The organism is Hydrogenophaga sp. SNF1 (genome assembly GCF_034421675.1).
Taxonomy (GTDB): Bacteria; Pseudomonadota; Gammaproteobacteria; order Burkholderiales; family Burkholderiaceae_C; genus Hydrogenophaga; species Hydrogenophaga borbori.
The window spans coordinates 3,843,295-3,955,972 of record NZ_CP139793.1 but is presented as its reverse complement, the minus strand read 5'-3'; the positions used below and the strand labels follow the sequence as shown (position 1 = coordinate 3,955,972).

The 112,678-nt window shown below is 71.6% G+C and carries 102 protein-coding genes and 1 pseudogene (2 of these 103 running past the window's edge); 58 read left to right on the top strand and 45 right to left on the bottom strand.

Annotated features, from left to right (window positions below; translation table 11 throughout):
• Together SOM08_RS18920 and SOM08_RS18915 are read left to right on the top strand one after the other, a co-directional pair.
• Positions 1-529 carry the 3' portion of a hypothetical protein gene (locus SOM08_RS18920; RefSeq protein WP_322469515.1) on the top strand. It extends 467 nt beyond the left edge of the window, so the window shows 529 of its 996 coding nt (coding positions 468-996); the start codon falls outside the window, past its left edge; its stop codon occupies positions 527-529.
• Between the two features lie 5 nt (positions 530-534).
• On the top strand, positions 535-1,404 hold the full coding sequence (locus tag SOM08_RS18915) for a hypothetical protein (RefSeq protein ID WP_322469514.1): 870 nt from the start codon (positions 535-537) through the stop codon (positions 1,402-1,404).
• 59 nt (positions 1,405-1,463) lie between these two features.
• On the opposite strand, the gene SOM08_RS18910 is transcribed toward SOM08_RS18915, so the two are convergent.
• Genes SOM08_RS18910 through SOM08_RS18900 form a run of 3 tightly spaced genes read right to left on the bottom strand, consistent with a single transcriptional unit; the run spans position 1,464 to position 3,669 of the window.
• Complete coding sequence (locus SOM08_RS18910) at positions 1,464-1,646, bottom strand: DUF2970 domain-containing protein (RefSeq protein ID WP_116959842.1); 183 nt, start codon at positions 1,644-1,646, stop codon at positions 1,464-1,466.
• A 14-nt stretch (positions 1,647-1,660) separates the two neighbouring features.
• Entirely contained in the window at positions 1,661-2,923 is a 1,263-nt protein-coding gene (locus SOM08_RS18905) for a cytochrome c (protein WP_322469513.1), read from the bottom strand.
• A complete protein-coding gene (locus SOM08_RS18900; protein ID WP_416186971.1) occupies positions 2,920-3,669 on the bottom strand; it encodes a c-type cytochrome in 750 nt (249 codons plus the stop codon). Before SOM08_RS18900 ends, SOM08_RS18905 begins: the two co-directional genes overlap by 4 nt.
• 107 nt (positions 3,670-3,776) lie before the next feature.
• Here SOM08_RS18900 and SOM08_RS18895 point away from each other — a divergent pair, with 107 nt between their 5' ends.
• Positions 3,777-5,180, top strand: coding sequence for a PLP-dependent aminotransferase family protein (locus tag SOM08_RS18895; RefSeq protein WP_116959848.1), 1,404 nt, complete (start codon positions 3,777-3,779; stop codon positions 5,178-5,180).
• A gap of 35 nt (positions 5,181-5,215) precedes the next feature.
• Here SOM08_RS18895 and SOM08_RS18890 read toward each other — a convergent pair whose 3' ends face one another.
• Positions 5,216-5,554, bottom strand: coding sequence for a hypothetical protein (locus SOM08_RS18890; protein ID WP_116959850.1), 339 nt, complete (start codon positions 5,552-5,554; stop codon positions 5,216-5,218).
• Positions 5,555-5,705: 151 nt separating this feature from the next.
• Here SOM08_RS18890 and SOM08_RS18885 point away from each other — a divergent pair, with 151 nt between their 5' ends.
• The 12 genes from SOM08_RS18885 (at position 5,706) to SOM08_RS18830 (ending at position 29,479) form a co-directional block, all read left to right on the top strand.
• Positions 5,706-6,902, top strand: a complete 1,197-nt coding sequence (locus SOM08_RS18885) for an ROK family transcriptional regulator (protein ID WP_181936512.1) — start codon at positions 5,706-5,708, stop codon at positions 6,900-6,902.
• Between the two features lie 140 nt (positions 6,903-7,042).
• Positions 7,043-8,536 carry a sugar ABC transporter ATP-binding protein gene (locus SOM08_RS18880; RefSeq protein WP_322469512.1) on the top strand — a complete coding sequence of 498 codons (1,494 nt, stop codon included), beginning with the start codon at positions 7,043-7,045 and terminating at the stop codon, positions 8,534-8,536.
• Positions 8,517-9,518 (top strand): ABC transporter permease, encoded by a 1,002-nt coding sequence (locus SOM08_RS18875; protein ID WP_116959854.1) that lies wholly within the window; start codon positions 8,517-8,519, stop codon positions 9,516-9,518. Before SOM08_RS18880 ends, SOM08_RS18875 begins: the two co-directional genes overlap by 20 nt.
• 59 nt (positions 9,519-9,577) lie before the next feature.
• A complete protein-coding gene (locus SOM08_RS18870) occupies positions 9,578-10,540 on the top strand; it encodes a substrate-binding domain-containing protein (protein WP_116959855.1) in 963 nt (320 codons plus the stop codon).
• A gap of 25 nt (positions 10,541-10,565) precedes the next feature.
• Positions 10,566-11,624 carry a sugar phosphate isomerase/epimerase family protein gene (locus tag SOM08_RS18865; protein WP_322469511.1) on the top strand — a complete coding sequence of 353 codons (1,059 nt, stop codon included), beginning with the start codon at positions 10,566-10,568 and terminating at the stop codon, positions 11,622-11,624.
• Positions 11,621-12,766: a Gfo/Idh/MocA family protein gene (locus SOM08_RS18860; RefSeq protein WP_116959857.1), complete on the top strand. Its 1,146-nt coding sequence runs from the start codon at positions 11,621-11,623 to the stop codon at positions 12,764-12,766. The genes SOM08_RS18865 and SOM08_RS18860 overlap by 4 nt, the downstream gene beginning before the upstream one ends.
• Before the next feature lie 124 nt (positions 12,767-12,890).
• Positions 12,891-13,613, top strand: coding sequence for a response regulator transcription factor (locus SOM08_RS18855; protein WP_116959858.1), 723 nt, complete (start codon positions 12,891-12,893; stop codon positions 13,611-13,613).
• On the top strand, positions 13,610-15,283 hold the full coding sequence (locus tag SOM08_RS18850; protein WP_322469510.1) for a FecR domain-containing protein: 1,674 nt from the start codon (positions 13,610-13,612) through the stop codon (positions 15,281-15,283). The genes SOM08_RS18855 and SOM08_RS18850 overlap by 4 nt, the downstream gene beginning before the upstream one ends.
• A 22-nt stretch (positions 15,284-15,305) precedes the next feature.
• Positions 15,306-17,633 carry a CHASE2 domain-containing protein gene (locus tag SOM08_RS18845; protein WP_322469509.1) on the top strand — a complete coding sequence of 776 codons (2,328 nt, stop codon included), beginning with the start codon at positions 15,306-15,308 and terminating at the stop codon, positions 17,631-17,633.
• Between the two features lie 295 nt (positions 17,634-17,928).
• On the top strand, positions 17,929-24,717 hold the full coding sequence (locus SOM08_RS18840) for an SdrD B-like domain-containing protein (protein ID WP_322469508.1): 6,789 nt from the start codon (positions 17,929-17,931) through the stop codon (positions 24,715-24,717).
• A gap of 53 nt (positions 24,718-24,770) precedes the next feature.
• The gene (locus SOM08_RS18835; RefSeq protein ID WP_322469507.1) at positions 24,771-29,009 is read left to right on the top strand and encodes an OmpA family protein; all 4,239 of its coding nucleotides are present in this window, start codon (positions 24,771-24,773) and stop codon (positions 29,007-29,009) included.
• Positions 29,010-29,050: 41 nt separating this feature from the next.
• On the top strand, positions 29,051-29,479 hold the full coding sequence (locus SOM08_RS18830; protein ID WP_116959863.1) for an HAD domain-containing protein: 429 nt from the start codon (positions 29,051-29,053) through the stop codon (positions 29,477-29,479).
• Positions 29,480-29,502: 23 nt separating this feature from the next.
• Here SOM08_RS18830 and SOM08_RS18825 read toward each other — a convergent pair whose 3' ends face one another.
• The 4 genes from SOM08_RS18825 to SOM08_RS18810 are packed head-to-tail and all read right to left on the bottom strand — an operon-like array spanning position 29,503 to position 33,257.
• Entirely contained in the window at positions 29,503-30,171 is a 669-nt protein-coding gene (locus SOM08_RS18825) for an RraA family protein (RefSeq protein ID WP_322469506.1), read from the bottom strand.
• Positions 30,172-30,175: 4 nt separating this feature from the next.
• On the bottom strand, positions 30,176-31,366 hold the full coding sequence (locus SOM08_RS18820; protein WP_116959865.1) for an alpha-hydroxy acid oxidase: 1,191 nt from the start codon (positions 31,364-31,366) through the stop codon (positions 30,176-30,178).
• Positions 31,363-32,283 (bottom strand): NAD(P)-dependent oxidoreductase, encoded by a 921-nt coding sequence (locus SOM08_RS18815; protein ID WP_116959866.1) that lies wholly within the window; start codon positions 32,281-32,283, stop codon positions 31,363-31,365. Before SOM08_RS18815 ends, SOM08_RS18820 begins: the two co-directional genes overlap by 4 nt.
• Positions 32,280-33,257: a tripartite tricarboxylate transporter substrate binding protein gene (locus tag SOM08_RS18810; protein ID WP_322469505.1), complete on the bottom strand. Its 978-nt coding sequence runs from the start codon at positions 33,255-33,257 to the stop codon at positions 32,280-32,282. The genes SOM08_RS18815 and SOM08_RS18810 overlap by 4 nt, the downstream gene beginning before the upstream one ends.
• A 150-nt stretch (positions 33,258-33,407) precedes the next feature.
• On the opposite strand from SOM08_RS18810, the gene SOM08_RS18805 reads away from it, so the two are divergent.
• The 6 genes from SOM08_RS18805 to SOM08_RS18780 all read left to right on the top strand — a co-directional run bounded on the left by SOM08_RS18805 (position 33,408) and on the right by SOM08_RS18780 (position 39,901).
• Positions 33,408-34,313, top strand: coding sequence for a LysR family transcriptional regulator (locus tag SOM08_RS18805; protein ID WP_116959867.1), 906 nt, complete (start codon positions 33,408-33,410; stop codon positions 34,311-34,313).
• A gap of 113 nt (positions 34,314-34,426) precedes the next feature.
• Positions 34,427-36,187: a monovalent cation:proton antiporter-2 (CPA2) family protein gene (locus tag SOM08_RS18800; RefSeq protein WP_116959868.1), complete on the top strand. Its 1,761-nt coding sequence runs from the start codon at positions 34,427-34,429 to the stop codon at positions 36,185-36,187.
• 274 nt (positions 36,188-36,461) lie between these two features.
• Positions 36,462-37,502 (top strand): ABC transporter substrate-binding protein, encoded by a 1,041-nt coding sequence (locus SOM08_RS18795; protein ID WP_116959870.1) that lies wholly within the window; start codon positions 36,462-36,464, stop codon positions 37,500-37,502.
• Entirely contained in the window at positions 37,499-38,332 is an 834-nt protein-coding gene (locus tag SOM08_RS18790; protein WP_322469504.1) for an ABC transporter ATP-binding protein, read from the top strand. The genes SOM08_RS18795 and SOM08_RS18790 overlap by 4 nt, the downstream gene beginning before the upstream one ends.
• 5 nt (positions 38,333-38,337) lie before the next feature.
• Positions 38,338-39,195, top strand: a complete 858-nt coding sequence (locus tag SOM08_RS18785) for an ABC transporter permease (RefSeq protein ID WP_416186970.1) — start codon at positions 38,338-38,340, stop codon at positions 39,193-39,195.
• Positions 39,196-39,211: 16 nt separating this feature from the next.
• On the top strand, positions 39,212-39,901 hold the full coding sequence (locus SOM08_RS18780; protein ID WP_116959871.1) for a cysteine hydrolase: 690 nt from the start codon (positions 39,212-39,214) through the stop codon (positions 39,899-39,901).
• Positions 39,902-39,975: 74 nt separating this feature from the next.
• Here the strand turns inward: SOM08_RS18780 and SOM08_RS18775 are convergent, their stop codons facing one another.
• The 3 genes from SOM08_RS18775 to SOM08_RS18765 all read right to left on the bottom strand — a co-directional run bounded on the left by SOM08_RS18775 (position 39,976) and on the right by SOM08_RS18765 (position 44,616).
• Positions 39,976-41,787 (bottom strand): methyl-accepting chemotaxis protein, encoded by a 1,812-nt coding sequence (locus SOM08_RS18775; protein ID WP_322469503.1) that lies wholly within the window; start codon positions 41,785-41,787, stop codon positions 39,976-39,978.
• A gap of 179 nt (positions 41,788-41,966) precedes the next feature.
• Positions 41,967-43,205: a HAMP domain-containing sensor histidine kinase gene (locus tag SOM08_RS18770; RefSeq protein ID WP_322469502.1), complete on the bottom strand. Its 1,239-nt coding sequence runs from the start codon at positions 43,203-43,205 to the stop codon at positions 41,967-41,969.
• A 127-nt stretch (positions 43,206-43,332) separates the two neighbouring features.
• On the bottom strand, positions 43,333-44,616 hold the full coding sequence (locus SOM08_RS18765; RefSeq protein WP_116959874.1) for a sensor histidine kinase: 1,284 nt from the start codon (positions 44,614-44,616) through the stop codon (positions 43,333-43,335).
• 151 nt (positions 44,617-44,767) lie between these two features.
• Between SOM08_RS18765 and SOM08_RS18760 the strand changes: the two genes are divergently transcribed.
• Entirely contained in the window at positions 44,768-45,703 is a 936-nt protein-coding gene (locus SOM08_RS18760; protein ID WP_181936514.1) for a hypothetical protein, read from the top strand.
• Complete coding sequence (locus tag SOM08_RS18755; RefSeq protein WP_116959876.1) at positions 45,700-46,380, top strand: helix-turn-helix transcriptional regulator; 681 nt, start codon at positions 45,700-45,702, stop codon at positions 46,378-46,380. The genes SOM08_RS18760 and SOM08_RS18755 overlap by 4 nt, the downstream gene beginning before the upstream one ends.
• A gap of 12 nt (positions 46,381-46,392) precedes the next feature.
• Here SOM08_RS18755 and SOM08_RS18750 read toward each other — a convergent pair whose 3' ends face one another.
• The gene (locus tag SOM08_RS18750) at positions 46,393-46,719 is read right to left on the bottom strand and encodes a hypothetical protein (protein WP_116959877.1); all 327 of its coding nucleotides are present in this window, start codon (positions 46,717-46,719) and stop codon (positions 46,393-46,395) included.
• Between the two features lie 322 nt (positions 46,720-47,041).
• On the opposite strand from SOM08_RS18750, the gene fliF reads away from it, so the two are divergent.
• The 16 genes from fliF to SOM08_RS18670 all read left to right on the top strand — a co-directional run bounded on the left by fliF (position 47,042) and on the right by SOM08_RS18670 (position 60,044).
• A complete protein-coding gene (gene fliF, locus SOM08_RS18745; protein ID WP_116959878.1) occupies positions 47,042-48,736 on the top strand; it encodes a flagellar basal-body MS-ring/collar protein FliF in 1,695 nt (564 codons plus the stop codon).
• On the top strand, positions 48,717-49,742 hold the full coding sequence (locus SOM08_RS18740; RefSeq protein WP_116959879.1) for a FliG C-terminal domain-containing protein: 1,026 nt from the start codon (positions 48,717-48,719) through the stop codon (positions 49,740-49,742). Before fliF ends, SOM08_RS18740 begins: the two co-directional genes overlap by 20 nt.
• Positions 49,739-50,455, top strand: coding sequence for a flagellar assembly protein FliH (gene fliH / locus SOM08_RS18735; protein ID WP_116959880.1), 717 nt, complete (start codon positions 49,739-49,741; stop codon positions 50,453-50,455). Before SOM08_RS18740 ends, fliH begins: the two co-directional genes overlap by 4 nt.
• On the top strand, positions 50,452-51,759 hold the full coding sequence (gene fliI / locus SOM08_RS18730; RefSeq protein ID WP_116959881.1) for a flagellar protein export ATPase FliI: 1,308 nt from the start codon (positions 50,452-50,454) through the stop codon (positions 51,757-51,759). The genes fliH and fliI overlap by 4 nt, the downstream gene beginning before the upstream one ends.
• Positions 51,756-52,199, top strand: coding sequence for a flagellar export protein FliJ (gene fliJ / locus SOM08_RS18725; RefSeq protein WP_116959882.1), 444 nt, complete (start codon positions 51,756-51,758; stop codon positions 52,197-52,199). The genes fliI and fliJ overlap by 4 nt, the downstream gene beginning before the upstream one ends.
• Before the next feature lie 108 nt (positions 52,200-52,307).
• The gene (gene fliD / locus SOM08_RS18720; protein ID WP_322469500.1) at positions 52,308-53,666 is read left to right on the top strand and encodes a flagellar filament capping protein FliD; all 1,359 of its coding nucleotides are present in this window, start codon (positions 52,308-52,310) and stop codon (positions 53,664-53,666) included.
• A 31-nt stretch (positions 53,667-53,697) separates the two neighbouring features.
• On the top strand, positions 53,698-54,084 hold the full coding sequence (gene fliS, locus SOM08_RS18715) for a flagellar export chaperone FliS (RefSeq protein WP_116959884.1): 387 nt from the start codon (positions 53,698-53,700) through the stop codon (positions 54,082-54,084).
• Positions 54,071-54,370: a hypothetical protein gene (locus tag SOM08_RS18710; RefSeq protein ID WP_322469499.1), complete on the top strand. Its 300-nt coding sequence runs from the start codon at positions 54,071-54,073 to the stop codon at positions 54,368-54,370. Before fliS ends, SOM08_RS18710 begins: the two co-directional genes overlap by 14 nt.
• A gap of 13 nt (positions 54,371-54,383) precedes the next feature.
• Complete coding sequence (locus SOM08_RS18705) at positions 54,384-55,442, top strand: flagellar hook-length control protein FliK (protein WP_322469498.1); 1,059 nt, start codon at positions 54,384-54,386, stop codon at positions 55,440-55,442.
• 22 nt (positions 55,443-55,464) lie between these two features.
• Positions 55,465-55,914, top strand: coding sequence for a flagellar basal body protein (locus SOM08_RS18700; RefSeq protein ID WP_322469497.1), 450 nt, complete (start codon positions 55,465-55,467; stop codon positions 55,912-55,914).
• Positions 55,915-55,946: 32 nt separating this feature from the next.
• The gene (gene fliA / locus SOM08_RS18695; RefSeq protein ID WP_322469496.1) at positions 55,947-56,639 is read left to right on the top strand and encodes an RNA polymerase sigma factor FliA; all 693 of its coding nucleotides are present in this window, start codon (positions 55,947-55,949) and stop codon (positions 56,637-56,639) included.
• A gap of 30 nt (positions 56,640-56,669) precedes the next feature.
• Positions 56,670-57,542, top strand: a complete 873-nt coding sequence (motA, locus tag SOM08_RS18690) for a flagellar motor stator protein MotA (protein WP_116959889.1) — start codon at positions 56,670-56,672, stop codon at positions 57,540-57,542.
• A complete protein-coding gene (locus tag SOM08_RS18685) occupies positions 57,535-58,560 on the top strand; it encodes a flagellar motor protein MotB (protein WP_322469495.1) in 1,026 nt (341 codons plus the stop codon). The genes motA and SOM08_RS18685 overlap by 8 nt, the downstream gene beginning before the upstream one ends.
• A 44-nt stretch (positions 58,561-58,604) precedes the next feature.
• On the top strand, positions 58,605-58,874 hold the full coding sequence (locus SOM08_RS18680; RefSeq protein WP_322469494.1) for a flagellar biosynthesis anti-sigma factor FlgM: 270 nt from the start codon (positions 58,605-58,607) through the stop codon (positions 58,872-58,874).
• Positions 58,871-59,299: a flagellar export chaperone FlgN gene (flgN, locus tag SOM08_RS18675; RefSeq protein WP_322469493.1), complete on the top strand. Its 429-nt coding sequence runs from the start codon at positions 58,871-58,873 to the stop codon at positions 59,297-59,299. The genes SOM08_RS18680 and flgN overlap by 4 nt, the downstream gene beginning before the upstream one ends.
• A complete protein-coding gene (locus SOM08_RS18670) occupies positions 59,286-60,044 on the top strand; it encodes a glycoside hydrolase family 73 protein (RefSeq protein ID WP_322469492.1) in 759 nt (252 codons plus the stop codon). The genes flgN and SOM08_RS18670 overlap by 14 nt, the downstream gene beginning before the upstream one ends.
• A gap of 4 nt (positions 60,045-60,048) precedes the next feature.
• Here SOM08_RS18670 and flgA read toward each other — a convergent pair whose 3' ends face one another.
• Positions 60,049-60,738 (bottom strand): flagellar basal body P-ring formation chaperone FlgA, encoded by a 690-nt coding sequence (gene flgA, locus SOM08_RS18665; protein ID WP_116959894.1) that lies wholly within the window; start codon positions 60,736-60,738, stop codon positions 60,049-60,051.
• Between flgA and flgB the strand changes: the two genes are divergently transcribed.
• The 14 genes from flgB (at position 60,737) to SOM08_RS18595 (ending at position 72,784) form a co-directional block, all read left to right on the top strand.
• Entirely contained in the window at positions 60,737-61,102 is a 366-nt protein-coding gene (flgB, locus tag SOM08_RS18660) for a flagellar basal body rod protein FlgB (RefSeq protein ID WP_116959895.1), read from the top strand. The two genes, flgA and flgB, sit on opposite strands and share 2 nt — an antisense overlap.
• A 2-nt stretch (positions 61,103-61,104) precedes the next feature.
• Positions 61,105-61,515: a flagellar basal body rod protein FlgC gene (flgC, locus tag SOM08_RS18655; RefSeq protein WP_116959896.1), complete on the top strand. Its 411-nt coding sequence runs from the start codon at positions 61,105-61,107 to the stop codon at positions 61,513-61,515.
• Positions 61,516-61,517: 2 nt separating this feature from the next.
• On the top strand, positions 61,518-62,195 hold the full coding sequence (locus SOM08_RS18650; protein ID WP_116959897.1) for a flagellar hook capping FlgD N-terminal domain-containing protein: 678 nt from the start codon (positions 61,518-61,520) through the stop codon (positions 62,193-62,195).
• Positions 62,196-62,206: 11 nt separating this feature from the next.
• Positions 62,207-63,400, top strand: a complete 1,194-nt coding sequence (locus tag SOM08_RS18645; RefSeq protein WP_116959898.1) for a flagellar hook protein FlgE — start codon at positions 62,207-62,209, stop codon at positions 63,398-63,400.
• Positions 63,401-63,412: 12 nt separating this feature from the next.
• Positions 63,413-64,144: a flagellar basal body rod protein FlgF gene (locus tag SOM08_RS18640; protein ID WP_322469491.1), complete on the top strand. Its 732-nt coding sequence runs from the start codon at positions 63,413-63,415 to the stop codon at positions 64,142-64,144.
• 34 nt (positions 64,145-64,178) lie between these two features.
• A complete protein-coding gene (flgG, locus tag SOM08_RS18635; protein WP_181936516.1) occupies positions 64,179-64,967 on the top strand; it encodes a flagellar basal-body rod protein FlgG in 789 nt (262 codons plus the stop codon).
• Positions 64,967-65,620: a flagellar basal body L-ring protein FlgH gene (flgH, locus tag SOM08_RS18630; RefSeq protein WP_181936517.1), complete on the top strand. Its 654-nt coding sequence runs from the start codon at positions 64,967-64,969 to the stop codon at positions 65,618-65,620. Before flgG ends, flgH begins: the two co-directional genes overlap by 1 nt.
• Positions 65,621-65,633: 13 nt before the next feature.
• Positions 65,634-66,779, top strand: coding sequence for a flagellar basal body P-ring protein FlgI (locus SOM08_RS18625; protein ID WP_116959901.1), 1,146 nt, complete (start codon positions 65,634-65,636; stop codon positions 66,777-66,779).
• A gap of 105 nt (positions 66,780-66,884) precedes the next feature.
• Positions 66,885-67,265, top strand: a complete 381-nt coding sequence (locus SOM08_RS18620) for a rod-binding protein (protein WP_116959902.1) — start codon at positions 66,885-66,887, stop codon at positions 67,263-67,265.
• Positions 67,262-68,635, top strand: coding sequence for a flagellar hook-associated protein FlgK (flgK, locus tag SOM08_RS18615; RefSeq protein WP_116959903.1), 1,374 nt, complete (start codon positions 67,262-67,264; stop codon positions 68,633-68,635). Before SOM08_RS18620 ends, flgK begins: the two co-directional genes overlap by 4 nt.
• 16 nt (positions 68,636-68,651) lie before the next feature.
• Positions 68,652-69,563, top strand: a complete 912-nt coding sequence (locus SOM08_RS18610; protein WP_322469490.1) for a flagellar hook-associated protein 3 — start codon at positions 68,652-68,654, stop codon at positions 69,561-69,563.
• A gap of 19 nt (positions 69,564-69,582) precedes the next feature.
• Positions 69,583-70,644: a hypothetical protein gene (locus SOM08_RS18605; RefSeq protein WP_322469489.1), complete on the top strand. Its 1,062-nt coding sequence runs from the start codon at positions 69,583-69,585 to the stop codon at positions 70,642-70,644.
• Between the two features lie 123 nt (positions 70,645-70,767).
• Positions 70,768-71,661 carry a flagellin gene (locus SOM08_RS18600; RefSeq protein ID WP_116959906.1) on the top strand — a complete coding sequence of 298 codons (894 nt, stop codon included), beginning with the start codon at positions 70,768-70,770 and terminating at the stop codon, positions 71,659-71,661.
• Between the two features lie 124 nt (positions 71,662-71,785).
• Entirely contained in the window at positions 71,786-72,784 is a 999-nt protein-coding gene (locus SOM08_RS18595; protein WP_322469488.1) for a hypothetical protein, read from the top strand.
• Positions 72,785-73,080: 296 nt separating this feature from the next.
• Here the strand turns inward: SOM08_RS18595 and SOM08_RS18590 are convergent, their stop codons facing one another.
• From SOM08_RS18590 to SOM08_RS18520, 15 genes are all read right to left on the bottom strand, one after another.
• Positions 73,081-74,634: a methyl-accepting chemotaxis protein gene (locus tag SOM08_RS18590; protein WP_322469487.1), complete on the bottom strand. Its 1,554-nt coding sequence runs from the start codon at positions 74,632-74,634 to the stop codon at positions 73,081-73,083.
• A gap of 45 nt (positions 74,635-74,679) precedes the next feature.
• Positions 74,680-76,767, bottom strand: coding sequence for a flagellar biosynthesis protein FlhA (locus tag SOM08_RS18585; protein WP_116959922.1), 2,088 nt, complete (start codon positions 76,765-76,767; stop codon positions 74,680-74,682).
• A complete protein-coding gene (gene flhB / locus SOM08_RS18580) occupies positions 76,764-77,903 on the bottom strand; it encodes a flagellar type III secretion system protein FlhB (protein WP_116959923.1) in 1,140 nt (379 codons plus the stop codon). The genes SOM08_RS18585 and flhB overlap by 4 nt, the downstream gene beginning before the upstream one ends.
• A gap of 3 nt (positions 77,904-77,906) precedes the next feature.
• Entirely contained in the window at positions 77,907-78,677 is a 771-nt protein-coding gene (gene fliR / locus SOM08_RS18575; RefSeq protein WP_116959924.1) for a flagellar biosynthetic protein FliR, read from the bottom strand.
• Positions 78,678-78,693: 16 nt separating this feature from the next.
• On the bottom strand, positions 78,694-78,963 hold the full coding sequence (fliQ, locus tag SOM08_RS18570; RefSeq protein WP_116959925.1) for a flagellar biosynthesis protein FliQ: 270 nt from the start codon (positions 78,961-78,963) through the stop codon (positions 78,694-78,696).
• Positions 78,964-78,973: 10 nt separating this feature from the next.
• Positions 78,974-79,777, bottom strand: a complete 804-nt coding sequence (gene fliP, locus SOM08_RS18565) for a flagellar type III secretion system pore protein FliP (RefSeq protein ID WP_322469486.1) — start codon at positions 79,775-79,777, stop codon at positions 78,974-78,976.
• The gene (locus tag SOM08_RS18560) at positions 79,774-80,169 is read right to left on the bottom strand and encodes a FliM/FliN family flagellar motor switch protein (protein ID WP_116959927.1); all 396 of its coding nucleotides are present in this window, start codon (positions 80,167-80,169) and stop codon (positions 79,774-79,776) included. The genes fliP and SOM08_RS18560 overlap by 4 nt, the downstream gene beginning before the upstream one ends.
• Before the next feature lie 2 nt (positions 80,170-80,171).
• Entirely contained in the window at positions 80,172-81,041 is an 870-nt protein-coding gene (locus tag SOM08_RS18555) for a FliM/FliN family flagellar motor C-terminal domain-containing protein (RefSeq protein ID WP_322469485.1), read from the bottom strand.
• Between the two features lie 7 nt (positions 81,042-81,048).
• Positions 81,049-81,357, bottom strand: a complete 309-nt coding sequence (locus tag SOM08_RS18550; RefSeq protein WP_116959929.1) for a flagellar hook-basal body complex protein FliE — start codon at positions 81,355-81,357, stop codon at positions 81,049-81,051.
• Positions 81,358-81,548: 191 nt separating this feature from the next.
• Entirely contained in the window at positions 81,549-82,178 is a 630-nt protein-coding gene (locus tag SOM08_RS18545) for a hypothetical protein (protein ID WP_116959930.1), read from the bottom strand.
• A 26-nt stretch (positions 82,179-82,204) separates the two neighbouring features.
• Positions 82,205-82,891, bottom strand: coding sequence for a hypothetical protein (locus tag SOM08_RS18540; RefSeq protein ID WP_322469484.1), 687 nt, complete (start codon positions 82,889-82,891; stop codon positions 82,205-82,207).
• A gap of 144 nt (positions 82,892-83,035) precedes the next feature.
• The gene (locus tag SOM08_RS18535; RefSeq protein ID WP_116959932.1) at positions 83,036-83,788 is read right to left on the bottom strand and encodes a hypothetical protein; all 753 of its coding nucleotides are present in this window, start codon (positions 83,786-83,788) and stop codon (positions 83,036-83,038) included.
• Positions 83,789-83,897: 109 nt separating this feature from the next.
• Positions 83,898-84,254 (bottom strand): hypothetical protein, encoded by a 357-nt coding sequence (locus SOM08_RS18530; protein ID WP_116959933.1) that lies wholly within the window; start codon positions 84,252-84,254, stop codon positions 83,898-83,900.
• 93 nt (positions 84,255-84,347) lie between these two features.
• Positions 84,348-86,312: an alkaline phosphatase family protein gene (locus SOM08_RS18525; RefSeq protein WP_322469483.1), complete on the bottom strand. Its 1,965-nt coding sequence runs from the start codon at positions 86,310-86,312 to the stop codon at positions 84,348-84,350.
• 61 nt (positions 86,313-86,373) lie between these two features.
• Positions 86,374-87,237 carry a LysR family transcriptional regulator gene (locus SOM08_RS18520; protein WP_322469482.1) on the bottom strand — a complete coding sequence of 288 codons (864 nt, stop codon included), beginning with the start codon at positions 87,235-87,237 and terminating at the stop codon, positions 86,374-86,376.
• Between the two features lie 74 nt (positions 87,238-87,311).
• On the opposite strand from SOM08_RS18520, the gene SOM08_RS18515 reads away from it, so the two are divergent.
• Positions 87,312-88,256, top strand: a complete 945-nt coding sequence (locus tag SOM08_RS18515; RefSeq protein ID WP_116959949.1) for a DMT family transporter — start codon at positions 87,312-87,314, stop codon at positions 88,254-88,256.
• On the opposite strand, the gene SOM08_RS18510 is transcribed toward SOM08_RS18515, so the two are convergent.
• On the bottom strand, positions 88,204-88,704 hold the full coding sequence (locus SOM08_RS18510; RefSeq protein ID WP_116959936.1) for a Dps family protein: 501 nt from the start codon (positions 88,702-88,704) through the stop codon (positions 88,204-88,206). The two genes, SOM08_RS18515 and SOM08_RS18510, sit on opposite strands and share 53 nt — an antisense overlap.
• Before the next feature lie 84 nt (positions 88,705-88,788).
• On the bottom strand, positions 88,789-89,595 hold the full coding sequence (gene thiD / locus SOM08_RS18505; RefSeq protein WP_322469481.1) for a bifunctional hydroxymethylpyrimidine kinase/phosphomethylpyrimidine kinase: 807 nt from the start codon (positions 89,593-89,595) through the stop codon (positions 88,789-88,791).
• 456 nt (positions 89,596-90,051) lie between these two features.
• Between thiD and SOM08_RS18500 the strand changes: the two genes are divergently transcribed.
• From SOM08_RS18500 to SOM08_RS18490, 3 genes and pseudogenes are all read left to right on the top strand, one after another.
• On the top strand, positions 90,052-92,193 hold the full coding sequence (locus SOM08_RS18500) for a TonB-dependent receptor family protein (protein WP_322469480.1): 2,142 nt from the start codon (positions 90,052-90,054) through the stop codon (positions 92,191-92,193).
• A 150-nt stretch (positions 92,194-92,343) separates the two neighbouring features.
• Entirely contained in the window at positions 92,344-93,507 is a 1,164-nt protein-coding gene (locus SOM08_RS18495; protein ID WP_116959938.1) for an ABC transporter substrate-binding protein, read from the top strand.
• A 235-nt stretch (positions 93,508-93,742) separates the two neighbouring features.
• A pseudogene (locus tag SOM08_RS18490) lies at positions 93,743-94,729 on the top strand (sensor histidine kinase); the annotation flags it as partial.
• Between the two features lie 104 nt (positions 94,730-94,833).
• On the opposite strand, the gene SOM08_RS18485 reads toward SOM08_RS18490, so the two are convergent.
• The 6 genes from SOM08_RS18485 to SOM08_RS18460 are packed head-to-tail and all read right to left on the bottom strand — an operon-like array spanning position 94,834 to position 101,881.
• Entirely contained in the window at positions 94,834-95,247 is a 414-nt protein-coding gene (locus SOM08_RS18485) for a RidA family protein (protein WP_322469479.1), read from the bottom strand.
• A gap of 4 nt (positions 95,248-95,251) precedes the next feature.
• Entirely contained in the window at positions 95,252-96,871 is a 1,620-nt protein-coding gene (locus tag SOM08_RS18480; protein ID WP_322469478.1) for an AMP-binding protein, read from the bottom strand.
• Between the two features lie 13 nt (positions 96,872-96,884).
• On the bottom strand, positions 96,885-98,081 hold the full coding sequence (locus tag SOM08_RS18475) for an acyl-CoA dehydrogenase family protein (RefSeq protein WP_322469477.1): 1,197 nt from the start codon (positions 98,079-98,081) through the stop codon (positions 96,885-96,887).
• 4 nt (positions 98,082-98,085) lie between these two features.
• The gene (locus SOM08_RS18470; protein ID WP_116959942.1) at positions 98,086-98,937 is read right to left on the bottom strand and encodes an enoyl-CoA hydratase family protein; all 852 of its coding nucleotides are present in this window, start codon (positions 98,935-98,937) and stop codon (positions 98,086-98,088) included.
• A complete protein-coding gene (locus SOM08_RS18465; RefSeq protein WP_070400745.1) occupies positions 98,934-99,422 on the bottom strand; it encodes a MarR family winged helix-turn-helix transcriptional regulator in 489 nt (162 codons plus the stop codon). The genes SOM08_RS18470 and SOM08_RS18465 overlap by 4 nt, the downstream gene beginning before the upstream one ends.
• 14 nt (positions 99,423-99,436) lie before the next feature.
• Positions 99,437-101,881, bottom strand: a complete 2,445-nt coding sequence (locus SOM08_RS18460) for a bifunctional salicylyl-CoA 5-hydroxylase/oxidoreductase (protein WP_322469476.1) — start codon at positions 101,879-101,881, stop codon at positions 99,437-99,439.
• A gap of 135 nt (positions 101,882-102,016) precedes the next feature.
• Between SOM08_RS18460 and SOM08_RS18455 the strand changes: the two genes are divergently transcribed.
• Positions 102,017-102,343, top strand: a complete 327-nt coding sequence (locus tag SOM08_RS18455; RefSeq protein ID WP_116959944.1) for a DUF1840 domain-containing protein — start codon at positions 102,017-102,019, stop codon at positions 102,341-102,343.
• A 15-nt stretch (positions 102,344-102,358) separates the two neighbouring features.
• On the opposite strand, the gene SOM08_RS18450 is transcribed toward SOM08_RS18455, so the two are convergent.
• The 9 genes from SOM08_RS18450 to SOM08_RS18410 form a co-directional block, all read right to left on the bottom strand.
• Complete coding sequence (locus SOM08_RS18450) at positions 102,359-103,348, bottom strand: tripartite tricarboxylate transporter substrate binding protein (RefSeq protein ID WP_116959945.1); 990 nt, start codon at positions 103,346-103,348, stop codon at positions 102,359-102,361.
• Positions 103,349-103,537: 189 nt separating this feature from the next.
• The gene (locus SOM08_RS18445) at positions 103,538-104,524 is read right to left on the bottom strand and encodes a tripartite tricarboxylate transporter substrate-binding protein (protein ID WP_116959946.1); all 987 of its coding nucleotides are present in this window, start codon (positions 104,522-104,524) and stop codon (positions 103,538-103,540) included.
• A gap of 114 nt (positions 104,525-104,638) precedes the next feature.
• The gene (locus tag SOM08_RS18440) at positions 104,639-105,895 is read right to left on the bottom strand and encodes a phenylacetate--CoA ligase family protein (protein ID WP_322469475.1); all 1,257 of its coding nucleotides are present in this window, start codon (positions 105,893-105,895) and stop codon (positions 104,639-104,641) included.
• On the bottom strand, positions 105,895-106,707 hold the full coding sequence (locus SOM08_RS18435) for an ABC transporter ATP-binding protein (protein ID WP_322469474.1): 813 nt from the start codon (positions 106,705-106,707) through the stop codon (positions 105,895-105,897). The genes SOM08_RS18440 and SOM08_RS18435 overlap by 1 nt, the downstream gene beginning before the upstream one ends.
• 82 nt (positions 106,708-106,789) lie before the next feature.
• On the bottom strand, positions 106,790-108,121 hold the full coding sequence (locus tag SOM08_RS18430; protein ID WP_070400679.1) for an ABC transporter substrate-binding protein: 1,332 nt from the start codon (positions 108,119-108,121) through the stop codon (positions 106,790-106,792).
• A gap of 63 nt (positions 108,122-108,184) precedes the next feature.
• Positions 108,185-109,261 (bottom strand): branched-chain amino acid ABC transporter permease, encoded by a 1,077-nt coding sequence (locus SOM08_RS18425; protein WP_116961070.1) that lies wholly within the window; start codon positions 109,259-109,261, stop codon positions 108,185-108,187.
• 10 nt (positions 109,262-109,271) lie between these two features.
• A complete protein-coding gene (locus SOM08_RS18420; protein ID WP_116961066.1) occupies positions 109,272-110,201 on the bottom strand; it encodes a branched-chain amino acid ABC transporter permease in 930 nt (309 codons plus the stop codon).
• 16 nt (positions 110,202-110,217) lie between these two features.
• The gene (locus SOM08_RS18415; RefSeq protein ID WP_116961067.1) at positions 110,218-111,075 is read right to left on the bottom strand and encodes an ABC transporter ATP-binding protein; all 858 of its coding nucleotides are present in this window, start codon (positions 111,073-111,075) and stop codon (positions 110,218-110,220) included.
• Positions 111,076-111,086: 11 nt separating this feature from the next.
• Positions 111,087-112,678 carry the 3' portion of an AMP-dependent synthetase/ligase gene (locus tag SOM08_RS18410; protein WP_322469473.1) on the bottom strand. 355 nt of this gene lie beyond the right edge of the window, so 1,592 of the gene's 1,947 nt are visible here — the last part of the coding sequence; the start codon falls outside the window, past its right edge; it ends in the stop codon at positions 111,087-111,089.

Genomic DNA, 112,678 nt, shown 5'->3' with positions numbered 1-112,678 from the left:
CCAGGGGCCGCTGTGGGTGGTGAACGCGTCGGACACCGCCTCGGCGGCGGCGCCGCTGTGCTGCTTCGCGCGCACGGCGCCGCTGTCGCGCGAGCGCGATCTGATGCGCTGGTCGCGCGTGTTCGCCCATGGGCGCGCGGTGCAGCTGGTGCACGTGCTGCAGACCGCGGTGTCACCGCCCGACTCGGGCGACGCCGCCGAACTGACGGTGTTCGACCACGTCTTCCGGCAGCTGCGCCTGCAGGCCTTCCAGGCGCTGGACACCTTGTCGCGGCCGCTGCGCGAGGCCGGCTGCGAGACCACTTTCACCGTGCTCGCGGGCGATGTCGAGCAGCAGCTGCGCCAGCACCTGCGCGCCACGAGGCCCGCGATGGTGCTCATCGGCCACCGCTGGCGGCCGTGGTCGGTGGGCGCGGCGCGCTCGCGCGTGCAGGGCATCGCAGAGCAGGGCGCCGACGCCCTGGTGGTGCCGCTGCCGCGTGGCGCCTGGTGGTCGTGGATCGCGCGCGCGATCGGCTGGCGGGGGTGATGGCCATGGAACTCTCCAAAGCCTTCGTGAAGGCCAAGAACCCGTGCGCCGACGGCTTCCGCTGGTTCCTGCGCCACCGCCCGCAGGGCGAGGACTACCAGCCGCTGCTGGACGCGCTGGTGGCCGACGGCCGAGTCGACGACGCCTGCTGGCTGCTGGCGCAGTTCGGCCCCACCAGCGCGGTGCTGCAGCTCGACGAGCTGTCCTGCGAGTCCATCGTCTTCGCGGGCGCCATCGAGGTGCGCGGCGGCATCGACGCCGGCGCGCGTGTGCGCGCCGGCCGGGGCATCCGCGCGGGCGGCGACATCCAGGTCGGGCGCGAGCTGGTGGCGGGCGAAACCATCGCGGCCGGCGGCGTGGTCGAGGCCACCACCCTGGAGGCCGGCGGAGACCTGCTGGCCGGGGCCGCGGTCGTCGAAGGTGCCCTGCGCGTGGGTGGCCAGTTGAGGATCGCGCGCGACCTGGTGTGCCGCCGCGACCTCGACGTGGGCGCGCAGGCCAGCGTGGGCGGCGTGCTGGTGGCGCAGGGTGTGGTGCGCGTGGCCCGCAGCCTGCGCGTGCGCGGCACGCTGCGCACGGGCGGCGGCGTGCGCGCGGGCGATGGCGTGCTGGTCGATGGCGCGATCGATTGCGGCTCGCACCTCGACGCGGGCTGGGGCATCAAGGCCGGCGGACCCATCACCGCGCGCGGCGCGATCCGCGCCGGCGAAAGCCTCTGCGCCGACGGCGAGATCGCGGCCGGCGCGGGCTACGGCGTGTACGCCGGCCTGTGCGTGCAGCGCGAGGACTGGGCCGGCAGCGCGCGCGTGATCGCCACCGAGCGGCCGGCCGAGCTGTTGAGCGGTTGCTGGGTCGGCCCGGCCGTGCTGGCGTGAGCGCGGCGGCACGGGCGGGGAGCGCCTGAGCGCGCCCGGCCGGCGCCAAGCGGGCCGCCTCAGCCGAGCGCGCCCGGCGCCTTCAGGGCGATGAAGGCCAGCGTGCCGAGGAAGACCAGCACCAGCACGAAGGCCACGGCGATCAGCACCAGCGGGTGATCGCTCGGCGCCTCCAGCCGGCTGCGCCGCGCCACGCCGATGAGGCCCCACAGCACGGTCCTGATTTCGCGGGTGATGCGCATGGCGGGGCGCTCCTTCACCGGACCTTCTGCACGTCCAGCGGCAGCACGCGCGAGGCGGTGTTGCCCCAGGCGCCGCGCACGTAGCTGGCCAGCGCCGCGATCTCGGCGTTCGACAGCTCCTGCCCGAAGGGCGGCATGCCATAGGGCCGGGGATTGCCGGGCGTGCTGGGCGGGAAGCCGCCGCTGACGATCACGCGCACCAGGTTCGCGCTGGAGGCCATGGTCACCGTGCGGTGCCCGGCCAGCGAGGGGAACTCGGGCGCGGCGCTGGTGCCGTTCTCTCCGTGGCATTGCGCGCACTTGGCCTCGTACAGGCGCTGGCCGAGCACCAGCACCTGGGGTTCGGCCCGCTCCGTGTCGGGCGCGGCCGGCGCCACCACGGGCAGCGACTTCAGGTAGGTGGCCATGGCGTTGAGGTCCGCCTCGTCCAGGTGGCGGGTGCTGCCGGCCACCACGTCGGCCATGGGGCCCAGGGTGGCACCGCGCGCGCTGTGGCCGTCGCGCAGCAGGCGAACCACCTCGGCCAGCGGCCAGTCCTGCACGCCGGCTTCCCGGGGCGAGGCCAGCGAGGGCGCGTACCAGCCCTGCATGGGGATCTGTCCGCCGCTGAAGTCGGGCTCGCTCGCGGTGGCGCCCAGCGCGTTGCGCGGCGCGTGGCAGGCCATGCAATGGCCCAGGCCCAGGGTCAGGTAGGCGCCGCGGTTCCACTCGGCCGACCGCGTGTTGTCCGGGCGGAACGGCTCGGGCGAGAAGAACAGCGTGCGCCAGGCCACCAGCGCGGTCTGCGTGCCGTAGGGGAAGCGCAGGTCGTGCACGCGGTTGGGCGCGCGCACCGGCGGCAGGCTCATCAGGTAGGCGTGCAGGGCATCGCTGTCCTCGCGCGTCACGCGGGCGTAGTCGGGGTAGGGGAAGGCGGGGTAGAGCAGGCGGCCGTTGCGCGACTGGCCGTGGTGCAAGGCGCGCCAGAGGTCGTCGGCGCTCCAGCGGCCGATGCCGGTGTCGGCGTCGGGCGTGAGGTTGGAGGCGTACACCGTGCCGAAGGGCGTGGCGATGCCCAGGCCGCCCGCGTAGGCCGCGCCGCCGCGCTCGGTGTGGCAGGCCGCGCAGTTGCCGGCCTTGGCCAGATAGGCGCCGCGTTCCACGAGTTCGGCGGTGACCGGCACGGCCGCGCCGGGCTCGATGGGCAGCAGCGCGGTGGCCTGGCGCACCCACAGCGCGCCCGCGCCCACGAGGCCGAGCAGCAGCACGGCGGCGAAGGTCCAGCGGCGGGCGCTCATTTCAGCACCTCCGCGCTGCCGCAGCGCATGGGCCAGGGGTCGGGCGCGGCGCTGGCCGGCGCGGGCCCGCCCGTGACGGGCTGCGAGGACAGCCACACCGCCATCGCGCTTACGTCCTCGGGGCTCAGGCGGCGCGCGATCTCGCCCATGCAATCGGGCGCGCTGGCCTGGCGCTGGCCATTGCGCCAGGCACCGAACTGGCCCAGCAGGTAGTCGCGCGGCAGGCCCAGCAGGCCGGGCATGGCGGGCTGGATGCCGGTCATCGCGGCGCCGTGGCAGGACGCGCAGGCGGGGATGCCCAGGGCCGGGTCGCCCAGGCGCACCAGCTGCTCGCCGCGCGCCAGCACGGGCGGCGGCGCGCCGGTGGTCTGCGGCGCGGGGTAAGGCAGGTCCAGGCCGGCGAAGTAGTCGGCGATCTCGCGCAGGTAGGCGTCGGACATGTGGTCGACCAGGTAGGTCATGGTCGGGTTGATGCGCCGGCCCGCGCGGAAATGCTGCAGCTGGTTGTAGAGGTAGCCCGCGGGCTTGCCCGCGATGCGCGGGAAGTAGCCCTGGTTGGTGGCGCGCCCGTCCTGACCATGGCAGGCCACGCAGGCCAGCATGCGCCGCGCCATCGGGTCGGTGGGCAGGGGCGCGGCGGCCTGGGCGCTCAGCCCGGGCAGGGCCAGGGTGGCGGCCAGCAGCAGGCCTTTCCAGAAAGGGGTGCGCGGGCCCCGGGGCGCGTGGAGGGTCTTGTCGGCGGTCACGGCCCCGACTGTGCGCCCGGCGCGGCGCCGGCGGTAGGCTCAGATTGCGTTCAAATCGACCGGATCAGCCGCATCAGATCGGCCGCCCACCGAGAGAGCCCCGCCCCGTGACCACCAAATACGAAGCGCTCGCCAAGGACATCGAAGCGCTCATCGCCAGCGGCACGCTGGCCATCGGCGACCGCCTGCCCTCGGTGCGCGACACCGTGGCCGCGCGCGGCCTGAGCCCGGCCACGGTGTTCGAGGCCTACTACCTGCTGGAGGCGCGCGGCCTGGTCGAGGCCCGCCCGCGCGCGGGCTACTTTGTGAAGGCCGTGCCCGCGCCGCGCGAGGAGCCGCGCAGCGCCACGCCGCACCAGGGCTCGCGGCCGGTGGCCATCCACGACGTGGCGCAGGCCGTGCTGGGCCCCGTGCGCAACCGCCAGGTGGCGCCACTGGGCTCGGCCTTTCCCGCGCCCGAGCTGTTCCCGCTCGATCGCCTGGCGCGCGGCATGGGCGCGGCCATGCGCCGGCTCGACCCGCGCCAGCTGCTGGAAGACCTCACGCCCGGCAACGCCGAGCTGCGCCGCCAGATCGCGCTGCGCGGCGTGGCGCAGGGCGTGAGCACCGGCGTGGACGAGGTGGTGGTCACCAGCGGCGCGATGGAGGCGCTCACGCTCGCCCTGCAGGCGGTGACGCAGCCGGGCGACGTGGTGGCCATCGAATCGCCCGCCTTTTATGGCTGCCTGCTGACGCTGGAGCGGCTGCAGCTGAAGGCGGTGGAGGTGGCCACGCACCCGCGCACGGGCGTGCAGCTGGACTCGCTGGCCGAGGTGCTGCGGCGCCACCCCGTGAAGGCCTGCTGGTTCATGCCCAATTTCCAGAACCCGCTGGGCGCGCTCATGCCCGAGGACGCCAAGCGCGAGATGGTGGCGCTGCTCGCCCGCCACGGCGTGCCGCTGATCGAGGACGACGTCTACGCCGAGCTGTACTTCGGCGCGCAGCGCCCGCTGCCGGCCAAGGCCTGGGACCGCGAGGGCGGCGTGATGCACTGCAGCTCGTTTTCCAAATCGCTGGCGCCGGGCTACCGCGTAGGCTGGGTGTCGGCGGGGCGTTTCGCGCCGCAGGTGAACCGGCTGAAGTTCATGAGCACGCTGGGGGTGTCGGTGCCCTCGCAGCTGGCGGTGCTGCACTTTCTGCAGCACGGCGCGTTCGACAAGCACCTGCGCCAGCTGCGCGCCGCGCTGGCCGCGCGCCAGCAGCGCGCGCTGCTCGCCATCGAGAAGCATTTTCCCGATGGCACGCGCGTGACGCGGCCCGAGGGCGGCTACTTCCTGTGGGTGGAGCTGCCGGACGCGGTGGACGCGATGGCGCTGCAGCAGGCGGCGCTGGCGCGGCACATCAGCGTGGCGCCGGGTTCCCTGTTCTCGGCGGACAAGCGCTTTCGCCACCACCTGCGCCTGAACGTGGGGCATCCCCGGCTGGAGCAGCTCGACGCGGCGCTCAAGACCCTGGGGCGCCTGGTGGGCTGACGCCGTCCCGGTCCCGCGCCGCCGGGGCGGCGGGCTCAGCGCGCGTCGGTCAGCACCGCCCGCAGCGGCTCCGGAATGGCGCGCGGCGGCAGCCGGTGCAGCTGCGCCACCGCCGCCAGGAAGCCCTCGCGGTCCGCGCGCACCGGCCCCAGGTAGCGCAGCACGCCGGCCGGCCGGCAGATCGCCACGCTGGGAAACGCGGTGATGCCCAGCTCGTCCGCGTCCAGGCCCTCGTCCTCGATGTCCACCCAGAGCAGCGCCTCGGCGGGCAGGCCGGCGGCCACCTCGCGGAAGGCGCGGCACTGGGTGCACCACTCGGCGCAGAGGACCACGATCGAGACCTCGGGCGGCAGGGGAAGGGCACTGGGGTTCATGGCGGAGGTGGAGTCGCCGATGGGCCGGTCGTTCCCCCGGCCCGCCTCAATTTGGCCTGAGTTGGGTCAAAGTTCGGACTTTTCGGGCCGAATTCGGCCCACTAGCATCCCAGGCAATGCCAGGCCGCCGCGCAGGCAGAGGAGACAAAACGTGAGCTGGAAAGGCCTCAAGAACGGCGAGAAGACACTGCTCGACCACGTGTTCTGGTCGAGTGGCATCTCGCGCGACGCGCTCGCGGCGGTGTCCTCGTATTCCAAGAGCCGCGCCAACGCCGCCGTGGCCGAGCTGCTCGAACAGGGCCTGCTGGAGCCGACCGGCGAACTCGCCAGCACCGGCGGGCGTCGCGCCGAAACCCTGCGCCTGAGCCGGGGCCTGGGCGTGCTCATCGGCGTGGCCGTGGGCGCCACCGGCCTGGAGGTCGGCGTGCTCAGCCCCGACCTCACCGTGCTCGCCCACCACAGCGAACCCGCGGACGTGCGCGACGGCCCCGCGCCCGTGCTCTCGCGCATCCGCGCGCTCATGCGCGAGCTGCTCGCGCGCTGCGGCGTGCCGCCGCGCCAGGTGATCGCCATCGGCATCGGCCTGCCCGGCCCGGTGGACTTCGACACCGGCCAGCTCGTGAACCCGCCGCTGATGCCGCAGTGGGACGCCTACTCCATCCGCGACGACCTGGCGGCCGACTTCAGCGCGCCCGTGTTCGTGGACAACGACGTCAACGTGATGGCGCTGGGCGAGCTCTGGCGCATGCAGCGCGGCCTGCAGAACTTCCTGGTGGTGAAGGTGGGCACGGGCATCGGCTGCGGCGTGGTCTGCCACGGGCAGGTCTACCGCGGCGCCAACGGTTCGGCCGGCGACGTGGGCCACATCTGCGTGGTGCCGGACGGTCCGCGCTGCCACTGCGGCAACCTCGGCTGCGTGGAGACGCTGGCCGCCGGCCCCGCCATCGCGCGCATGGCCACCGAGGCGGCCGAGGCCGGCCAGAGCCCGCGGCTGGCGCGCCTCATTGCCGAGCGCGGCCCGCTGCGCCTGCAGGACGTGGCCGAGGCCAGCCGCGCGGGCGACATGGCGGCCAACCAGGTGGTGCAGCGCGCCGGCGCGCTGGTGGGGCAAATGCTGGCCTCGGTGGTGAACTTCTTCAATCCCTCGCACGTCTTCATCGGCGGCGGCATCACGCGCGTGGGCCCGCTGTTCCTGGCCGCCGTGCGCCAGAGCGTGTACCACCGCTCGCTCGCGCTCTCCACGCGGCACCTGGAGATCCAGTACACGCCGCTGGGCGAGCGCGCCGGGCTCATCGGCGCGGGCGTGCTGGCCATGCAGGAAAGCCTGCGGCAGATGGAGGCGGCGTAAGTGAAACACCCCGCGCGCCGCTTCGCGGCTCCCCCCTCTCTCGCCTGCGGCGGGAGGGGGGCGCACCCTGAGGCCTGGCGGAGCCAGTTCCTCGGGTGCATTGGGGGCGAGGCTTGCGCTCGCCGGCGGGGGGCGCTGACATGAATGGCGTGCGGGTGGCGCTGCGGGGCATCGTCAAGCGCTTCGGCGCGGTGCAGGTGCTGCACGGCGTGGACCTGGCCTTCGAGCCCGGCCGCATCGTCGGCCTGCTGGGCGAGAACGGCGCCGGCAAGTCCACGCTGATGAAAATCCTGGCCGGCTATGAATCGCCCAGCGCGGGCGAGCTGCGGGTCAACGGCCGCCCGGTGCGCTTCGATGGGCCGCGCGCCGCCGAGGCCGAAGGCATCGTGCTGATCCACCAGGAATTCAACCTGGCCGAGGACCTCACGGTGGCGCAGAACATTTTCCTGGGCCACGAGAAGCGGCGCGGCGAATGGCTGGACGACGCCGCCATGCGCGCCGTGGCGCGCCGCGTGCTGGACGACGTGGGCCTGCGCCAGCTGGACCCCGACGCGCGCGTGCGCGAACTCATCGTGGCGGAGCGCCAGCTGGTGGAGATCGCCAAGGCCCTGTCGCGCCGCGCGCGCGTGCTCATCATGGACGAGCCCACGGCCACGCTCACGCCCGGCGAGACCGGCCGCCTGTTCGAACTCGTCGCGCGTCTCAAGGACGAGGGTGTCGCGGTTGTCTTCATCTCGCACAAGCTCGACGAGGTGGAACGCCTCACGGACGAGGTGGTGGTGATGCGCGACGGCCGCGTCGTGGCGCGCGAGCCCACGGCCGCGCTCACGCGCGCGCAGATGGCGAAGCTGATGGTGGGCCGCGAGTTGGCCGACCTCTACCCGCCGCGCGCCGAGGTGCCGGCCGGCGCGCCGGTGCTGCTCTCGGTGCAGGGGCTCAGCGTGCCCGGCTGGGCGCAGGACGTCAGCTTCGAGGTGCGCGCGGGCGAGATCCTGGGCTTCGCCGGCCTGGTGGGCGCGGGGCGCACCGAGCTGTTCGAAGGCCTGCTGGGCCTGCGCGAGCGCACCGTGCGCGCGATCGACATCGCGGGCGTTCCCTGCCGGCCGCGCTCGCCGCGCGAAGCGGCCAACGCCGGCCTCACCTACCTGAGCGAGGACCGCAAGGGCCGCGGCCTGCACGTGCGCTTCGGCCTGCGCGAGAACCTCACGCTCATGGCCCTGGAGCGGCACGCGCGGCCCTGGCTCCAGCCCGCCAGCGAGGCCGCCGCGCTGGAGCAGGCGGTGCGCGAGTTCGGCATTCGCTGCGGCTCGCTGGACGTGAGCGCAGGATCGCTCTCGGGCGGCAACCAGCAGAAGCTGGCGCTGGCCAAGGTGCTGCACCCCGGGCCGCGCGTGGTGGTGCTGGACGAGCCCACGCGCGGCGTGGACATCGGCGCCAAGCGCGAGATCTACGCCCTCATCCGCCGCCTGGCCGACGAAGGCCGCGCGGTGGTGGTGGTCTCGTCCGAACTCATGGAACTCATCGGCCTGTGCCACCGCGTGGCGGTGATGCGCGCGGGCCGCCTGCAGGCCACGCTGTCGGCCGTGCAGCTGAACGAACAGGAGCTGATCGCCCATGCCACCGGAACGCACTGACGCCGGGGTCGCCCCGGCCCCGACCGGCCGCGGCCGGCGCCTGCCCAAGCTCGGCCCGCTGCTCGGCCTGGCGCTGCTGTGCGTCGCCGGCACCGTGCTCAATGGCGAGTTCGCCACCGTGGACAACGCCATGAACGTGCTCACGCGCACGGCCTTCATCGGCATCATCGCCGTGGGCATGTGCTTCGTCATCATCTCGGGCGGCATCGATCTGTCGGTGGGCTCCATGGCCGCGCTGATCGCTGGCGTGACCATCCTGCTCATGAACAAGCTGGTGCCGCTGGGCTGGCCGCCGGTGGCGCTGGTGCTGGTGGGCATGGCCACGGCCGTGCTGCTGGGCGCGCTGTTCGGCCTGGCGCACGGCCTGCTCATCACGCGCGGGCGCATCGAGCCCTTCATCGTCACCCTGGGCACGCTGGGCATCTTCCGCGCCTACCTGACCTACTTCGCCGACGGCGGCGCGCTCGCGCTGGACAACGACCTGGCCGACGCCTACGGGCCGGTCTACTACGGCAGCCTGCTGGGCGTGCCGATCCCCGTGTGGGTGTTCGCGCTGGTGGCCGTCGGCGGCGCGCTGCTGCTGCAGCGAACGGCCTACGGCCGCTACGTGCAGGCCATCGGCTCCAACGAGCAGGTGGCGCGCTACGCCGCGGTGGACGTGGACCGCACCAAGGTGCTCACCTACACCCTGCTCGGCGTGTGCGTGGGCATCGCCACGCTGCTGTACGTGCCGCGCCTGGGCTCGGCCTCGCCCACCACCGGCCTGCTGTGGGAGCTGGAGGCCATCGCGGCGGTGATCGTGGGCGGCACCGCGCTGCGCGGCGGCGCCGGCAGCATCGGCGGCACGGTCATCGGCGCCATCCTGCTCTCGGTCATCAGCAACATCCTCAACCTCACAAGCATCATCAGCGTGTACCTCAACGCGGCGGTGCAGGGCTTCGTGATCATCGCCGTCGCATTCATGCAGCGGCGGCGTCCCTAGGGCTTGCAACAAGGCCCTGTTTTCCTCTGTCAGCACCACCACCCCTCAAGGAGACACGCATGAAGTACCGTTCCCGTCTGCTCGCGCTGGCCGCCGTGGCCGCGCTGGGGCTGTCCAGCCCGCTGCTGGCGCAGGCCCAGAACAAGGTGAACCTGGGCGTGGCCATCCCGGCCGCCACCCACAGCTTCGCCGCCGGCCTGGTGTACTGGGCCAACGAAGCGAAGAAGGAACTGGAGAAGGACCCCAACATCAAGGTCACCATCAAGACCGCCAGCGGGGCGCCCGAGCAGGCCAACCAGCTGCAGGACCTGGTGACCGCGACCAAGATCGACTCGCTGGTGATCCTGCCCTTCGAATCGGCCGCGCTCACGCGTCCGGTGCAGCAGGTCAAGGCCAAGGGCGTGTACGTGACGGTGGTCGACCGCGGCCTGACCGACACCAGCGCGCAGGACGCCTACGTCTCGGGCGACAACACGGCCTTCGGCAAGGTGCCGGCCGAGTACCTGGCCAAGTTCCTCAATGGCAAGGGCAACATCGTCGCGCTGCGCGGCATCCCCACCACCATCGACAACGAGCGCATGGACGCCTTCACGGCGGTCATGAAGAACCACCCGGGCATCAAGATCCTGGACGCCAAGCACGGCAACTGGAACCGCGACGACGCCTTCAAGGTGATGCAGGACTTCCTCACGCGCTTCAAGGAAATCGACGCCGTGTGGGCGGCCGACGACGACATGGCCTTCGGCGTGCTGCGCGCCATCGAGCAGGCCAAGCGCAAGGACATCAAGATCGTGTTCGGCGGCGCGGGCGCCAAGTCCATGGTCAAGACGCTCATGGACGGCAGCAACCCGCTGATCCAGGCCAACGTGTCCTACTCGCCCAAGTTCCTCTACGAGGCGATCAAGATGACCGCGCTGGCGCGCCGCAAGGGCGAGAAGCTGCCGGCCTCGACCATCGTGCCCTCGGTGCTCATCACCAAGCAGAACGCCAAGGACTTCTACTTCCCGGATTCCCCTTTCTAAGCCGGCGTTCGCCAGGAGGACCCGCATGAAAACCATTCAAGGACCCGGGATCTTCCTGGCCCAGTTCATCGGCGCGGCCGCGCCCTTCAACACGCTGGAGGGCCTGGCGGGCTGGGCCGCCTCGCTCGGCTACCAGGGGGTGCAGATCCCCACCAGCGACCCCGCCCTCTTCGACCTGAAGCGGGCCGCCGAGAGCGATGCGTATTGCGACGAGGTGAAGGGCCTGCTGGCCGCGCACGGCCTGCAGGTGACGGAACTCTCCACCCACCTGCAGGGCCAGCTGCTTTGCGTGCACCCGGCCTATGACCTGCAGTTCGACGCCTTCGCGGCGCCCGAGGTGCGCGGCAACCCGGCCGCGCGCACGGCCTGGGCGCGCGAGCAGCTGCTGCTCGCCGCGAAGGCCTCGCAGCGGCTCGGCCTGAAGGCCCACGCCACCTTCTCGGGCGCGCTCGCCTGGCCCTACCTCTACCCCTGGCCGCAGCGCCCGCCCGGCCTGGTGGAGGCCGCCTTCGCCGAACTGGCGACGCGCTGGCGACCCGTGCTCGACGCCTTCGACGGCGCGGGCGTGGACGTCTGCTACGAGCTGCACCCCGGCGAGGACCTGCACGACGGCATCACCTTCGAGCGCTTCCTGGACGCCGTGGGCCAGCACCCGCGCGCCAACATCCTCTACGACCCCAGCCACTTCGTGCTGCAGCAGCTCGACTACCTGGCCTTCATCGACCACTACCACCAGCGCATCCGCGCCTTCCACGTGAAGGACGCCGAGTTCCGGCCCAACGGCCGGCAGGGCGTGTACGGCGGCTTTTCGAACTGGATCGACCGCGCCGGGCGCTTCCGCTCGCTTGGCGACGGGCAGGTGGACTTCAAGGCCATCTTCTCCAAGATGGCCCAATACGGCTACGCCGGCTGGGCCGTGCTGGAGTGGGAGTGCTGCCTCAAGCACCCCGAGGACGGCGCGCGCGAGGGCGCGGCCTTCATCCGCGAGCACATCATCCGCGTGGCCGACCGCGCCTTCGACGACTTCGCCGCCAGCGCGGGCGATCCGAAGACGCTCGCGGCCTTGCTGGGCCTGGCGCGATGAGCCACGACCGATCGACGCGCCGCATCCGCCTGGGCATGGTGGGCGGCGGCGAAGGCAGCTTCATCGGCGCCGCCCACCGCATCGCCGCAAGGCTGGACGACCAGTTCGAGCTGGTGGCCGGCGCGCTCTCGTCCACGCCCGCGCGCGCGCACGCCAGCGCCGCCGCGCTGCACCTGCCGCCGGAGCGCAGCTACGCCGACTACGCCGAGATGGCGCGCGCCGAGGCGCGGCGGCCCGACGGCATCGACGCCGTCGCCATCGTCACGCCCAACCACCTGCACGTGCCGGTGGCGCGCGCCTTCGTGGAGCAGGGCATCCACGTGATCTGCGACAAGCCGCTGGCCACCTCGCTGGCCGACGCCGAGGCGCTGGCGCAGCGGGTGCGCGAGCGCGGCGTGTTGTTCCTGCTGACGCACACCTACAGCGGTTACCCCATGGTGCGCCAGGCGCGCGAGCTGGTGGCCGAAGGCGCCATCGGCGAGGTCCGCATCGTGCAAGTGGAGTACGCGCAGGACTGGCTGGGCGAGCCGCTCGAGCGCCAGGGCAACAAGCAGGCCGCCTGGCGCAACGACCCGAAGCAGGCCGGCCCGGCGGGCGCGCTGGGCGACATCGGCACGCACGCCTACCACCTCGCCGGCTACGTGAGCGGCCTGCGCCTGGGCGAGCTGGCGGCCGAGCTCAGCACCTTCGTGCCGGGCCGCCCGCTGGACGACCACGTGCAGGTGATGCTGCGCTACGAGGGCGGCGCGCGCGGCCTGTTGTGGGCCAGCCAGGTGGCCAGCGGCAGCCGCAACGGCCTGCGCCTGCGCGTGTACGGCAGCACCGGCTCGCTGCAGTTCGACCAGGAGAAGCCCGAGGAACTGTGGCTCACGCGCCCCGGTCAGCCGTCCCAGTGCCTGTACCGCGGCGTGCCCGCGCGCGCCGGCGTGGCGGCCCTGCCGCACCGCATCCCCGCCGGCCACCCCGAGGGTTACCTGGAGGCCTTCGCCCAGCTCTACCGCGACTTCGCGCGCGCCTGGCGCGGCGAGGCCGGGGTGGCGCTGCCGGGGCTGGCGGAAGGCCTGGAGGGCATGGCCTTCGTCGAGGCCGTGCTGCGCAGCCACCGCGAGGGCATGCGCTGGGTGCGCTTGTTCACGCCCTGAGCCGGAAAAACCGGGGTCGCGGTCGACAGACGGTCTTGGTTTGTTACCAAGCGTGTAGGATCGACCTTTCATTTACTGCATTTGCAGTAATTTTTGGGCGAGCAGGACCGAGGGGGGCGGCGGGATGCGCTTGGCCGCACTGGATGACGACGTGTCGCAGCTGGACCTGATCCAGCGGTCGGTGAAGGCGATTGGCTACGAGTGTCAGCTGTTCGAGCGCGGGCAGGCCCTGATGCGCGAGCTGCGCCGCGACAGTTTCGACCTGCTGATCGTCGACTGGCAGCTGCCCGACATCGCGGGCCCGGACGTGGTGCGCTGGGTGCGCGCGAACCACGAGCACCCGGTGCCCATCCTCTTTCTCACCAACCGCAGCGAGGAGCGCGACATTGTCGAAGGCCTGGGCTGCGGCGCCGACGACTACATGACCAAACCCATCCGTGTGCACGAGCTGATGGCGCGCGTGAAAGCGCTCATCCGGCGCAGCTACCCGCAGCAGGACAACGCGCTGCTGCGCTTCGGCGGCTACTGCATCGACCTGGCGGCGCGCACCATCGCCTTCGAGGGCCGGCCGATCGAACTCAAGCAGAAGGAGTTCGAGCTGGCCCGCTGCCTGTTCGCCAACCTGGGGCGCCTGCTGTCGCGGGCCTACCTGGCCGAGACGGTCTGGGGCCGCGCGGTCGAGGTGCCGTCGCGCAGTCTGGACACGCATGTGTCCGCCCTGCGCGCCAAGCTCGAGCTGCGCCCGGCGCGCGGCTACCGCCTGAGCGCGGTCTATGGCCAGGGCTACCGGCTGGAGGCCGTCGGCGACGGCGCGCCCGCGCTGCCGCTCGCGGGGGCGGCGGCGTGAGCCCCCGCCGCTTCGCCACCCTCAGCGCCTTCGCCCTGCTCACCGCCGGCGCTGGCGCGGCCCTGGCCGAGGGTCCGCTGACGCCCTACGAGGTGCGCGCCGGCGACACGCTGTACCGGCTCGCGCAGCGCTACCTGGAATCGCCCGAGGACTGGCGCGCACTGGCGCGGCTGAACCGCGTGAGCGACCCCAAGCGCCTGCCGATCGGCGCCACGCTGCTGGTGCCCGCCGCCCGCGTGCGAGGCGTGGCGCCCCACGCCACCGTGCTGTACCTCCAGGGCCTGGTGGTGGCGGACGCGCCCGCGCGCGAGCTCCAGGTGGGCGACGAGTTGCCCGAAGGCACGTCCCTGCGCGTGCACGAGGGCGCCTTCGTCGGCCTGGGCCTGGCCGACGGCTCCACGCTGCACCTGCCGGCGCGCAGCCAGCTCACGCTGGAGCGCCTGCGCCAGTCCGACGGCATCGGCGGCGCCCGCAACACCCTGCGGCTGGACCGGGGCCGCGTCGATTCGCGGGTGCGCCCGCAGCCCACGGGCTCGCGCTTCGACGTGCGCACGCCGCTGGCCGTCACGGGCGTGCGCGGCACGAGCTTCGGCGTGGCCCTGTCCGAGGACGGCGCGCGCACCGTCTCCGACGTCATTGCCGGCCGCGTGGCCGTGGCGGCCGACGAGCTGCCGCAGGCGCCGGTGGCCTTGAGCGCGGGGCAGGGCGCGGTCACCGAATCGACCACGCAGGCGCCGCGCGTGCTGCCGTTGCTGCCGGCGCCGGTCCTGAGCGCGGCCGAGCTGCGCGTGGAGCGCCTGCCGCACGCACTGGCCCTGGCGCCGCTGCCTGGCGCCCGGGCCTACCGCCTGCAGGTGGAAGAAGAAGCGGCGGGCACCGACGGCCAGGCCCCGGCGCGGGTGCTGTTCGACGCGGTCGCGCCCGGGGCCCCGCCGCCCTTGAGCGGGCTGCCCGACGGCGAGTACCGCCTGCGCCTGCGCGCCATCGACGCCGAGGGCCTGATGGGCGGCGAGGCCACCGCGCGCCTGCGCGTGAAGGCCACACCGATCGCGCCCCTGGCGCGCTCGCCCGAAGCGAACGCGCTGGTGGGCGTGGGCCGCCTGGCGCTGCGCTGCACCGAGGTGCCCGGCGCCATCGCCTACGATCTGCAGGTGTCCCGAGACCCCAGCTTCCAACACCCGATCGCCGAAGCGCGCCAGAGCGGCCAGTGCGCTTTCGAGGTGCCGATCGCCGAGCCCGGCGCGCTGCACTGGCGCGTGGCCAGCGTCGCGCGCCGCGCCGACGGCGCGCTCGATCGCGGTCCCTTCAGCGACCCCAGCCCGTTGACGCTGGTGCCGCCGCCGTCCGCGCCCGCCATGCCCCAGGCCGGCGACGATGGCCAAAGCCTGCACTGGGCCGGCGTGGCGGGCCACCGCTACCGCGTGCAGCTGGCCAGCGACGAGGGCTTCACGCACATCCTGCAGGACCTGGAGGTCGACCAGCCCTCGGTGCGCCTGGACCTGCAGGCCTGCCGCCCGTACTTCGTGCGCTTGCGCAGCCGCTCGCCCCAGGGCCTGGACTCGCCGTTCTCGGCGCCGCGCCGCGTGGGCGCGCGCGCCGGCCTGTGCAGCCACGACGGCGTGCCGGTGCGCTCGCCCCACGGCGTGGACTGGGACACCCAGCCGCGCTGACGCGAAGCCGAGCGCGGTCCGCATGCGCCCCTCCACCCCCATCGCCTCGCTGCCGGCGCCCGTCGCGGTGTTCGGCCGCTGGGGCCTGTTCTGGGGCGCGATGCTGCTCGCCGCCGCGCTGGCGGGTTTTGCCAACGGCTTGGGCCGCGTCGACCTCGCGCTCACCGACCAGATCGCCGCGCTCGACACGCGGCCGGTCTCGCCCGAGGTGCTGGTGGTCGCCATCGACGAGCGCAGCCTTGCCACGCTGGGCCGCTGGCCCTGGCGGCGCGCCGTGCACGCGGCCCTGCTGGACCAGCTGTCCACCCAGGGGGTGCGGGCCATCGGCCTGAACCTGCTGCTGGGCGACGCCGACACCGCGCACCCGGGGGACGACGAGCGCCTGGCGGGCGCCATGCGCCGGGCCGCACGGGTGGTGCTGCCGATGTACGCGCAGTGGCCCGACGGGTTGCGCGTCGAACCCGCGCTGCCCCTGCCGGTGCTGCGCGAGGCGGCGCACGGCCTGGGCCATGTCCACGTCGAGCTCGACGACGACGGCGTGGCGCGCAGCGTCTTCCTGCGAGAAGGCGCTGGGGGCCAGCGCTGGGACCACTGGGCGCTGGCCCTGCTGGCCGCCGGCGGCGAGGCCGTGGACCCGGCGCGCCTGCCCGGCGCGCGCCGCGGTGCCGCGCCGGCAGCGGACGCGGGCGTCTGGCGGCGCGACCACCACGCGCTCATTCCCTACGCGGGGCCGCCGCAGCGGGTGGCGCGCGTGTCGTACATCGACCTGCTCGAAGGCCGCGTGCCGACCGAGCAACTGCAGGGCCGCTACCTGCTGATCGGCGCCACCGCGGCCAGCCTGGGCAACGGCTACGCCACGCCGATGGCCAGCCACGACAGCCTCATGCCCGGCGTCGAGGTCTCGGCCCAACTGCTGGATGCGCTGCGCCAGGGCGTGCACCGGCGCGCCGCCACGCCCTGGGAGAACGCCGCGTTCAGCGCGCTGCCGGTGCTGCTGGCGGCGCTGGCGCTCACGCGCTGGCCGCCGCGGCGCGCGCTGTGGTCGCTGCTGGGCCTGGTGCTGCTGGTGGCGGTCTCGGCCTGGCTGCTGCGCCGCGCGGCGGGCGTGCAGGTGGCGCCGCTCGCGGCGCTGCTGGGCCTGGCGCTGGCCTACCCGGCCTGGGCCTGGTTCCGCCTCGACGCGGTGGTGCGCTACCTCGGCGGCGAGTTCCGCCAGGCCCAGCGCGGCGGCGTGCTCGCCGCGCCGCTGCCGGCCACCGGGGGCGGCGATCCGCTGGACCGCCAGATGCGCGCCATGGCCAGTGGCGTGCAGCAGCTGCGCGCGCTGCAGCGGCTCGTGCACGACAGCCTGGACAGCCTGGGCGACGCGGTGCTGGTGCTCGACGCCCAGGGCCGCGTGCGGCTCGCCAACGCCGCCGCCGCGCGCTACTTCGGCGACGCCGAGCAGGGCCTGCGCGACCAGCCCCTGCACGGGCTGCTGGCCGCGCGCCTCACGCTGGCCGACCGCTCGCCGCTGCCGGAGCTGCGCGCCGCGCTGCAGGGGCGCGGCGGCCTCTGGCACGTGATGGACGCGCAGCGGCGCGACCTGGTGCTCAAGTGCCACCCGCGCCTGTCGGTGGACGGTCGCCTGGACGGCAGCATCGTCAGCCTGATCGACATCTCCAGCGTGCAGCAGGCGCAGCGCCAGCGTGAGGAGGCCCTGCGCTTCCTCTCGCACGACATGCGCGCGCCGCAGTCGGCCATCCTCACCTTGCTCGAACTCGAGCGCCTGGAGCCCGGCGCCGACCCGCGGGTGCTGGAGCGCATCGAGGCCCACGCGCGCCGCGCGCTCGCGCTGGCCGAAGACTTCGTGCAGCTGGCGCGCGCGCAGTCCGACGCCTTCGAGACCGAGGCGGTGGACCTGAGCGACGTGCTCATCGACGCCGCCGACCGCCACTGGGACCAGGCGCGCGCGCTCTCGGTGGAGATCCTCACCGAAACGCCCCCCGCGCCGAGCTGGTGCCGCGCCGACCGCGAGCTGCTCACGCGCGCCGTGGGCAACCTGATCGACAACGCGCTCAAGTACGGCCCGCGCGGCGGGCAGGTGCGCTGCCGCCTGGCGCGCGAAGGCGAGCGCCACGTGATCACCGTGATCGACCAGGGGCCGGGCGTGGCGCCCGAGGACCGGGCGGACCTGTTCGACCCCTTCAAGCGCCTGGGCCGCGAGGCCCGCACGCGCGGCGCCGGCCTGGGCCTGGCCTTCGTGCAGGCCGTGGTGGCGCGCCACCGCGGCAGCGCGCAGGTGGGCGGTGTGTCGGGCGAGGGCGCCGAATTCCGCCTCGAGCTGCCGGCGCTCGAGGTCGAGGACTAGGCGCCCAGGCAGGGCCGGCAAGGGTCGCCAGGCCCCGTTCCGTGACGGGTTGAACGCCCCCGCGCGGGGCCACTGTCAAACATTGTCAATTCGCTGGCGCGCGATGAAACGGCTTCATACATTCGCGCCGCACTGAGCCGAGCGCCCGCCACGACGGCGGTGTGTTCGCCCGACGTTTCCCCTTTCACCGGAAGGTGTCCACACCGCGGTTGCGACCGCGGTGAGGGGGCGTTCGTGCGTCCGCCGCGCGCGGGCGCGGGCGGCGTGGTTTCGGTGCACGAACCGAAGCAGACACATGAAGCCCTACCGAACGTCGATGCCGCAGCGCGCGCTGCGCCGCGCCCTGCTCACCGCGGCCCTTGGCCTGATGGCACTGGGCAGCGCGCACGCCCAGCTCATCATCTCCAGCATCCCCGACGCCCCGGACCCGGTGCCCGCGGGCGGCACCGTCACCTACACGGTGCGCGTTGCCGAAACCAACGGCACGCCGCTCGCGGGCGGCGCCTTCAGCTTCAGCGTGCCGGCCAACGGCCAGTACGCCGGCACCGGCGCGCTGCCCCCGGGCGTGAGCTGCAGCGGCATGGCCGAGGGCCAGGCCGGTCCGGGCCTGCTGAGCTGCACCGGCATCGCCCTCGGCCCCAACGCGGTGGCGCAGGTCCCGCTGCGCGTGCGCTCCACCCTGCAGGGCACGCTGTCGGTGACGGCCACGCCCACGCCGGGCGGCGCGGCGCAGACCGAGCTGACCACCGTCAACGCCGGTGCCGACCTGGACCTGTCGCTCAGCGCGCCGGCCAACGCCCCCGCCGGCAGCACGCAGAGCGTGGTGCTCTCCGTGACCAACCACGGGCCCGACCCCTCGCCCAGCTCGCTGCTGAGCTACAGCATCCCGCCGGGCTTCGCGCTCACGGGCACGCCCGCGGGCTGCTCGCTGGCCGGCGGCACGCTGAACTGCAACCTCGGCGCCATCGCCGTCAATGGCTCGCGCAGCGTCACCGTCAGCGGCATCGTGGGCGTCGGCGGTGGCTCCACGCTCACGCACACGGCCGACATCGCCGCCACGGGCGGCGTGGGCGACGGCGTGTCCGACAACAACACGCGCAGCACCAACACCTTGGTGGCGCCGGGCAGCACCGTGTCGGTGGGCAAGACCAAGTCGGCCAGCGATCCGGTGGCCACCGGTACGGCCTTCAACTTCACGCTCGCGCCGCGCTACAGCGGCGACTACCCCACGGGCGTGCAGGTGCTCGACAACCTGCCCGCGGCCTTCTGCTTCGCGGGCGGCGCCACCAGCTTCACCAGCGGCGCCTGGAGCTGCACCGCGTCCAGCGCCTGCCCCACGGCCGCGCCGGTGGTGTCGTGCACGCGCAGCGGCGGCGGGGCCGCCGGGGCCAACGTGGACCTGGGCAGCATCGTGATTCCGGTGCAGGCCATCGCCACCGGCGCGGGGGTGGTCAACACCGCCACCATCTCGGCGCCGGGCGCCACCCCGGCCAACGGATCGGTGGCCACCACCGTGATCGATCCGGTGTCGGACCTGCGCGCCAACAAGGCCAAGAGCTGGCTGCAGGCCGCCGTGCCGCTGAACACCCCGTTCGACTACACGCTGTCCACCACCAACCTCGGGCCCACGCCCTTCCCGGCCAGCGGCACGCTCACCATCACCGATACGCTGCCCATGGGCCTGCGGCTCAACGGCATCGCCGCGCCGACGGCATTCAACTGCAGCTCCAGCGCGGGCACCAGCTTTCCGCAGGCCGGCCCGGTCACGGTCACCTGCACCAGCAGCAACCTGGCGCTGGCGGTCGACGCCACCACGCCGGGCATCGCGCTTACCGTGCAGGCCACCAGCACGGGCGGCGTGCTCACCAACACCGCCTGCGTGGCCAGCACCGGCGGGCCGGTGGACGACAACGCGCCGAACAACTGCGCCTCGGTGGGCGTCACGCCGCAGACGGGCGTCGACCTGGCCGACGTCTCCGCGCTCAAGCGCGTGATCGGCGCCGGCGACGCGCCCGGCAACCGCCAGCTCGCGGGCCAAGCCGTGCTGTGGGAGATCGAGGTCGTCAACGCCGGCCCGGCCACGGCCACCAACGTGGTCGTCACCGACGTGTTCGACAGCGCCTTCAACGCCTCGCCGGCCGACTACAGCCTGAGCACCCTGCCGGGCAGCGCCACCTTCGGCAGCTGCGGCGTGGTGGCGACCTCCAGCCACCTGGCGCTCGACAACTGCAGCATCGCCAGCCTGCCGGCCTGCACCCCGGGCCTGGACTGCCCGCGCATCCGCGTCAGCGCGCGCCACTTCGGCAATGGCACCGCGGCCGACAACCACTTCGAGGTCATCAACTCGGCCTTCGTGCTCGCCCAGCAGCAGGGCGACCCGGACCTCAACAACAACAACTCGGCCAACGCCACCGCCTACTACACGGCGCGCGCCGACGTGGCGGTGAGCAAATCGGACAACCCCGACCCGGTGCCCGCGGGCCAGGTGCTTACCTACACCATCACCGCGAGCAACCCCTCGGCCACCAGCGCCAGCCGCGCCTATGGCGTCTCCATCACCGACACGCTGCCGATCGGCGTGGTCTTCCTCTCGGCCACGCCCAGCGGCGGCGGCAGCTGCACCACCGCGCCGGCCGCGGGCGCCACCACCACGGCGGGCAACCGCACCCTGGTCTGCAGCTGGGCCTCCATCGCGCGCGGCGCGCAGGAGACGGTGAGCCTGCGCGTGCGGCCCCTGGCCTCGCACAGCGTGGTCGGCGGCGGCAGCGGCAGCATCAGCAACACGGTGAGCGTGGCCACCACCACGCCCGAGATCGCCGGCGGCGCGGCCAACAACAGCGCCACCCAGCCGACGGCCGTGACCACGCCGGTGTTCGACCTGCTGGTCAACAAGACGGACGACGCCGACCCGGTGGACGTGGGCGACGACGTGACCTACACCGTCACCGCCACCAACAACGGGGCGTCCACGGCCGAGAACGTGGTGCTCACCGACACCCTGCCCGCGGGCGCGGGCGCGCCCACCTTCGTCGAGGTGGTGGCGCCGCTGCCCCCGGGCGTGAGCTGCAACACCGCCGGCGTCACGGCGGGCGCGGCCGGCGGCAGCATCGTCTGCACCATCGCGCAGATCGGCGGCACCGGCGCCGGCTCCACCGGCGAGCCATCCAGCGTGGCGGTGCGCATCCGCCTGCGCGGCGCCGACAAGGGCCAGTACACCAACCAGGCCAGCGTGGCCCTGGCCGATCCGACCCTGAACGCGCTCGACTCACAGCCCGGCAACAACAGCAAGGGCGAGCCGACCACCTTCCGCTTCAAAGCCGACGTGCAGGTGGTGTCCAAGCGCGCGGTGCGCCCGGGCACCACCACCGCCATCACCGAGGTGGCGTCTTCGCAGACCTTCGACTGGCTGGTCGATGTGCGCAACAACGGCCCGCAGGCCGCCGAGACCACCAGTTTCACCGATGCCCTGCCCGCGGGCCTGGTGCTCGCCAGCGCGCCCAGCTTCACCATCACCGCCGGCAGCTTCACGCCCGCCGCCGTGAGCTGCACGGGCGGGGCCGGCGACACCGCCGTGAGCTGCGCCATCGCCAGCATGCCGGCCAACGGCACGGCCACGGTGCGCATCCCCGTGCGCTTCAGTGGCGCGCCGGCCAACGGCACGGTGCTCACCAACACCGCGCGCCTCGTCACCACCGGCTCGGGCGACAGCAACGGCGGCGCCGACCCGAACGGCGGCAACAACTTCAACAGCGGCAGCGTGACGGTGCAGACCTCGGGCGTCAGCGGCCGCGTCTACCACGACCGCAACGCCAACGGCCACAGCGAGGGCGGCGAGCCCGGCGTGGCGGCCACGGTCACGCTCACCGGCACCGACCAGTGGGGCGCGCCGGTGAGCCTCAGCACCACCGCCGACCCGGTGACGGGGGCTTACCACTTCGACGTGCCGCCGGGCACCTACACGCTCGCGCTCACGCGCCCCGGCGGCTGGCTGCCGGGCCTCACCCAGGCCGGCGGCGTCAGCGGCGCGGGCTCCAGCCCGGGCACGGTGCCCACCAGCGGCGCCGGCGTCACCGCGGGCCCCAACGGCTCGGACGCGCCGCTGATCCAGACCATCGTGCTCGACGGCGCCGGCGCCGCGTCCACCAACAACTGGTTCGCGCTGCTGCGCGCCGCCAGCCTGGCCGGCAGCGTCTACCTCGACCAGGGCCTGGCCAACGGCCAACGCGACCCGGGTGAGAGCGGCGTCGCGGGTGTGGCGGTGGCCATCACCGGCACCGACTTCTACGGCAACGCCGTCACGCGCGCGCTGACCACCGACGCCGACGGCCGCTACGCCGTCACCGATCTGCTGCCCGGCAGCTACCAGATCGACGAGACCCAGCCCGCCGACCTCGCCGATGGCGCCGAGCACCTGGGCAGCGTGGGCGGCGCGCCGCGCGGCAGCGCCAACCCCGGTGGCGTGAACGACCGCTTCGGCGGCGTCACGCTCGGCTCGGAAGAGGCTGGCACGGACTACGACTTCGGCGAACTCGGCGGCCAGCTCGGCGGCCACGTCTACGTCGACCGCGACAACGACGGCCAGCGAGACCCGGGCGAGCCCGGCATCGCGGGCGTCACCATCACCCTCAGCGGCACGGCGGCCAACGGCGTGGTGGTGAACCGCACGGCGGTGACCGATGCCACCGGCCGCTTCCAGTTCGACGGCCTGCTGCCCTCCGACGCCAGCGGCTACACACTCACCGAGACCCAGCCCGCCGCCTACGGCGACGGCCTCGACACGGCCGGCCAGGTGAACGGCGCGCCCATGGGCCAGGCCGGCAACGACCTCATCACCGGCATCGTGCACCTCGGCGGCGCGGGCGACGGCTACCTGTTCGGCGAGCGCGCCGCCTCCATCGAGGGCAGCGTGTTCAACGACGTGGCCGGCAACGGCGTGCGTGAGCCCGGCGACCTGCCGCTGGCGGGCGTGACCATCACCCTCACGGGCACCGACGCCGACGGCCACCCGGTCACGCGCACCGTGACCACGGGCGCCGACGGCAGCTACCGCTTCGACGACCTGCCGCTGTCCGATGGCGCGGGCTACACCCTCACCCAGACCCAGCCGCCGGGCTACGCCCAGGGCGGCGAGTCGGTGGGATCGCTGGGCGGCAGCGTGCCCGGCCCCAACACCCTGGTGGTGCCGCTGACCACGCCCGGCGCGCAGGGCACCGGCTATGACTTCTGGGAGCGCGCGCTGGCGCCCTCCACGCTGAGCGGCACTGTCTGGCAGGACAGCGACAACGACCGCCAACGCTCGCCCAGCGAGCCCGTGAAGGCCGGCTGGACGGTGGAGCTGCTGGTCTGCGCCGACGGCAGCGCCAGCTGCGCGCCGGCGGACATGATCGTGCTCGACAGCCGCCTCACCGCGTCCGACGGCAGCTACCGCTTCGAGCAGCTGGTGCCGGGCGACTACCACCTGCGTTTTCGCACGCCCTCGGGGCAGGTGATCGGCGGCGCCTGGCCGACCGACCCGGTGCTCAACGCCGCTGGTGGCGCGCACCCGACCACGCCGGGCATGCGCCCGCTGCCGATGATCCCGGTGCCCATCGGCGCCGGCATGGCCGTGGTCAACCAGGACCTGCCCCTGGACCCCAGCGGCATCGTCTACGACAGCGTGACCACGCAGCCCGTGCCCGGCGCGGTGGTGGAGTTCCGTGGCCCGCCCGGCTTCGATCCCGCGCTGCACCTGTTGGGCGGCAGCGCCAGCGTGACCACGGCGGCCGACGGGCTCTACCAGTTCTTCCTCATGCCCGGCGCGCCGGCGGGGGAGTACACGCTGGTCGTCACGCCGCCCGGCGGCTACGTCAACTCGGCCACGCACCTGCCCTCGGCCGGGCCGCTGAACGCGCAGACCTGCACGGCGCCCGCCGGCGTGGTGGACCCGGTGCCGGGCGACCCCTGCGTGGTGTCCACGCCCACGCCGCTGCCCGGCGTGCCCTCGCCGTACTTCCTGAGCGTGCTGTTCCCGGGGGGCGGCGCGCAGAACGTGGTCAACAACCACCTGCCGCTGGACCCGGTGGGGGGCTCGCTCATCGAGCTGCGCAAGACCACGCCCAAGCTCACCGTGAAGAAGGGCGAGCTGGTGCCCTACGTGATCACCGCGCGCAACACCCGCGCGGTCGCCCTGGCCGACGTGGTCCTGGTCGACACCCTGCCGCCGGGCTTCAAGTTCGTCACCGGTTCGCTCACCGTGCAGCGGCTGCCGGGCGGCGCCGTCGAACCCGTGGTGCCGGTGGTCGAAGGCCGCCGCCTCACGCTGCCGCCGCGCGCCTTCGCGCCGAGCGAGACCCTGCGCGTGTCCATGGTGCTCGGCGTGGGCACCGGGGTGGGTGAGGGCGTCTACGTGAACCAGGTGCTGGCCCAGCAATCGGCCACGCAGGCCGCGCTGTCCAACACCGCCACCGCCTCGGTGCGCGTGGTGCCCGACGCGCTGTTCGACTGCACCGACGTGATCGGCAAGGTCTACGACGACCGCAACGCCAACGGCTACCAGGACGAGGGCGAGCCCGGCCTGCCGAACGTGCGCCTGGCCACGGTCAATGGCCTGCTGGTCACCACCGATCCGCAGGGGCGCTACCACATCGCCTGCGCGGCGGTGCCCAAGGAGGGCACGGGCAGCAACATCGTGCTCAAGCTGGACGAGCGCACGCTGCCCTCGGGCTACCGCGTGACCACCGAGAACCCGGCGGCCGAGCGCGCCACGCGCGGCAAGTTCGTGAAGATCAACTTCGGCACCACGGTGCACCGCGTGGTGCGCCTGGCGCTGCGCGCCGAGGCCTTCGAGCCCGGCGCCACCGCGCTCAAGCCGGCCTTCGCGGCCGAGCTGCCGAAGGCCATCGCGGCCCTGGCCGAACGCCCCTCGGTGCTGCGCCTGGCCTACCGCGCCGCGCCGGGCGAGGCGCCCGAACTGGCCGAGGCCCGCGCCCGCGCCGTGAAGGCCGATCTGCTCGAGCGCTGGCGCCGCCACGGCGCCGCGCAGCCGAGCCCCCTGTTCAACCTGGACATCGAGGTCGAGCACGTGTCGCCCTCCGTCGCCCCCTGACGGAGGACCGCATGCCTGTCACGCACGACCCCCGGACCTTTGCCGAGCCCACCATGAACGCCCGCCCCCGACTGACCCTGCGCTTGCGCCGCGCGGCCCTCTCCGCTGCCGTGGCCACGGCCTGCCTGGGCATGGGCGCCGCCGCCGCGCAGGAAGCCCGCCACAGCGGCCACCACGGCGGCGGCGAATGCCGCACCGAGGCCCGCGGCCGCTTCGATGACCGCTGCGCCAGCGACGCGCGCGCCGTCGAGATCGATGGCCGCGACCACCTGCCCGCCACCGCCGAGCGCGAACTGCCCCGGCTCAGCGTGGTGCTGGGCGATGCGCGCGCGCTGCGCGAGACCACCGAACGGCGCCAGGACACCGTGCCCGGCGCCGCCGCGCCCCGCGACGGGGCGCACACCGCGCGCTTCGACTCGGGCGCGGACCTGCTGCTGGACAGCGACCGCCAGCGCCTCGACCAGATCGTGGCCCAGGTGAAGGGCCGCGACGCGCTGCGCTTTCAGATCGTGGGCCACACCGACGTGCAGCCCATCGGCCCGCGCCTGCGCCCGCGCTTCGCCGACAACCACGCCCTGGGCCTGGCGCGCGCGCACCAGGTCGGCCGCTACTTGGCCGAACGCCTGGGTCTGCCCGAGACCGCCTTCACCTACGCGTCCAAGGGCCCCGACGAGCCCCTGGCCACACCGCGCGAGGACCGCGCCCACTGGGCCGCCAACCGCCGCGTCGAGGTGCACGCCTGGTGGACCGACCAGGCGCCGCCCACCACCGTGGTGCACACCACCGTGCGGCGCAGCGACCCGAGCGAGTGCCACATGCTCTCGCCCTACGGGAGCGACGACGCGCCGCTGCGCCTCACCGTGGACGGCGCGCCCCTGATCGGCGCCGACGCGTCCAGCGCGGACCGCCAGCGCTGCATCGACGTGCAGCTGGAGCGCCACCAGCTGCGCCTGCAGGTCGACAGCCTGTCGCAGCCGCGGCGCCTGAACGCCGCCGCCTGGCCCACCACGGTGGCGCCTGGCGACACCGTGCGCTTCGCGGGTCACAGCAACTACCTGCTGTTCCTGCACAAGGCCGAGCTGCGCCTGTTCACGCTCAATGCCGGCGGGCAGCGCCAGCCGCTGGCCACGGTCGCGCTCGATGCCAACCTGCGCGGCGAATGGACGGTGCCCTCGGGCCTGCTGGAGGGCCAGGGCGCGGCGCGCGACGGCCAGCTCGTCTACCGCCTGCGCGTGTTCGACGCGCAGGGCCGCTTCGACGAGACCGAGGACTTCTCGCTCACGCTGGCGGCGCGCCGCCCCGAGGCAGCGCAGCCGCACGATCCCGAGCGCGAGCTGCTGCGCGGCTATGGCGACAGCCGCCTCGCGGTGAGCCACATCCCGATCCGCGCGGGCACCGTCACCGCCAGCGGCCAGGCCATCCGCCCCGACCAGCGCGTGCGCGCCCTGGGCCACGCCGTGCCGGTGGACCCGAACGGCCGCTTCGTCTTCCAGCAACTGGTGCCGCGCCGGGTGCAGACCGGCGAGATCGCCGTGCTGGAGGCCGACGGTTCGGCGCGTGTGTACCGGCGCGACTTCGAGATCCCGAAGCAGGACGGCTTCTTCATCGGCCAGGCCGACCTCACCCTGGGCCGCCAGCGCGTCAGCGGACCGGCCGCGCTGCTGACCATGGACCCGAACCGCCAGGACGGCGGCTCCTGGAGCGAAGGCCGCCTGGCCTTCTACACCAAGCGCCAGCTCGACGAGCGCTGGACCTTCACCGCCAGCCTGGATACCGAGGAGCGCCCGCTCAACGAACTGTTCCGCAACCTCGACCGCAAGGACCCGAGCACCCTGTTCCGCCGGCTCGACCCGGTCGACTCCTGGGCCACCTTCGGCGACGACTCCACCACCGTGGAGGACGCGCCCACGCAAGGCCGCGTCTACGCGCGCATCGACGACGGCCGTTCGCACGCCATGTGGGGCAACTACAAGCTCAACCTGGACGAGACCGCGCTCGCCCAGATCAGCCGCGGCCTCTACGGCCTGCACGGCCGCTACCTGAGCGAGGACAGCACGGCCCATGGCGAGGCGCGCCTGCGCGTGGACGCCTACGCCGCCGAACCGGGCACCCTGTCGGCGCGCGAGGAGTTCCGCGGCACCGGCGGCTCGCTCTACTACCTGCGCCACCAGGACATCACGCGCGGCGCCGAGCGCGTGTTCGTGGAGATCCGCGACCGCGATTCCGGCCTGGTGCGCACGCGTCGCCTGCTGGTGCCGGGTTCGGACTACGAGGTCGACCACCTGCAGGGCCGCGTGCTGCTCAACGGCCCGCTGCCCAGCTTCTCGGACGACGGCGCCATCGTGCGCGCGGGCGGCCTCACCGGCTTGCCCACCTACCTGGTGGTGGACTACGAGTACGCGCCCCTGCTGGGCTCGCTCGACACCCTGGCCACCGGCGGGCGCCTGTCCTGGTGGGCCAGCGACGCGCTGCGCCTGGGCGTGACCGCCTCGAAACAGGAACAGACCGGTGGCGACCAGACCCTGGCCGGCGTGGACCTGCTGCTGCGCCACGGCGAGAACACCTACCTGAAGGCCGAGGTGGCGCGCTCCGACGGGCCGGGCACGGGCGAGTTGCGCTCGCTCGACGGCGGCTACCACTTCGCGGGCGAGCCGGTGGACCCCACGGCCGACGCGAACGCGTGGCGCCTCGAAGGCCAGGCCGACCTGAAGGACCTGGGCCTGGCGGGCGGCGGCCGCATCGCCGCCTACGCGCAGCGGCGCGGCGCGGGCTTCTCCGCGCCGGGCCAGCTCGTCAGCAACGAGACCCAGCAGGTCGGCGTGGACGCCGCGCTGCCCCTGGGCGAGCGCACCGAGCTGCGCCTGAAGGCCGACCGCCGCGACGAGCGCAACGGCTTCGACAGCGACAGCGCCGAGGCGCAGCTGAGCCACCAGCTCACGCCGCACTGGCGCCTGGGCGCGAGCCTGCGCCGCGACGACAAGCGCAGCGACAGCGTCGTGACCAACGGCGGCCTGCCCTGGGGCGCGGCGGTCGAAGGCGAGCGCACCGACCTGGGTGTCCAGCTGGACTACGACAGCCTGGCCAGCTGGGCCCTCTACGGCTTCGCGCAGCGCACGCTGTCGCGCAGCGGCACGCGCCTGGACAACGACCGCCTGGGCGTGGGCGCGCGCTACCGCGTCAACGACAAGCTCGCGCTCAACGGCGAGCTCTCGGGCGGCGACGGCGGCGCGGCCGGCCGACTGGGCGTGGACTACCAGTACGACGACCGCTCCAGCCTGTACCTGACCTACGTGCTGGACACCGGCCGCACCGACGAGAACACGCAGGGCCGTGGCGGCACGCTGGTGTCGGGCGCCAAGTCGCGCATCAACGAAGGCCTAAGCGTCTTCACCGAGCACCGCCACAGCGTGGGCACGCAGCCGGGCCTGACGCACGCCTATGGCGTGCAGTACGCGCCCGACAGCCGCTGGACCCTGGGCGTGTCGCTGGAGAACGGCCGCGTGGGTGTCGAGACCCTGGGCGAGCTGCGCCGCGAGGCCATCGCCTTCAACGCCGGCTACAGCAGCGACACCGTGCGCTACAGCGGCGGCGCCGAGTACCGCTCCGACCGCGGCAGCGTGGAGTCGCGCCGCAGCTGGCTGCTCAAGAACGCCTTCAGCCTGAAGGACGGCGAGGACGCGCGCTGGGTCGGCAAGTTCAACTGGGCCGACAGCGACAGCAGCGCGGGCGCGCTGGCCGCCGCGAAGTACACCGAGGCCAGCCTGGGCTATGCGCTGCGCCCGGTGAACAACGACCGCCTCAACCTGCTGCTCAAGTACACCTATCTGCACGACCTGTCCTCGCCGGGTCAGGTGTCGGTGACGGGTGTCTCGTCCACCCAGGTCTTCACCACCGGCAACGATTACCAGCAGCGCAGCCACGTGTGGGCCGCCGACCTGAGCTACGACCTCACGCCGCGCTGGACCCTGGGCGGCAAGGTCGCCTGGCGCCTGGGCGAGCTGCGCGCCAGCCGCGACAACAGCGCGCCCTGGTTCAAGAGCAGCGCCGACCTGGCGGTGCTGCGCCTGGACTGGAAGGTGGTGCGCCGCTGGGACTGGCTGCTCGAGCTGCGCTCGCTGCGCGCCAAGGAACTGGGCGACCGCCGCACCGGCTGGCTCACGGCGGGCTACTACCACATCAACGAGAACGTGAAGCTCGGCCTGGGCTACAACTTCACCGACTTCTCGGACGACCTCACCGACATGCGCTACCGCAGCCGGGGCTGGTTCATCAACCTGCTGGGGAAGTTCTGAACACGCCTGCGCTGGTCACCGTCTTCCTGGATTTCGATGGTGTGCTGCACCCCGTGGGGGCGCCACGGGACTGGCTGCTCGACAAGGCCGGCATGCTGTCCGCCGCGCTCAAGGACCTGGAGGGCGTGGAAATCGTGGTGTCCAGCGGTTGGGCCGCCTACCACCCGCTGCCCGAGATCCAGGCCCTGTTCCAGCCCTGGCCTGCGCTGCAGGCCCGGGTGGTGGGCCGCACCGAGCCCTGGGCGCGGCCGCCGGGCCACGGCGCGGCCATGCCCGAGCGCGAGCGCCAGTGCCGCGACTGGCTGCGCGCCAACGGGCGCTCGGCGCGCCACTGGCTGGCCATCGACAACCAGCGCCACCACTTCGCGGCGCGCGACCGGCTGGTGCTGGTGGACGGCCGCCAGGGCCTGCGGGTGGGCAACCTCTACCGGCTGGTGGAGATGATCCACCGGCTGCGGCGCGAGGCCTGAGCAGGCGGACTTGAACGCGCGGCTCAGGCCCGCAGGCCGATGCGCGCCAGGGTCTGGTCGATCCAGGCCGTGTCGAGCCGGCCCTCGGCGATCTGCTGCAGCGTCACCTGTTCCGCCTGCGACTTGTTGCGCGCCGCGTCGAGCACGGCCGCCGCCTCGTCGCACGGCACGCAGAGCACGCCGTCGGCGTCGCCGATGATCAGGTCGCCGGGGTGGATCACCATGCCGTCGATGGCGATGGGCGCGTTGATCTCGCCGGGGCCGTCCTTGTAGGGGCCGCGGTGGGTCACGCCCGCCGCGAACACGGGCAGGGCGCCGGCACCGATGACGTCGAGGTCGCGGATCGCGCCATCGATGACAAAACCGGCCAGGCCGCGCCGGATCGCGTAGGTGGTCATCAGCTCGCCGATCAGCGCGTTGCTGAGGTCGCCGCCGCCGTCCACCACGATCACGTCGCCGGGTTGGGCGATCTCCAGCGCCTTGTGGATCATGAGGTTGTCGCCGGGCCGCGTCTTCACGGTGATGGCGGGCGCGGACAGGCGGGTCTCGCGGCTCAGCGGGCGCAGGCGCGCGCCGGCCGCGGTCATGCGGCTCATGCAGTCGCTGACGTTGGCGACGGGCACGCCGCGGAAGGATTCGACGAGGTCGGGCGCGACGCGGCGGGGGACGGGGAGGATGCGCAGTCCAAGCATGGCTTCAGTTCCGTTGGGCGGGGATGAGGTGGCTGGGGTCCAGGTCCTCGGGCCGCAGCACGCCCATCAGGGCCATGTTGCGCGAGACCTCCGAGCGCAGCAGGTCGATGGCGCGGTGCGCGCCGGCTTCGCCGGCCACGGCGGCGGCGAAGGCGAAGGGGCGGCCGACGAAGACGAAGCGCGCGCCCAGGGCCAGGGCCTTGAGCACGTCGCTGCCGCGGCGCACGCCGCTGTCGAGCATCACCGGGATGCCGGGGCAGGCCTCGACGATGCGCGGCAGCACCGCCAGCGGCGCGGCGGCGCCGTCGAGCTGGCGCCCACCGTGGTTGCTCACGATCACGCCATCGACGCCCTCGTCGGCCGCGCGCCGCGCGTCGCGTGCGTCGAGAACGCCCTTGACGACGAGCTCACCGCCCCAGACGCGGCGGATCATCTGCAGGTGGCGCCAGTTCAGGTGGCCACGATCGGAGAGGTTGCGCTCCACGTGGGGCGAGAGGATGGGCGCGCCGCGCGTAGCGTAGCTGTTCTCGAAATGCGGCATGCCATGGCGCAGCAGCGTGCGCAGGAAGGTGCCGAACAGCCAGCGTGGGTGCGTGAGGCCCTGCCAGGCGAGCGCGGGGCCGGGCCGCACGGGAATGGTGAAGCCCGCGCGCAGGTTGCTTTCGCGGTTGGCCGCGGCCGGCGTGTCCAGGGTGATCACCAGCGTGCGGTAGCCGGCGGTCTTCACGCGCTCCAGCAGCGCGAGGATGCCGGCGTCGTCGCCGGGCAGGTAGGCCTGGAACCAGGCCCCGGGGTTCACCGCGATCACCTCTTCCAGGCGGATCAGCGAGGAGCCGCTGAGCACGAAGGGAATGTTCTCGCGCTGCGCGGCCTGCGCGATGACCAGGTCGCCGCGGTAGGCCGAGAGCGCGGCCAGGCCCATGGGCGCCACGCCGAAGGGCGCGGCGTAGCGCTGGCCGAACAGCTCGACGCCGGTGTCGCGCGGCGTGATGTCCACCAGCACGCGCGGCACCATCTCCCAGGCCTGGAAGGACGCGCGGTTGGCGCGCAGCGACTGGTTGGTCTCCGCCGCGCCGGCCACGTAGCCGAACACCGGTCGGGGCAGGTGGCGCCGCGCCTCGGCCTCGAAATCGTCGAGGCACAGCAGGCCCTGCAGCCACCGGGGGGCGGCCGGCGCGTCGGCGCTGCGGCTCATGCGCGGGGCTCGCGGTGCTCGGGCAGGGCCTTGCCCGACAGCGCCCGCACCTGCAGCGCCAGCGCGGCCCAGTCCCAGTCGGCGCGGCCGCCCTCGCACAGCTCGTCGAGCAGCCGCTCGGCCAGCGCGGCGGTGGGCAGCACGGTGCCCGTGCCTTGCGCGCCCTGCAGCGCCAGGCGCAGGTCCTTGCGCATCAGCGCCGCGCGAAAGCCCGGCGTGAACTGGCCGGCGGCGATGCGTGGGGCGTGCTTTTCCAGCGAGAAGCTGCGCGCGGCGCCGCCCAGCAGGGCCTCGCGCATCGACGCCGGGTCCACGCCCTCGGCCTCGGCCAGCGCGAGGGCGTCGGCCACGCCCAGCAGCGCGCCGGCCACAGCCACCTGGTTGCAGGCCTTCACCACCTGGCCCGCCCCCACGCCACCCACGTGCAGCACGCTCTTGCAGAAGGCGCCCAGGGCCTCGCGGCAGGCGTCCACGCTGGCGGTCTCGCCGCCGACCATGCAGCTGAGCACACCCTCGGCCGCGCCCTGCTGGCCACCGCTCACGGGCGCGTCCAGGAAACCGATGCCGCGCGCCGCGAGCGCCGCCGCGAACCCGCGCGCCGACGCCGCCGCGATGGTGCTGGTGTCCACCACGGTGCTGCCCGCCGCCAGGCCGTGCACCAGGCCGCCGTCGGCGAACAGCACCTCGCGCACGGCCGCGTCGTCGGGCAGGCTCAGGAAAACGATGGCGCTGCCCCGGCCCACGTCGGCCGGGCCGTTGCCGGCCGTGGCGCCCTGGTCCACCAGCGCCTGCACGGCGTGCGCCTCGCGCGCGAAGACCTTGAGCGGGTAGCCGCGGCGCAGCAGGCAGCCGGCCATGCCAGCGCCCATGGCGCCCAGGCCGATGAAGCCGAAGGAGGAGCCGGGCGCGTGGCTCATTTGCCGATGGCCTTGCCGATCAGGTCCACCGCCGCGACGACCTCGGCCTGGAAGGCTGCGCCGTCGGCGTAGTCCTGCGTCAGGCCCGACTTGGCCACGTAGTCCTTCCAGCCCGGCGCCTGCATGGCCTTGTGAAAGGCGTCGTGCAGGTAGCGCCGGATCGGCTCGGGCAGGTTCGCCGGCGCCATCAGGCCCTTCATGTTGTCCAGGGCCACGGGCACGCCCAGCTCGGTCATGGTGGGCACCTCCGGCAGGGCCGGCAGGCGCGCGCGCGAGAACAGCGCCAGCGGGCGCACGCGGCCCGCGTCGATCATGGCTTTCATTTCCTCATAGGCGCCAAAGGCGCTGTCGACCTGGCCCGCGAGCAGGGCGGTCATGGAGTCGGCCGCGCCGCGGTAGGGCACGTGCAGCAGCTTCAGGCCGGCGGCCTTCTCGAGCACGATGCCGGTGGCGTGGAAGATGCCGCCTTCGCCGGTGGAGCCGTAGGACACTTTCTCGGGCGCCTTTTTCGCTTCGGCGATGAGCGCCTTCATGTCGGCGAAGGGCGAGTCGGCGCGCACCGCCAGGATACTGGGCGCGCGCGAGACCTTGATGATGGGCGTGAAGGAGCGGCGCGAGTCGTAGTTGAGCGGGCGGAAGTGGCCCACCGAGGTGGTCTCGCTGCCGCCGCCCACGAACAGGGTGTAGCCGTCGGGCTTGGCGTCGGCGGTGGCCTGCGCGGCGATGGCGCCGGCCGCGCCCACGCGGTTGTTCACCACCACCGGCACGGGAATGATGTCCTTGGCCGCGTACGAGAGCTGGCGCGCGATCTGGTCGGCCGAGCCGCCGGGCGCGAAACCCACCAGGATGGTGATGGGCTGGGTGGGCTGCCAGGCCTGCGCGCGCGCGGCCAGGGGCAGGGCCGACAGGCCCAGCGCCGCGCCGGCGGCGCCCACGAGGTGGCGGCGTCGCAGGCCGGTGGAATGAATGCTCATGCGCTGTCTCCTTCTGTTGTGAGGGCCCGGTCCACTGGCTTGGGCCGACCCGGGGCGCATTCTGGGAACATGCCTTGTGGATGAAAAGCGATATATTTCGATCGCTCTTGTTCGCCTTTTTTCAACACAAAGGATGGTGCGGCGCCGGCCATGACGCTCAAGCAGCTCGAAGCCTTCTACTGGGCCGCCACCGCCGCGAGCTTCCTGGTCGCCGCGCAGCGGCTGCACATCTCGCAGTCCACCCTGTCCAAACGCATCGGTGAACTGGAAGCGCAGCTGCGCACCACGCTGTTCAACCGCGGCGGCCACCGCGCCGCGCTCACCGAGGCGGGCGAGCAGCTGCTGCCGCTGGCGCGGCGCATGCTGGAGCTGTCGGAGGACATGCGCGATCAGCTCGCGGCCGGTGGTGGCGTGCGCGGCCTCTGCCGCTTCGGCGTGGGCGAGCTCGCGGCCCTCACCTGGCTGCCCGACCTGGTCTCGCACGCGGCCGCCAAGTACCCCGAGCTGCGCCTGGAGCCCTGCGTGGACCTGGGCTCGGCGCTGGAGCAGCGCCTTGAAAGCGGGGAACTGGACTTCGCCGTGGTGGCCGGCCACTCCACGCGCGGCGCCATCGCCAGCGAGGCCATCGCCCAGGTGCGCTTCTGCTGGGCCGCCTCGCCTGCGCTGGTGGGACGCCGCCGCGCGGTGGACGCCGCGCTGCTGGAGCGGCACGCGCTCATCACCCAGCCCGGCGCGGCCGGTCCCACGCGCATGCTGGAGCACTGGCTGGCGCTCAACGGATTGCAGGCGCCGCGCCGGCTGGTTTGCAACAACCTCGCGGCCATCGCCAGTCTGATCGCCTCGGGCGTGGGCATCGGCCTGTACCCGCGCGGCTGGTTTCGGCGCATGGCCGCACGCCGGGCCGTGGTCGAGCTGCGCGGGCCCCAGCCCCTGCCGGCGCTGCAGTACACCTTCCAGCACCGGCGCGACGACCACCGCGCGCTGCTCACGCGGCTGCGCGAGCTGGTGCGCGAGACGGTGGACTTCGACAAGTCCGGCCCTCTGTGGGGCGGCTGAACGGGGCGGTGCCAGAATGCCCGGGCGTCAACCACTGGAGGGGACCATGCGCCGCCACGAGATGAACCCGCCGCCCGGATCGCCGCGCGGCCCACGATCGACGGAGGCCCGCCATGGCCGCTGATGCCGCCTCCAGCCAACTGGTGCCGGTCGTCATGCTGCTGGGCGCGGCGGTGGTGGCCGTGCCGCTGTTCAAGCGCATCGGCCTGGGCTCGGTGCTGGGCTACCTGGCGGCGGGCCTGGCCATCGGTCCTTTCGGCCTGGGCTGGTTCAGCGACCCCCAGACCATCATCCACACCGCCGAGCTCGGCGTGGTGATGTTCCTTTTCGTGATCGGCCTGGAGATGCGGCCTTCGCACCTGTGGGCGCTGCGGCGCGCCATCTTCGGGCTGGGCAGCCTGCAGGTGCTGGTCTGCGGCGCCATGCTCACCCTGGTCGGCGTGGCCTTCGGCTTTTCATGGACGGTGTCCTTCATCAGCGCCATGGGCTTCGTGCTCACGTCCACCGCCATCGTGATGCAGCTGCTGGGCGAGCGCGGCGACATCGCCACGCCGCGCGGGCAGCGCATCGTCTCCATCCTCCTGTTCGAAGACCTGCTCATCGTGCCGCTGCTGGCCGTGGTGGCCTTCCTGTCGCCCGACGCCGTGGCCGAGGCCTCGGGTGCCTCGCGCTGGTTGTCGGTGGGCATCGCGGCTGGCTCGGTGGCGCTGCTGGTGGCGGTCGGCCTGTGGTTGCTCAACCCCTTGTTCCAGGTGCTGGCCAACGCCCACGCGCGCGAGGTGATGACCGCCGCCGCCCTGCTGGTGGTGTTGGGCGCGGCGCTGCTCATGCAGCTGGGCGGCCTGTCCATGGCCATGGGCGCCTTCCTGGCGGGCGTGCTGCTGTCGGAGTCCACCTTCCGCCACCAGCTGGAGGCCGACATCGAGCCTTTCCGCGGCCTGCTGCTGGGCCTGTTCTTCCTGGGCGTGGGCATGTCGCTGGACCTGTCGGCGGTGGCGCGGCACTGGGCCCTCATCCTGGCGGGCGTGCTCTCGCTGATGGTGGTGAAGGCCCTGTGCATCTACGTGGTGGCGCGGCTCACGCACAGCCCGCACGCCGACGCGCTGGACCGCGCGGTGCTGATGGCGCAGGGCGGCGAGTTCGCCTTCGTGCTGTTCGCCGCGGCGCTCGCGGGCCGCGTGATCGACCCGGTGGTGAACGCCAACATGACGGCCATCGTGGTGCTGTCCATGGCGCTCACGCCGCTGGCGGTGCTGGCGCTGCAGCGCTGGGCGCCGCGCGCCGGGCCCTCCACCGAGGGCGCGCCCGTGCCCGACCACGAGGCCGGCGCGGTGCTCATCATCGGCTTCGGCCGGGTGGGCCAGATCGCGAGCCAGAACCTGCTGCTGCTGGGCGCGGAGATCACCATCATCGACGCCGACCCGCAGCTCGCGCGCGAGGCCGAGCACTTCGGCTTCAAGGTCTATTACGGCGACGGCACGCGGCTGGACATCCTGCACGCGGCGGGCGCCGACGACGCCAAGGTCATCCTGGTGTGCGTGGACGAGGCCAGCGCGGCCACGCTGATCGTGGAGCAGTGCAAGCACGCCTTCCCCCAGGCGCGGGTCGTTGCGCGCTCCTTCGACCGCGGGCACGCGGCTGAGCTGGTGAAGGCGGGGGCGGACGTGCAGGTGCGCGAGACCTTCGAGTCCGCCATGGTCATGGGGCGCGAGGCCTTGCTGGCGCTGGGCACGGAGCCGATGGCGGTCGATGCCATCGTGGCGGACATGCGCCGCCGCGACGCCGAGCGCTTCCAGCTCGAACTGGACGGCGGCGGGCTGGTCGCGGGGCGGCCGATGATCCTGGGGAACCTGCGCGGGCGCCCGGGGCGCTGAGTGCCAGGACCGGGGCTGTGCACCGAAGGTGGGCGTTCTTGCCGGACCGGCCGGCGCGCGCCGCCGCTGTGGAATGGGGACAACCCCTATTCATTGAATACTGTATCCAACATAGATTGCGGCACGGTGTTCGATCCCACGGCAAGCTGGCCACAGGTCGTCGGTCGGGGCGCCGCCTTTGCAACGTCGGTTCGCGCCGCCCCGCAGGGGTGGCACATCAATTGCATACAGTATTTCAATAAGTCTGCCCCTCAGCGCGCCACAGGAGTTCGCCATGTTCCGAATCCCCCGTCCGTCCCCCTCATCGTTCTGGTCGCGCGCGGTCCATGCCACGGCCACGCTGGCCCTGGGCCTGGGCCTGGTGTCGCCGGCCGCCGCTCAGTCCACCGGCGCGCCGGTGAAGGTGCGCTACGAGGAGGTGGTGCGCTCGGTGCTGTACGCGCCCGCCTACGTGGCGATCAGCCAGGGCTTCTTCCGCGAAGCCGGGCTCGACGTGTCGATCAAGACCTCGCAGGGCACCGACAAGGGCATGGCCGCGCTGCTGTCGGGCAGCGCTGACATCGTGCTGATCGGCCCCGAAGCCTCGGTGTACGTGGCCAACAGCGAATCGCCGGTCAAGCCCAAGATCTTCTCCGGCCTGACCGCCACCGACGGCTTCTTGCTGGTGGCGCGCGAGAAACCCGCGGGCGCGTTCGCCTGGGACCAGCTCAAGGGCAAGGCCGTGATGGCCTTCCGCCCGGGCTCCAACCCCGACGTCTTCCTGGAAACGGCGATGCGCAAGAACGGCCTCGACCCCAAGAAGGACCTCAAGCTGGTGAACAACATCGGCCCGGCCGCGCGCACCGGCGCCTGGCTGGCGGGCCAGAACGACTACGGCATCTTCCTCGAGCCCGAGGCCACCATGCTGGAGAAGACCGGCAAGGGCGTGGTCGTGGCCTCCGTCGGCCGAGTCGTGGGCCCGGTGGACTACACCGTGTTCACCGCCACCGACGTCTACCTCAAGCAGAACCCCGCCGTGGCGCAGGCCTGGACCAACGCCATCGTGAAGGCGCAGAAGCACGTGGCCAGCGCGCCCCCGGCCGATCTGGCCAAGCAGATCGCCGAGTACTTCCCCGCCATGGCCCAGGCCGATCTGGTGGCCGCCATCGAACGCTACCGCGGCATCGGCCTGTGGAAGACCAACCCGATGGTGCAGCGCCAGGCCATCGACAGTCTGCAGGACATGCTGATCGACAGCGGCGTGCTCGACAAGGCCAAGCGCGTGAAGTACGAGCAGGTCGTGGTCACCGACTTCGCCGCGAAGGCCGCGCCATGAGCGCCGTGCTCGAAGCCGAAGCGCCGGTGGCGCAGCAGGTGCAGCAGGTGCAGCCGCGCATCGAGATCAACGACGTCTCGCTGCGCTACTTCACCGACGCCGGCGAGACGCAGGCGCTCGACCGCATCCGCCTGTCGGTGGCGCCGGGCGAGTTCGTGAGCCTGATCGGCCAGTCGGGTTGCGGCAAGAGCACGCTGCTCTCGCTCATGGCCGGCATCCTCGAACCCTCGTCGGGCGAGGTGCGGGTGCACGGCGAGCGCGTCAAAGGCCCGTCGCCGCGCGTGGGCTACATGCTGCAGCAGGACTACCTCTTCGAATGGCGCAGCATCCTGGACAACGCCACCCTGGGCGCGCAGATCCAGGGCCGGCCGATGCGCGAGGCCCGCGAGCGGGCCGCGCACCTGTTGCACAAGTGCGGCATGGGCGATTTCCTGCACCACTTTCCGCGCCAGCTCTCGGGCGGCATGCGCCAGCGCGTGGCGCTGGCGCGCACGCTGGTGACCGACCCCGACGTGGTGCTGCTGGACGAGCCCTTCTCCGCCCTGGATTCGCAGACCCGCCTGGCGATCGCCGACGAGGTGGTGGAGGTGCTGCGCGACGAGGGCAAGTCGGTGGTGCTGGTCACGCACGACATCGGCGAGGCGATCGCCATGACCGACCGCGTGGTGGTGCTCTCGCGCCGCCCCGGGCGCATCAAGTCGCAGCACCTGATGCGCTTTCCCAGCCACGGTGCGGGCCGCCCGAGCCCGTTCGTGGTGCGGTCCCTGCCCGAGTTCAACACCTATTTCGCGCTGCTGTGGGACGAGCTCGACGTCCACGTGGAAGGATGACGCCCATGAACACCACCGCCTCCACGACCCTGGCCGCCATGGTCACCCCCACGCCGCCGCCGGCCGGGCGCGAACCCAGCCCCGCGTACCGCGAATGGCAGTCGCGCCAGCGCCGCCGCCGCCAGCGCATCCTGCTCACCCGCCTGGCCCTGCTGGTGGCCTTCCTGGTGCTGTGGGAGGTGCTGGCCAAGACGCACGTGGTCAACCCCATGCTGACCAGCTACCCGAGCGCCTTGTGGCCGACCTTCCTCGATCTGCTGCACAACGGCAAGCTGCTGATGCACACCTGGGTCACCTTCAAGGCCACGCTCATCGGCTTCGTGCTGAGCATGGTCATCGGCATCGGCGTGGCCGCCGGGCTGTGGTGGTCGGACTTCGCGCACAAGGTGCTGGACCCCTTCCTGGTGGTGGCCAACGCCATGCCCAAGATCGCCTTCGTGCCGATCTTCTACATCTGGCTGGGGTCCGAATACTCGGTCTACGGCATGGCCGTGGCGATCGCCGTGTTCGTCACCATCATGGTGGTGTACGACGGCTTCCAGAGCATCGACCCGAACAAGATCAAGCTGGCCCGCACCCTGGGCGCCAGCCGCGCCCAGGTGCTGCGCCTGGTGGTCATGCCGGGCAGCGTGCCCACGCTCGTGGCGGCGCTGAAGATGAACATCGGCCTGGCGCTGGTGGGCGTCATCGTGGGTGAGTTCCAGTCGGCCAGCGCCGGCCTGGGCTTCCTCATCGTCAACGGCAGCCAGGTCTTCCAGCTCAACGTGGTGATGACCGCCATCGTGGTGCTGGGCCTGCTGTCGGGCCTGATGTACCTGGTGATCGCGCGGATCGAGGCCGCCATGGCCAAGCGCTACGCCTGAACCGAGAGGAGCGAGCATGCAGTTCCCCCAATGGGTCGTCGAGCGCGTGGTGGCGCGCCAGGGCCGCCTGCACCCCTATGACACGCTGGCGGCCGAGCGCACGGCCTTCGTCGTCATCGACCTGCAGAACTACTACACGCAGCCAGGCTACCTCGGCGAGTGCGCGCCCGCGCGCGCCACCTTCCCGGCAGTGAACCGGCTGGCGAACGCATTGCGCGAGGCGGGCGGGCATGTCATCTGGGTGCAGACCAGCGCCGACGGCGCCGACGACTTCTGGTCGCACCACCACGCCCACATGCTCACGCCGGCGCGCAGCGCGCGGCGCCTGCGCGAGCTGGCGAGTGCGCACGAGGGCTTCCAGATCGCGCCCGGCCTGCAGCCGCACCCGCAGGACGAGCGCGTGGTCAAGCGCTGCTACAGCGCGCTGGTGCCGGGCTCGTCGCGCCTGGACGAGGTGCTGCGCGAGCGCGGCGTCACGCACGTGCTCATCGGTGGCACCGTCACCAACGTCTGCTGCGAATCCACCGCGCGCGACGCGATGATGATGGACTACGCCACCATCATGGTCGACGACGCGCTCTCGGCCGTCACGCCGGCCGAGCACGAGCACTGCCTGAACAACTGGATGCTGTTCTTTGGCGACGTGCTCAGCACCGACGAGGTGGTGCAGCGGCTGGTGCCGGTGGCCGCGCCCGTCGGCGCCTGAAACCAAAAGCCCGCCGAGGTCGTCGGCGGGCCTGGGCGCTCAGCGGCCGCGTTCGCGGCCGCGGGCGGCTCCGATCAGAAAGACTCCCATTCGCCGACCTCGTCGCTCGCGGGGGCCTTGGCCGCTGCGGGCAGGGGCTTGCCGGCGGCTGGTGCGGCGGCCTTGGGCGCCGCCGCAGGCTTGGCGGCCACCGCGGGCTTGGCCGCCGCCACGGGCCTGGCCACGGCCGCCGCCGCTGGGGCCAGGGGCGCCGCGACCGGCGCCGGCGCCAGTTGGGGCTCGCGGCGCGGGTGCCGCTCGCCCGCCGGCCGCGCGGCGATGCCGTTCGACGCGGCGCTGCCGTCCAGGCGGAAGATGCGCACCACCTCGGCCAGGCGCGCGGCCTGGTCGTTCATGCTCGAGGCGGCGGCGGCGCTTTCCTCCACCAGCGCGGCGTTCTGCTGCGTCATCTGATCGAGGTTGGAGACGGCGGCATTGATCTGGTTGACACCATCCGCCTGCTCGCCCGAGGCGCTGGCGATCTCGCCAATGATGTCGCGCACGCGCACCACGTTCTCCACGATCTCGCTCATGGTCTGGCCGGCCTGGCTCACCAGTTCCGTGCCCACGGTGACCTTGTCCACGCTGGCGCCGATCAGGCCCTTGATCTCCTTGGCCGCCTGGGCGCTGCGCTGGGCCAGGCTGCGCACCTCGCCGGCCACCACGGCGAAGCCGCGGCCCTGCTCGCCCGCGCGCGCCGCTTCCACGGCGGCGTTGAGGGCCAGGATGTTGGTCTGGAAGGCGATGCCGTCGATGACGCCGATGATGTCGTTGATCTTGCGCGAGGCCTGGTTGATCTCTTCCATGGTCGAGACGACCTGGTTCACCACCTCACCGCCTTTCTGCGCGCTCTGGCCCGCCACGTCGGCAAGCTGGTTGGCCACGCGCGCCGAGTCGGCCGACTGTTTGATCGCGCCCGACATCTGCTCCATCGAGGCGGCGGTCTGCTGCAGGTTGCTCGCGGTCTGCTCGGTGCGGCTGGAGAGGTCGTTGTTGCCGGTGGAAATCTCTTTCGCGGCCACGGTGATGTTCTCGGTGCCGCGCTTGACGTCGGCCACCACGCTGACCAGTCGGTCGCGCATGGTGCCCAGCGCGCGGGTCATGGCGCCGAACTCGTCGCCGCGGTCGTTGTTGAGCGTGGCCGTCAGGTCGCCGTCGGCCATGCGTTCGGCGAAGGCCATGGTCTCGTTGAGCGGCTGGCGGATGTTGCGGATGAGGAAGAACGCGCCGACGGCGATGCCCAGGATCAGCAGGCCCACCTGGGTGGCGGCGATGGTGATGCTGGTCACGCGCTCCTTGGCCTGCGCGGCCTGCGCTTCCTGCAGGATGCGGTTCTGCATGCGGCCGAAGTCCTGCACCGCGTTGAGGTAGGGCGTGACCGCGCCATTGAAGTTGGTGGTGATCTCGTGCGCGGCGCCGGCGTAGTCCTCGGCGGCCTTGAGCTTGGTGGCCTTGCCCAGCGAGCTCAGCACGGCGGTGCGCAGCTCGGCGATGCGGGCCAGCGCGGCGACCTCCGCCTCGGTCTTGGGCATGGCGTCCAGCGCCTTCTGCAGCTCGGAGATGCGGGCCGAGCCGGCCGGGATCAGGTCTTTGTACAGGGCGGTGATGGCCGGGTCGCTGGACAGGGTGGAGGCCTGCACGCGGGTGGTGGTGGTCTCGGTCACGCCGGCCCATTCCACGGCCAGGGCGGTTTTGTCGGAGAGCTCGGTCAGGATGCGCTCGGACTGTTCGGTCATGCGGGCCGAACGCAGGCCCGCGCTGATGACGGTGGCCAGCAGGGCCAGGATGATGGTGGCGACGCCGGCCCAGAGTTTGGTGCCGACGGACATGTTGCGGAGGAAGTTCATGGTGAAGCGCGGGGCGGGGGATCGGGTGGGGGCGTGAACAGGTACCGCCCGCGGCCTCCTGGAAGGCACGGGCGTTCGCCGCCACTATCGGCCGGCTGCCGGGAAAACTTGATCGGATAAGGCGGGCAAAACCCGCCCAGTTCGCGAGCGGGCGCGGGCGCCGGGCCGGCGGCGCGCCTTCAGCCGCCGCGCCGCCCCTCGTCCAGCGGCAGGGTGATCACAAAAGTGGTACCGGCCTCGCTGGAGTGCAGGGCCAGGCGGCCCCGGTTCACCCGCACCGTGTTTTGACAGAAGGCCAGGCCCAGGCCGTTGCTGTGCGTGTCGGCGGTGCTCACGAAGGGGCGGAACACGCTGCGCTGCAGGGAGCGCGGGATGCCGGGCCCCCGGTCGCGGATCTCCATCACGCCCTGGCCGCCGCGCACGTCGGTGGCCAGCGTGATGTCGCCCGGCGCCGGGGTGCCCTTGTGCTGGCGCAGGGCGACCAGTGCGTTGCGCAGCAGGTTGTGCACCACCTGCGTGAACAGGCGCCGCGTGCCGAGGAAGTGGAAGTCGGGGCCGGGCGCCAGCGCCACCGCGCGCCGCTCGGCCTCGGAGCGGAAGGGAAAGCTGTCGATGGCGTCGGCGATCAGCCCGCGCGCGGCGATGCGCTCGTCGCCGCGTCGCAGGACGAGCAGCTGCGCGTTCACGATCTGCGTGTCGATCTGCTGGTGCAGGTTGCGCATCAGCCCCTCCAGCCGCTGGCCCGAGCGGCGCGCCTGCGGCGACTCCTCGTTGTCGCGCAGGCTTTCCACCAGCAAGCCCATGCTGGCCAGCGGCGTGCGCAGCTCGTGCGCCATCACGCCCAGGGCGTTCATGGTGGCCTGCTGGCGCTGGCGGTCCTGCTGCGCCGAAGACAGGCCCAGCAGCAGGCCGCACAGCCACGACAGACCCACCATGAAGCCGTGCTCGCGCGCCAGCGCGGCCGGCAGCCGGTCGGTGCCGGCGCCGACCAGCAGCCCGCCCGCGAAAGCCAGCACCAGCATGGCGGTGGCGTAGCGCCAGTCGGTGATCACGTACATGAGCAGCGCCACCAGGCACAGGGCCAGCACGCGCGGATCGGTGCCGCCGTTCATGAGGTAGAGCCAGACCTGCAGTGCGGGGCCGGCCAGGGCCAGGTAGAGCAGCACGTAGGCGCGCGCGCCCGGCGACTCCGCCACCTCGTCGGGGTCGAGCAGGAACAGCGGCAGGGCACCGAGCGCGGCGGCCAGGCGCAGGGCCAGGCTGTCGTAGGGCTGCGGCGCGACCTGGGTGTACACCAGCCAGGCCGACAGGTGCACGATGAGGTAGATCAGGCCCAGCGCGGCGAGCCGCGCGCGCGACAGGTGCAGCACGGGCTCGAGCGGGTGGGAGAACAGGGCCTGCAGTGGCGTGCGCGGCATCGGGATCGGGCGAAGCGGAGGCATGGCGGGCCGCGGGAACGGGAATGTGTCCATGCTACGCGCCAGCTGCGGTGCCACCAGGGGGAAGTCCGGCGTGCCGCTGTGGGGGAAACCCGATGGTCGCGCTTCAGCTGGGCGCCCAGCGCCTGGCGTGGTGGGCCTCGCCCGCATCCCCCGGCAGCAGGGGCAGCTCGATCACGAAGGACGATCCGGCGGCCACGCGCTCAAAGCGCAGCTGGCCTCGGTTGGCTTGCACGGTTTCGCGGCAGAAGGCCAGGCCCAGGCCGCTGCTGTGCGTGGTCTGGGTGCTGAAGAAGGGCTCGAAGATGGCGCGGCGCAGGTGCCTGGGCACGCCAGGGCCCTTGTCGCGCACGCGGATGGTGCCGCACGAACCCACCGCCGACACCTCGATCTGGATGTCGCCGCGCTCGAAGCGCCCCTGGGTGCGGCGCAGCGCGAACACCGCGTTCTTCAGCAGGTTGTGGATGACCTGGATGAACAGTCGCTCGCTGCCGTGGAAGTGGAAGTCGGCGCGCGTGTCCACGCTGACGGCCAGGCGCTCGCGTTCGCTGAGGAAGGGATAGGACTCGATGGCGTCGCGCACGAGCTGGCCGGCGCGCAGGGTCTCGCGGCCGGGCTGGATGCCCAGCAGCTGCGCGTTGACGATCTGCGAATCGATCTGGTGGTGAATGGCGCGCAGCAGGCCGTCCATGCGATGCGTCAGGCGCTCCACCTCGGCGGGCTCGGCCTCGCGCAGGTTTTCGTTGACCAGGGCCGCGCTGGCCAGCGGGGTGCGCAGCTCGTGCGCCATCACGCCCATGGCCAGCAGCGTGGCGTTGAGCCGCTGCAGCCGCTGGCTGGCCGAGGACAGCGCCAGCGCCAGGGCGGACAGCCAGGCGAAGGCGAAGGTGAGGTTGCCCTCGGTCACGCGCCACCAGGGCATGGCGAGCTGCGGCTCCAGCAGCGCCACCAGCGCGCGCGCGGCGATGGTGCCCGCCGCCAGCGCCGCCGTGGCCACACGCCAGTCGAGGATGTGGTACGCCAGGAAGCACATCAGCGCCGCGCTGGTCATCCACACGGCGTTGCCGTGGTTCATCAGGAAGAACCACTGGAACAGGAACGGGCCCGTGTAGGTCATGTAGGCCAGCAGGTAGAGCCGGATGCCACGCTGGCGCATCACGCGCGACGGCGTCCACCACAGCAGCGGCAGCGCGCCGGCGGCGGCCAGCGCGCGCAGAAGCAGGTTCTCGTAGGGCTGCGGCACGAGCACCGTCCAGAACCAGTGGAAGGCCAGGTGCCCAATGGACAGGAACAGGCCCAGCGTGACCAGCCGCGCGCGCGACAGCTGCTGCAGCGGCTCCAGTGGCTGGCGAAGCAGGGCGATGGCGCGGATGAGGAGGTGGTGGTGCACGACGGGGCGGATTCTAGGGAGCGCCCTCCAGCGCCTTGCGTGAAAAAAGGCGCCAAACCGGCCGGCTCAAGTTCGCCCTTGAAGTGCCGATATGCTTCCCTGGCCCAGACGCGCGTGCGCCGCGTCCCGTCCACCCCGAAGCGAGCCAGGCATGTTGTTCCCCTGCATGAGAGCGTCCTCGCGCATCTCCTTCATCGACGACGACCCGTCGTTCCTCGACGCCATGGCGGACGCCGTGGCCTCGGTGCGGCGCTGCGAGTTCCTGCACCACCCGGGCGAACTCGACCACTCCTATGCCGAGCAGGAAACGCTGCTGCGGCGCGAGCAGCAGATGCTGGCGCGCGTGGTGGGCGCGGAGTCGCCGCTGGCCGCCGCGCTCGACTACTTCGCCTGGGAAGGGCGGCACCGCATCTTCTCGGTGCTGGTCACCGACCAGGTGATGCCCGCCGAGGACGGCATCTCTATCTGCGAGCGCCACGGCCACTTCGGCCTGCGGCGCATCCTGCTCACGGGCGCGGCCGACGCCGACCTCGCGGTCAAGGCCTTCAACGGCGGGGCCATTGAATCCTTCCTGCCCAAGCAGACGCGCAACCTGGGCTTCAACCTGCGCCGCGCGCTGCAGGAGCAGTTCCTGCACAACTCGCTGGAGCGCGGCCGCCACCTGGCCATGCAGATGCGCCACGAGCGGCTGCAGGCGCTGCAGTCGGACGACGTGTCCAACGCGCTGATGGTGATCCTGGGGCGCGGCCGCGTGGACGAATACCTCGTGCTGGGCGAGCCTTTCGGGGTGCTGGGCCTGCGCGCCGACGGCCGCCTGAGCTGGATCCAGATCGAGACCACCGCGGGCCTGCGCGAGTTGGCCGATTCGCTGGCCGAGTTCGGCTGGGACGCGCCCGGCCTGGACCGCGTGCGCGCGGGCCAGGCCCTGCCCAACCTCGAGCTGGTCTCGCAGCTGGAGGGCATCGCGCCGGCCATCGCGCCTGTCGAGGTGCTGAGCGAGGCCGATGGCCTGCTGGCCGCCGAGTTCCTGTTCGACTGGCCCGCCGCGGTGTCGTGGCGCGCGCTGGCAGAGGAACGCGGCGGGTGAGCGAGGATCCCTTGCGCGCCGGCGGCGCCGCCCTCCTGGGCGAACCGCCCGAGCAGGCGTTGCCCCCCAACCCGCTCGATGAGCGCATGGAGGCCTTGGCCTCGCGCCTGCGTGGGCGGGGCTTCGCGGGCCTGGCCTTCGTGCGGCCCGACCCTTACGGCGTGGCCGGCGAGCGCCTGGTGCAGGCCCTCAGCAGTGCCGCGCTGCAGGCCCATGCCGAATGGATGGCGCGCGCCGTGCCGCCGCGTGGCGGCACCGTCGAGCGCCTGTCCGTGGAGGCCCTGGGCGACGAGGCCGTGCGACGCCTGGGCGGTCTGGGCTACCAGCAGCTGCTGCTGGTGCGCCTGCCGCTGCTGGGCGAGGCCTGCGGCGAGTTCTGGCTGCTGTCCACCAGCGCGCACCTGCGGGAGGAGCAGCTGGGCACCGCCGCGCTGGAGGTGCTGGGCGACTGGCCCGCCTGGCGCGAGGCGCTGCGCGCGGCGGTCTGCCCGCTCACCCCGCGCGAGCGCGAGGTGCTGCGCGCCGTGGCCGAAGGCCTGAAAGGTTCGGAAGCGCAGCAGCGTTTCGGCTGCACCGAGCGCACCTTCCGCCTGCACGTGGAGAACGCCAAGCGCAAGCTGCGCGCGGCCAACGGCGCGCAGGCCGTGTACCGTGCGCAGCTGATGGGCGGGCTGTAGGGCCGCGTCCGTTCAGAACGGCAGGCCCGACACCGCCGCCATTTCCAGCCGCACCTTCAGCGCGCCCGTGACCAGGCCCTTGGCGTAGGCGTTCGGGGCGCTGGCCAGCAGGGCCTGCAGCTCCTCGCCGCTGCAGTGCTCGACCGGCAAGGTCTCGTACCGCTCGAACCAGTCCGGGTGCTGCTGCTCGATCAGGCGCATCTCGTTCAGGTTGCTCATCGCCACCTCGGCCTCCAGGCGCTGAAGCATCTCCAGGGTTTCGATGGGCGGGATGCCGAAGGCGGCGGGGCGCATGCCGTGGGTGGAGGGCAGGGTGGTCATGTCGAAGTCCAGGTACATGGTCGCGTCCTTGAAGGCACGAAGGGTCTGTCCCGTGTTTCGACCCCGGTCTGAAGGCCCTTCATCGCCGGCCCTGTCACTTTTGACAGGGCGTGCGACGAAGCTTGGCGGGATGAGGATTCCGTCACGCTCGCGGCCCCTTCCGGGGCGTTTCGCCGTCTTGCAACGCGTCCGCTAACGCTTTTCGGTTCCTGCCCGGCAGGCGAGCACCGCTCATCCCCATTCGGTAACCGCGTGGCGATCGGCGCCGGCCACGGCCTGGCATGGACATGGTTTGGTATTTGAACTTCGCGTATCGTTACAAACGCAAAGTGAAAAACCAATGAGCGCCATCACCCCCTTGCTGCAACGGCTGCCCCCGCCCGCCCGGATCGCCTCGGCCCTGCGTTCCGAAGCGGTGGCCAAGCTGCTGCCGGTCGTGTTCCTCGCGATCGCCATCACCGCGCTGGTCATGATGTTCGTCTGGCAGAACCAGTCGAACTACCGGCCGGTGTTCGGTGCGCGCGAGAGCGTGCCCGCCGCCGACATGATGTCGGTGCTCGACGCCGAAGGCATCGCCTACCGCCTGCACCCCGAAACGGGGCAGGTGCTGGTGTCGGAGTCGAACCTGGGCCGCGCGCGCATGCTGCTGGCCGCGCGCGGCGTGGTGGCCCGCCTGCCCGAGGGCCTGGAGCTGATGGACAAGAGCGACCCGCTGGGCGTGACGCAGTTCGTGCAGGACGTGCGCTTTCGCCGCGGCCTGGAGGGCGAGCTGGTGCAGAGCATCACCGCGCTGGAGCCGGTCAAGAGCGCGCGCGTGCACCTGTCGATCGCCCGGTCGTCCACCTTCGTGCTCAACGCCGCGCAGGCCAGTTCGGCCTCGGTGGCCTTGCACCTGCACCCGGGCCGCGAGCTGGAGGCCGAGCAGATTGCCTCCATCATCAAGCTGGTCTCGGGCAGCGTGTCCAACCTCGCGCCCGAGCGCGTGACCGTGGTCGACCAGGCCGGCCGACTGCTGTCCAGCCGGGTCGACATCAAGGCCGGCCTGGACTCCACCGGCTTCGCGAACGAGGCGCAGCGCAAGGCACAAGAGACCCTGCTGCGCAACGCCCACCTTCTGCTGCAGCCGGTGCTGGGCGCCAACAACTACAACGTCAGCGCCTCGGTCGAGCTGCACCAGGACAGCGTCAAGGAAACGCAGGAGCGCTACGAAGGCGACCCGCGCATCACCAGCGAAGCCTCGCGCGAAGAACTCAACCGCCAGCCGCAGGCCCTGGGCATCCCGGGCTCGCTGAGCAACCGCCCGGCCAACCCCCCGCCAGCCGAGGGCGAGCCGCCCAGCACCGCCGAGCGCAGCGCGGCCACGCGCCAGTACGCCTATGACCGCAGCGTCACCACCATCGAGCGCGCGCGCGGCCAGGTGAAGAAGATCAGCGTGGCGGTGGTGCTGAACAACGCCGCCGCGCCCGCCGGCGCCAGCGCCTGGGCGCCGGCCGAGATCGCGCGCATGGAGCAGGTGCTGCGCGGCGGCCTGGGCATCGACACCGCGCGCGGCGACCAGCTGGTGGTCTCGGCCATGGCCTTTCCGGCGCCGCCGCAGGCCGTGGCCTGGTACGCCGAGCCGCAGTCGGTGTTCACGATGGCGGGCTGGGGCCTGAGCGCGCTCGGCGCGCTGCTGGCCTACCTGCTGATCGCGCGCCCGCTGATCCGCCGCTTCACGCGCGAGGTCGCGGTGCCGCGCGAGGTGGGCACGTCCGAGCTGCTGGAGCTGGGCCCACGCGGCGGCGAGGGCGCCGCGGCGCCGGCCGGCGCCCTGCCCGCCGGATCGGCCGCCGTGGCCGCGCTGCCGCAGCCCGAACGGCCCGCGGGCCAGCGCGACTCCATGGGCTCGCTGCTGGAGAACTACAACCTGCCGCCGCCGGGCTCGCCGGTGGACGTGCTGGTCGATCACTTGAAGGACCTCGCGACCAAGGAGCCCGAGCGCGTGGCCGAGGTCGTCAAACAATGGGTGCAGAAGAATGGCCACCAACCCGCCTGAAGCCGGCGCCGAGGACGGCGCCATGACCGCGATCGAGCAGGCGGCGATCGTGCTGCTGAGCATGGGCGAGGCACCCGCCGCCGCGGTGCTTCGCTGCCTGGAGCGCGAGGAACTGCTGGCCGTGACGCAGGCCATGTCCGCCATGAGCGGCATCAAGGTGGACACCGCGCGCAGCGCGCTGCAGCGCTTCTTCGACGACTACCGAGAACAGAGCGGCCTGCACGGCGCCTCGCGCACCTTCCTGAAGAACTCGCTCGACCTGGCGCTGGGCAGCAGCATCAGCAGCAGCGTGCTCACGCGCATCTATGGCGACGCCATCCGCCCGAAGATGGCGCGCCTGCAGTGGGCTTCGCCGCGCTGGGTGGCCGATCGCATCGCGCAGGAGCACGTGCACATGCAGGCCGTGTTCCTGGCCTTCCTGCCGCCGGCCATGGCCAGCGAGGTCATCGCCAGCCTGCCCGAGGACGGTCGCGACGAACTCATCGTTCGCGTGGCCCAGCTCGGTCACGTGGAGCACCGCCTGCTGCAGGAGGTGGAGGTGCTGGCCGACGCCTGCCTGCAGAGCCTGGAGACGCAGAGCGCCACCATCGAGGGCGTGAAGCAGGCGGCCGAGATCCTGAACCGCCTGCCGGGCGACAAGGCCCGCATGGTGGAGCAGCTGCGCGAGCGCGACCCCGGCGTGGCCGGTCAGATCGAGCGCAGCATGTACGACTTCTTCATCCTCTCGCGCCAGAGCGAGGAGGTGTTGCTGCGCATCATCGAGGCGGTGCCCATGGACGAGTGGGCCATCGCGCTCAAGGGCGGCGACAGCGACGTGCGCCGCGCCATCCTGGGCTGCATGCCGCAGCGTCAGGTCAAGACCTTTCAGGACGCGATCCGCCGCACCGGGCCGGTGGCCGCGCGCCGCGTGGAAGACGCGCGCGCCGCCATCATGCGCGAGGTCAAGGCCCTGGCCGACGCCGGCGCGATCGAGGTGCAGCTGTACTCCGAGGCGACGGTGGAATGAACAGCCCCTACCGCAGCCACCGCTTCCCGCCCCTGGCCGAGCGCGGCCTGGCCGAAGCCCTGTCCTTGCAGGGATCGGCCGAGGCCTTGCAGGCCGCGCTGGCCGATGGCCATGCGCGCGGCCTGGCGCGCGGCCACGAGGAAGGTTTCGACAAGGGCCTGGCCGAGGGCCGCGCCGTCGGCGAGGCGCAGGGTCGCGAGCGCGGCGAAGCGCTGGGCCGCGCCGAGGGCGAGGCGCAGCTGCTCGCGCGCTGGCAGCGCGTGGCCGCGCCGATGCAGGCGGCCACCGAGGCCCTGCGCCAGGTGCAGGCCGACTACCAGGCCGCGCTGCGCCGCGAAATGGTGGAGCTGGTGGAGCGCGTGGCGCGCCAGGTGATCCGCGCCGAGCTCACGCTCAACCCCACGCAGATCCTCAAGCTCGTCGAAGAGACCCTGCAGAGCATGCCGCCGGCCGTCAGCACCGTGGAGGTGTTCCTGAACAGCGAGGACCTGCGCGCGATCCAGGCCATCGAGGGCGCCGACACGCGCGGCTGGAACCTGATCGCCGATCCCGCGCTGGAGGCCGGCGAGTGCCGCGTGCAGGTGGCCGGCTTCGAGGCCGACGCCGGCTGCCGCCAGCGCCTGCAGGCCTGCATGGGCCAGGTGGCCTCGCAGCTGCTCGGGGCGGAAGAGCCCGCACCGGCTGAGGTGCCCTTGAGCGGAGCCGCCGCGTGATCGCCGAACAGCTGCGCCGCATCGCCGTGCCCGAGGTGTCGGTGTCGACGCCCACCGGCCGGCTGGTGGGCGCCACCGGCCCGCTGTTGCAGGCGCGCGGCGTGCGCCTGCACGTGGGCCAGCGCTGCCGCATCGAGTCGGCCCTGGGCGCCGACATCGAGGCCCAGGTGGTGGGCTTCAAGGACGAGGCCGCGCAGCTCATGGCCTTCAAGCGCACCGAGGGCCTGGCCGCCGGCGCGCGCGTCTGGCCCTTGCCCGGCAATGGCCACCTGCTCATCGGCGAAGCCTGGCTGGGCCGCGTGGTCAACGGGCTGGGCGAGCCCATGGACGGGCGCGGCCGCCTGGCGGGCGAGCACCTGCTGCCCAGCGCGCCGCCCTGGGTGGACCCGCTGCGCAAGCGCCCGGTGGAGGGCGCCATCGACGTCGGTGTGCGCGCCATCAACGGCCTGCTCACGCTGGGCCGCGGGCAGCGCGTGGGCCTGATGGCCGGCTCCGGCGTGGGCAAGAGCGTGCTGCTGGGCCTGATCACGCGCCAGACGGTGGCCGACGTGATCGTGGTCGGCCTGATCGGCGAGCGCAGCCGCGAGGTGCGCGAGTTCATCGACCTCTCGCTTGGCGAGGCCGGCCTGCGCCGCGCCGTGGTGGTGGTGGCGCCGGCGGACGAGTCGCCGCTGATGCGCCTGCGCGCCACCGAGCTGTGCCACACCATCGCCGCGCACTACCGCGACCAGGGCCGCCATGTGCTGCTGCTGGTGGACTCGCTCACGCGCTACGCCATGGCGCAGCGCGAGGTGGCGCTGTCGCTCGGCGAGCCGCCGGCCACGCGCGGCTATCCGCCGTCGGTGTTCAGCGCCCTGCCGCAGCTGGTGGAAAGCGCGGGCAACGGCAGCGGCGAGGGCTCCATGAGCGCCATCTACACCGTGCTCGCCGAGGGCGACGACCAGCAGGACCCGGTGGTGGACACCGCGCGCGCCATCCTGGACGGCCACATCGTGCTCTCGCGCGCGCTGGCCGAGCGCGGGCATTACCCGGCCATCGACATCGGCCAGTCCATCAGCCGCTGCATGGGCCTGGTGGCTGGCGCCGACCAGCAGCGCGTGGCGCGCGAGGTGAAGGCCCTGCTGGCGCGCTACCAGCAGGTGCGCGAGCTGCTGCCGCTGGGCGCCTACGTGCCCGGCGCGGACCCGCTGAGCGACCGCGCCGTGGACCTGTGGCCGCGCATCGAGGCCTTTCTTCACCAGGGCACGCAGGAGTCGGCGCCGTTGGACGACTGCCTGCGCCGCCTGATGGAGATCGTCGAATGAACCTGCGCGCGCTGGAACAGGTGGTGCGGCTGCGCGAGCGCGAGCAGGACCGCGTGGGCGCCGTGCTGGCCGAGCAGGAGCGCACGCGCCAGCGTTTCGTCGCCAGCATCGAGCGCCTGGGTGGCCTGCTGGACGAGGCCGGCGCGTCCGGCGCCGCGCCCACGGCCTCGCCCGGGCTGTCGCCCGCGCTGGCCAGCAACCGGGGCGCCTACAAGCTCAGTGTGCTCGACCTGGCCGACCGCCACCGCCACGCCCTGGCCGAGCACGAGTCGCGCATGGACCAGACCCGGCTCGCCTTGCACGAGGCCTTCCGCCGCCGCGAGGCGGTGGCGCAGCTGCACGGGCGCCGCGTCGACGAAGGTGAGCGCGCGCTTCAGGTGGCCGAGCGCAAGCGCACCGACGACATCGCCCAGACCGTGTGGATGAGGGGGCGCGCGTGAGGCCGTCGCCGAAAAAGTCGCGCCGGGTGCTTCAGAAATGCCGCGCCCCGGTCGCCCTGGGCTTCGGAGGCGGCGTTCCGGACCGCCCGCGACCCCTGGAGTAACACGATGGAATTCGATCCCACCACCACCGCGACCCAGCTGGCCAGCCTGCTGGTGCAAGGCCCGCAGCAGCAGATCGACCGCGAGTCCCAGATCGCCAAGGCCACGCAGGCGGGGCTGGAGAAGCTGCGCTCGGCCCTCTCCGGCTTCACCACCGCCTTGAGCGGCCTGAGCAGCGTCTCGGGTGGCCTGAAGAAGAACAGCGCCACGCTCAGCGCCGGTGCCGGCGCCACCGCCACGGCCAGCGCCAGCGCACAGCCCGGCTCCTACAGCTTCTTCGTCGAGCAGCTCGCTTCCACGCACCAGATCGCCTACGCCGACCTGCCGGCGGTGCCGGTGGCGCTGGGCGGTCCGCTGGTGGTGCAGCGCGCCGATGGATCGGCCTTCAACGTCAACCTGCTGGCGGCCGACCAGGACGGCGATGGCAACCTCAACGCCACCGAGATCGCGCGCGCCATCAACCAGGCCAGCGGCAACGAGGGCAAGGTGACCGCCCAGGTGGCCAACACGGCGTCGGGCCCGCAGCTGATCCTGTCGTCCGGCCTGGGCGGAGAGGACGGTGCGATCACCCTCGACGCCTCCGGCCTGCCCGACAGCGCGCTCAAGGCTTCACTGGGCGGCGCACCCACGCAGCTGGCCGCCGCGCGCGACGCCGTCATCTGGCTGGGCGAGCAGGGCAGCGGCCTGCGCATCCAACAAGGCAGCAACAGCTACACCGGCATCGCCGGCGTGTCGGTCAACTTCACCCAGGCGCACAGCGCGGGCGCGGCGCCGCTTCAGCTCGAGGTGGCGGCCGACAAGGCCGGTACCGAGGAGAGCCTGCGCAAGTTCGTCAGCGCCTACAACGCGCTGCAGACCGAGCTCAACAACCTCACGAAAACCAGCGAGGACGCGGCCTCGCGCGGGGCGTTCTCCACCGACGCGGGTGTGCGCAACCTGCGCAACCGCCTCAACGACCTGATCCGCCAGGACGTTGGCGGCCTGCGCATCAGCGACCTGGGCATCGGCTCCGACCGACAGGGCCAGCTCACGCTGGACGCCGCGCGGCTGCAAAAGACGCTGGCCGCCAACCCCGAAGCGCTGGACACGGTGTTCGGCTCTGCCGCGCCCGGCAAGCGCTCGGGCGTGCTGGGCGCGGTGACCGATCACCTGGAGATCTGGACGAAATCCGGCACCGGCCAGCTGGCGCGCCGGCTGGACAACGTGCAGGTGCAGCAGAAAGACCTGACCCAGCGCCGCGACCGCCTGGACGAGCTGTTCAACGTGAACTACGAGCGCTACCTGCTTCAGTTCAGCCAGTTGCAGAGCGTGCTGGGCCAGATGAACCAGACCTCCGGGCTGTTCAGCCAGCTGGGCACCGCCTGAGCCCGGGTGGCACACCGACAAGAGGAACCCATTGAGCTACGACGCATACCAGAGCTACCAGGCCGTCGACCTGGGCGCCCAGACGGCGAAGGCCTCGCCGCTGGAGCTGGTGCTGATCCTGATGAACGGCTTGCTCGACGAGCTGGCGCGGGCCCGGGCGCACATCGAGCACGCGCGTTTCGAGGCCAAGGCCAATAGCCTGAACCGTTGCGTCGCCATGCTCAATGGCCTGTCCAGCGCGCTGGACACCGACGCCGGTGGCGAGGTGGTGGGCCAGCTCGCCGAGCTGTACGACTATTGCGCGCGCCGCGTGAACGAGGCCGGCATCCGCATGGACGTGGCGCTGATCGACGAAACCGCGCGCCTGCTGGGCACCGTGCGCGAAGGCTGGGAAGGGGTGCGCGATGCCCGCGGATGAACGCGCCCACGCGCTCGATCTGGCGCGCCGCTTGCACGAGCGCACGCAGGCCGGCGACGTCGCCGCGCTGAGCGCGCTCGACCGCGAGACCGGCACGCTGCTGATCGGCCTGGCCAGTGCCCGACCACTCGACGCCGGCACGCGCTCGGCCTGCGCGCTGCTGCAGGCGGCGCATGAGCGCGCGCTCGCCCTGGTGCGGCGCGAACACGACGCGGTGCATGCGCAACTGCTCGACCTGTGTGCGCACCGCGGCGGCCGCGACGCCTACGCCTTCGCCGCCGAATGAGAAGGAGAAAGCCATGAACGCCACCTTTGCGCTGGGCGCCACCGCACCCGTCACCCCGGTGGCCGAGGCCGTGCTGGCCCCCGGGCTGTCCGACGGCCCCCGGGCCCTGTTCGCCCAGGTGTTGGGCCAGGCGCCGGCCGCCGACAGTGAAGCCCCCGAAGGCCGCGAGGCGCTGGACGCCGCCTTGTCGCCCTGGCTGATGGCGCTGGATTCGCAACAGGCGCCCGCGCTGCCGTTCACGCAGCCGTTCTCGCGCCTGCTGGGCGCCGCCGCGCGCGAGGCGCCGGGCGAGGACGAGGGCGCAGCCCCCTTGTCGGATGCCGGCGCGGCCGGCGACGCCCACCGCCCCCTGGCGCCCCTTGCCCTGGCCGGGTCCGTCGCCCACGCGCGCTCGGCGGGCGCCGAGTCCGGCCCCTGGTCGCCCCAGGCCATGGCCGCCGCATCGCCCGCCGATGCCGCCAGCGGCGCGCCCGCGGCCGCCGCACCGCCCGCGCGTTCGCCCGCCGATGCCGCCGTGGCGCGCGCGCTGCCGCCCGAGCTGGCTCACGCGCTGGCCATGCCCCGTGCGCGCGAGACCGCGCCCGCCTCGCCGGACGCCTTCGCGGCGGCGTTGCACGCGAACACGGGTCCTTCGGGTGGCGAGGCCATCGAACCGGTCGTTCGCCTGGACCCCGCGCGCAGCGAGCTCTGGCAGCGCCCGCTGGCGCAGGCCCTGGGCGATCGGCTGCAGTGGCAGGCGACGCAGGGCGTCGACCAGGCGCGCATCCGCCTCGATCCGCCCGCGCTCGGCCGCATCGAGATCGTGGTGCGCCAGGAAGGCGGGCAGCTGCAGGTGCAGCTCACGGCCTCCAGTCCCGAGGTGGCGCGCCAGCTCCAGCACATGGGCGAAGGCCTGCGCCAGGAACTGGGCCAGCGCCAGGGCCAGGGCGTGCAGGTGCAGGTGCACGAGGGCGGCGCGCAGGCCGATGCGCGCGGCCAGCCGCGCCAGGGCCAGCCCACCCGCGAGGAGGCCGAACCCGGCCAGGCCCTGCGCAGCGAACACCGCGCCGGCCAGGCCTTCACGCTGGCCTGAACCCACCGAACGAGCCTTCGACATGAGCAAGAAGATCTGGATTTCCCTGGCCGCCGGCGCCTTCGTGATGCTGGGGGCCGGCAGCGGCCTGGCCGCCTGGCACTTCATGGGCCCGCCCGCCGGCGAGCCGGCCGCGCCGGTGGTCGACAAGCGCGAGTACCGCTACGTCTCGCTCGACAAGGTCATCGTCATGCTGCGCGCGCGCGAGGGCGGGCCGCTGAGCAACTACATGGCCGTGGACCTGGTGTTCAAGACCCCCGTCAAGGCCGAGGTCGTCACCAAGCAGCAGCTGCCCAAGCTGCGCAGCGTGGCCGTGGCCTCGCTGTCCGAGCTCACGCTGGAGCGCGCCAGCATGCTCAGCATCGCCGAACTCACCGACTTCCTGCAGCAGGCCTACGGCGAGAGCTTCGAGCGCGAATCGCGCGAGTCGCCCTTCACGGAAGTGATGGTCGGCCGCCTGGTCATCGAATAGGCGAGGCCCCGGTGCACAGCGGATACGGCGAGATGAACAGCCTGGCCGCGGCGGAGAGCTCCGCCGCGGCGGAGCAGCGCTGGCTCGTCGAGCACACGCCGCTGGTGCGCCGCGCGGTGGCCCAGCTCGCCTCGCAGGCGGGTGGCGCGATGGACCGCGATGACATGCTGCAGATCGGCCTGATGGGCCTGCTGGAGGCGCTGCGCCGCTACGGCGAGCCCGACGAACGATTTCCCGGCTACGCCGCGCAGCGCGTGCGCGGCGCCATCCTCGACGAGCTGCGCCGCCAGGACTGGCGCCCGCGCAGCGTGCGCCAGGAAGGCCATCGCCTGCGCGACGGTATCCGCGAGTTGCGACGCCGCCTCGGCCACGAACCTTCCGAGGCCGAGGTGATGCAGCACCTCGGCGTGAGCGCCGAGGACTACCTGGCCTACGAGCAGCACACCAACGCCGAGACCCTGGCCAGCTTCGACGAAGTGATCGAGGAGCTGATGCTCACGCCCTCGGCCGCGCGCACGCCCGAGGCCGAGCTGATCCAGCGCCGTTCGCTGGAACAGGCCCTGGCCTGCTTGAACCCGAAAGAGCAGCACGTGGTGCAGCTCTATTACGAAGCCGAGCTCAGTCTCAAGGAGATCGGCGCCGTCATGGGCCTGACCGAGGCCCGCGTCTGCCAGATCAACAAAAGCGCATTGCAAAAGCTGCGCGGCGCGCTCTCGCCCGACTGACCCCCGAACCACCCCCCACCGGCCACCACCATGCAGTTCTTCCTTGGCGTCTTCATCGTGTTCCTCTGCGTCTTCGGCGGCTTCCTGCTCGCGGGGGGCGACCTGGGCGTGGTCTGGGAACCCGTCGAGCTGCTCATCATCGCCGGCGCCGGCGCGGGGGCCATCGTCATCGGCAACCCGCGCCACGTGCTGGCCGAGATGGGCGTGCAGCTGCGCAAGGTGGTGGCGCGGCGCAAGCGCGGCGACGAGTTCCAGCGCCAGCTCATGCTGCTGATGTACGAACTGCTGCAGACCGCGAAGAATGGCCTGAAGGCCCTGGACGCGCACGTGGAGCAGCCGCACGAGAGTCCGCTGTTCCAGCGCTACCCCATGGTGCTGGAGGAGCCCAAGCTGCTGCACTTCATCGTCGACAACTTCCGCGTCATGGCCATGGGCAAGATCTCGGCGCACGAGCTGGAAGGCGTTCTGGAGCAGGAACTGGAGGCCATCCACGAGGAACTCTCGCAGCCCGCCAAGTCGTTGCACAAGGTGGGCGAGGCCATGCCGGGCTTCGGCATCCTGGCCGCCGTGCTGGGCATCGTGATGGCCATGAACTCGGTCAGCGCGGGCGCGGGCGCGGGCGAGATCGCGGCCAAGGTCGCGGCCGCCATGGTGGGTACCTTCATCGGCATCTTCCTGTGCTACGCGGTGCTAGACCCCATCAGCAACATGATGAAGCAGCTCGTGAAGGAAGAGATGAGCAACATGGAGGCGGTGAAGGTGGTGCTGGTGACCCACCTCTCGGGCAAGCCCGAGCTGGTGTCCATCGACGCCGGCCGCCGCCTCATCCAGCTCAACATCAAGCCCAGCTTTGCGCAGCTCGAATCCTGGGTCAACCAGCTGGAGGAGAGCCCCGGTGTCTAAAGCCCACGGAGCCGAGCACGGCACCATCGTCAAGCGCGTCTCGCGCCGCCACGAGGAAGAGGCCCACGGCGGCAGCTGGAAGGTGGCCTTCGCCGACTTCACGCTGGCCCTGATGTGCCTGTTCCTGGTGCTGTGGGTGCTGGCGGCGCGCGACAAGGAAGAGGCCACGCGCGCATTGGAAAGTGGCGGCGGCGCGGTGATGGCCGAGATCTCCGGCGCCAAGATTCCCGCCGAGGGCGGCCCGCGCGGCAGCCTGATCGACCGCAAGCCCATGCCGCGAAAGGGCCAGGGCGAAGGCCCGGACGAGGTCCGCACCGTGCCCGGTCTGATGAACCCCACGCCGCTGCGCGCGCGCTACGACACCCCCGAGCAGATGGCCGAGTTGGCGGCGTTGCTGGCGCGCCTGAGCCTGGAGGCCGGCCTGAGCGCCAACCTGCAGACCTTCGTCACGCCGCACGGGCTGCGCATCATGCTGCACGACACCGACAACGAAGGCATGTTCCAGCTCGGCAGCGCCACGCCCACGCCTCGCTTCGCGGCCCTGCTGGATCGCATGGGCCCGCTGTTTGCCAAGATCCAGAACCCGATGCTGGTCGTGGGCCACACCGACGCCGCGGCCTACGCGCGCAACGACCCCTTCGGCCCCTCGAATTCGCGCCTGTCCAGCGACCGCGCCAGCGCCGCGCGCGCGCACCTGCTGCGCGGCGGCACGCCCGAGGCCTCGGTGCTGCAGGTGGTGGGCATGGCCGAGCGCGCGCCGGTGCGGCCCGACGAGCCCTTGGCCAGCGTGAACCGCCGCATCGAGATCATGGTGCTGACGCTGGACCAGGCGCGCTTGATGACGGCCATGTTCGGCCAGCCCGCGCAGGCCGAGCCCTTGCTGCCCGGTTTGCGGGCCCAGGCGCCCGCGCGCGACGCGCTGGCCACGCTGCGCGAATCGGTGGTGGCCGCGGGCCGCCAGCTGCCCGGCTTCGATCGCGCGCTGGCGCCGTCGGCCGAGCCCACCCTCACGCGCTGAACCGGGAGCGCGGCATGCGGACACGAAGCACACGAGGCGATCGAATGAGAGTCAACACCCCCCACAACGCAGCCCCCCTGGCGCCGGTGCGCGCGCCGCAGCCGGGCGCCGAGGCCGCCGGCGCGGCCGGGGCCGCGCCGGCCGCGCTGCAGTCCGGCGTGCTGGGCCCCGCCATGCAGGCGCTGCGCGAGATGCCGGAGATCGACGAGGCCCGCGTGGCGCAGCTGCGCGAGGCTTACCAGCGCGGCGAACTGCGCTTCGACGCCGGCAAGCTGGCCGCGCTGATCCAGCGCTACCACGGGGAAGGCCGGTGATCGCCGCCGCCGACGCCATGGCCCTGCTCGACGGCCTGCGCCAGGAGCGCGATGGCTTCGCGCGCATGCGCGCGCTGCTGCAGGCGCATTTCGACGCCGCGCTGAAGCACGACAGCGAGCGCGTGCGCGTGTCGGCCGAGCGCATCACCGCGCTCACGGAGCGCCTGGACGCGCTGTGCTCGCAACGCCAGCGCCTGGTGCAGCGCCTCAGCGGTGGCGCCACGCGCGACGCCCACGAGTCGCTGGCGCTGCGCCTGCCCGCCAAGGCGGCCGACCTGTTGCGCGAGCAGATGCGCGAGCTGCAGGCGCTGGTGGGCGAATGCAAGCGCCTGAACGTGCGCAACTGCGAGCTCGTGGTGGGGCAGCAGGACATCATGGCCCGCGTGCTGAACGACGGCATCCCCGGTACCTATGCGCCTGCCTGACTTCCCCTCCACCTCGGGGGCCTTCGCGGCGCCGCCGCTGCCGGTGCGCGCGGCGGCGGGCGGTGCCGGCGGCGGTTTCGGCGCGCACATGGGTGCGAACATGGGCGCGGACGCGCTCGGCGGTTCGGTGCGGCAGGAGGTGCAGCGCTTCATCGAGAGCGGCGGCGGAGCGCTGGGCGGGCTGTCGCCGCAGGCGGCCTGGCGGCGCGCCTGGGCCGCACCAGCCTTGCCACCCGTGTCGGGCAGCGCGCCCGACGGCGGCGTTCCCGACGGTGCCAGCCGCGAAGAGCAGCGGGCTTTTCTCGACCGCATCGCGCCGCTGGCGCAGCGAGCCGCCGCGCGCCTGGGCGTGGCGCCCGAGCTGGTGGCCGCGCACGCGGCGCTCGAATCGGGCTGGGGCCGGCGCCCGCTGCGCGCAGCCGACGGCCAGAGCACGCACAACCTGTTCGGCATCAAGGCCGGCGGCGCCTGGCACGGGGGGGCCGCCGTGGCGACGACCACCGAATTCGAGGGCGGCGCGGCGGTGAAGACCACGCAGCGCTTCCGCCACTACGAGGACCTGGAGCAGGCCTTTGGCGACTACGCCGATCTGTTGCTGAACAGCCCGCGCTACCGCGGCGCCCTGGGCGCGGGCGGCGATCCGCGCGCCTTCGCCGACGCGCTGGCGCGCGGCGGCTACGCCACCGACCCGGCCTACGCCGACAAGCTCGCCGCCGTGGCGCGGCAGATCCAGGGCGCGCGGTGAGGCGCTACTTCACAGGCTCCACTTCGTCGGGGCCCACCACGCGCGCCTCGATCACTCGGCCCGAGGCCAGGTTGCGCACGCGCACCGCGTCGCCGCGCTTGCCCTGGCCCAGGCTTTCGCCCGCGCTCTCCACCGCGATGGCGCCGCCGTGCCGCGCCACGATGCGCACCGGCCGGCCGCGCCGCACCAGCACCGGCTCATGCAGCACCTTGGCCTGCAGCAGCGTGCCCTCGCGCAGGGCGCGCCGCGGCACGAGACCCGCGACCGCGTCCAGCGAGCCGATCGCCTCGGGCGTGGCACCGAGGTCGCGCGCCTCGTACCGCAGGTCCGCTTCGGTCAGCGCGGCGCCGGCCGCGATGTCGCGCGCGGCCACCAGCACCTCGGCGCGCAGCCGGGCGCGCGCCACCACCGGCTCGCGCCAGCGCTCGCCGCAGCGCAGCTCCAGTTTCATGCGGCTGGGGTACCGGCCATCGACCACCACCACCTCGGGCGGCTGGTCACACTTTGGTTCGTGTTCCGGCGCGGAAACCACGCTCACGTCCACTTGGGCGCCGCGCCAGCCCCGCCCATCGGCGTGTTCCAGCCAGTGCGCGGTCACGGTTTTTACAATTCGCGGAATATTATTGGCGCAGAACGCAATTGATGGCGAGGACAGCAGCGCCGCGCACAACAGCAAGGAAAGAGGACGGCTCATGGCAATTCACTTCGGACAGGTCATCGGCGGGCACGCACAGGCCTTGCAGCTGCGCGGTCAGCGGGCCGAGATCATCGCAGCTAACCTGGCCAACGTGAACACGCCGGGCTACCAGGCGCGCGACTTCGACTTCAGCGCGCGCTACGACGCCGCCCTGGCCGCGCGCGACGACGGCCTCGCGCTCGACCTCGACAGCGGCGACTTGCAGTACCGCGTGCCGCACCACCCCTCGGGCGACCACAACACGGTGGAACTGGGCGTGGAGCAGGCCGCGTTCGCGCAGAACGCCACCGGCTTCCAGGCCAGCCTGACCTTCCTGCAGATGAAGCTCAAGGGCCTCGCGCAGGCCATCCAGGGGCAGTGAGCATGTCCTTCGACAGCATCGCCGCCATCGCCGGCTCGGGCATGAACGCCCAGACCGTGCGCCTGAACACCATCGCCAGCAACCTGGCTAACGCGCAGTCCGCCGCCGGTTCCGAGGACGGCGTCTACCGCGCGCGCAAGCCCGTCTTCGCCGCCCTGATGGAAGAGGGCTCCGGCGACGGCGCCCGGGTGCAGGTGCTCGACGTCGTGGAGAGCGACGAACCCGTGCGCAAGGTGCACGAGCCCGAGCACCCGCTGGCCAACGCCGACGGCGACGTGTTCTACCCCAACGTGAACCCGGTGGCCGAGATGACCGACATGATGTCGGCCTCGCGCGCCTTCGAAACCAGCGTGGAGGTGCTCACGCGCACCCGCGCGATGCAGATGGCCGTGCTGCGGCTCGGGGAGTCCTGACCATGCTCGACACCACCATGAACACCGGCGCTGCTGGTGGCGCCGCCGCCGCGGGCGATGGCGTGGCGAAGAACGGCATGTCGGTACCGCAGGACATGTTCATCCGCCTGCTGGTGGCGCAGGTGCGCAACCAGGACCCGCTGGAACCCAAGGACCCGAGCGAGTTCGTCTCGCAACTCGCCACGCTGTCTCAGACCGAGGCGCTGCAAACCCTGGTGAGCCAGAACAACGGCACCGCCGCCATGCTCGACAGCCTGCAGGTGCTGAGCCTGGGGGGCCAGGTGGGCCACACCGTTGCTGTTCGAACTTCGCGGATAGATATTGCAGGAAACAGTATTTCTGGCTCGTTCACGCTCGACGCCTCCAGCCAGACCACGGCCGTGGTGCTCACCGCGGCCGATGGCCGCAAGCACCGCGTCGAGCTGGGTCCGCGCGCCGCCGGCACGGTGGATTTCCGCATCGACCCGGCCGCGCTGGGCCTGCCCGAGGGCCGTTACTCGATCGCGGTCGACGCCGGCGAGGGTGTGCCGGCGCCGGGCGTCGACGTGCGCGGCGTGCTCTCGGGCATCCGCCTCTCGCCCACGGGTGGCGTGCAGATGAACGTGAGCGGGATCGGCGAGGTCACCCCGGCCGAGATCACAGGCTTCTTCGGTCGCGAGACCGCTTCTTCCAACGGATAAAGGAACGCAGCATGAGCATGGAAATCGCCCTGTCCGGCGTGAAGGCCATCAACGCCGAGCTCGAGACCATCTCGAACAACATCGCCAACGCGGGCACCTACGGCTTCAAGTCCAGCCGCACCAACTTCGCGTCGATGTATGCGGACACCTCGCCCATGGGCGTGGAAGCGGCCTCGCGCACGCAGTCCATCGGCATCGGCGGCGGCACGCTCAACACCGGCCGCGGCATGGACGTGGCCATCAAGGGCAAGGGCTTCTTCGCGGTGAAGGAACCCTCGGGCCAGACCCTGTTCACGCGCGTGGGCATCTTCACCGCCGACCGCGAGGGCTACGTCACCGACAGTTTCGGTCGCCGCCTGCAGGGCTATGGCGTGGTGCCCGGCTCCGACGTGCTGGGCCCCATGGGCGACATCCGCGTCAGCAAGGAGCAGCTGCCCGCGGTGTCCAGCTCGCGCCTGGACTATGTGGCCAACCTCTCGGCCGACTGGACCGCGCCCACCGTGGCGGTCTTCGACCCGGCCGAACCCCTGAGCTACAACGGCTCGAACGTCTCGGTGGTCTACGACTCGCTGGGCTCGCAGCACACGCTCACGCAGTACTTCGTGAAGACCGGTCCGAACGAGGTGACCGTGCACTACGGCTTCGACGGCGCGCCGCTGGCCGCCGGCACCGAGACCGTGCTGCAGTTCGGCACCGATGGCCGTCTGACCCTGCCCACCGGCCCGGTGGCCAAGGCCCTGCCACTGCCGGCCACGGTGGACCCGATCACGCTGGACCTGAACTACGCCGGCACCACCCAGTACGCGGGCCAGACCACCACCACGGTGAACGACGCCGACGGCAACTCCTCGGGTGCCTTTCTGTCGGTGAGCATCGACGAGGACGGCGCGGTGCTGGCCCAGTACAGCAACGGCCTGCGCCAGCGCGTGGGCACGGTGGCCCTGGCCAACTTCCCCAACGAGGACGCGCTGGCCAACGTGAGCGACACCAGCTGGACCGTGACCAACGCCAGCGGCGAGCCGCTGTACGACGCGCCGGGCGTGGGCCAGGCCGGCTCCCTGGTGGCCGGCGCGCTGGAGCAGTCCAACGTGGAGATGACCTCCGAGCTGGTGAGCCTCATGACCTCGCAGCGCAACTACCAGGCCAATACCAAGGTGTTCCAGACGCAGAACCAGATCATGCAGTCGCTCATGCAGGCCATCTGAGCGCGCTGAGCCATGGACGCCTTGATCTACACCGTCATGAGTGGCGCCGAGCGCTCGCTGCGCGAGCAGCAGGTGCGCGCCAACAACCTGGCCAACGCCGACACGCCGGGTTTTCGCGCGGACAAGAGTTTCGCCACCGCGATGCGCACGCCGGGCTACGGCTACGACGCGCGCCACATGAGCGAACTCAGCGCCAACGGCGTCAGCGAACGCGCGGGGCCGATCCGCGAGACCGGGCGCGAGATGGACGTGGCGATCACCGGCGAGGGCTACCTGGCCGTGCGGCACGCGGGCGGCGAGGCCTATGCGCGCGCTGGCGGCATCGCCATCGACGCCGAGGGCATGCTGACGGTGAACGGCCGTCCGCTGCTGGGCGATGGCGGCCCCATCGTGCTGCCGCCTTCGGCCCGTGTGCAGATCGGCGCCGACGGCACGGTGTCGGTGCTGCCGCCGGGCCAGGCCGACATGCAGCCGGTGGACCGCCTGAAGCTGGTGAAGCCCGAGCCGGGCGCGCTGGTGAAGAACGAGGCCGGCCTGCTGGTGCCGCGCGACCCGCGGGCCGGCGCCTTGCCCATGGACGAGACCGTGCAGGTCAAGGCCGGCTACCTGGAAGGCAGCAACGTCTCGGCCGTCGAGGAAATGGTGGCCACCATGGCCACCAGCCGCGACTTCGAGATCCAGATGAAGCTCTACGCCGCCGCCGAGCGCATGGCCCAGGCCGGCGACCGCCTGGTGCGCGGCTGAGCCCCCTCCCCATCACGCACACGAGGAACCGACCATGAACGCAGCCATGTGGACCGCCAAGACCGGCGTGCAGGCGCAGGACGCCAAGCTCCAGGCCATCGCCAACAACCTGGCCAACGTCAACACCACCGGCTTCAAGCGCGACCGCGTGGTGTTCGAGGACCTGTTCTACCAGGTGGAGCGCCAGCCCGGCGCCGCGCAGGCCGAAGGCATGAACACGCCCGTGGGCGTGCAGCTGGGTAATGGCGTGCGCGTGGCCGGCACGCAGAAGGTGTTCACCACCGGCAGCCTGCAGACCACGGGCCAGCCGCTCGACATCGCCATCCAGGGCCAGGGCTTCCTGCAGGTGGAACTGCCCGGCGGCGAGACCGCCTACACGCGCGCGGGCCAGCTGCAGCGCAGCCCCGAGGGTCGACTGATGACCGCGCAGGGCTATCCGCTGGTGCCCGACATCACGCTGCCGGCCAACGCCAAGTCCATCACCATCGGCGAGAACGGCACCGTCAGCGTCAGCGTGCCCGGCGACACCGCGCCGCAGGAAATCGGCCAGATCACGCTCGCCGGCTTCGTCAACCCGGCCGGCCTGCTGGCCCTGGGCGACAACCTGTACCAGGAGACCGCCGCCAGCGGCGTGCCCACCGAGGGCATCGCGGGCGAGGAGGCCCTGGGGGCCATCAAGCAGGGCGCGCTGGAAGGCTCCAACGTGCAGGTGGTGGAGGAGATGGTGGACATGATCACGGCCCAGCGCACCTACGAGATGAGCACCAAGGTGCTGAGCGCGGCGGACGGCATGCTGCAGAACCTGGCGCAGGCGGTGCGCTGATGCGCGCCGCGCTGGTGCTCCTCGCGGCCGGGCTGGCCGGTTGCGCCGCCGTCGCGCCGCCGCGCGCGCCGGCGCTGGCCGACGACCCCGCGCCGGTGGTGCGGGTGGCGCCGAGCCAGGCGCGTTCCGGCGGCGTGTTCACGCCGCAGGCGCCGGGCTCGCTGGTGGCCGATACGCGCGCGCGCCGCGTGGGCGACGTGATCACCGTGATGCTGCTGGAGACCACGCAGGCCAGCAAGCGCTCGGGCACGCAAATCGACAAGGGCAGCAGCGCCGGCATCGGCGCCCTGCGCATCGACGGCAAGGACGTGACGCCCCCCATCGGCCTGAGCGCCGACCGCGCCTTCGACGGCAACGCCAGCAGCACGCAGCAGAACGCGCTGAGCGGCGCCATCACCGCCGTGGTGGTGGAGGTGCTGCCCAACGGCCTGTTGCGCATCGCCGGCGAGAAAAGCCTGTGGCTCAACCAGGGCGAGGAGTTCATCCGCCTGAGCGGCTACGTGCGGGGCCAGGACATCGACGCCGCCAACCGCGTGTCCTCGCAGCGCATCGCCAACGCGCGCATCGCCTACTCGGGCAGCGGCACCCTGGCCGACGCCAACTCGCCGGGCTGGCTCACGCGCTTCTTCAACAGTCCCTGGATGCCTTTCTGATCGGGCCATCAGCATGAACTCCCGCACCCTGCGCCAGGGCCTCGCCGGCCTGTTGACCGCCCTGTCGCTGCTCGTGACCGCGCCCGCCGCCGCGCAGAAGGTCGGCGCCGACGCCGCGCGCACCACGCCGCTGGGCCACTTGGTGCAGGTGGAAGGCATGCGCGAGAACCAGCTCATCGGCTACGGACTGGTGGTCGGCCTGCAAGGCTCGGGCGACAGCAGCCAGATCCGCTTCCAGGGCCAGTCGGTGGCCAACATGCTGCGCCAGTTCGGCGTCACCCTGCCCGAGCGCAACGACCCGCGCCTGAAGAACGTGGCCACGGTGATGGTGAGCGCCACCTTCCCGCCGGGTTACCGCAAGGGCCAGACCATCGACATCACCGTCTCCTCCATGGGCGATGCCAAGAGCCTGCGCGGCGGCGTGCTGCTGCTCACGCCGCTGATGGCGGCCGACGGCGAGGTGTACGCGCTGGCGCAGGGCAACGTGGTGGTGGGCGGCTTCTCGGCCCAGGGCCAGAGCGGCTCCAGCGTGACCGTGAACACGCCCACGGCCGGCCGCGTGCCGAGCGGCGCCACGGTGGAGCGCGAGATCCCCACCGACTTCGACACGCGCGAGACCGTCACCCTGAGCCTGCGCCGCCCGCACTTCCAGACCGCCACCAACATCGTTCGCACCATCAACGGCCGCTATGGCGAGATCGCCAGCACGCGCGACGCCACCAGCGTGGAGGTGGTCGCCCCGGCCAACCCCACGCAGCGCGTGGCCTTCGTGGCCGAGCTGCAGAAGCTCGGCGTGATGGTGGGGCAGGAGCTGCCGCGCGTGGTGTTCAACTCGCGCACCGGCACGGTGGTCATCGCCGACGGCGTGCGCGTGCGCCCGGCCGCGGTGGCGCACGGCAACCTCAAAGTCATCATCGGCGAGCAGCCCGTGGCCAGCCAGCCGGCGCCCTTCGGCCGCGGCGAAACGGTGGTGCTGCCGCAGTCCAGCGTGGTGGCCGAGCAGGACCGGGGCCGCATGTTCAACTGGGCGCCGGGCAGCAAGCTGCAAGACATCATCGACACCATCAACCGCACGGGCGCCTCGCCCGACGACATCATGGCGATCCTGCAGGCGCTCGATCAGGCCGGCGCCATCGATGGCGAGCTCATCGTCATATGAAGACGCACCCCCGCCGCGCTTCGCGCGACCTCCTCAAGGGGGCGACACCTGCGGCCCGGCCAAGCCGGTTCCGCGGTGCCTCACGGTTCGACCTGGGCGATTGAGATGGAGCTGCGAATCACGCAAAGCCTTGAGCCGATCAGCGACGGCGCCGTGCAACGCGCGCGCGTCGAGCAGGCCGCCATCAAGTTCGAGGCCTTCTTCGTCGGCCAGATGCTCAAGCAGATGCGCCAGGCCACGCAGGCCCTGGCGGGCGAGGACAGCCCCTTCAAGGACCGCATCCACCAGGACATGCTGGACATCGCCGATACGCAGGTGGCCGACGCCATGGCGCGCCAGCGCGCTTTCGGCATCGCCGACGTGATCCTGCGCCAGCTCCTGCCGCCCGCCATGCCCGTGCCGCTTAAGTCCGGCGCCGATCCGGTCGCCCTGGCAGGACAAGGTGCGGGCGATTCGCCCGCCGACGCCACCGGGCCCACACCATGAAGATCCAGCAGATCGCCCTGAGCGGCGCGATGGCCGCGCAGGCCGCCCTGAACACCACCAGCCACAACGTCGCCAACGCGATGACGCCCGGCTTCACGCGCCAGGGCGCGCTGTTCTCGGCCGTGGGACCCACGGCGGCGGGCGCCGCCGGCAGTGGCAATGGCGTGCGGGTGCCCTCGCTGATCCGATTCAGCGACGGCTACAAGAGCCACCAGCTCTGGTCCGCCGCGTCCGAGCTGGGCCGCCACGAGACCGTGCAGCCCTACCTGAAACAGATCGAACAGGTGATGTCGGGCGAGGGCTCCAGCCTCAACAAGGGCCTGGACGCCTTCTTCGGCGCGCTCAATGCCGCCAGCGTGGACCCGAACTCGGCACCGCTGCGCCAGCAGATCATCACCGAGGCCGAGGCGCTCGCGCAGCGCTTCAACGGCCTCAACCAGGTGCTGCTCAACCAGCGCCTGTCCATCGGCCAGCAGCGCGGGGCCTCGGTCACGCAGATCAACAACCTGGCGGAACAGATCGCCCGGCTCAACGGCGAGATCACCGCCGCCGAATCGATCAACGTCAACCCCTCGGGCCTGGTCGACGAGCGCGACCTGCGCATCGACGAGCTGTCCCAGCTGGTGGGCCTGTCGGTGGTGGACCAGCCGGACGGTTCGCGCAGCGTCTCGCTCAAGTCCGGCGTGCCGCTGGTGGCGGGCGCGGTGGCGGGCCGCATGGAACTCGTGAACCAGCTCGACGGGTCGCAGGCCATCGAGGTGGCCTTCGCCAAGGAGTCGTTCAAGGTGCGCACCGAGGGCCTGGCGGGCCAGCTCGGCGGCCTCTACGAGTTCGAGGACGGCGTGCTCATGCCCACGGTGGCCTCGATTGCCTCGCTGGCCGAGGAACTGGCCACCCGGGTGAACGGCCAGCTGGCGGCGGGTTTCGCGCCCGACGGTTCGCCCGGCACCGACCTGTTCGTCTTCAACGGCGCCGACGGCCTGCTCTCGGTGCGCCCGGGCGCCACGGGCGATGAACTGGCGTTCTCCAGCGATCCGCTGCAGGCGGGCAACAGCGACAACCTGCTCGCGATCATCGGCCTGCAGAACCAGTCGGTGCCCATCGCCGGCCTGGGCTCGGTGCGCATGGGCGACGTCTACACCCAGCTGCTCGGCGGCATCGGCATTCGCAGCCAGCAGTCCCAGGCCTCGTTCGACACGGCCAAGACCGTGCGCGACCAGGCGCAGCAGAGCTGGGCGTCCACCAGCAGCGTCAACACCGACGAGGAAGCCATCAACCTCGTGCAGTACCAGCAGATGTACACCGCCAACATGAAGGTGATCCAGGTCGCGGGCGAGCTGTTCGACGCGGTCATCGGGTCGCTGCGCTGAGCCCAGGGAGCCGGACATGCGCATCGCCAGCAACCAGTTCCACATCACCATGAGCGCCTCGCTGCAGGCGGCCACGGCGCGCGTCGAGAAGGTGCTCACGCAGATGGCCTACGGCCAGCGTGTGCTGCTGCCGTCCGACGACCCGATCTCCAGCGTCCGCCTGGCCCGGCTGGACCGCGAGGAGGCCGCCCTCAGGCAGTACCGCGACAACGTCGGCTCCCTCATGTCGCGCCAGCGCCAGAGCGAGTCCATCCTGGACAGCATCAGCAACGACATGCTGCAACTGCAGGACCTGCTGCTGTTCGCCGCCGACGGCTCCAACAGCAGCGCCGATGTGAACGCCGTCTCGGGCTCGCTCGAGTCGCTGCGCGACAGCGTGCTGGCGTTCGCGAACACGCGCGACCAGGAGGGCCGCTACCTGTTCTCCGGCACGGCCAGCCTGTCTCCCACCATCAGCTTCGATCCCGCGGCCGCGCCCGGCGCGCGTTACACCTTCACCGGCAATACGCAGCAGCAGATGGTGGTGGTGGGCGAAGGCATCACGCAGCCGGCCAATACCTCGCTCGACGATCTGGCCGCGATGCTCAACCAGCTCGATCTCACCATCGTGGACCTGAGCGCCCCCGGCGTGAACCTGAGCGATCCGGGCGTGCGCGCGCGCCTCGTCGCCACCACCGACCTGGCCGACGCCACCTTCGACCGCCTGGGCGAGCGCATCGCGCGCCTCGGGGGCCAGCAGGCCCTGCTGAACAACCTGGACGGCGCGCACGCCAACATCAGCCTCTCCAACCGCCAGGCCGCGCTCACGCTCGGCCAGCTCGACTACGGCGACGCCACCGTGAAGCTGCGGGCCTACAACACCTCGCTGCAGGCCACGCAGAAGGCCTACGCCAAGATCACGGCGTTCTCGCTGTTCGACGTGATCTGAGCGGTACGCCCCCAGCCGCATGCAGATCGCACCGTCCCTGCCGGGCACGCCGGCCCACCGCCTCGACCCCGACGCCCGGGGCGTGGTCCCGGGCGCCGCGCCGCGCGCGGCGGCGGGCACGGCCGACGAGCGCCTGGCGGCGCGCGGCGCGCCGGCGGCCCGCGCGCCGCTCACGCGTGGGCTCAAGGACTTCGACCCGACGCGCCAGAGCGGCGTGGCCGGCGCGCAGCTGGCGGGTGTCTTTCTCGACCGCCTGCAACAGGGGCTGCAGGCCCTGCGCCAGCACTACAGCGCCCAGCTCGGCGCCGACCCGGCCCAGCCCGGCGCCAGCGCGGCCGGCGCCGACGTCCTGCGCGCCGGCCTGAGGGCCGGCTGGTCGCAGCGCGAGCGAGCCACCGCCGGCGCGCTCGATGCGCAGCTGCGCGTCGGCGAGCCCGGCCAGGCGCGCCAGGACTTCCGCGTGCGGGGCCTGTCCCGGGCCGCGCTCAGTGCCGGCGCGCGCGAGGTGCTCACCGTGGTCACGGGCAACGCGCCCGCGCCGCTGACCGCCACCGTCGACCCCGAGCTGCCGGTCTCGGCCAACCTGCGCCGGCTCGACCAGGCGCTGGCGCCCGTGGGCATCCGCGTGCGCGCGGACAGCGCGGGCGAGCCCGTGTTCAGCGTGCCCGAGGCCGAGTGGCCGCGCTTCCAGGACCGCATCCTCATCAAGGGCGAAGGCCGCCGCTTTCCCGACGGCCAGGCCCAGCCCGTGCGCACACCCGCGCTGCCCCCGGTGCTGGGCGAGGCCGTGTTCGAGGCACCGGGCGCCGAGCCCGCCGCGCTGCGCGAGGCGCTGGACCGCGTGACCGTGGGCATCGCCGCCGTGGCCGGCGCGCAGCAGCGCGCGCAGGCCTTGCTCCTCGAACAACAGCAGGGCCTGGCCCAGGCCGGCGGCGCCGCGGTCACCACGCCCGAGCGCGCGCGCGCCCTGGCCGACGGCTTCGCGCGGCGCCTGAGCGAGGCCGGCTACGCGCGCTTCGAGGCCGTGGCCCCGACGGTGGCGGGCATCAGCCGCGAGCGCGTGCGTTCGCTGCTGGGCTGAGCGCGCGGCGCGCGAAGAATTTTCGGCGTCGCGTTTAAGGTTCGCCACGCGGCGGTCGCTCAGTAGGGGGGAGGACGTCGATACCCGACGGACCCGACCAACAGCCCACAGGAGAAATCCACCATGCTGAGTCTGCACACCAACGCCGCTTCGCTGAGCACCCAGAACGCCCTCGGCGGCGTCCAGAAATCCCTGAGCAATTCGCTGACCCGTCTGGGCACCGGCTACCGCATCAACTCGGCGATGGACGACGCCGCCGGCCTGCAGATCGCCACCCGCATGAACGCGCAAGCGCGCGGCATCACCGTGGCCATGCGCAACACGCAGAACGGCATCTCGATGATGCAGACCGCCGAAGGCGGCCTGAAAGAGATGAGCAACATCCTGACGCGCATGAAGGACCTGGCCACCGAAGCCGCCAACGGCAGCTCCACCCAGGAAGACCGCGACGCCCTGCAGGCCGAATACGACCAGCTCGGCGAGGAACTGGGCAACATCATCAAGAACACGGCCTTCGCTGGCGAGCGCTCCTTCTCCAGCGGCACCACCACCGACGGCACGGGCGGCAAGCTGTCCGCCGCCGTGACCTTCCAGATCGGTGCCTCGACGGGCGAGACCATGGAAGTCGACGTGTCCACGGCCCTGGGCGACCTGGCCACGGCCCTCGACGGCCTGGCCGGCTCCTACGCCGCCGGCGCCGACCCGGCCGCTCCGGGCACGGAAATCGCCACCTCGGCCGCCGCCAACACCATCATCGACACCATCGGTGACTCGCTCGACACCATCGGCGCGCTGCGCGCCCAGATGGGTGCCGCCAGCAACCGCCTGGAAAGCGTCTACAACAACCTCGGCAACATGCGCATGCAGACCGAGCAGTCCAAGGGCCGCATCATGGACGTGGACTACGCCAGCGAGACCGCCAACATGACCAAGAACCAGATGCTCATGCAGGCCAGCACCTCGATGCTGCGCTCCAGCAGCAGCATGTCGCAGCTGGTCATGTCGCTGGTGCAGTAAGCGCCGCAGGGGCCGCCTCGGCGGCCTTCGCACAGCAAGGCCAGCCGCGACCCGGCTGGCCTTTTTTTCTTCATTCCCCCGAGTCCTTGGAACGGCGTCGGCCGTTCCCTGCCTGGCCTGACCCATGAACCTCGAGCGCGTCCACGCCGCCCCCGCCCTCAGCGCCCGCGCGCCGGAAGCGCCCGTGCGCCCGGCACCGCCCGAGGTGGGCCAGCGCCTGCGCATGCGTTTCGATGGGCACGACGGCGACGGCGTGCTGCTGAGCGAGGACCAGGGCCGCCGCTGGCGCCTGGCCGATGGCGCGGGCTGGTCGCGCCACCTGCGACTGGGCGACATGCTCTGGATGCAGGTGCGCGCCACCGAGCCCACGCTGGAACTGGAGTGGGTGCTGCGCCCGCCGGTGCCGGCGCGCGCGGACACCGCCGCGCAGCCCGAGGACGTGGCCGCGATGCGACCGGACCAGGCCGCACAGCGCCTGCACCAGTGGCGATTGCCGTCGGCCGCCGAACTCGCGGCGGCGTGGCGCGCCATCCTGTCCTCGCGCCACATGGAACTGGGCCTGCGCAGCCTGGCCCTGATGGAAGGCCCCGCGCGCCTGCCACCGGCGGCGCCGGCGGGCGAGCGCGTGGCCCTGCGCGCGGCGCCCGAGCCGGTGCCGCACTGGGTGTTCCACCTGTACTCGCTGGGCAGCCTGGCGGTGGCGCTGCGCGTGGCCGCGCGCCGTCCCTGGGCGCGCGAGGAGGCGCCGGCCGCGCACCCGCCACAGACCGAAGCCGGTCTGGAACTGGAACTGGGCCTGCCGGGTGGCGGGCAGGTGCTGCTGCAGTTGTGCTGGCGCCAGTCGCGCCTGGCCATGGCGGTGCTGCCGCGCCAGCCCGAGCACCTGGAGCTGCTGCGCGTGGTGCTGCCCGACATCGTGGCCGCCATGGGTCGCGCGGGCGCGGCGCCGGCCATGGTGCAGCTGGGCGCGCCGCTGACGGCGGTGCCCGCCAGCGGCATGGGCTACCGGCCGGGGCCGGTGTCCTCGGCGCTGCTGCAGGTGGGAGCCGAATTCACCACGGCGCTGATGCAGATCTGGCCGGTGGGCATGGGGCCGGTGGCATCGCCGCCCACCCCCGCCTGAGCCCCGGGGCCGGGCCCACGAACCGGCGGGCGCGCCGGCACTGTCAAGCCTGTCAAGGTTGACAGGCAACCGTATTCAACCCCTGTGGGTACGGCCCGGGCGCGGGTTTCCCCCCATCCGCTGGCGCGCGCGAAAGGCCACCGCCTCGCCGCGTGCGGCGGCGCCGCTGGGACGCCTTCCCTGGCGGCCGGCGTCCCGGGCCTGGCGGGCGGGCACGGGCGCGGATCACGCGAAAGTCATCGAAGCCCGCCAGAGACCGGCCCGGGTATCGGGCCGGCGACGCGCCCCGTTCCCGCTCAGGCCGCCGGGCTGCGCAGGCGGAACACCTGCACCACCTCTGCGAGACGCGTGGCCTGGTCGCGCAGGCTTTGCGCGGCGGCGGTGCTTTGCTCCACCAGCGCCGCGTTCTGCTGGGTCATCTGGTCCAGGTGGCTGACGGCGGTGTTGACCTGACCGATGCCGTCGCTTTGCTCGCCGGCGGCGGCCGAGATCTCGCCGATGATGTCCGTCACGCGCTGCACCGAGCCCATGATCTGATGCATGGTCTCGCCCGCGTTGGCCACGAGTTGGCTGCCGGCCTCCACCTTGTCCACGCTGGCGCCGATCAGCGCCTTGATTTCCTTCGCCGCTTCGGCGCTGCGCTGCGCGAGGTTGCGCACCTCGCCGGCCACCACGGCGAAGCCGCGGCCCTGCTCGCCCGCGCGCGCCGCTTCCACGGCGGCGTTGAGGGCCAGGATGTTGGTCTGGAAGGCGATGCCGTCGATGACGCCGATGATGTCGTTGATCTTGCGCGAGGCCTGGTTGATCTCGTCCATGGTGTTCACCACCTCGCTCACCACGCTGCCGCCGCGCTGGGCGATCTCGGCGGCCGTGCTGGCGAGCTGGTTGGCCTGGCGCGCGGCGTCGGCGCTCTGGCGCACGGTGCTGGTGAGCTGCTCCATGCTGGCCGCGGTCTCCTGCAGGTTGCTGGCGGTCTGCTCGGTGCGGCTCGAGAGGTCCTGGTTGCCCGAGGCGATCTCGGCCGACGCGGTGTTGATGCTGTCGGTGGCGGTGCGCACCTGGCCCACGGTCTTCACCAGCGATTCGCGCATGCGCGAGAGCCCCCCGAGCAGACGGCCGAGTTCGTCCTGGCGGTCCACCCGCACTTCACGGGTCAGGTCGCCCTCGGCCACGGCGTCGGTGGCGCTCAGGGCCTCCTTCAGCGGTTCGGTGACCGAGCGCGTGATGGCCCAGGCCACGAAGGCGGCCAGCGCGATGGCGCACACCGCCAGGGCGACCAGCAGCGTGATCTGGCGCGTGACCGCCGCGCGGGAGTTGGTGGCGGCCTGCTCCATCAGCGTGCGCTGCCCGCTGATCATCTTCTGCTGCTCGGCGCTGTAGGCCTCGACGGCGGGGGGCAGCTCCTTGTCCAGGATGTCCTGCGCGCCGGCGTAGTCCTCCATCTGCAGCGCGTCGAAGAAGCGCTTGCGCACCTCCAGGTACGCGTTGCGCTTCTCGTTGATGGCGGCGAGCAGGGCCTTGCCCTGTTCGCTGGTGATGCGCTCCTCCAGCCCTTTCTGCAGCTCGGCGACGTCCTTGGACGACTGCGCCATCAGCGGTTGAAAGTGCTGGACCACGCGCGGGTCGTTGCGCGACATGGCCTGCGCCATGACGCGGTTCACGTTCAAGGTGGTCTGCGCGGCCCATTCCTGGGTCAGGTTGAGGCGTTGCTGCACCGCGACGATGTCCTCGGTGGCGCGCAGGGCGGCGTTGAGGCCCACCCAGGCCAGCACGGTGGTGCCGACCAGCAGGGCCAGCACGGTGGCGAAGCCGATCGTGAGGCGGGGGCCGATGTTGATGTTCTTGAACATGGAAAGCAGGTTTCGGGTTGAGAAAGATGTATATCGGTTGCGGGCTCAACCAATTGAGCCCACGACGACCACGCTGCGACTGTCGGGCATTTCGTTGTACGAAAGGACATGGAGGCCGGGTGCGAACAGCCGCGCGTAGCGCGCCATCACGGGGCGCAGCTGCGGCAGCACCATCAGCACGGGGGCCGCGGCCATCTGCTTCATCTGCTCGCGCGCCAGCGGCAGGTGCGATTGCAGCTGGGTGAGCAGGTTGGGCTCGATGGGGAAGTTGTCCAGCGCCGCCTTGCCGCCCTGCGTGGCCTGGCTCAGCGCGCGCATCAGCAGGTCCTCCAAGGGACTGCCCAGGCTGAAGGCCTTGACCTCGCCGGTCTGGCCGCAGGCCTGGGCCACGATCTGGCGGCGCAGGGTCAGGCGGGCCTCGGCGGCGAGCAGGATCGGGTCCTTGGTGAGTTCGGCGTTCTCCAGCAGCGTGGTGGCCAGGGGAACGATGTCCTTGAGCGACACACCCTCCTGCAACAGGGTGCGCAGAACCTTGAGCAGCAGGCTGGGGCTGTAGGCCTTCTCCAGCGCGGCCGCGAGCTTGGGGGCCTGCGCGGCGCAGCGTTCCAGCAGGGCGGGCACGTCCTCGTGCTGGAACAGCTCGGGCAGGTTTTCGCGGATCAGCTTGGTCACGTGCGTGGCGACGACGGTGGGCACGTCCACCACCTGGTAGCCCATGCCCAGGGCGTGCGCCTTGTGCGCCGCCTCGATCCACACCACGGGCATCTGGAACGAGGGGTCGGCGCCGGGGATGCCGTCGATCTCGCCATAGACCTGGGGCGAAGGAATGGCCATGAGCCGCTCGGGAAAGACCTCGGCCGATGCCATCACGCTGCCGTGCAGCAGCACCTGGTAGTGCGTGGGCTTGAGGCCCAGCTCGTCGCGCGTTCGGATGGGCGGCAGCACGATGCCCAGTGACTCGCTGAGCGTCTGGCGCACGCCCTTCAGGCGCTTGGTCAGCGCCGCGCCCTGGGAGGGGTCCACCAGGCCCACCAGCTTGTAGCCCACGGCCACGGCCAGCGGGTCCACCACGGGCAGGCTCTTCCAGTCGATGTCGGGCGCGGCCTCGGTGACCAGCGCGGCCTGCAGCGCATCGGGCTTGGGCGGCGGCGCCACGGCCTGGCGCTGGCCGAGCCGCCAGGCCACGTAGCCCAGCACGCCCGAGAAGGCCAGGAACATCAGCGTCGGCATGCCGGGCACCAGGCCCAGCACCAGGAGCAGGCCGGCCACGCCGTACAGCACGTTGGGCGAGGCCAGCAGCTGCTGGCCCACCTGCTTCTCGATGTCGCCCGCGTCGCTGACGCGCGTGACGATGATGGCGGCCGCGGCCGACAGCAGCAGCGCCGGGATCTGCGCGGCCAGTCCGTCGCCGATGGTGAGCAGGGCGTAGAGCTTGAAGGACTCGCCCAGGCTCAGGTCGTGCATGAGCGCGCCGATGAGCGCGCCGCCGACCATGTTGAGGATGAGGATCAGGATGCCGGCGATGGCATCGCCCTTGACGAACTTGGAGGCCCCGTCCATGGCGCCGTAGAAGTCCGCCTCGGCCGACACTTCCTTGCGTCGGGTCTGCGCGCCCTCCTGGTTGATGAGGCCGGCGTTGAGGTCGGCGTCGATCGCCATCTGCTTGCCGGGCAGGGCGTCCAGCGTGAAGCGCGCCGACACCTCGGAGATGCGCTCGGCGCCCTTGGTGACCACCAGGAAGTTGATGATCATCAGGATGACGAACACCACGATGCCGACGACGAAATTGCCACCGATGACGACGTGGCCGAAGGCCTCGATCACCGAGCCGGCGGCGTCCGTGCCCTCGTGGCCGCGCAGCAGCACCACGCGCGTGGAGGCGACGTTGAGCATCAGGCGCAGCAGCGTGGCGCCCAGGATGACCGTGGGGAAGAGCGAGAAGTCCAGCGGGCGGCGCACGTTCACGGCCACCAGCAGCACGATCATCGCGAGCACGATGTTGAAGGTGAACAGCACGTCCAGCAGCAGCGGCGGCAGCGGCAGGATGATCATGGCCAGCAGGGCCATGAGCAGCAGCGGCGCGGCCACGCGCAGCTGTTTCAGGTCGTTGAACAGGGTGTTCATGGGGTTCATGTCGGTCCGTCGCCGCTCAGGTGGGCGGGCACGTCGAGGTCATGGGGCAGGTGGGGTTCGCTGCGGCGCTGGCCCTGGCGGAACGCCTTGAGGGCGAGAACGTGGCGCAGCACCACGGCCACCGCCTGGTACAGCGCGGCGGGGATCTGCTGGCGCACCTGGCTGGTGTGGTACACGGCGCGCGCCAGCGGCGGCACGCGCAGCACCTCGACGCCCGCCTCTTCGGCGATGCGGCGGATGTACAGCGCCATCTCGTCCAGGCCCTTGGCCACCACGTAGGGCGCGTCGGCCTTGTGGGTGTCGTACTTGATGGCGACGGCGTAGTGCTCGGGGTTGAGGATCACCACGTCGGCCGTGGGAACGGTCTTGCGCACGCCGCGGCGCGCAATCTGCTGCTGGATCTGGCGGATGCGCTGCTTCACCTCCGGCCGGCCCTCGGTGGTCTTGTGTTCTTCCTTGATGTCGCGCTTGCTCATGCGCTGCTCGCGCAGATAGACCAGGCGCTGCACGGGCACGTCGATGAGCGCGTACAGCACGAACACCGCCACCAGCGAGAACACGGCCGCCTGCGCCAGCGAGAAGGCCTGCGGCAAGGCCTCGCCCAGCGGCAGCGCGCTCAGGCGAAGGAAGCCGCCGAGGCTGCCGCTCATGACCCAATACAGCACGCCGAACAGCGTGAAGGCCTTGAGCGCGGTGGTGGCGAAGTCGGCCAGGTGCTTGGGTTTGGTGATGCGCTGGAAGTAGCTCATGGGGTTGAGCCGCTCCAGCTTGGGCATCAGGTTCTGGGCGCTCAGCACCCAGCCGCCGGGAAACAGCGAGGCGATCAGCACGCACAGCGGGATGATGAACAGCGGCAGCAGCATCTTGGCCAGCAGCAGCATCACCGGCACGAAGGCGTGCGAGAACAGGTTGTCGAGCGCGCCGTCGCCATCGGCCACCACGAAGCCGAGCGCGAACAGGCGGCGGAAATCGGCCAGGTAGCCCGGCGCCAGCAGCACGATGGCCTGCAGGCAGACCACCAGTCCCACGGCGGTGGCCAGGTCCTTGGAGCGCGCGACCTGCCCCTGCTCGCGCGCCTTGCGCAGCTTCTGCGGTGTGGCCGCTTCGGTCTTGTCGCCGGTCTGGTCCTGGGACACCGCTCAGCCTCGCATGAGCTGTTCCAGCATCTCCAGCACCCGGGTGGTGAGCTGAACGTACTGCTGGGGGATGAGCCGCAGCATGCCCGCGAGCACGAACAGGCCGAAGACGATGATGAGCGAGAAGCCCAGGGAGAACAGGTTGAAGGTGGGGGCCACGCGGTTGAGAAAGCCAAAGCCGATCTGCACCACCAGGGCCGAGAAGATCACCGGCAGCGCGAGCAGCAGCGCGGCCGAGAACACCCAGCCCACCTGCAGCGGCAGCACCGCCAGGGCCTGCGCGGGGATGCCCGCGCCCACCGGCCAGGCGCGAAAGCTGGCGCCCATGACGCCGTTGAACACCAGGTGGCCGTCGACGGCGAAGAAGATCAGGATGGTGAGCACGTAGATGAGCGCGCTGACCACGTCGGACGAGGCGCCGCTCATGGGGTCGTTCATCTGCGCCATGGCCAGGCCCATCTGGCTGGAGGCCATGTAGCCCAGCAGCCCGAACACGGCCATGACCATCTGGAAGCCGAGGCCGATGATGAGGCCGATGACCACCTGTTCGACGGTGGTGACAATGCCCAGCAGCGAGAACGGCGAGACCGGCTGCGGCGGCGCGGCCACCGGCAGCAGCACCACGGCCAGCGCCAGCGCCAGCAGCACGCGCACGGTGACGGGCACCATGCTGTCGCCGATCACGGGCATGAAGCTGAGGATGGCCAGTACCCGCACGAAGGGCCACCACAGCGCCATGAGGGTGGCGAGCAACTGGCCGAAGACGGGTTCCATGGTGCGGCGCCCGGTCTCAGAGCGCCAGCTGGGCCGCGCGTTCGAAGATGGCGCGCGCATAGTCCATGAGCTTGCTGGTGAGCCAGGTGCCCATGGCGATGATGGCCGCCAGCGTGACCAGCAGGCGGGGCAGGAAACTCAGGGTCTGTTCGTTGATCTGCGTGGCGGCCTGGAACAGGCTCACCAGCACGCCCACGACCAGGCTGGGCGTGATCAGCACGGTGACGATCAGCACCACCAGCTTCAGGCACTCGGCCACCAGTTCGACGGCGATCTCGGGCGTCATCGCATCGCCCCTAGATCGCGCGCACGCTGGTCACCAGCGTGTTCACGGTGAGGGTCCAGCCGTCCACCAGCACGAAGAGCAGCAGCTTGAGCGGCAGCGAGATCACCAGTGGCGACAGCATCATCATGCCCATGGCCATCAGCACCGAGGACACCACCAGGTCGACGACCAGGAAGGGGATGAAGAGCATGCAGCCGATCATGAACGCCGTTTTGAGCTCGCTCAACACGAAGGCGGCGAGCTTGACGGTGAAGGGGTGCTGGGCCGGGTCGCTCACCTCGGGCGCGCCCGAGAGCGTGGCGATCTGCTGCAACGAGGCCTGGCTGGTCTGCGCGAGCATGAAGCGCGAGAGCGGCGCCTCGGCCCGGTTCAGCGCTTCCTGCAGGCCGATGCTGCCCTGGTCGTAGGGCAGCATGGCTTCCGTCCAGATGCGCTCGCCCACGGGGCGCATCACCAGCAGGGTGAGGATGAGCGCGATGCCGGTGAGCACGCGCGCCGGCAGGCCCTGCTGCAGGCCCAAGGCCTGGCGCAGCAGAGACAGCACGATGATGAAGCGCGTGAAGCTGGTCATCGTCAGGACCATGGCGGGCAGCAGGCCCAGCAGGGTCATGACGATCAGGATCTGCGTGCGGACGGTGTAGTCGGTGGTGTTGCCGTGGGTGGTGCTGCTGAACACCTGCAGGCCGCCGCCCGCGGTGTTCGCCGCCTGCGCCAGCGCGCCCTCGGGCCAGGCGAGGGCGGCGAAAGCGAGCGCGGCGCTGCCGGCGGCGAGCGCCAGTCGCGCCGCGCCGCGCGGGCGGGCGGTGGGGCTCATGGCGCGAAGCTGTCCAGGTCGAGGCCGCTCACTTCGAGGACCTTGAGGCCGTAGTTCTCGCCGCTGACCACCACCTCGGCCTTGCCGATGGCCACGCCGTTGATCTTCATGGTGAGCGGTTCGCCGGCCAGCACGTCGAGCTCGACCACGCTGTCGGGGCGCAGCTGGGCCACGTCTTCCAGCGAGACCTCGGCCGAGCCGAGTTCCAGCGTGAGCGTGACGGGGATGCGGCGCATGAGCCGCCCCAGCCCCAGGGCCGCCGCCGCGGCGGGCGCGGGTGGCGCCGCCTCGGCCTGGCCGGCGCTGGCCATTTCCTGCATCACGGCGGCGAAGGCGTCGTCGCCGCCGGGCGCGGCGCTCAGGGCGTCGAGGGCGGGGGAATCAATGGACATGGTCAGACTTCCTGCAGTTGGGTCAGGCACAGGCGGCCCTTGTGCTCGACCACCAGGGCCTTGAGCACGGGCTTGTCCTGGATGCGCACGGTGGCGCTTTCCAGCGGGATGGGGAGCACGTCGCCGGGCCGCAGGCCGAGCAGCTCGCCCAGGGGCAAGGTCTTCTGCGCGAGGCGCACGTCTAGGCGCAGCGGCAGCGCGCGGCGCAGGGCGGCGCTGTCGGCCGGGCGGGCCGCGCCCTGGCGGCGCGTGGGCGCGAGCTGGCGCAGCGCCGCGGCCAGGGTGTCGCTGTCGAGGGCGAACACCACCAGGCCCAGGGGCGCGGCGCCCGCGAGCACCTGCGCCCACAGGAACATCACCGGCCCGTTGATGGGGCAGCGCGCGCTGGACAGGTTCTGCTCGAGCCGCAGGGTGGGGTCGCCCTCGGCCGCGGGCCCGCCGCCGATGCGGTGCACCAGCGCTTCGGTGAGCACCTGGCCGAGCTGGGCGGCCAGGCGCTGTTCGGTGGCGGTCTCCAGCGCCGGCACGCAGCGTGCGCCGAGCGCCCAGTCGGTGGAGCCGTAGCGGCGCGCCAGCAGGGCGGTGAGGGCAGAGCGTTCGATGGCGAAGGCGCTTCGGCCCAGGTGGCTGCGGTAGCTGGCCCAGCGCAGCGGCGTTTCGACGGGGGCAGACCGGCCGTGCGACACGCCGCCCAGGCGCACCGGCGCGCCCACGCGGCCGGGGAAGGCGGTGGCCAGGCCGTGGTCCAGGTCCTGCTGGGTCAGCTGGAACAGCGAGTCGAGGGCGTGGATGGGGCGGCCGAGTTCGCAGGGGTCGAGCGCGGACAGGCGCGCGCCCGCGGCCGGGGGGAGGATGTGCGAGGCGTGGCCCATGCGGCGCTCAGATCGGCAGCTTCATGAGCTCGTCGAAAGCGCCGACGACCTTGTTGCGCACCTGCATCATCATGTTGAAGTTCAGGCTGGCTTCCTGGCTCTTGAGCATGGCGCCGACCAGGTCGTCGCTGCGGCCGCTCTCCACCGCACCGACGGCGGCCTGCGCGGCGTGGCCCTTGTCGTCCGCGGCGCGCAGCAGGCCGCCCACGTGCTGGGTGAAGGACGGCCCCTGCGCGGCGCCCGACGGCAGCACCTCGGCGAGCTGGGCCTGCGCGGCCTGCATCTGCTGCAGGCTGGCCTGAATGGAGGAGAGCATCGACGGGTTCACGTGGGGTCCCTGCAAGGTTTATTTGTGATTTGTAGAAATGTATTGCCGCGAATCGTAATATGGACGGATGACGCGTCAAGCGAACGGCCACGCGCCAGCGGTGCCGGTGGGATGAACGGTGGGACGCAGGCGCCTGACGGCGGCGGCCGTGCGGCGCGGGGCCGACGCCCGGCGCGGGCTCAGAGCTGGATCTGGACGTGCGGCAGGAAGCGCACGCTCGCGTCCTCGAAGCGCTTCTTGTCGTAGCGCAGGGTGGCGGCCCAGAGCACGATGGAGGGGTCGATGGCCGGGTTGACCGGGTGCACGATGCAGCGCACGGCCTTTTCGTGCTGGAAGGTCTTGGCCACGCAGTCGGGGAACTTCAGCGCCAGATCGACCAGGGAGTCGTCGGCCACGGCGGCGCGGCGCGTGCCGGTGTCGCGCACGATCCATTCCACCCACTGGTCGCGCAGCTCGTCGCGCAGCGCGGCGCCGATGCGGTCGAAGTGGATCCAGCCGGTCTCCTGCACCGTGTCGCGGCGCGCCTGTTCGCGCGTGAGGTGGAAGTTGTCCACGCGGTAGTTCAGGTCGACCATGAGCACGCGGTTGAGCCCGGCCGCGCGCTGGTGCTCCTGCGTCCAGCGCGCGGCGGCCACCAGCGCAGCCTGCTTGGCGCTGGCGCCGTAGACCCCCGTGATGAGTCCGGCCGAGAGGTCGGCGCTCTGGCCCGCGAAGCCCAGGCCGCAGTCGCGCAGGCGGATGCGATCGGGCACGTCGCGCGTGTGGGCCAGAAAGGACAGTTGCACCATGTCGCGTTGCTTGGCCACCATGCGCGTCTCCGTTGTTGTGGGGGCGCTCAGGCCCGGCGGGCCGCGGCCTTGCGCGCGGCGGGGGCCGCCGGGGCGGCGGCCTTCTTCGATTTCACGCCGGGTTTGCGCCCGGTCTTCTCGCGCGTGGGCGGGTGCTCGGGCGTGGGGATGCGGAATTCGGTGTCAAGGTCCACGCCGCGCAGGGCCCAGACCTTCTTTGCCACGCGCTCGAGCACCTCGCGCGGATCGTCCACCTGCTTGAGCTTGCTCAGGATGCACTCGATCACGGCGTAGGCGGGCAGGTCGGTGTCGTTGCGGCGGCGGTCGTCGGACAGCCACTGGTACTGGCGCGCCGAAGAGCGGCCGAAGATCTTGGCGAAGCGCGTGCCCAGGTCCACGCGCGCCCAGGTTTCCAGCTCGGTGCCGAGAAAGGGCGCAAGCGCCGGGTCGTACATGAGGTGGAACAGTTCCTTGATGGAGTAGCGTGCCCAGCCGCGCTCGCGCGGGATTTCCTCGTACAGGCGGATGAGCAGCTCCAGCGCCTCGGGCAGCAGGGGCAGGGCGCACATCTTGTTGTAGTGGTTGGAGTTGCGGAACCCCAGCGCGTACTGCGCGTCGTGCTTGGACAGGTTGTTCTCGCCGCGCCACTCCTCGATGTCCAGCCCCATCATGGGCCGCTGGGCGCGTGGCCGGGACAGATCGACCAGGGGTCGCTTGAGGGCGGTTGCGTTCATGTCTCGTCTCGCCGGGGTGTGGCCCCGGGCGGCTCGGGTCTTGTGGGCTTCACACTTCGCGGAGTTTACTTTCAACAAAGTGAGTTAGTGAGCGCCGACGCCGCGGCCAGGCCGCTGGCGGACGAGCGGCGCGGCGCGCCGGCCTCAGGCGCGCAGGGGCTCGAGCAGGCCGAAGGCGCTGTTGGCGCGCATCTCGAGGAAGCCGCCGGCGCACATGCGGGCGGTGTAGAACTGCTCGAAGCTGGCGACCGGGCCCAGGCCGTCCACGAAGCTGCGGTAGGCGGTCCACAGCTGCTCGAACAGTTCGGGCGGGCAGGGGTAGCGGCGGAACACGTCCTGCAGTCGGCTGCGCTCGTAGCGCCAATGCAACTCCTGCGGATCGCCCTCGGTGGCCGCGCGCTCGATGCGCGCGCCCAGTTCTTCGAAGGCCAGCAGGCGCTGCAGGTCGAGCCGGATGGTGGGGCCGCCGGGCTCCAGCGGTCGGGCGCCGCCATCGGCGTCACCGGGGGCGGGCACCACGGTGCCGCACAGCTGGCCATGGTGGGCGACGGCGCGGCGCGCCACCACCCAGGCGGCGTTGCCCAGGACCGCGGCGCCGCGCGAGTCCAGGTCGGGCAGCGAGAGCCGGACCCGGCCGGGCAGGCGCCGCGACGGCTCGGCGCGCAGCTCCACCACCAGGAAGAGCACGGCCTCGGCGTACAGGCGCAGCACGCTCTGGCGTTCCCCGCGGGGCGCCTCGGCGTCGGGCATGCCGCGTCCCTGGACCACCTCGCCACTGGCGTCGTGCGGGCGCGTGCTGAGGTGCATGGACAGGCGTTCCAGCGGCACGCGCGGTGGGCGCAGCTGCTCCACGGCCCAGGCCAGCGCGCGGGCAGGCTCCTTCAGTTCATCGTGCATGACCGCCTCCCGGGCGGCGCGCAGGCGCGGCGCTGCCTTCCGAATTTCTAATTCGCGGATATATGCACATGCAAATCATTATTCACCAAAACGGCCGATGGTGCACGGTTCAGCGGCGGAAGTGTTGTTCGAGCTCGGTGAGCACGCCGTCGATGCCCTGCAGCGTGCCCGCGAGGTCGCGACAGAGCTGCAGCCATTCCTGGCGTTGGGCGGCGTGCTGGGGGTCGGTGTCGGCGGCGATGAGCTGCACCGTGGCCTCGAGGTCGGTGCCGGCGCGCTGGCGCAGTCCCATGGCGTGGATGAACAGGCCGCGCGCGGTTTCCTGGGTGTCGCCCATGGCGGCGCGGGTGTCGCCGCTGCTGGTCATCACGTCGGCCATCAGCAGGTTGCGGATGGTCTCCAGCGTGCCGGTCAGGTGGCGCATGCGCTCGCAGACGGCGACGAGCTTCTCGAAAGCGTTTTCCATGGCGCATCGACCTTAGCGCAGTGGGCGGGCGGTGTCCCGTGAAGGGGATCACGGGGCGCGCCGGGCGGATCGGCGGAGGGCGCCTGCGGGGGATCAGTCCTCGCGCGCCTCCGCTTCGCGCGGCACGAAATCCACGTCGCGGCCGTCGCAGAGCAGTTGGCGGATGCGCACCGGTGCGCCGTGTTCGTCGAAGCACACCAGGCCGATGCCGCTGCCATTGAGCAGGCGCCGGCCGTGCGGCGTGCCCTGCGGCTTGCGCGGCGTGACCTTCATGTGGCGCCGCCGCGTGAAGCGGTTGAGCGGCGAGCGCGGCGAGAACAGCCAGCGGTTGAGGTGGTCGAGCTTGTCGAGCAGGCCATCGGGGAAGCTGTTGCGCAGGCCGCTGCTGCAGATCTGCCAGATGTGCGGGCCCGGGTGGTCCGTGGACTGGCGCCGCCCGCGCGGGCGCAGTTCCACGTCGTAGACGAAGGAGTAGTGCACGTCGCCCGATAGCACCACGAAGGTCTGGGGCGTCTTCGGGTGGCGGAAGATGTTGAGCATGGCGCTGGCCGCGCCGGGGTGCGACATCCAGTTCTCGGCGTCCACCAGCAGGGGGTGGCCGAAGAAGCTGAAGACCCTTTGCACCGTTTCGATGAGCTTGACGCCGAAGATGGGGGCCGAGGCCACCAGCAGCACGGCGGGGTGGCCGCGCAAAGCCTGCTGCAGATCGGTGAGGGCTTCCCAGTCCATCAGGCCCGAGGGCCGGCGCGGCGAGACCTCGGAGCGCCAGCGGTGGGTGCGGCTGTCCAGCACCATCAGCGGCGGCGTGGTGGGCCACACGTAGTGCCAGTCGCGCCAGTGCAGCAAGCGCTCGATGAGCGCCTCGTGCGCCTCGCCGCCGGGCTCGTCGAGCGCGGCCTGCGTCTGCTGCAGGAGCGCATCGCCGCCGAAGGCCTCGGGCTGGTTGCCCCAGGCCTGGTTGAGCAGGTAGGCGACGAGGGCGTTGCCGATGACGCGGCGCGAGAAGGGATGGCCGTAGGCGACGTCCTCCCACTCGCGGCTGAGGTTCCAGTCGTCGGTGACGTCGTGGTCGTCGAAGACCATGGCCACGGGCAGGTGGGCGAGCGCGCGCCGCGCGGCGGCCAGGCCTTGCTGGAAGCCCGCGATGGCGCGCGATTCGCGCGCGTAGCGTTCGGCGTTCTCTTCGCCCAGTCCGGGCGGTGGCGACAGGTCCAGGCCCTGCCAGGGCAGGGGCGACCAGGCCAGCAGGTACATGGCCATCACCTCGCCCAGGGTGATGAGGTGGTTGTGCGCGTTGTCGGTGGTGAAGATGGGCTTCTTCACGCCTTCGAACACCAGGTCGATCAGCCGCTCGCTCTTGGGCGTTCGGGGCAGCAGCCGCTCGCGCCGGTAGTAGGTGTCGGGGTGGGCGAGCAGGTCGCTGGTGCAGCGCACCTCACTGCCGTCGGCGCCAGCGATGGCCTCTTCGCGCAAGCCCAGGCGCCGCATGAGGCCATGGATGGCGCGCAGCATGGGACCGGCCACGTCGTCGCAATAGACCTGGTCGCCGCTGAGCACGAGCGCGGCGGGCCACGGCGTGGCCTCGCCGATCGCCCCGCCCAGCAGTTGCTCGAGGTGCGCGTCGGCGCGCGCCAGGCCGTCGCCGCCGCCCGCGTGGTGCGGCTTGCGGCATGAGCCATGCAGCAGCGCGCGCACCTCGGGCGCGAAGCGCAGGCCCGGGGTGTCGCGGCCGGGGTAGCAGAGGGCGGGGTCGTCGAGTGCGGTCCAGGTGCCGTCGACGTGGCCGAACTCAAAGCGGTAGCCGGTCCAGGCGCCGGGCACCAGGTCAGCGTCGAGTTCGAGATCGACCAGCAGGATCGCCAGGCGCTCGCCGACGCGCAGCGTGTGCACGGCGGGGCTGTGGGTGGTGGGGGCGCCATCCTCTGGCAGGAGGGTGAGGCGCAAGTGCGCGGGGGCCTGGCTGCAGGCCAGCCACCAGGCGATGCGGCGCGCCTGCACGCGGCGCAGCACGGGGCCGGCGAGCACGGGCGGCAGGGAGTCGGGTGGGGCCTCGGTCATGCGCGGACATTGTGGCGCGCCTGTGTGAAGCCGGCCCTGGCGCTGGCGGCAGGGTGCCGGTTCACACCGCTTGCCGCAGCGTCTGCACCAGCACGCGGTGCAGCGCGTCCACCGCCGGCGAGCCGCGCGAGGCGCGGCTGCGGTAGGCCGCCACGGCCATGGGCGCGAGCGGCCCGAGTCCGTGTTCGGGGCCCAGCACGTGCAGGTGCGGTGGCGCGCTGCACTGCGTGAGCACCGCCACCGCCAGGCCGCTCTCCACCGCCGCGATCTGGCCCGCCAGGCTGGAGCTGTGGTACACGACCCGGTGCCGGCGGCCCTGCAGCGACAGTGTGGTCAGGGCGTGCTTGCGTGCCAGGCTGCTGTCCTCGTACACCGCGATCGGTAGGGGGTCGCGGCGCCAGACGTCGAACTGCGGCGAGCCCACCCATACCAGCGGTTCGTGGAACAGCAGGCTGCCGCGCTGCGCATGGTCGCGCGAGACCAGGGCGAGGTCGAGTTCGCCGCGGGCCACGCGGGGGATCAACCGGGTCGATTGCTCGCAATCGAGTTCGATCTCCACCGCCGCGTGTCGCGCGGCGAAGCGCTTGAGCACGGGCGTGAGGTAGCGCGCGGCGTAGTCGTCCGGCACACCCAGGTGCACGCGGCCCATCAGGGTGTCGGGTCGCAGGGCGGCGCGGGCTTCGGCGTGCAGGTCGAGCAGGCGGCGTGCGTAGCCCAGCAGGGCCTGGCCATCGGGCGTGAGTTCGAGCCGGCGCGGTCCGCGCAGCAGCAACGGCCGGCCCACCGCGCGCTCCAGTTTCTGTAGCTGCATGCTCACCGCCGACTGTGAGCGGCTCACCTCGGGCGCGGCGGCCGAAAGCGAGCCCGCGTCGACCACGGCGACGAAACACTTGAGCCAGTCGATCTGCAGGTCGTCGGCGCGCATGAATCCGGTTATCGAATGAAAGCCATGCGAATTATCCGCTTCTCGAAAATTTGTGCGACATCGACAGTGCGGGCATGGACACCCTTGCACGCACCGAACGACTGGCCGCCTGGCGCATGGCCGCGGGCGGCCTCATCCTGGGCTCGCTGGGCGTGTTTCTGCTGGAGTCGGGCAGCGACCCCGCCTCGGCCGCCTGGTTCCGCTGCGCCTTCGGGTTGCTGGCGCTCACGCTGTGGGCGTGGGCCGCTCGGCGGGCACCGTTGTGGCGACTGCCGGCTGGGACGGTGTGGCGCGTGGCGCTCGCGGCCGGCCTGGTGGTGCTGAGCTGGGTGGTGTTTTTCGCGGCCATCCAGCGCCTGTCGGTGGGCCTGGCCACGGTGGTCTTTCACGTGCAACCGCTGTGCCTGATGGTGGCCGGCGCCTGGTGGCTGGGCGAGCCCTTGCCGCGCGCCCGCCTGGCCGCCGCGCTGCTGGCCCTGCTGGGGCTGTCGCTGGCCACGGGCCTGGTGGGCGGGGCCGGGGCCGCGGTGTCGATGGCCGGCGTGGGCCTGTGCCTGGTGGCCGTGGTGGGCCAGACGGCGGTGGGTCTGCTGCTGCGCGCGCGCACGCCGGTGCCGCCGCTGGCCCTGGCCTGGTGGCAGTGCGCCGTGGGCGCGCTGGCCCTGTGGCCCTGGGTGCTGGTGGCGGGCTGGCCCGCCTGGGGGCCGGCCTGGGGCTGGCTGGCGGCGCTGGGCGTGGTTCACACGGGGCTGGCCTATGTGCTCATCTATGGCGGCATGGCCCGGCTGGCCACGTCTCGCACCGCCTTGCTGCAGTTTGTCTACCCCGGCGCCACGCTGGTGTGTGACGCCCTGGTCTATGGGCGCTGGCTCGCGCCGGGGCAACTGGTGGGCGTGGCGCTGATGGCGCTGGCCCTGTGGTGGGGCAGCCGCCCCGCGCGCGGGGACGCGGGCGGGGCCGCGAACCTCACTCTTCCAGAAGGGCGCGCAGCATCCACGCGGTCTGCTCGTGCACGGTGAGGCGCTGCACCAGCAGGTCGGCGGTGGGCTCGTCGCTGGCCTTGTCGACCAGGTCGAACATGGCGCGCGCGGTGCGCGCCGCGCCCTCGTGGCCCTTGGCCAGGATGGCCACCATCTCCAGCGCCTTGGGCGGCGCGGACGGCGCGTCGGGCAGCGAACTCAGCTTGGCGAACTCGGCGTAGCTGCCGGGCGCCACATGGCCCAGCGAACGGATGCGCTCGGCGATCGGGTCCACCGCGTTCCACAGCTCGGTGTACTGCTGCATGAACATGGCGTGCAGGCTGTTGAACATGGGGCCGGTCACGTTCCAGTGGAAATTGTGCGTGGTCAGGTACAGCGTGTAGGTGTCGGCCAGCAGGTGGCTCAGACCCTTGGCGATGGCGGCACGGTCCTTCTCGCTGATGCCGATGTTCACGGCCATGACGGGTTTGGCGGTCTTCTTGCTCATGGATGCGGGCTCCTGTAAGGGTGAACGACAGCCGTAGCTTATCGCCGCCGGGGTGCCGCCACGTTGACCGGGGTCAAGCGTGTCTCAGCGTCGCTGGGCCCAGCCGTGGTCGAGCGGACCATGGCCATGGCCCAGGCGCCAGCCGGCCGAGGCCCGCAGCGCCGCGCGCACGTACTCGCGCGCGGCGGCCACGGCCTCGCGCAGGGTGTCGCCGCGCGCCAGGCCACAGGCGATGGCGCTGGACAGGGTGCAACCGGTGCCGTGGGTGTTCGGTGTGTCGATGCGCTCGCCGCTCCAGCGCGCGACGCCCGAGCCGTCGAGCAGCAGGTCGGTGAGCACCGGGCCGCTCAGGTGACCGCCCTTGAGCAGCACGCCGCGCGCGCCCATGGCGCGCAGCTCGTGCGCGGCGCCTTCCAGGGCGTCGGCGTCGGCGATGGCGTGGCCCACGAACCAGCCGGCTTCGTCGAGGTTGGGCGTGATCACGGTGGCGCGCGGAAACAGCTCGGCCACCAGCACGGCCACGGTGTCCTGAGCGATGAGGCGGTCGCCGCTGGTGGCCACCATCACCGGGTCGAGTACCACGCGCTCCAGGCGGTGGCGGTCGATGGCGCGCGCCACGGCGCGCACCACCTCGGGGTCGTGCAGCATGCCGATCTTCACCGCGTCCACGCCGATGTCCTCCACCACGGCGTCGATCTGCTGTTCGAGCAGCGCCGGGGGCAGGGCCTGGATGGCGCGCACGCCCTGGGTGTTCTGCGCGGTGATGGCGGTGATGGCGGTCATGCCGAAGCAGCCGAGCGCGCTCATGGTCTTGAGGTCGGCCTGGATGCCGGCACCGCCGCCGGAGTCGCTGCCGGCGATGCTGAGGACGCGGGGGGGATGAAGGTTCATGTCGCGGGTTCCTGCCCGGGGTCCGAGGGGACCGCTGCGGGCGTGCCCGATTGTTTCATCTGTTCGGGTTCGCCTGTCGCCACGGCGCCTCAGCCCTGTGCCGCCCCCGTCGCCGCCGGTCCCGGTGCGCTTCGCCGGCCTGGCGCGGCCTGTCCGCGGGCGCGTGGCGGTGATGGGTGTTCCGTTTCGGCACACAACGGGCACAGGTGAGGGTGGGGTATTGCCCCGCCACTTGTGGCGCGGCGGACACCACACCCACAATCGTTCGGCCCGGCACGAGCGGGTTCCACCAACGAGGAGACACATGACGCAAGGCCGAAGGCACGGTCGGCGCGAACGAGGTCGCGGCCAACGCTCGCACGACACCCGGTCCGTGATCGCCCCACCCCTGACCGACGCCGGCATCGACCACCTGGCCGCCTGCTGCGCGGCCATGGCACCGAGTGTGCGGCGGCCATGAGGGCGCTTCGCCACACCGTGCCGGGCGCCTGGCTCTGCTTGTGCAGCGGCGCGCTGGCCCAGGGCGTGCCCGTACCCGATGGCGGCGCGCTCGCACCCGTGGTGATCACGGGCAACGCCAGCGCCGCGCAGCGCTGGCTGGGCAGCGCCAGCGTGGATGTGATCGAGGGCAGCGAGCTGCGCGACGGGCAACTGCAGATCAACCTGTCCGAGGGCCTGGGGCGTGTGCCGGGGCTGGTCATCCGCCAGCGCGAGAACTACGCGCAGGACCTGCAGGTGTCGATCCGCGGCCACGGAGCGCGGGCCACCTTCGGCGTGCGCGGCGTGCGCCTGTTCGTCGATGGCATTCCCGCCAGCGCGCCCGACGGTTCGGGCCAGGCGGCCAACTTCCCGCTCGGCAGCGCCGACCGCATCGAGGTGGTGCGCGGTCCCTTCGCCGCGCTGTACGGCGCCTCCAGCGGCGGCGCCATCCTGCTCTACACGCAGGATGGCGCGCGCCCGGGCGAGTGGCGGACCGGCCTGGCCGCCGGGCCGCATGGGCTGTGGCGCCTGTCCACGCAGGTGGCGGGGCAGACCGGCACGGCGGCCTCGCCGGGCTGGTCCTACCTGCTCGATGTGGGCCGCTTCGAGACCGACGGCCAGCGGCCGCAATCGGCCGCGCAGCGCAGCACGGCCAATGCCAAGCTGTCGCGCGCGCACGAGGGCGGCCGCACCACGCTGGTGTTCAACCGCCAGAGCGCCTTTTCGTACGATCCCCTGGGCCTGTCGCGCGCGCAGTTCGACGCCGACCCCGAGCAGACCGATGCCAGCGCGATCCACTTCAACACGCGCAAGTCGGTGTCGCAGACGCAGGCCGGCTTGGCCTGGGACCAATCGCTGGGCGGCGGCCACCGGATCGAGCTCATGGGCTACGCGGGCCAGCGCCGCGTGCTGCAGTTCCAGTCCATTCCCACCGGCGCGCAGGCCGCGCCGGGCAGCTCGGGCGGCGTGATCGACCTGGACCGCGACTACTGGGGCTTCAACGCGCGCTGGCGCCTCAAGACCGATTGGCAGGGCGGCGCGCTGGACCTGAGCGCGGGCCTGGCCATGGACCGCCAGAGCGACGCGCGCCGCGGCTACAACAACTTCGTGGGCGGCACGCTGGGCGTGCAAGGCACCCTGCGCCGCGACGAGAACAACCGCGCCGACACGCTGGACCCGTATCTGCGCGCCGCCTGGACGCGTGAGGACTGGACGCTCGAGGGCGGCGTGCGCCGTGTGCGCACGCGCTTCGAGTCGAGCGACCGCTTCCTCGCCAATGGCGACGACAGCGGCAGCGCGCGCTACAGCGGCACCCTGCCCGTGGTCGGCGCGCGCTGGCGCATCGCACCGAACCTGCAGGCCTTCGGCAGCGTGGGGCGCGGGCTCGAAACACCCACGCTCAACGAGGCCGCCTACCGCAGCGGCGGTGGCGCCGGCCTCAACACCGACCTGAACGCCGCGCGCAGCACCAGCGCCGAGATCGGCTTGCGTGGGCGCCACGCCAACGGCGTGTGGAATGCCACGCTGTTCGACATCCGCACGCGCGACGAGATCGTGGTGCAGAACAACACCGGCGGACGCTCCACTTTCCAGAACGCCGGCCGTACCGAGCGCCAGGGCCTGGAGCTGGCCGGTGAATGGGCCCTGGGCGAGTTCGCGCTGACGGGTGCCTACACGGCCCTGAGCGCGCGCTACCGCGACGGCTTCCTCACCTGCACCGCGACCCTGTGCCCGAACGTGAACCCGCCCACGCCCATCCCCGCGGGCCGGCGCATGCCGGGCCTGCCGGCGCAACAGGTGTTCGCGCAACTGGCGTGGACGCCGCGCTGGGCCGCGCCGGTGGGCGGCGTGTTCACGCTGGAGGCGCGGCGCAGCGGGCGCGTGTTCGTGAACGACCTCAACACCGACGCGGCCGAGGCCTACACCCTGTTCGCGCTGGGCGCGCGCTTTGAACAGTCCACCGGGCCCTGGACCTGGCGCCAGTTCATGCGCCTGGACAACCTGACGGACCGCCGCCACGCGGGCTCGGTCATCGTCAACGAAGGCAACGGCCGCTTCTTCGAGCCGGGCGCGGGGCGCTCGCTGTCGGCGGGCGTCGAGCTCACGCGGCGCTTCTAGGCCGGTCCCCGCCATCGTGCGATCAACGGTCACCCTGGACCGGTGAGCGTGAGCGTTCGCGCGCCAACGATCGGTAGCATGCGCGAGGTCTGCATACCGATATGGGGTATCTGCCAGCCCGCTGGCGGAACCACCCAGGAGGCCCGTCCGATGCGTTCCCTGCCACGCCCTGTCCCCGTCGCTGGCCTGACCCGCCGCGCCTTTGCCGCCACCGCCCTCGGTGGGGCCGCCAGCCTGGTCGCGCCGGCCTTGCTGGCGCAGAGCAACCGCATCGTGCTGGGCCAGTCGGCCGCGTTCAGCGGGCCGGCCGCCCAGCTGGGCATCCAGTTCAACGCGGGCGCGCAGCTGTACTTCGATCAACTCAACCAGCAAGGCGGCGTGAACGGCCAGCGCGTCGAGATCGTCAAGCTCGACGACGGCTACGAGCCCGACCGCTGCGCCGAGAACACGCGCCAGCTGCTCGCGCGCGGCTGCACCGCGCTGTTCGGCTACATCGGCACGCCCACGAGCCTGGCGGCGCTGCCGCTGGCCACCAAGGCCGACACGCCTTTCATCGCGCCCTTCACCGGCGCCATGGGCCTGCGCCAGCCCTTCAACCGCTTGGCCTTCCACCTGCGCGCTTCCTACAACGACGAGACCGAGCTCATCGTGCGCCAGCTCACCGGCCTGGGCCTGAACCATGTCGCGGTGTTCCACCAGAACGACTCGTACGGCAAGGCCGGCCTGGACGGCGTGACGCTCGCGCTGCAGCAGCGCCAGCTCAAGCCCAAGGCAACGGCCACGGTGGAGCGCAACTCGGTCGACGTCGCCCAGGCCGTGGCCACCATCGTCGCGGCCAAGCCGCAGGCGGTGGTGCAGATCAGTGCCTACGCGTCCTGCGCGGCCTTCGTGCGCGAGGCGCGCAAGGCCGGCTTCGGCGGCACCTTCTTCAACGTGTCCTTCGTCGGCACGCAAGCCTTGGCCGATGCGCTCGGCAAGGACGGCGCGGGCGTGGCCATTTCGCAGGTGGTGCCCAACCCCTTCTCCACTGCGCGTCCCATCACGCGCGAGTTCCTCGACGCGATCGCGCGCGGCGGCAACAAGGTGCAGCCCAACTACTCCAGCCTCGAGGGCTTTCTGGCCGCGCGCCTGCTGGCCGAAGGCGCGCGCCGCGCGGGCGGTCGTGTCGGTTCGGGCACGCTCGTGAGCGGGCTCGAAGCCATCGGCGACACCAGCTTCGGTGGCTTCAGCATCTCGCTGAGCCCCGACAACCATGTGGCCTCGCGCTTCTCCGAGCTGTCGATGCTCACCGGCGACGGCCGCGTGCGCACCTGACAGTTCTGACAGGGAACGGGGCGTCAGGATTGACAGGTGCCCCTTGCGGGGCAGGGCTGGTGCCACCCCGCCGAACGTTGCATGATGTTGCAAACACGCCCCAGGGCGAGTTGTCACCGAGCGAGTGCCTGCCGTGTCGAACCGTCCCTTGTTGTCCGTGTTACCCGTGGCCGAATGGCCGCTGCCCCCGGGCGACCGATTGCCCTGCGCGCTGCTGCTCATCACCGCCGACGGGATGGTGCACAGCGCCAACACCACGGCGCATGCGTGGTTCGAAGGCCAGGCCCATCCAATGACGCCGCTGGCCCACTTCCTGGGCATCTCCGAGCACGACGAGCGCGTGGGGGCTCTGGACGGGTTTATCGAGGGGCTGCGGCACACGGGGCAGATGCGCGAGCTGCGGCTGGCCCTGTACCGCCACACCGGTGAGCGCTTCTCGGCCCTGCTCATGGGCATGCCCTTGATCGATCCGGGCGGCCTGTACCTGGGCTTCGACGCCATGGTGCTCGACCTGTCGCGCTGGCAGGACCGCGAGACGCTGGTGCCCTACACGCGCGCCGAGAACCTGCAGGCGCAGCTGGAATCGCGCACGCGCTCGCAGGGCCTGGCGCTGCGTGACATCGACGCCTTCGCGCAGATCCTGTCGCACGACCTGCGCACGCCGCTGCGCCACGCCCGGGGCTACCTGCGGCTGATGCGCGAACACGCGGATCAGGTGGACGACCCGGTGCAGCGGGAGTACACGCAATCGGCAATGCGGGCTGTCGAAGGCATGAACGGCATGATCGATGCCCTGCTGGATTTCACCCGCCTGTCGCGCGTGCGGGTGGATGCGCAGGCCGTGCCGCTGGGGCCGCTGGTGCAGGGCCTGCTGGTGCACCTGAACCGGCATCCGCACGCGGCCCGCGTGTCGTGGCGCATCGACCCGGACCTGCCGGTCGTGCGCGGCGACCCCATGCTGCTCGCCCAGGCCTTCTCGCACGTGCTGGACAACGCCCTGAAGTTCACGCGCTCGGTGCAAGAACCCCGGATCGAGGTGGGCTGGCAGGAAGGGGCCGATGGCACGCGGCTGTTCTACGTGAACGACAACGGCGTGGGCTTCGACCGGCGCGCGGCCGACAAGGTGTTCACGCTGTTCCAGCGCCAGCACCACTCGCTCGACTACGAGGGCATGGGCGTGGGCCTGGCGCTGATGCGCCGCATCATCGAACGCCACGGCGGCATCGCGCGCTGCGAGTCCTCGCCTGGCCAGGGCTGCCGTGTGAGCTTCACGCTGCCCCCGACCTGGCGGACAGCGCCCGCGAGGGCTGAGCGCCCCGCCCCGGCTCAGCCGGCCTGGGCCACCGGGTCCGGCAGCACGGCCGTGACCTCGATCTCCACCTTGGCGCGCGCCTCGACCAGCCGGCTCACTTCCACGCAGGTCATGGCGGGGAAGTGCTTGCCCATGACCGCACGGTAGGCCTCGCCGAGCTCGCGCAGGCGGGCGTTGTACTCGTCGCGGTCGAGGATGTACCAGGTCATGCGCACCATGTGCTCAGGGCCGGCGCCGCCGCTGCGCAGCACGTCGTGCACGTTCTGCAGCGCCTGGCGCGTCTGGGCGATGAAGTCGTCGCTGTCGAACCGCTGCTGGCTGTTCCAGCCGATCTGGCCGCCGACGAAGATCTGCGTGCCGCGCGCGGCGATGCCGTTGGCGTAGCCCTTGGGTGGCGTCCAGCCGTCGGGGTGAAGGTGTTGCAGCATGGTGTCAGGCCTTGGCGGGAGAAGCGTTTTGACGAAGGGCGAAGCGTTGCAGCTTGCCGGTTTCGGTGCGAGGCAGCCGTTCGACGAAGACCACCTCGCGCGGGTACTTGTAGGGCGCCATGCTGGCCTTGGCGTGGTCCTGCAGGGCCTTGACCATGGCCGCGTCGCCCGCGTGCCCGGGCTTGAGCACCACGTAGGCCACGATCACCTGGCCGCGCTCCTCGTCGGGCCGCCCGACCACGCCGCACTCGGCCACCGCCGGGTGCGCCAGCAGCGAGGACTCGACCTCGGGGCCGGCCACGTTGTAGCCCGCCGTGATGATCATGTCGTCGGTGCGCGCCTGGTAGAAGTAGTAGCCGTCGGCGTCGCGCTGGAAGGCGTCGCCGGGGAAATTCCAGCCGCCTTGCACGTACTGCGCCTGGCGCGGCTCGTCGAGGTAGCGGCAGCCCGTGGGGCCGATCACCGCCAGGCGGCCGATTTCGCCATCGGCCGCCGGCTGGCCGGCGTCGTTCACGATGCGCGCGGTGTAGCCCGGCACCACCGTGCCGATGGCACCGCGCCGCACGGCCTCGGGCGCGGCCGAGATGAAGATGTGGAACATCTCGGTGGCGCCGATGCCGTCGAGCATCTCGATGCCGCTGGCCTGTTTCCACAGCTGGCGCGTGGCATCGGGCAGGCCCTCGCCCGCGCTCACGCACAGGCGCAGTCGGCCGATGCCGTGCTGCTGCGCGAAGGGCGCCATCTGCCGGTAGAAGGTGGGCGCGGTGTAGCAGATGGTCGCGCCCTTGTCGGCGATGAGCTTGACCATGGCCTCGGGCGTGTAGGCGATCGAGGGGAAGTAGACCGAGCAGCCGGCCCACATCGGGAAGATCAGCAGGCCGCCCAGGCCGAAGGTGAAGGCCAGCGGCGGTGAGCCCACCACCACGTCGTCCGGCGTGGCGCGCAGCACGTGGCGCGGCCAGCACTCGCAGGCGGCGAGCACGTCGCGGTGCGTGTGCACGGCGGCCTTGGGCACGCCCGTGGTGCCGGAGGTGAAGGCCAGCAGCGCGATGTCCTCGCCCGCGGTGGGGCAGGGCGTGGCCTGCGCGGGCTGGCGCGCGGCCAGCGCTTCGAGGTCGTCGGCGGCGTCGGTGTTGAAGCGCAGCAGCGGCAGCGCGCTGCCGCAGGCCTCGAGCTCGCCGGTGAGCGCGGCGTCGCACAGCAGCAGTGCGGGCTGGGACTTGTGAATGATGCCCAAGAGCTCCTTGGCGCGCAGTAGCGGCATGGTGGCGACCACCACCAGCCCGGCCTGCACCACGGCCAGCCAGGCCAGCGCCATGGCCACCGAGTTGCCGCCGCGCAGCAGCACGCGGTTGCCGGGCACCAGGCCGTGTTCGCGCACCAGCAGGTTGGCGATGCGGTTGACCTGATCGCGCGCCTGCGCATAGCTCAGCGTGCGCGCGTCGCTGCGCAGGAAGGGGCGATCGGCGTGGCCCCGGGAGAAGGCCTGGTCGAACAGGGCCTGCACCAGGTTCACCTGCGCGGGAATGGCCTGCAGCTCGGGCGTGTCGAAGCGCAGCTCGGGCCATTGCCCCGGTGGGGGCAGCCGGTCGTGCACGAAGCGGTCGGTCTGGGCGGATGTCATCGGTGTCTCTGGTTCAACGCAGGGCGTTCTTGCCGAGGATCAGGAGCTGCACTTCGCTCGCGCCCTCGTAGATGCGCAGCGAGCGGATGTCGCGGTAGAGGTGTTCCACCACCTCGCCCACGCGCACGCCGCGCCCGCCGAACATCTGCACGGCCATGTCGATCACGCACTGCGCGTTCTCGGTGGCGGTGAGCTTGGCGGCCGCGGCGGCGGCGGTATAGGCCGGTGTGCCGGCGCCGTGCGAGGCGCTCTCGTCGCGCATCCAGGCGGCGCGGTAGGTGAGCATCGCGGCGGCGTCGATCAGCGCGCTCATTTCGCCCAGGCGCGCCTGAGTGAGCTGGAAGTCGGCCAGGTGCTGGCCGAACATCTCGCGCCGCTTCGCGTGGGCCACCGCCTCGGCGAAGGCGCGGCGTGCCATGCCCAGCGCGGCGGCGGCCACCGAGGCGCGGAAGATGTCCAGCGTCTGCATGGCCAGCTTGAAGCCCCCGTCCACCGTGCCCACCAGCGCGTCGGCGCCGACGCGGCAGTCCTTGAAGCGCAGGGTGGCGAGCGGGTGTGGGGCCATCACGTCGATGTGCTCGGTGGTGTCCAGGCCCGGCGCGTCGGCCGGCACGACGAAGGCGCTGATGCCGCGCGCGCCGGCGTCGGGCGTGGTCTTGGCGAAGACCACGTAGTAGTCGGCCAGGCCGCCGTTGCTGATCCAGGTCTTGCAGCCATCCAGTGCCCAGCCGCCGTCCACCGGGCGGGCGCGGGTTCGCATACCGGCCACGTCGGAACCGGCCTCGGGTTCGCTGAGCGCGAAGGCGGCGATCTGCGCGCCACTGGCCACGGCGCGCAGGCGCTGCTCGCGCTGCGCCTCGCTGCCCCCGAGCGTGATGCTGCCGCTGCCCAGGCCTTGCATGGCGAAGGCGAAGTCGGCCAGCGGCGAGTGGAAGGCCAGCGTTTCGCGCAGGACCACGAGCGCGCGCGAGTCGAGCTTGTCGAGCGCACCGCCGTGCGCGGCGGGCACGCAGTAGCGCAGCCAGCCGGCGTCACCCAGGCGGCGCACCCAGTCGCGGCAGGCGCGGCGGTCGTCGGATTCGTCGACCCGCTGCGCGCCGGCCCAGTCGGCCAGGCCCAGGGCGAGCGCGCGGTGGTGTTCGCCGAAAAAGGGCAGCTCCCACTGCGCCTGCGGCGGGGTCATGCCATGGGGGCGGTCGAAGGCGACCATGGGCTCAGTCCCCCTCGAAGACCGGGCGCTGCTTCGCCGCGAAGGCCTCGTAGGCGCGGCGGAAGTCCTGCGTCTGCATGCAGATGGCCTGGGCCTGGGCCTCGGCCTCGATGGCCTGGTCCAGCGTCATGGCCCACTCCTGGTGCAACATGGTCTTGGTCATGCCGTGCGCGAAGGTCGGGCCTTCGGCGAGCGAGGACGCGAGCTGGAGCGCTGCCCCGTGCAGGGCCTCGGGCTCGTGCAGGGCGTTGAAGAAGCCCCAGGCCAGGCCCTCGTCGGCCTTCATGGCGCGGCCGGTGAACAGCAGCTCGCTGGCGCGGCCCTGGCCGATCAGGCGCGGCAGCAGGGCGCAGGCGCCCATGTCGGCGCCGGCCAGGCCCACGCGCGTGAACAGGAAGGCGGTGCTGGCGCGCGCCGTGCCCAGGCGCAGGTCGCTGGCCAGGGCCATCATGGCGCCGGCGCCGGCGCACACGCCGTCGATGGCCGCCACGATGGGCTGCGGGCAGGCGCGCATGGCGCTCACCAGCGCGCCCGTCATGCGCGTGAAGGCCAGCAGCTCGGGCATGGTCATCTTCGTCAGCGGACCGATGATCTCGTGCACGTCGCCGCCGGAGCAGAAGTTGCCGCCCGCGCCGGTGAGCACCACCGCCTTCACGTCGGTGGCGCGTTGCAGGCCGTGGAACCAGTCGCGCAGCTCGGCGTACGAGTCGAAGGTGAGCGGGTTCTTGCGGTCCGGGCGGTTGAGCGTGACGGTGGCCACGCCACCGGCGATGGACAGGGCGAAGTGCCGGGGCGAGGCCGGGGCCGGCGCGTACTGGCCGCGCATGGGGTTGTGGTCGGGGATGGGGTGTTTCATTCGATGGCGTCCGTCAGGCGCTGGTTGAGTTCGAGCTGGTGCTGCTTGACCTTGCCCAGCAGCTTGTAGAGCTGCTCGAGGTCGCGCGGCGACAGGCCCTCGAAGGCCTCCACGATCCAGTGCTCGTGCTGCTCGGCCATCTGGGTGAAGGCGCGGCGGCCGCGCTCGGTCAGGCGCACGCGGAAGGCGCGGCGGTCGCCCTCGACGCCGGTGCGCTCGACCAGGCCCTCGGCCACGAGCTGGTCGGTGATGCCGGTGACGTTGCCACCCGTGACCATGAGCCGGTGCGACAGCTCCTTCATCTTCAGTCCGTCCGGGTGGCGTTCGAGCTGCGCCATCAGGTCGAAGCGCGGCAGCGTGGTGTCGAAGTGCTCGCGAAGCCCCGCGCGCACGCGCTTCTCGATCAGCTGCGAGCAGGTGAGCAGGCGCAACCACAGGCGCAGCTCATGCGCGTGCTCGCTGTGCGCGCGCGCCTCGAGGTCCAGGTTTTCGAGAGCGTTCATTTGCTGGCCTCCTCTTCCTCTTGCGCTTTCATGGCTTGCTGGCGGGCGATCTCCCGGTAGAGCTGGTCGCGCCCGCTCAGGTAGGGCGCGGGCCAATCGATGGCGCGGGTCTGCAGCTTGGCGGCCTCGTGCAGCGTCCAGGCCGGGTTGGCCAGGTGCGGTCGGGCCACGGCGCACAGGTCGGCGCGGCCCGCGGCCACGATGCTGTTGGCGTGGTCGGCCTCGCTGATGGCGCCCACGGCCATGGTCAGGATGTCGACCTCGTTGCGCACGCGGTCGGCGAACGGTGTCTGGTACATGCGGCCATACACCGGCTTGGCCTGGCGCGTGGTCTGACCCGAGGAGACGTCGATCACGTCGCAGCCAGCGGCCTTGAACAGGCGCGCGATGGCCACCGCGTCGTCGGGCGTGTTGCCACCGGGCGCCCAGTCGTGCGCCGAGATGCGCACGCTCATGGGCCTGTCGGCGGGCCAGGCGGCGCGCATGGCCTGGAAGACTTCCAGCGGGTAGCGGCAGCGGTTCTCCAGCGAGCCGCCATAGGCGTCTGTGCGCTGGTTGGTGAGCGGACAGATGAAGGCCGAGAGCAGGTAGCCGTGCGCGCAGTGCAGCTCCAGCCAGTCGAAGCCGGCGGCGGCGGCGCGCCGCGTCGAGTCGACGAAGGCGGCGGTCATGGCGTCCATGTCGGCGCGGGTCATGGCGCGCGGCACCTGGTTCTGCTCGCCGTAGGGCAGGGCGCTGGCCGACAGCAGCGGCCAGTTGCCTCTGGGCAGGGGTTCGTCGATCTGTTCCCAGCCCAGTTGCGTGGAGCCCTTGGGGCCGCTGTGGCCGAGCTGCAGGCCGATCTTCACGCCGTTGCCCTGCTCATGGGCGAAGCGAACGATGCGCTCGAAGGCGCGCTGCTGCGCGTCGTTCCACAGCCCGGGGCAGCCGGGGGTGATGCGGCCCTCGGGTGTGGGGCTGGTCATCTCGACCATCACCAGCGCGGCGCCGCCCGCGGCGCGCGCGCCCAGATGAACGAAGTGCCAGTCGCCCACCACGCCGTCCTGCGCCTTGTACTGCGCCATGGGCGATACGACGATGCGGTTCTTCAGGGACAGGCCGCGCACCGTCAGCGGCAGCAGCATGGGGGGTGTGGGGTGTTTCGCGGCCGCGCTGCCGGCGCGCGTCGCGAGCCAGTTCTCGTAGCCTTCCAGCCAGCGGGCGTCGCGCAGGCGCAGGTTCTCATGGCTGATGCGCTGGCTGCGCGTGAGCAGCGAGTAGGCGAACTGCTCGATCTCCATGCCGGTGTAGCGGTCCACGTGCTCGAACCACTCGGTGGAGTTGCGCGCGGCGTTCTGGATCTTGAGCACCTCCACGCTGCGCCGGGCTTCGTAGGCCTGCAGCACCGTGGCGACGTCGGCGTCGGGGTGGCGCTCGAACTCGGTGGCCAGGTCGATGGCGTCTTCCAGGGCGAGCTTGGTGCCGCTGCCGATGGAGAAGTGCGCCGTGTGCGCGGCGTCGCCCATCAGCACGATGGGGACGCGCCGCGCTGTGCGACCCGGCGCCGGGTCGCCCCCAGCCGGATCAGCCGCCTCGGAGGGGAGCGACCCGCGCAGCGGCGGCGCGTGGGGGTCGATGTCTTGCCAGTGCACCCAGGTCTTGCAGATCACGCGCGGGAAGCGGATCCAGATGGCCGAGCCGCGCAGGTGGCCGGCGTTGCTGATGAGGCGGTGGCCGTCGAGGTAGGGCGCGAAGAGCTTCTCGCAGAAGGCGATGCCGTCCTCCTGGCTCATCTGGTCGATGCCGTGCGCCTTCCACACGTGTTCGGGCGTCTCCACGATGAAGGTCGAGGTGTCGGCGTCGAACTGGTAGGCGTGGGCCTGGAACCAGCCATGCTCGGTCTGGACGAAGGCGAAGGTGAAGGCGTCGAAGGTCTTTTTGGTGCCAAGCCACACGAAGCGGCACTGGCGGTTGTCGATGTCGGGCTCAAAGGTGCTGGCGTAGCGTGTGCGCACGCGGCTGTTGAGGCCGTCGCTGGCGATGACCAGGTCGGCCTGGTACTGCGCGGCCAGGGCCTGGTCGTCGGTGACGTCGGTCTCGAACACCAGCTTGACGCCGAGCTGCTGGCAGCGCGCCTGCAGCACGTTGAGCAGCCGCTTGCGGCCAATGCCGCAGAAGCCGTGGCCGCCGCTGCGCACGCTGCGGCCTTTGTAGAAGACCTCGATGTCGTCCCAGTGGTTGAAGGCGTCGCCGATTTCCTGGGCCGTTTCGGGGTCGGCCGCGCGCAGATTGCCCAGGGTCTGGTCGGACAGCACCACGCCCCAGCCGAAGGTGTCGAAGGGGCGGTTGCGCTCGACGACCGTGACCTCCAGCGAGGGCTGTCGCCGCTTCATCAACAGCGCGAAGTACAGCCCCGCCGGGCCACCACCAATGCACAGGATGCGTTGCAGCGACGTTTTCATGTTTAATTAGTTTAGACATGAAACATCAGCGAACAACCGGGTAAACCCTTGCCAGTGAAGGCCGTGTTACATCAGCGCACTGGCGTGGCCGTCCCCAAGGGAGTAAGGTCAGGCGTTCCGTGTTCGAGAAACGACATGAGTGTGTACCGCTTCAAATCCCGGGAGACCGGCGATCTCGTCATGCTGCCGGCGCACGGCAAGCGCATGCTGGAAATCCTGGGCAAGGACCCGGACAGCCCCGGGGTGCTGCTGCCCGACGACATGCCGCGCGCGATCGACGCGATCCGCGCCGCGGTGCTGAACGAGGAAGCCGAACACAAGCGCCTGCGCGACGAGGCCGAGGCCAAGGGCGAGGTCCCGCCGACGTTCGAGAGCGTGAGCCTGCGCATGCGCAGCACGCCCTTCATTGAAATGCTGCAGCGCGCCCTGAAGGAGCGCGTGGAGGTGGTCTGGGGGGTGTGAGCCCGCCTGCCGCCGTCAATCCACCTTCGCGCCCGAGGCCTTCACCACAGCCTCCCACTTGCGGATTTCCGCGTCGATCAGGGCCGCGAACTCGGCCGGCGTGTTGCCACTGGGGATGGCGCCCTGGGCCAGCAGGCGTTCCTTCACTGCCGGGGCGTTGAGGGCCTTGGCGGTTTCCTGCTGCAGGCGGTTCACGGTGTCAGGCGGCGTGCCGGCCGGCGCGAGCAGGCCGAACCAGGAGCTGGCCTCGAAGCCCGGCAGCTTGCCTGCCTCGGCCACCGTGGGCACGTCGGGCAGGGCGGCCGAGCGCACCGCGCTGGTCACGGCGAAGGCCTTGAGGTTGCCGGCCTGGATGTGCGCCATCGCCGAGGGCAGGTTGTCGAACATCACGTCCATGTTGCCTGCCAGCAGGTCCGTCATGGCCGGCCCCGAGCCGCGGTAGGGGATGTGCGTCATGAAGATGCCGGTGCGCGACTTGAACAGCTCGCCGGCCAGGTGGATGGAGGTGCCATTGCCGCTGGAGGCCATGTTCAGGCGCCCCGGCCGGGCCTTGGCGACCCGGATGAAATCTGCCACGTTGTGGACCCCCAGTTCCTGCGCGCGCCGGGTGCTCATCACCATCACGTTGGGCACGCCGGCCACCAGGGTCACGGGCGCGAAGTCCTTCTGCGGGTCGTAGGGCAGCTTGCTGTACAGCGACTTGTTGATGCCGTGCGTGCCCACGGTGCCCATGAGCAGGGTGTAGCCGTCAGCGGGCGACTTGGCCACCACCTCGGCGCCGATGTTGCCGCCAGCGCCCGCGCGGTTCTCCACCACGAAGCTCTGGCCGAAGGCCTTGCTCAGTTCGGGCGCGAGGGTGCGGGCCAGGATGTCGGTGGTGCCGCCCGGCGCGAAGGGCACGACGATGCGCACCGGCTTGGTCGGCCAGGCACCCTGTGCGAGCGTGGCGGCAGGCAGGGCCAGGGCGGTGGCGAGGGCAACGAGGGATCGGCGGCTGAGGCGCATGGACGGGCTCCTGATCAGTGCGGTGAGTGACCGCCAGCCTATAGGGACCATCTGAGGAGTCAACCGGAGGACTACCACCTGGCGAGCGCAGGTGTCAGCCCAGCGACACCGCGGAACCGGCTGTGCCGGGCCGCAGGTGTCGCCCCCGCTCAGGGGGGTGGCGCGAAGCGCCGCGGGGGGAGCCTTCTGTCAGTCGGCGTACTGGCCGGCCGCGTCGATCACCACCTTGAGCTTGGCGATCTCGTTGGCCACGAACTTCTTGTGGCCTTCGGGCGTGACGCGGTCGTCGGTCACCACGATGGCGCCCAGTTCTTCCTGGCGCTTGATGAACTCGGGGTCCTTGAGCGCGACCTTGAGGGCGTCATTGAGCTTCTTCAGCACGTCGGGCGGCGTGCCCTTCGGGGCGTACATGCCGTGCCAGATGGTGAGGTTGAAGCCCTTGAGGCCCATTTCCTGCAGCGAGGGGTAGTGCTTGAGGATGGGGTGGTTGCTCAGCGGCTTGGCCGTGGTCACGGCGAAGGCCTTCACGCGGCCGCCCTCGATCTGCGAGGTGGTGTTGGTGGTCTGGTCGCACATCACGTCCACCTGGCCGCCGATGAGGTCGTTCATGGCCGGGCCGGTGCCGCGGTAGGCGATGGTGGTCATGGACTTGTCGAGCTTCACGGCGTGCTGCCACATCAGGCCGCAGATGTGCGAGGCCGAACCCAGGCCGGCGTGCGCCAGGTTGAGCTTGCCGCCGTTGGAGCGGATGTAGGCCTCGAAGTCGCGGTAGGTGTTGGCGTTGAGCTTGTTGGAACCCAGCAGCGTCATGGGCACGTCGTTGATGGCGCCCAGGTACTCGAAGTCGTCCAGGGCGCTGAACTGCTTCTTCTTGTAGAGGCTGTCGGTGGCGGCCATGCCGATGTGCCACACGAGCAGGGTGTAGCCGTCCTTGGGGGCGCGGGCCACGCGGGTCGCGGCGATGGTGCCGCCGGCGCCGGCGGTGTTCTCGACCACGATGTTGGCGTTGTTGCCCAGCGGCTTGCGCATGGCCTCGGCGAGCTGGCGCGCCACCAGGTCGGTCGGGCCGCCGGCGGCGAAGGGCACCACGAAGGTGACGGGCTTGCTGGGGAAGGCCTGGGCGAACGCGCCCACCGCCAGGGTTGTGCCCAGGGCCAGGGTGACGAGCTGTTTCATGGTTGTCTCCTGTAGGGAGGTTAATGACCCGCGCATGCTATGCGGGCCCGCAGGGACGGCCATCGCGGGAAATACGTAGCCCCCCACCCGTACAAACCCCTGTCCCGGCGCCCTTCAGCGGTAGCTGCGGGCGTCCTCGATCACCTTGCCGTCGTTGGGCAGGCTGCCGGGCGCCACCAGCTCCACCTCGCCGCGCAGCTTGGTGATATCGCGAACGGCGGCGGCGATGCTCTCGCGCAGCGCCTCGGTGGCCTGGCCGCCCGGTTCGGCCTCTACCCGCAGGCAGAGCTGGTCGCTGGCCATCTCGCCGCTGACCACCAGTCGGGCCTTGCGGATCTGCGGGAAGCGGCGCGCGATGTCGGCCACCTGGGAGGGGTGCACGAACATGCCGCGCACCTTGGTGGTCTGGTCGGCGCGGCCCATCCAGCCCTTGATGCGCGGCGCCGTGCGGCCCGTGGGACAGGCGCCCGGCAGCATGGCCGAGAGGTCGCCGGTGCCGAAGCGGATCAGCGGGTAAGCCGGATTGAGCGTGGTGACCACCAGCTCACCGACCTCGCCTTCGGCCACGGGATCGTCCGTGCCCGGGCGCACGATCTCCACGATCACGTGCTCTTCCAGCACCAGGCCCTCGCGGGCGGCGGTTTCATAGGCCACCAGGCCGAGGTCGGCGGTGGCATAGGTCTGGTACACGGCCACGCCGCGTTCGGCGAACCAGGCGGTCAGGCTGGGCGGGCAGGCCTCGCCGCCCACCACCGCCTTCGTCAGGGACGAGAGGTCCGCGCCGGTTTCGGCGGCTTTCTCGATCAGGATGCGCAGGAAGCTGGGCGTGCCGGTGTAGCCCTCGGGCCGCAGCTCGGCCATGGCCTGCAGCTGCTGTTCGGTCTGGCCGGTGCCGGCGGGAAAGACGGTGCAGCCCACCGCGTGCGCGCCCGACTCCAGGATGAAGGCGCCCGGCGTCATGTGATAGCTGAAGGCGTTGTGCACCAGCTCGCCGGCCCGAAAGCCCGCCGCGAACAGGGCGCGTCCGGTGCGCCAGTAGTCGCGCGTCGCGCCCTCGGGTTCGTAGATCGGGCCGGGCGACGCGTACAGGCGCGTCATTGCGGGTCCCCGCACCAGGGTGCTGAAGCCGCCGAAGGCGTCGCGGGCGACCTGGGCGCGCTGGCGCGCCAGCAGGCTGCTTTTGCGCGTGACCGGCAGCTTGGCCAGCGCGGCGCGGCTGTTCACGCCGGACGCGTCCACGCCGCTCAGGATCTCGGCGAAGGCCGGGCTGTGCGCCTGCGCGTGCGCGACCTGCCGCGCCAGCGCGGCCATCTGCTCGGCCTCGCGTTGCGCGGGGGCGCGCGTCTCCAGCGCATCGAAGAACGGATTCATCACGCCAGCCACCTTTTCCTCCGCTTGTAGCTCTTCACGTCCTTGAAGCTCTTGCGTTCGCCGCCGCCCATGCCGAGGTAGAACTCCTTGACGTCCTCGTTGTTGCGCAGCTCGGGCGCGGGCCCGTCCATGACGATGCGCCCGCTCTCCATGATGTAGCCGTAGTCGGCGTAGCGCAGTGCCATGTTGGTGTTCTGCTCGGCCAGCAGGAAGGTCACGCGCTCCTTGTGGTTGAGGTCCTTCACGATCTCGAAGACCTCCTCGACGATCTGCGGCGCCAGGCCCATGCTGGGCTCGTCGAGCAGCACCACGCTGGGGTTGGCCATGAGCGCGCGCCCGATGGCGCACATCTGCTGCTCGCCGCCGCTGGTGTAGGCGGCCTGGCTGGTGCGCCGCGTCTTCAGGCGCGGGAAGTAGGCGTAGACCTTCTCCAGGTTGCGTGCGACCTCGGCGCGGTCCTTGCGGGTGTAGGAGCCGGTCATGAGGTTTTCCTCGATGGTGAGGTGCGCGAAGCAGTGGCGCCCCTCCATGACCTGCACCACGCCGCGCTGCACGAGGTCGGCCGGCGAGAGGTTCTCGATGCGCTCGCCGCGCAGCTCGATGCTGCCCTTGGTGACCTCGCCGCGCTCGCCTTTGAGCAGGTTGGAGACGGCGCGCAGCGTGGTGGTCTTGCCCGCGCCGTTGCCGCCCAGGATGGCCGCGATCTGGCCCTCGCGCACGCTCAGCGAGACGCCTTTGAGCACCAGGATCACGTGGTTGTAGATGACCTCGATGCCGTTGACGTTGAGGACGATGGATGGGTCGGTGCTCATGGGGATTCCTTCGTGTCCATGTGCAAGGGCAGCGCGCCGCCCTTGCAGATGGCGCCGCGCGCGAGGCGCGGCGCGGGAGGGATCAGGAACCGCAGTCCGAGGCGGCCCGGCGCGACATCTTCTTGTCGGCCAGGTACTTGTCGGCGCCCGCCTTCACCATGGGCTTGATGATCTGCTCATCGGCCTGCATGAAGTCGGAGCTGAAGTTCCACTTGGCGCCGTCCCAGGTGTGCACGCGCGCCCAGGTCGAGCCCATGTGGTCGTTGCACGAGGTGGACAGCGGGCGCATGACGCCGGCGAAGCCCAGCGCGTCGAGCTTCTTCTGGTCCAGCGCCAGGTTCTCCAGGCCCCAGCGCACCTGCTCGCCCGTCATGACCTTGCCCTTGCCGAAGCGCTCCTGCGCGCGGCGCACGGCTTCCACGCCCAGCATCTGGATGATCACGCCACGCGTGTACAGCACCGAGCCCACCTCGTCCTTCGGTCCCGTACCCTGGCCCTTGTCGTGCACCAGCTTGAGGATGTCCTGGATCACCTTGGGCTGCTGGCCCGAGGTGTTGAGTGCGAGCGCGTTGTAGCCCTTGGCGCCCTGGCCCACGTCCTTCACGTCGGGTTCGGCGCCGGCCCACCACACGCCGTACATCTTCTCGCGCGGGTAGCCCGTGGCCTGGGCTTCCTTGAGGGCGGTGGAGTTCATCACGCCCCAGCCCCACAGCAGCACGTAGTCGGGGCGGCTCTGGCGCACCTGCAGCCAGGCGGCTTTCTGCTCCACGCCGGGCGCGGTCACGGGGATCAGCTGCAGGTCGAAGCCGTGCATGCGCTGGCGTTCCTGCAGCAGGGGGATGGGCTCCTTGCCGAAAGGCGAGTCGTGGTAGACCAGGGCGATCTTCTTGCCCTTGAGCTTGTCCAGGCCGCCTTCCTTCTGGCCGATGTGCTGGATCAGGATGTCGGCGCCCGTCCAGTAGCTGCCCATGAGCGGGAAGTTCCACTTGAAGGCGTTGCCGTCCTGGGAGACCGACAGACCGTAGCCCAGCGTGATCAGCGGAATCTTGTCGGTGGGGACCTTCTCGGTCAGCGCGAAGGTGATGCCGGTGGCCTGCGGGTCGAACAGGGTCACGCCCGGGCGGCTCTTGAGGCGCTCATAACATTCGACGCCGCGGTCGGTGGCATAGCCGGTCTCGCATTCCTCGAATGTGAGCTTGACGCCGTTGATGCCGCCATCGCGCGCGTTGATGAGCTTGAGGTAGTCCTGCTTGCCGTTGGCCCAGGGGGTGCCGTTGGGCGCATAGGGCCCGGTGCGGTACGACAGGAGCGGGAAGAACTGCTCCTTGGCCTGGGCGAAGGCGCTGGTGGCCACCAGCGAAGTTGCGCCGCACGCCAGCGCGGCGACGGCAAGGACCAGATGGCGAAGCTTCATGGTTTGTCTCCTGTGGATGAAGTTGACGCGGGCGAAAAATTGGAAAGAAGGCTCGGGGTGGGCTCAGTGGGGGAAGGGCCACAGCCGCAGCTTCTGCTTGCCGATGGACCACAGCTTGGCCAGTCCATGCGGCTCGACGATCAGGAACCAGACGATCAGGCCGCCGAAGACCATGAGTTCGACGTGCGAGACGGCGGCGGTGGACAGGCTCACGCCGAACAGCTCGCCGAAGGCCGGCAGCGCCTGGTTGAGCACGATGGGCAACACCACGATGAAGGCCGCGCCGAAGAAGGCGCCCATGATGGAGCCCAGGCCGCCGATGATCACCATGAACAGCAGGCGGAAAGACAGGTCCACCCCGAAGGCAGCGGGCTCCCAGGCGCCCAGGTAGACGAAGGCCCACAGGCCACCGGCCACGCCGATGATGAAGCTGGAGACCGCAAAGGCGGTGAGCTTGGCGTACATCGGGCGGATGCCGATGACCGCCGCGGCCACGTCCATGTCGCGGATGGCCATCCACTCGCGGCCGATGGCGCTGCGCACCAGGTTCTTGGCCAGCAGCGCCAGCACCACCAGCACCGCCAGGCAGAACAGGTACTTGCTCACCGCGCTTTCGATCGGCAGGCCGAAGATCTGCAGGTGGTTGACCGACACCGAACCCGAGGGCGAGTCGTTCACGAACCACTTCACGCGCAGGAACATCCAGTCGGCGAAGAACTGCGCGGCCAGCGTGGCGACGGCGAGGTACAGGCCCTTGACGCGCAGGCTGGGCAGGCCGAACAGCACGCCGAACGCAGTGGCGCACAGGCCGCCCAGCAGCAGCGCGGGCACCAGCGGCATGCCCGGGATGCGCACGAAGAAGTTGTAGGCCATGTAGGCGCCCACCGCCATGAAGGCGCCCGACCCCAGCGAGATCTGGCCGCAGTAACCCACCAGGATGTTCACGCCCAGCGCGGCCAGCGACATGATCAGGAAGGGGATCAGGATCGCGCGCATCATGTAGTCGCTGGCCAGCAGCGGCACCGCCACGAAGGACAATGCGATGAGCGCGAGCACGAGCCATCGGTCCTGGTCGATGGGGAAGATCTGCTGGTCGGCGCGGTAGGAGGTCTTGAACTGACCGTTTTCGCGATAGAACATGGTCAGCTCCTCAGACGCGATCGATGATCTTCTCGCCGAACAACCCTTGGGGTCGGAAGAGAAGGAAGACGAGGGCGAGCACGTAGGCGAACCAGATCTCGATGCCGCCGCCGACGAAGGGGCCGAGGTAGACCTCGGAGAGCTTCTCGCCCACGCCGATGATGAGTCCGCCGATGATGGCGCCGGGCACGGAGGTCAGCCCGCCGAGGATGACCACGGGCAGCGCGCGCAGCGCCAGGGTGGTGAGCGAGAACTGCACGCCCAGCTTGGAGCCCCAGATGATGCCGGCGACCAGCGCGGTGACACCGGCGACGAACCACACGATGACCCAGATGCGGTTGAGCGCGATGCCGATGGACTGGGCGGCCTGGTGGTCGTCGGCCACCGCGCGCAGCGCGCGCCCGGTGCTGGTCTTCTGGAAGAACAGGCTGAGCGCGCCCACCAGCAGCGCGGCGATGCAGGCGGCGTAGACGTCCTCCAGGTTGATGAGCACGCCGCCGGGGAAGGTGCTCTCCATGAGGAAGACCGGGTCCTTGGGCATGCCCACGTTGATGGCGTAGATGTTCGAGCCGAACAGGGTCTGGCCCAGGCCGTCGAGGAAGTAGGTGATGCCCAGGGTGGCCATGAGCAGCGTCACGCCTTCCTGGTTGACCAGGTGGCGCAGCACGAGGCGCTCGATCAGCCAGGCCACCACCCACATCAGCGCGGCGGCCAGCACGAAGGCGATGGCGTTGGCCAGCACGAGGCTTTCGATGCCGATCCACTGCGGCACCCAGGTCGAGAAGCGCGCCATTGCCAGCGCGGCGAACAGCACCATCGCGCCCTGCGCGAAGTTGAACACCCCCGAGGCCTTGAAGATCAGCACGAAGCCCAGCGCCACCAGGGAGTACAGCATGCCGGCCATGAGGCCGCCGAAGAGCGATTCGAGGAAGAAGGCCATGGCTACATCTGCTCCATCAGTGGCTCGTGCCGAGGTAGGCGCGGATGACCTCCTCGTTGGTGCGCACCTCTTCGGGGGTGCCGTCGCCGATCTTCTTGCCGTAGTCGAGCACCACCACGCGATCGGAGATGTCCATCACCACCCCCATGTCGTGCTCGATCAGCACGATGGTGGTGCCGAACTCGTCGTTGACGTCCAGGATGAAGCGGCTCATGTCCTGCTTCTCCTCCAGGTTCATGCCCGCCATGGGCTCGTCGAGCAGCAGCACCTGCGGCTCCATGGCCAGCGCGCGGCCCAGGTCCACGCGCTTTTGCAGCCCGTAGGGCAGCGTGCCCACCGGCGTCTTGCGATAGGCCTGGATCTCCAGGAAGTCGATGATGTTCTCGACGAAGGCGCGGTGCTGCTCCTCCTCCTGCTGCGCCGAGCCCAGCCACTTCAGGCCCGCGAACGGGTGGCGAAACGCCTGCGCGAGCAAGCCGCTTCTCACGCGCAGGTTGCGCCCGCTCATGAGGTTGTCGATCACGCTCATGCCCTTGAACAGCGCCAGGTTCTGGAAGGTGCGCGCGATCCCCATCTCGGCCACCTGGCGGCTGTTCATGTGCCGGAAGGTCTGGCCCCGAAAGCTGATCGAGCCCTCCTGCGGCTGGTACACCCCGTTGATGCAGTTGAGCATGGAGCTCTTGCCCGCGCCGTTGGGCCCGATGATGGCGCGCACCTCGTGCTCTCGCACGTCGAAGCTGATGTCGGTCAGTGCCTTGACCCCGCCAAAGCGCAGGCTGATGTTCTTCACATCCAGGATCACCTCGCCGATCTTCTTGGCGCCCGCGCTGGCGGCCGCGCCCCCGGCGCTGCCCGACTCACCCGTTTGGTCCATGTCGATCTGCCTCATGCCGCATCCTTCACCGGTGCGAAGGTCTTGGCGTCTCGGATCTGCAGCGTGGCGCTGACCGAGCCCGTGCGACCGTCCTCGAACTTGACCTGCGTCTGGATGAACTGCTCGCGCTTGCCCGCGTACAGCGCCTCCACCAGCGCCTGGTACTTCTCGCCAATGAAGCCGCGGCGCACCTTGTTCGTGCGCGTGAGCTCGCCGTCGTCGGCGTCGAGCTCCTTGTGCAGCACCAGAAAGCGGCTGATCTGGCTGCCCGCCAGCCGCTCGTCTTGGCTCAAGTCGGCGTTGACCTGCTCCACGCACTGCGCGATGAGCTCGTAGACCTCGGGCTTGGCCGCCAGGTCGGTGTAGCCCGCGTACGGCAGGTTGCGCCGCTCGGCCCAGTTGCCCACGGCCTCGAAGTCGATGTTGACCATCACGCACACGCGATCTCGCCCGTCGCCAAAGGCCACCGCCTCCTTGATGTGCGAGAAGAACTTGAGCTTGTTCTCCACGTACTTGGGCGCGAACATGGCGCCGTCGTGCGCGCCCCCGCTCAGGCGACCCACGTCCTTGACCCGGTCGATGATCTTCAGGTGCCCCGCCGCGTCGATGAAGCCCGCGTCGCTGGTGTGGTACCAGCCCTCGGCGTCCAGCACCTCGGCCGTGGCCTGCGGGTTCTTGTGGTACTCCTTGAGCAGCCCGGGCGAGCGCACCAGGATCTCGCCCGTCTCGCTGAGCTTGATCTGCACGCCCTCGCAGGGCACCCCCACCGTGTCGGCCCGGGCCTCGTGGTCGGGCTGCAGGCACACGAAGACGGCCGTCTCCGTGGAGCCATAGAGCTGCTTCAGGTTCACCCCGATGCTGCGGTAGAAGCTGAAGAGGTCCGGCCCGATGGCTTCGCCCGCGGTGTAGGCCACGCGCACGCGGCTCAAGCCCAGGTTGTTGCGCAGCGGGCCGTAGACCAGCCAGTCGCCCAGGCGGTACTTCAGCCGCTCCCACGCGCCCACGGGCTTGCCGTCCATGAGGTCGGGGCCCACGCGGCGCGCCAGCCCCATGGCGCTGTGAAAGAGCCAGCGCTTGAGCGCGCCCGCGTCTTCCATGCGAATCATCACGCTGGTCAGCAGCCCCTCGAACACCCGCGGCGGCGCGAAGTAGTAGGTCGGCCCCACCTCCTTCATGTCGATGCTCACCGTGCCGCTGCTCTCCGGGCAGTTGACCACGTAGCCGCTGACCAGCCACTGCGCGTAGGAGAAGATGTTCTGCCCGATCCACGCCGGCGGCAGGTAGGCCAGCACCTCGTCGCCGGGCCCCAGCTTGTCAAAGCGCGCGCCAGCCCCCGCGCGGTCGAGCAGGCTGCGGTGCAGGTGCACCACCCCCTTGGGGTTGCCCGTCGTGCCGCTGGTGAAAAACATCGCCGCCACGTCATCGGGGCGGCCCTCATCGACCTGCTCGTCGAAGAAGCCAGGGTGCGCCCGATCGAACGCCTCGCCCGCGCGCACCAGCGCGTCCAGACTCTGCAGCCCCGCCTGCTCGTAGTTCCTCAGTCCGCGCGGGTCGTCGTACCAGATGCGCGTGAGCTGCGGGCACTGCCCCCGGATCTCCAGCA

What these genes read in the sequence shown, in the direction of transcription:
- SOM08_RS18595 (WP_322469488.1), top strand. Translation starts at nt 71,786, where the DNA reads ATGAACCTCGAGCGCGTCCACGCCGCCCCCGCCCTCAGCGCCCGCGCG.
- SOM08_RS18420 (WP_116961066.1), bottom strand. Translation starts at nt 110,201, where the DNA reads ATGGCCTTCTTCCTCGAATCGCTCTTCGGCGGCCTCATGGCCGGCATG.
- SOM08_RS18450 (WP_116959945.1), bottom strand. Translation starts at nt 103,348, where the DNA reads ATGCGCCTCAGCCGCCGATCCCTCGTTGCCCTCGCCACCGCCCTGGCC.
- SOM08_RS18905 (WP_322469513.1), bottom strand. Translation starts at nt 2,923, where the DNA reads ATGAGCGCCCGCCGCTGGACCTTCGCCGCCGTGCTGCTGCTCGGCCTC.
- SOM08_RS18535 (WP_116959932.1), bottom strand. Translation starts at nt 83,788, where the DNA reads ATGCACGATGAACTGAAGGAGCCTGCCCGCGCGCTGGCCTGGGCCGTG.
- SOM08_RS18835 (WP_322469507.1), top strand. Translation starts at nt 24,771, where the DNA reads ATGAACGCCCGCCCCCGACTGACCCTGCGCTTGCGCCGCGCGGCCCTC.
- fliF (WP_116959878.1), top strand. Translation starts at nt 47,042, where the DNA reads ATGAGCGCCATCACCCCCTTGCTGCAACGGCTGCCCCCGCCCGCCCGG.
- SOM08_RS18455 (WP_116959944.1), top strand. Translation starts at nt 102,017, where the DNA reads ATGAGTGTGTACCGCTTCAAATCCCGGGAGACCGGCGATCTCGTCATG.
- SOM08_RS18805 (WP_116959867.1), top strand. Translation starts at nt 33,408, where the DNA reads ATGACGCTCAAGCAGCTCGAAGCCTTCTACTGGGCCGCCACCGCCGCG.
- SOM08_RS18815 (WP_116959866.1), bottom strand. Translation starts at nt 32,283, where the DNA reads ATGAGCCACGCGCCCGGCTCCTCCTTCGGCTTCATCGGCCTGGGCGCC.
- SOM08_RS18845 (WP_322469509.1), top strand. Translation starts at nt 15,306, where the DNA reads ATGCGCCCCTCCACCCCCATCGCCTCGCTGCCGGCGCCCGTCGCGGTG.
- SOM08_RS18810 (WP_322469505.1), bottom strand. Translation starts at nt 33,257, where the DNA reads ATGAGCATTCATTCCACCGGCCTGCGACGCCGCCACCTCGTGGGCGCC.
- SOM08_RS18870 (WP_116959855.1), top strand. Translation starts at nt 9,578, where the DNA reads ATGAAGTACCGTTCCCGTCTGCTCGCGCTGGCCGCCGTGGCCGCGCTG.
- SOM08_RS18470 (WP_116959942.1), bottom strand. Translation starts at nt 98,937, where the DNA reads ATGAAACACCCCATCCCCGACCACAACCCCATGCGCGGCCAGTACGCG.
- SOM08_RS18670 (WP_322469492.1), top strand. Translation starts at nt 59,286, where the DNA reads ATGCGCCTGCCTGACTTCCCCTCCACCTCGGGGGCCTTCGCGGCGCCG.
- SOM08_RS18825 (WP_322469506.1), bottom strand. Translation starts at nt 30,171, where the DNA reads ATGCTTGGACTGCGCATCCTCCCCGTCCCCCGCCGCGTCGCGCCCGAC.
- SOM08_RS18790 (WP_322469504.1), top strand. Translation starts at nt 37,499, where the DNA reads ATGAGCGCCGTGCTCGAAGCCGAAGCGCCGGTGGCGCAGCAGGTGCAG.
- SOM08_RS18435 (WP_322469474.1), bottom strand. Translation starts at nt 106,707, where the DNA reads ATGAGCACCGACCCATCCATCGTCCTCAACGTCAACGGCATCGAGGTC.
- SOM08_RS18640 (WP_322469491.1), top strand. Translation starts at nt 63,413, where the DNA reads ATGGACGCCTTGATCTACACCGTCATGAGTGGCGCCGAGCGCTCGCTG.
- flgH (WP_181936517.1), top strand. Translation starts at nt 64,967, where the DNA reads ATGCGCGCCGCGCTGGTGCTCCTCGCGGCCGGGCTGGCCGGTTGCGCC.
- SOM08_RS18590 (WP_322469487.1), bottom strand. Translation starts at nt 74,634, where the DNA reads ATGTTCAAGAACATCAACATCGGCCCCCGCCTCACGATCGGCTTCGCC.
- SOM08_RS18485 (WP_322469479.1), bottom strand. Translation starts at nt 95,247, where the DNA reads ATGCTGCAACACCTTCACCCCGACGGCTGGACGCCACCCAAGGGCTAC.
- SOM08_RS18855 (WP_116959858.1), top strand. Translation starts at nt 12,891, where the DNA reads ATGCGCTTGGCCGCACTGGATGACGACGTGTCGCAGCTGGACCTGATC.
- SOM08_RS18840 (WP_322469508.1), top strand. Translation starts at nt 17,929, where the DNA reads ATGAAGCCCTACCGAACGTCGATGCCGCAGCGCGCGCTGCGCCGCGCC.
- SOM08_RS18545 (WP_116959930.1), bottom strand. Translation starts at nt 82,178, where the DNA reads ATGGTGGCCAAGCAACGCGACATGGTGCAACTGTCCTTTCTGGCCCAC.
- fliR (WP_116959924.1), bottom strand. Translation starts at nt 78,677, where the DNA reads ATGGAACCCGTCTTCGGCCAGTTGCTCGCCACCCTCATGGCGCTGTGG.
- SOM08_RS18475 (WP_322469477.1), bottom strand. Translation starts at nt 98,081, where the DNA reads ATGGTCGCCTTCGACCGCCCCCATGGCATGACCCCGCCGCAGGCGCAG.
- flgC (WP_116959896.1), top strand. Translation starts at nt 61,105, where the DNA reads ATGTCCTTCGACAGCATCGCCGCCATCGCCGGCTCGGGCATGAACGCC.
- SOM08_RS18890 (WP_116959850.1), bottom strand. Translation starts at nt 5,554, where the DNA reads ATGAACCCCAGTGCCCTTCCCCTGCCGCCCGAGGTCTCGATCGTGGTC.
- SOM08_RS18700 (WP_322469497.1), top strand. Translation starts at nt 55,465, where the DNA reads ATGAGCAAGAAGATCTGGATTTCCCTGGCCGCCGGCGCCTTCGTGATG.
- SOM08_RS18585 (WP_116959922.1), bottom strand. Translation starts at nt 76,767, where the DNA reads ATGAACCCCATGAACACCCTGTTCAACGACCTGAAACAGCTGCGCGTG.
- SOM08_RS18525 (WP_322469483.1), bottom strand. Translation starts at nt 86,312, where the DNA reads ATGACCGAGGCCCCACCCGACTCCCTGCCGCCCGTGCTCGCCGGCCCC.
- fliQ (WP_116959925.1), bottom strand. Translation starts at nt 78,963, where the DNA reads ATGACGCCCGAGATCGCCGTCGAACTGGTGGCCGAGTGCCTGAAGCTG.
- SOM08_RS18780 (WP_116959871.1), top strand. Translation starts at nt 39,212, where the DNA reads ATGCAGTTCCCCCAATGGGTCGTCGAGCGCGTGGTGGCGCGCCAGGGC.
- SOM08_RS18875 (WP_116959854.1), top strand. Translation starts at nt 8,517, where the DNA reads ATGCCACCGGAACGCACTGACGCCGGGGTCGCCCCGGCCCCGACCGGC.
- SOM08_RS18770 (WP_322469502.1), bottom strand. Translation starts at nt 43,205, where the DNA reads ATGCCGCGCACGCCACTGCAGGCCCTGTTCTCCCACCCGCTCGAGCCC.
- SOM08_RS18750 (WP_116959877.1), bottom strand. Translation starts at nt 46,719, where the DNA reads ATGTACCTGGACTTCGACATGACCACCCTGCCCTCCACCCACGGCATG.
- SOM08_RS18440 (WP_322469475.1), bottom strand. Translation starts at nt 105,895, where the DNA reads ATGAATCCGTTCTTCGATGCGCTGGAGACGCGCGCCCCCGCGCAACGC.
- SOM08_RS18540 (WP_322469484.1), bottom strand. Translation starts at nt 82,891, where the DNA reads ATGAACGCAACCGCCCTCAAGCGACCCCTGGTCGATCTGTCCCGGCCA.
- SOM08_RS18775 (WP_322469503.1), bottom strand. Translation starts at nt 41,787, where the DNA reads ATGAACTTCCTCCGCAACATGTCCGTCGGCACCAAACTCTGGGCCGGC.
- SOM08_RS18480 (WP_322469478.1), bottom strand. Translation starts at nt 96,871, where the DNA reads ATGACATCCGCCCAGACCGACCGCTTCGTGCACGACCGGCTGCCCCCA.
- SOM08_RS18785 (WP_416186970.1), top strand. Translation starts at nt 38,338, where the DNA reads ATGAACACCACCGCCTCCACGACCCTGGCCGCCATGGTCACCCCCACG.
- fliH (WP_116959880.1), top strand. Translation starts at nt 49,739, where the DNA reads ATGAACAGCCCCTACCGCAGCCACCGCTTCCCGCCCCTGGCCGAGCGC.
- motA (WP_116959889.1), top strand. Translation starts at nt 56,670, where the DNA reads ATGCAGTTCTTCCTTGGCGTCTTCATCGTGTTCCTCTGCGTCTTCGGC.
- SOM08_RS18520 (WP_322469482.1), bottom strand. Translation starts at nt 87,237, where the DNA reads ATGCGCGCCGACGACCTGCAGATCGACTGGCTCAAGTGTTTCGTCGCC.
- SOM08_RS18510 (WP_116959936.1), bottom strand. Translation starts at nt 88,704, where the DNA reads ATGAGCAAGAAGACCGCCAAACCCGTCATGGCCGTGAACATCGGCATC.
- flgG (WP_181936516.1), top strand. Translation starts at nt 64,179, where the DNA reads ATGAACGCAGCCATGTGGACCGCCAAGACCGGCGTGCAGGCGCAGGAC.
- SOM08_RS18415 (WP_116961067.1), bottom strand. Translation starts at nt 111,075, where the DNA reads ATGGACCAAACGGGTGAGTCGGGCAGCGCCGGGGGCGCGGCCGCCAGC.
- SOM08_RS18425 (WP_116961070.1), bottom strand. Translation starts at nt 109,261, where the DNA reads ATGTTCTATCGCGAAAACGGTCAGTTCAAGACCTCCTACCGCGCCGAC.
- SOM08_RS18705 (WP_322469498.1), top strand. Translation starts at nt 54,384, where the DNA reads ATGAACGCCACCTTTGCGCTGGGCGCCACCGCACCCGTCACCCCGGTG.
- SOM08_RS18560 (WP_116959927.1), bottom strand. Translation starts at nt 80,169, where the DNA reads ATGTCCATTGATTCCCCCGCCCTCGACGCCCTGAGCGCCGCGCCCGGC.
- flgB (WP_116959895.1), top strand. Translation starts at nt 60,737, where the DNA reads ATGGCAATTCACTTCGGACAGGTCATCGGCGGGCACGCACAGGCCTTG.
- SOM08_RS18600 (WP_116959906.1), top strand. Translation starts at nt 70,768, where the DNA reads ATGCTGAGTCTGCACACCAACGCCGCTTCGCTGAGCACCCAGAACGCC.
- fliD (WP_322469500.1), top strand. Translation starts at nt 52,308, where the DNA reads ATGGAATTCGATCCCACCACCACCGCGACCCAGCTGGCCAGCCTGCTG.
- flgA (WP_116959894.1), bottom strand. Translation starts at nt 60,738, where the DNA reads ATGAGCCGTCCTCTTTCCTTGCTGTTGTGCGCGGCGCTGCTGTCCTCG.
- SOM08_RS18795 (WP_116959870.1), top strand. Translation starts at nt 36,462, where the DNA reads ATGTTCCGAATCCCCCGTCCGTCCCCCTCATCGTTCTGGTCGCGCGCG.
- SOM08_RS18515 (WP_116959949.1), top strand. Translation starts at nt 87,312, where the DNA reads ATGGACACCCTTGCACGCACCGAACGACTGGCCGCCTGGCGCATGGCC.
- SOM08_RS18860 (WP_116959857.1), top strand. Translation starts at nt 11,621, where the DNA reads ATGAGCCACGACCGATCGACGCGCCGCATCCGCCTGGGCATGGTGGGC.
- SOM08_RS18740 (WP_116959879.1), top strand. Translation starts at nt 48,717, where the DNA reads ATGGCCACCAACCCGCCTGAAGCCGGCGCCGAGGACGGCGCCATGACC.
- fliA (WP_322469496.1), top strand. Translation starts at nt 55,947, where the DNA reads ATGAACAGCCTGGCCGCGGCGGAGAGCTCCGCCGCGGCGGAGCAGCGC.
- SOM08_RS18625 (WP_116959901.1), top strand. Translation starts at nt 65,634, where the DNA reads ATGAACTCCCGCACCCTGCGCCAGGGCCTCGCCGGCCTGTTGACCGCC.
- SOM08_RS18500 (WP_322469480.1), top strand. Translation starts at nt 90,052, where the DNA reads ATGAGGGCGCTTCGCCACACCGTGCCGGGCGCCTGGCTCTGCTTGTGC.
- SOM08_RS18495 (WP_116959938.1), top strand. Translation starts at nt 92,344, where the DNA reads ATGCGTTCCCTGCCACGCCCTGTCCCCGTCGCTGGCCTGACCCGCCGC.
- SOM08_RS18910 (WP_116959842.1), bottom strand. Translation starts at nt 1,646, where the DNA reads ATGCGCATCACCCGCGAAATCAGGACCGTGCTGTGGGGCCTCATCGGC.
- SOM08_RS18460 (WP_322469476.1), bottom strand. Translation starts at nt 101,881, where the DNA reads ATGAAAACGTCGCTGCAACGCATCCTGTGCATTGGTGGTGGCCCGGCG.
- SOM08_RS18880 (WP_322469512.1), top strand. Translation starts at nt 7,043, where the DNA reads ATGAATGGCGTGCGGGTGGCGCTGCGGGGCATCGTCAAGCGCTTCGGC.
- SOM08_RS18550 (WP_116959929.1), bottom strand. Translation starts at nt 81,357, where the DNA reads ATGCTCTCCTCCATTCAGGCCAGCCTGCAGCAGATGCAGGCCGCGCAG.
- SOM08_RS18620 (WP_116959902.1), top strand. Translation starts at nt 66,885, where the DNA reads ATGGAGCTGCGAATCACGCAAAGCCTTGAGCCGATCAGCGACGGCGCC.
- SOM08_RS18915 (WP_322469514.1), top strand. Translation starts at nt 535, where the DNA reads ATGGAACTCTCCAAAGCCTTCGTGAAGGCCAAGAACCCGTGCGCCGAC.
- SOM08_RS18530 (WP_116959933.1), bottom strand. Translation starts at nt 84,254, where the DNA reads ATGGAAAACGCTTTCGAGAAGCTCGTCGCCGTCTGCGAGCGCATGCGC.
- SOM08_RS18610 (WP_322469490.1), top strand. Translation starts at nt 68,652, where the DNA reads ATGCGCATCGCCAGCAACCAGTTCCACATCACCATGAGCGCCTCGCTG.
- SOM08_RS18430 (WP_070400679.1), bottom strand. Translation starts at nt 108,121, where the DNA reads ATGAAGCTTCGCCATCTGGTCCTTGCCGTCGCCGCGCTGGCGTGCGGC.
- thiD (WP_322469481.1), bottom strand. Translation starts at nt 89,595, where the DNA reads ATGAACCTTCATCCCCCCCGCGTCCTCAGCATCGCCGGCAGCGACTCC.
- SOM08_RS18555 (WP_322469485.1), bottom strand. Translation starts at nt 81,041, where the DNA reads ATGGGCCACGCCTCGCACATCCTCCCCCCGGCCGCGGGCGCGCGCCTG.
- fliP (WP_322469486.1), bottom strand. Translation starts at nt 79,777, where the DNA reads ATGAGCCCCACCGCCCGCCCGCGCGGCGCGGCGCGACTGGCGCTCGCC.
- SOM08_RS18710 (WP_322469499.1), top strand. Translation starts at nt 54,071, where the DNA reads ATGCCCGCGGATGAACGCGCCCACGCGCTCGATCTGGCGCGCCGCTTG.
- SOM08_RS18800 (WP_116959868.1), top strand. Translation starts at nt 34,427, where the DNA reads ATGGCCGCTGATGCCGCCTCCAGCCAACTGGTGCCGGTCGTCATGCTG.
- SOM08_RS18680 (WP_322469494.1), top strand. Translation starts at nt 58,605, where the DNA reads ATGAGAGTCAACACCCCCCACAACGCAGCCCCCCTGGCGCCGGTGCGC.
- SOM08_RS18645 (WP_116959898.1), top strand. Translation starts at nt 62,207, where the DNA reads ATGAGCATGGAAATCGCCCTGTCCGGCGTGAAGGCCATCAACGCCGAG.
- SOM08_RS18820 (WP_116959865.1), bottom strand. Translation starts at nt 31,366, where the DNA reads ATGAGCCGCAGCGCCGACGCGCCGGCCGCCCCCCGGTGGCTGCAGGGC.
- SOM08_RS18445 (WP_116959946.1), bottom strand. Translation starts at nt 104,524, where the DNA reads ATGAAACAGCTCGTCACCCTGGCCCTGGGCACAACCCTGGCGGTGGGC.
- fliJ (WP_116959882.1), top strand. Translation starts at nt 51,756, where the DNA reads ATGAACCTGCGCGCGCTGGAACAGGTGGTGCGGCTGCGCGAGCGCGAG.
- SOM08_RS18865 (WP_322469511.1), top strand. Translation starts at nt 10,566, where the DNA reads ATGAAAACCATTCAAGGACCCGGGATCTTCCTGGCCCAGTTCATCGGC.
- SOM08_RS18605 (WP_322469489.1), top strand. Translation starts at nt 69,583, where the DNA reads ATGCAGATCGCACCGTCCCTGCCGGGCACGCCGGCCCACCGCCTCGAC.
- SOM08_RS18760 (WP_181936514.1), top strand. Translation starts at nt 44,768, where the DNA reads ATGTTGTTCCCCTGCATGAGAGCGTCCTCGCGCATCTCCTTCATCGAC.
- flgK (WP_116959903.1), top strand. Translation starts at nt 67,262, where the DNA reads ATGAAGATCCAGCAGATCGCCCTGAGCGGCGCGATGGCCGCGCAGGCC.
- SOM08_RS18650 (WP_116959897.1), top strand. Translation starts at nt 61,518, where the DNA reads ATGCTCGACACCACCATGAACACCGGCGCTGCTGGTGGCGCCGCCGCC.